We start from the raw sequence: 113322 nt of genomic DNA on the forward strand, positions 1-113322 counted from the left end.
GCGGAGCGGGTCCACGGCCGGGCGGAAGCCGATGCCGACGGCGACGGCGAGCACCAGCACCGTGGAGACGGTGTTGCGGGCGATGCTGGCGGCGACGTGCCCGCCGAGGATCGCGGTGGCGCTGACGTCCATCGTGCGAAACCGCTCGATGACGCCGTTGGTCAGGTCGGTGGTCACGCTGACGGCGGTGGTGGCCGCGCCGAAGCTGGCGCAGAGCAGCAGGACGCCGGGCACCACGTAGGTGACGTACCGGGTGCCGGTGTCGATCGCGCCGCCGAACAGGTAGACGAAGAGCAGCATCAGCAGCACCGGCAGCAGCAGCGACGTGAGCAGCGCGTCGACGTTGCGGCGGGACAGCCGCAGGCAACGCGCCACCATGACGAGCGCCTCGCCGGCGCGGGTCGGTCGCAGGGTCAGCTCAGACACGGGCCACCTCCCGGTGGGCGGTCACCGGGTCGCCGGTGAGGGTGAGGAAGACGTCGTCGAGGGTCGCCTCGCGGACGACGAAGCGGGCGAGGCCCCGCCGGTCGGGGTCGGCCTGGTCGAGCAGGCGGCGGATCTCCGCCGCGTCGCCGCCGGTGCCCACCGCCAGCTCCAGCCGGTCCGGCTCCCGGTGCGTGACCCGGTCGCCGAGCCGGCGCGCCGCCTCGGCGAAGCTCCGCGCGTCGCGCATCGTCAGCTCGAGGCGGTGGGCGCCGAAGCGGCGCTTGAGCTCGCCCGCGCTCCCCTCGGCGGCCAGCCGGCCGCCGTGCAGCACGGCGATCCGGTCGGCGAGCCGGTCGGCCTCCTCCAGGTACTGCGTGGTGAGCAGCACGGTCACCCCCGCCCCGGCCAGCTCGGCGACCACCTCCCACAGGCTCTGCCGGCTGCGCGGGTCGAGGCCGGTCGTCGGCTCGTCGAGGAAGATCACGGACGGCTCGCCGAGCAGGCTGGCCGCGAGGTCGAGCCGGCGGCGCATGCCGCCGGAGTAGGTCACCACCCGCCGCCCGCCCGCGGCCGCCAGGTCGAAGCGCTCCAGGAGGTCCGCGCTGCGCCGCCGGGCGGCGGCCGGGGACAGCCCGACCAGCCGGCCCATCATGCGCAGGTTCTCCGAGCCGGTCTGCTGGTCGTCGAGCGCCGCGTGCTGGCCGGCGAGGCTGATCGACCGCCGCACCCGACGCCGGTCGCGGACCACGTCGTGGCCGTTGACCCGGGCCACGCCCCCGTCGGGCACGGCGAGCGTGGCCAGGATCCGCACGGTCGTGGTCTTGCCGGCCCCGTTGGGGCCGAGCAGCGCGTACACGCTGCCCCGGGCCACCCGCATGGTCAGTCCGTCGAGCACCGCCACCCCGCCGAAGCGCTTGCCGAGGTCGACGGTCTCCACCGCTGCTGTCTCCGTCACCGCGCACCCTCCGCCTTCTGCGTATAGCATACGCTGTTCTGCGTATACCATACGCAGAAGCTAGGATGACCGTCAAGGACAGGCACGGGGGTGTGAATGAGCGACGCCGACGTCGAGCTGCCGGAGAGCATCGAGCTCGCCTGGGGCCTGCGGGAACGCCCCGGCAAGGGCCCTCGGCGCAGCCTCACCATCGAACAGGTGGTGGCCGCCGGCATCCGGGTGGCAGAGGCCGACGGGCTGGCGGCGGTGTCGATGAGCCGGGTCGCCGGCGAGCTGGGCATGGCCACCATGTCGCTCTACCGCTACGTCTCGGCCAAGAACGACCTGCTGACACTCATGGCCGACGCCGCGTACGGGGAGCCACCCACGCCGCGCGCCCCGGACGAGGGCTGGCGGCCGGCCATCGCCCGCTGGGCGTACGGCACCGTGACGGCGATCCGCCGCCACCCCTGGATCCGGCAGGTGCCGGTCAGCGGCCCGCCGATGGGCCCCAACGGGGTCCGCTGGATGGAGCAGGGGCTCGCCGCCCTGCGCGGCACCGGCCTGCGCGGCACCGAGCGGCTCTCGACCATCCTGCTGGTCGACGGGTACGCCCGGTACTGGGCCACGCTCACCGCCGACATGACCGAGGCGGCAGCGAACGAACAGCTCAGCCCGGACGACGTCGGCGCGCGGTACTGGCAGCAGCTCGCCCGGCTGACCCGGCACGGCCCCTACCCCGCCATCCGGGAGCTGCTGGCGGACGCCGGGATGGAGTCGGACGGGGAGGTCGACGCGGAGTGGCGGTTCGGCCTCGACCGGATCCTCGACGGCGTCGAGGCGCTGATCCGCGACCGCGCGGCGGCGGGCTGACCGCGGATCCCCCTGGCCAGGGCCCGCCGCGTCGCCGACAATGGCCCGCGACGACCGATGGGGGGTGAGACATGACGCCGCTTCGGGTCGAGGTGATGGACACCACCGGGGTGCCCCCGGCCGACCGGTTTCCGCTGTGGGTCGACATGGCCGCCCGGGTCGCCGCCCCCATCGCCCTCACCAGCGACCACGCCCACGACTTCCAGGGGTGCGCCCGGATGGTCCGGCTGGGCGGCATCGAGCTGACCCGGTTCCGCTACCAGTCGCTGGCGGGCCGCCGCACGCCCCGGATGATCCGCCAGGGCGACCCGGAGGTCTACCAGCTCGCCCTGACACTCGCCGGCGCCAGCGCGATCAGCGCCCGCCGCCGCGAGTCCGCCATCCCGGTCGGCCACTTCACCCTGATCGACTGGAGCCGGCCGCACGACCTCACGCACGCCGGCGAGCAGGAGGGGAACCGCCCGGCCGCATCGGTCACCGCGGTCATCCCCCGGACGCTGCTGCCGCTCGACACCGACCGGGTCGACCGGCTCACCGCCGGCACGATCTCCGGGCTGGAGGGCCCGGGCGCGCTGCTGGCACAGCACCTGCACCACATCACCCGGTATCCGGAACAGTTCCCCGCCGCCCACGGGCCGAAGCTGGCGGAGATCACGCTCAGCCTCGTCTCGATGACGCTCGCCACCTGGCTCGACGCGGAGGACCGACTCCCCGGGGAGGTACGCCGGCAGGCGCTGCTCAGCCAGGTCCGGGCCTTTGTCGAGCGGCACCTCGCCGACCCGGAACTCGGCCCGCAGGCCGTTGCCGACGCCCACCACGTCTCCCTCCGCACGCTGCACCGGCTCTTCGCGGCCGAGGAGGAGACCGTGGCCGGGCTGATCCGGCGGCGCCGGCTCGACCGGTGCCGGCGCGACCTCGGCGATCCGCTGCTGCGGCACCATCCGGTGGCTCGGGTCGCGCGCCGCTGGGGCTTCACCGACGCGGCCCACTTCAGCCGGGCCTTCCGCGCCGCGTACGGGACCGGCCCGCAGGCGTACCGGGAGACGCAGGCGCACCCGCGCCCGTGACCACCACCGTGGACAATGGCCACCGGTGCGGGAGCGACGGACGGGGGCGGGCATGCTGCGGCGGACCACCATCGACACCGAGCAGGTTCCGCCGGCCGAGCGCTTCGACATGTGGCTCGACGTGGTGGCCCGTACGGCGTCCCCGCTGCGGATCCGCACGGAGCACGCGCACGACTTCACCGCCCAGGCCGAGATCATCGAGCTCGGCCCGGTGCAGGTCGTCAACTACCGCTACCCGTCGCTGGACGGCGTGCGGACGCCGAAACTGGTGCGCCAGTCGGATCCGGAGATCTACACGCTGGCGCTGACCGTCAACGGCGACGGCGTGGCGAGCCAGGCCGGCCGGAGCAGCCTGCTGGGGCCCGGCGAGTTCACCTTCTACGACGGCTCGCGCCCGCACGGCGTCCGGCACCTCGGCGACGACGACGGCCACCAGTTGGCCCGCTCCGTGGTGGCGCTCATCCCGCACGCCGTGCTGCCGCTGCCGCCCGACCGGCTGACGCCACTGCTGGGCGGCCGGATGTCGGGCACCGAGGGGATCGGCGCGCTGCTCGCGCAGTTCCTCGTCCAGGTGGCCAACCACCCCGAGCAGTACCACGCCGCCGACGCCGGCCGGCTCGGCACCGTCGCGCTGGATCTGGCGTCCACCATGCTCGGCCGGCACCTGGTGGCCGAGGACGCCGTCCCCGCCGAGGTGCGCCGGCGCGCCCTGGTGACCCAGATCCAGGGCTACATCCAGCGACGCCTCGGCGACGCCACGCTGAGCCCGCAGGTGGTGGCGGACGCGCACCACATCTCGCTGCGCAGCCTGCACCGGCTCTTCGAGGCCGAGGAGTCGACGGTCGCGTCGTACATCCGGGACCTGCGGCTGGCGCGGTGCCGCCACGACCTGGCCGACCCTGGCCTGCGCCACCATCCGATCCAGGCGATCGCGGCGCGCTGGGGGTTTCCCGACAAGGCGCACTTCAGCCGGGTCTTCCGGTCCGTCCACGGCCTGACCCCGCAAGCGTGGCGCGCCGGCCACGCCGAGCTGGCACGCAAAGTCAACTCGACGGCGTCCACGGTCAACCCGGTCAGGGCAGACTGACATCCGAAGCGGCCGATCCCTCCGAGCCGGTGGCGACGACGGGATCGGGCCGCCAACGGGGGCCGTGGCGAAGCGCCCGCCGCCGCGCAGGCGGCGGGCGGTCGCCCGGTGACCACCCGGGAACGTCCCGAACCCCGGCCCCGTCGCACTCTCCCCCAGGACCGCCGACGGGGCCGGTCAGGCGTCCTCCAGCAGCTCCAGCACGACCCGCTCGGCCTGCTCCCGGGAGGCCCGCCCGTCGACCGGGGCCACCACGCCGTCGTGGTAGAGGTCGACCACGCGCGGATCGACATAGGACGTGCGCGCCACGGTCGGGGTGTTGCCGAGCAACTCGGCGACCTCGCGCATCACCGCGGCGACGGCCCGCTTGCGGGCGGTCGCCGAGCGCGCCGAGCCGGTGGTCGCGAGCTGGGTGGCCGCCAGGACGGTGGCGTGCCAGGTCCGGAAGTCCTTCGCGGTCATCTCCCCGCCGCTGGCGTCGCGCAGGTAGTCGTTGACCTCGTCGCTGCGTACGTCGCGCCAGTCGCTGCCGTCCCAGTAGCCGAACAGCCGGTCGGCCGCGCGGCGCCGGCGGCGCAGGTTGGTCAGCACCCGGCACAGCTCCGGGTCCTCGATCCGGCGCACCTGCTCGATACCACCCTTGGCGGGAAACTCGAACACCACGCAGCCGCCCCGGGACCGGGCGTGCTCCGGACGCAGCGTCGACACCCCGAAGGTCGCGTCGTCGCCGACGGCGTACTGGTCGTTGCCGACGCGGAACATGCCCATGTCCAGCAGCCGGGTCACCGTGGCCAGCACCCGGTCGCGGTTCAGGCCCCGACCCGCCAGGTCGCGCCCGACCCGCTCGCGCAACACCGGCAGCCGGCGGGCCACCTCCAGCACGTGGTCGAACTTCGCCTCGTCGCGCTTGCGGCGCCACTCGGGGTGGTAGAGGTACTGCTTGCGTCCGGCCGCGTCCACGCCGGTGGCCTGGATGTGCCCGTTCGGGTACGGACAGATCCACACGTCCCGCCACGCGGGCGGGATCACCAGCTCGCGCAGCCGGCCCGACTCGTTCGGGTCGCGGACCGGCTCGCCGGCCGGGTCGAGGAAGAGCCAGCCCTTGCCGCGCCGGCGTCGCCCGTACCCCGGCCTGCCCGGATCACTGCGCCGCAACCGCACCGGAAACCCGCACCGCCCGTTCCACCTCGTCCACGGCGGCCAACACCTGCTCCACCCGGATGGCCGCCAACGTCGGATGGGTTCCTACCCCTCCCACCTCGGCCAACCCCGTGGGCCGGCCCACAGCGCCCGGTGCCAGGGGCGGTCCGGCGGCGGCCCCCACCGCGCCGGCGAGACCGGGCCGAAGAGCACCACGGAGGGAGTGCCGTAGCCGGTGGCCAGGTGCGCCACGCCGGTGTCCCCGCAGACCACCAGCCGGGCGTACGCGACCAGGGCCGCCAGCCCGGCCAGCCCCGTCCGGCCGGCGAGCACCGCCTCCCGGGGCAGCCCCGCCTCGGACGCGACGCGCTCGGCGAGGGCGCGCTCGTCCGCGCTGCCGGTGAGGACCACCCGGTGCCCCCGGCGGACCAGCTCGCGAGCCAGCGCGGCGAAGCGCTCCGCCGGCCAGCGCTTGGCAACGATCTTGGAGCCGGGGTGGACGATGCTCACTCCGGTCGGCAGCCCGTCCGCCGGTGGTCGGTGGAGGGTGAGGTCGGTGGGGTCGGTGGGGATGTCGTACCAGTTGAGTAGTCGGCACCAGCGGTGGATTTCGTGTTCGTCGTCTCGCCAGTGTGGTCCGTCGTGGTGGCCGGCGTCGGGGTTGGTGTAGGCGAGGAGTCGGTCGGGTCGGGTGTGGGCGAGCATGTGGTGGGACTGGGGGCCGTGGCCGTGGAGGTTGACGGCGAGGTGTGGGGGTGGGCCGGTCCAGGGGAGGGGGCCGAGGCCGGGGGTGTCGAGGAGTGTGTCGATGCCGCCGATGAGGTCGACCAGTGGGGTGAGCCAGTGGGGTGCGGCGAGGGCGAGTTCTTCGTGGGGGTGGGTGGTGCGTAGGGCGCGCAGGGCGGGGGTGGCGGTGGTGAGGTCGCCGACGCCGAGGGCGCGGAGGGTGAGGATCACGGGTAGGAGGTTTCTTGTTCGTGGCAGACGATCATTTCGCGGACGGCGCAGCCGGTGGGTTGGGTGAGGGCGAACATGATGGCGTTGGCGGTGTCGGCGGGGTTGTTGAGGTTGGCGTCGGGTCCGGGTTTGTATGCCGGGTCGCGGTCGTCGAAGAAGTGGGTGTGCATGCCGCCGGGGATGAGGAGGGTGACGTTGATGGTGCCGGCGAGTTCGGCGGCGAGGGCGCGGGTGAAGCCGACGACGCCGAACTTGGCGGCGCAGTAGGCGGTGGCGTCGCTGACTGCCTTGACCCCCAGCGTGGACGCCACCGTGACGATGCTGCCCCGCGAGCTCTCCAGGAAGGGCAGCGCGGCCCGGACGACGGCCGCCGTGGCGAGCAGGTCCACCGTCACGATCCGGTCCCACGTCTCGCCGGGGAGGTCCGCCAGCCGGCCCGGCACGTCCACCCCCGCCGCCGTGACCACCGCGTCCAGCCCACCGGAGCGCTCGGCGAGCTGCCGGGTGGCCGCCTCGGCGGCCCGGGTGTCGGCCAGGTCGCACTCGATCCAGGGCACCCCGTCGGCGGGCGGCTGCCGGTCCAGCACCAGCGGCCGGCCGCCGGCCCGGGCCACGGCCGCGACCACGGCGGCACCCAGGCCGCTCGCGCCGCCGGTGACCAGCACCGTCTGCCCCGCGCCGGGCGCCGCGCCGCTCATCGGGTGCCCTCCGTCGTGGTCGGGAGCTGCGCCGGCGTGGCACCGGGCGGCGGGCAGGCCGGCGGCACGGTGTCGGTGAGCGGGGGCGCGCCGCCGACCGGGCCGGCGCCGGCCGCGCGGGCGGCGGCGATCAGCCGGGTGGTCGAGCGCCCGTCCAGGTAGGGCACCACCACGGTGTGTCCGCCCCAGCGGCGCAGCAGGTCCGCCTCCGGCAGCGCCGGCTCACCGCCCTCGCCGGCGTAGTCGCCGCCCTTGACCCAGACGTCGGGCCGCAGCCAGGACAGCGCCGCGTGCGGGGTGGACTCGTCGAAGATCATGACCGCGTCGACGCAGCCCAGCGCCGCGAGCAGCCGCGCCCGGTCGCCCTGCGGGATGACCGGCCGGTCCGGGCCCTTCAGCCCGGTCACACTGGCGTCCGAGTTGAGGCAGACGACGAGGCAGTCGCCGAGCTGCCGGGCGGCCTGCAACGTCGCCACGTGCCCGGCGTGCAGCAGGTCGAAGCAGCCGCCGGTGGCCACGACCGTGCCGCCGGCCGCGCGTACCGCCGACACCACCGCGGCGGCGGCGGCCACGCCGACGCGTTCCCCGCCCGGGCCGGACACCGTGGGCGGCAGCGGGCGCGCCGGCGGCAGCGCCGTCGCCACTCCCCCGTCGGCCACGTACGCCGACGCCTCGGCCACCGCCTCCTGCACCGCCTCCGAGACCAACGCGCCCCGGGCGAGGGCCAGGCTGGCGGTGGCGGCGAACCGGTCGCCGGCCCCGCAGGTGTCCCCCTCGGCGGTGGTCGGGGCGGAGACCACCAGCGGGGTCGAGCCGGCGCGGCAGAGCAGCGCGCCGTCCCCGCCCAGGGTCACCGCGACCGCGCCGGCCCGCCAGCGCTGGCGCAGCCCCTGCGCGCCCCGGGACGCGGTGGCCAGCCGGGTCGCGCCCGGCGGCACGTTGACCAGCTCCCGCACCTCGGACTCGTTGGGGGTGGCGAGGCGTACCCCCGGCACCGCCGCCGGACCCCTCGGATGCGGGTCCCAGACCACCGGCGCCCGGGTCGCGGAAAGGGCCGCCCGCAGCGCGGGCTGCCGGGCCACGCCCCGGCCGTAGTCGCTGACCAGCACGGCCGAGGCGCGGGCGATCACCCGCAGCACCTCGTCGGAGGGCTCGCCGGGCTCGCCGGCGGCCCCGCCCCGGTCGTGGCGCAGCAGCACCCGACCCCGGGCGCGCAGCCGGATCTTCTCCGGCGTTCCGCCGCGCAGGCCGAGGGCGTACACCTGCACGCCGGCGACGTCGAGCAGCGAGCTGAGCCGGGCGCCTCCCGCGTCGTCCGCCAACGCGGTCACCAGCACCACCTCGGCGCCCCGCGCGGCGGCGGCGAAGACCGCGGCCAGCCCGGCGCCGCCGGGCCGGTCGACGTGTGCCGTCTCGTCCAGCACCGGCACGGGCGAGTCCGGACAGAGCCGGTTGACCACCCCCTCGACGTCACGGTCAAGCAGGGTGTCGCCGACCACCACCACGGGTCCCGTCACGCTTCCCTCCTCATCGCGTCGACCTGCTGACCTGAGCCGCCGTCGAGCACCACCTCGACCCCCGCCCGCACCGGCGCCCCCGGCGCGGCGAGCGCGGCCGGCAGGGCCTGCTCGACGTACTCGCAGAGGAGGTGGCTGGTGACGAGGTGGAGTTCCTGGACGACCTGGCTGTCGGGTGAGGGGACGGCGAGGACGTCGTGGCAGGCGTCGGCGAGGGGGTTGGGGGTGGGTCCGGTGAGGGCCCAGGTTCGTAGTCCGGTGTCGTGGGCGGCGTGGGCGGCGGTGAGGAGGTTGGTGCTGGTGCCGCTGGTGGACATGAGTAGGAGGATGTCGCCGGGGCGGCCGTGGGCGCGGACCTGGCGGGCGAAGACTTCGTCGTAGCCGTAGTCGTTGCCGATGGCGGTGAGGGCGCTGGTTTCGGCGTGCAGGGCGATGGCGGAGAGGGGTTGGCGGTCGTCGCGAAGTTTGCCGACGAGTTCGGCGGTGAGGTGTTGGGCTTCGGCGGCGCTGCCGCCGTTGCCAGCCACCAGCAGCCGACCGCCGTCGACCAGCCGGCGGGCCAGGGTCTCCCCCCACCGCGCCAGCAGCTCCTCGTGCTGCCGGTAGGGCAGCAGCGCCGCGGCCAGGTTCGCCAGGTGCGCGTCGAGCAGCGTTCCGGCCGTCATCCGGCCACCACCCGGCTGGGCCGGCCCACCGCCGCCACGTCGCCGTAGACCTCGACCAGCCGCTCCGCCGTGGCCGCCCAGGAGTAGCGGTGCCGCGCCCGTTCCCGCGCCGCCGTCGCGTACGCGAAGCGGCGGATCCGGTCGTCGAGGAGCCGCCCTATCGCGGCGCCCAGCGCACGCGGGTCCCGGGCCGGGACCAGGTCGCCGGTGACGCCGTCGACCACGGTGTCCTTGATCCCGCCCACCGCGGTGCCGACCACGGGGACCCCGCACGCCATCGCCTCCAGCGGGGTGAGCCCGAACGGCTCGTACCAGGGGGCGGCCACCAGGATGTCGGCCGAGCGGTACCAGCGGCCCATCTCCTCGCGGGGCACCGCGCCGACCAGCTTCACCCGGTCGGCCACCCCGCAGCTGACCGCGAGGGCGCGCAGCCGCCGGGCGTACGGGTCGGTCTCCAGCAGGCCGGCGGGCGGCCCGCCGACCACCACGCACTCGGCCTCCGGCACGTACGCCATCGCCCGCACCACCGTCTGGAAGCCCTTCCGCTCGACCAGCCGGCCCACGGTGAGGATCCGCGGCCGGCCGTCTTCCTTCTCGGCGGTCGGCCCGAGCGGGGCGAACGTGCCCAGGTTGACCCCGGACGGGACGACCGTCATCCGGGACCGGGGCACGCCGAGGCGGACCAGCTCGCCGACCTCGTCCTGGCACTGTGCGATCACCCGGTCGACCGACCGGCCCAGCTCCCGCTCGTAGCCGATCCGGCGGGCCGGGCTGGTGTCCTGCACGCCCTGGTACCGCCGCTTCACCGCGCCGAGGGCGTGGTACGTCTGCACCACCGGCACCCCGGTCTGCCGGCTGGCGGCCAGCGCGGCGAGGCCGCTCATCCAGAAGTGCGCGTGGATCACCTCGGGCACCCAGTCGCCGCCCCGCCACCTGTCGACCAGCCAGCGGCTGAACTCCCTCATGTGCGGCAGCAGCGCGTCCTTGGCGACCGGCTCGGCCGGCCCCGCCGGGACGTGCACCACGTCGTAGCCGTCCGGGCTGCGTACGGTCACCGGCAGGTCCACCGCGTCGCGGCGCGTGTAGACCCGCACGTCGTGTCCGGCGGCCGCGAGCGCGGCGGAGAGCTCGGCGACATGCGTGTTCTGACCGCCGGCGTCCTCGCCGCCCAGGATGGCGAGCGGACTGGCGTGCTCCGAGATCATCGCGATGCGCATACTTCCTCCTCCAGCAGCCGGTCCCAGTCGGCGAGGAAACGGTCGAGGCCGTAGCGGTCCCGGGCGAAGGCGCGGGCCTCCGCGCCAGCCCGGCGCGCCTGCGCCGGGTCCGCCACGAACCGGCGGGCGGCGTCCAGCAGGGTGTCGATCCGGGTGGACAGGGCTCCGCCGCCGGGCGGCACCGCCATCACCGCCTCGGTGGCGGCCAGCGCGATCACCGGCATTCCCATGGCCATCGCCTCGATGAGGCTCAGCCCCAGCGACGTCCACCGGCACAGGTGCAGGTACGCCCGGCGGCGCCCCAGCTCGGCGTGCATCAGGTGCTGGGGCACGTCGTCGTGGCTGGCCAGCCGGTCGGCCGGCAGGCCCAGGTGGTCGGCGAGCCCGGCCACCTTCATCCCGAAGACGTCCAGCGGGGCGATCTCGGCGAAGCGGGGCAGCAGGTCGGTGCCGGTGACCCGCCAGCGGCGTACCGGCTCGTTGATGACCACGGCGAGGCGCTCCAGCTCGCCGGTGTACTCGGCCGAGGGCGGGACGATGCCGTGGTCGATCACTGTGGTGCGGGTGGTGCCGGTGTCCCAGAAGAGGTGGTTGAAGTGGGTGACGTGGGCGATGAGGAGGTCGTCGCGGTCGGCCATGGGGTGGCGGCTGTGGGGGACGTTGCCGTCCTTGGGGGTGTTGTGTTCGACGTAGATGGTGGGGATGTGGTGGCCGGGGCGGCGGTGTAGCCATTGGTGGGCGAGGTCGTGTTCTTCGGGGCGTTGCAGGATGATCAGGTCGATGTCGGTGGTGGCGAGGTCGTCGGGGGTCACTTCGGTGGCGTTGTCGGGCCAGGGGTAGGTGCGGGCGCGGCCGAGGCCGTAGGGGCCGCGGTCGGGTGTGACGGGGATCAGGTAGCGGTGTCGGCCGTGCACGAACGAGGTGGTCCAGGAGCCGTGCACGTGCCAGAGCAGGATGTTCATCGGCCGCTCCCGCCGCTGACCGCCGCCGGCACGCCGGTGTCCGCGCGGGCCGGTCGGCTCGCCGGGGGCACCCCGAGCAGCCGCAACGCCTCGACGACCTCCTCCGGCCGGATGCCGCTGAGGCACGGATGCCCGGGCACGGGGCAGCGGGCGGCCCGGGTGTCCCGGCAGGGGGCGTCGGCGTCGCCGAGCCGTACGGTCGGCACCCGCCAGGGGCCCCACTGCCCGAACGGGACGGTCGGCGCGAAGAGGCTGACCACGGGAACGTCCTGGGCGGCGGCGAGGTGGGCGGGGCCGGTGTTGCCCACCACCACCGCTGCGGCCCCGGCGACGGTCGCCGCCAGCTCGGCGAGCCCGGTCCGGCCGCCGAGGTCGACGGCCGTGTCCCCGGCGACGAGGGCGGTCAGCTCGCGCTCGTCCGGTCCGCCCGTGACCACCACCCGGTGACCGGCGGCGACCAGGGCACGGACGATCCGGGCGGCCAGTTCCGGCGGGCAGCCCCGGGCCTGCGAGGCGGACCCGGGGTGCACCACCACGTAGCCCGGCGCGCCGGCCTCCGGCGGGGGCGCCTGCGTCGGGCGCAGGCGTAGGGCGGGTTCGTCGTCGGGCGCCAGGGCGAAACCCGCCGCGGCAGCCAACGACAGAGCCCGCTCCGGCTCCGGCACCCCCACCGGAACCCGATGCCGCACGTCCAACAACGAACCCGGATAGTCGTCACTGATCGCACTGACCCGCGACACACCCGCCAACCGCAACAACAACGCCAACGGCAACGGCGACTGATGGAAACTGGTGAACACCACCGCCTCGTCCGCCCCCACCGCCGCCAACCGATCCACGAGCAACCGCATGTCGACCGGATCAACCACCCCCGGACTCGGATCAATCCACGGCAACCGATGCTCGATCACCTCATCGACACCCGGCAACAACTCCGCCGCCGCCCGCCCCCGAGGCCCACACAACATCACCACCCGCCCCGCACCCGCCGCCACCGCCCGCACCGCCGGACCCGTCACCAACACATCCCCAGCCGAATCCGACCGCACCACCAACACCGTCCCCACCCCCCGCCGCACACCCCCGTAACTGGCCGGATCCACCGCCGCCTGCCGACCCAGAATCTCCGCCACCGCCCCCGACAAATCCCCCACCACCCGCGCCGCCGCCGCCACCTCACCGGCCCGCGTCACCGCCGTCGGCACCAAAACCCCCGACGCCCCCGCCGCCGACGCCGCCACCACATCCCGACCGATGTCCCCCACCACCACACACCGCGACGGCACCGTCCCCAACTCCCGCGCCGCCGCCCACACCAACCCCGGCGCCGGCTTACGACACCCACACCCCGCACCCTCCTCATGCGGACACACCAACCACGCGTCGAACCGCCCCAACAACCGCTCCACCCGCGCATGCACCGCCCGCAACTGCCCCTCGGAAAACAACCCCCGCGCCAGACCCGACTGATTCGTCACCACCGCCAACCGCAACCCCGCAGCCCGCAACCGATCCAACGCCACCCGCGCACCCGGCACCGCACGCACCTTCTCCGGATCACCGTTGTACGGCACGTCCTCGATCAACGTCCCGTCCCGATCCAGCAACACCGCGTCGAACAGGACGGGTCCGGACGCGGCCCGGTCGGCCCCGGCTACCCGGGCTGACCTGCGCTGATCCGGCTCCACCTGGTCCTGTCGCACAGCCGGCGGGTTCCCGACGCCCCGGGGAGTAAACGTCAACTTCAACGCGCCGCCGCGTCGCGTACGGGCCGACGGCGTCGACACGCCGGCCCGGGGTGGCGTTACCCGTCGCCCCGGAGAAGCTAACCCGCGAGCGCCGTTAGTCCGGGCCGGGTCGGGGGTACGGGGGCGCAGTGGCGATTGTGGAGAAAGTGATCGAAGCTCCGCCGGAGCAGGTCTGGGCGGTGCTGGCCGACGGGTGGACGTACAGCGACTGGGTCGTCGGCACCGTCCACGTCCGGGACGTGGACGACGCCTGGCCCCGGGTCGGCAGCCAACTGCACCACAAGGCCGGGCCGTGGCCCCTCTCCCTCCAGGACTCCTCGACGGTGCTCACCTGCGAGCCCCCGCGCCGACTGGTCATCCGCGCCGGGCTCTGGCCGGCCGGCGAGGCGATCGTGGTCTTCACCCTCGAAGAGGTGGGTGCGGGCGCGACGCGGGTGCGCATCGGCGAGGACTTCGCCGCCGGCCCGCTGCGCTGGGTACGCAACAAGGTCAACGACCTCGTGCTGCACCAGCGCAACAAGGAGACCCTGACCCGGCTGGCGGACATCGCCAAGCGGCAGAAGGCGGACGAATGACGCAGGCCGTGGTGGTGACCGGGGCGAGCGCCGGGGTGGGACGCGCCGTCGCCCGCCGGTACGCCGAGCGGGGCGCCCGGCTCGCCCTGCTCGCCCGGGGCGAGGCCGGCCTGGCCGCCGCCGAACGGGACTGCCGGGAACTGGGCGCGGCGGAGGTACGCACCTACCGGGTCGACGTGGCCGACGCCGGCGCGGTGCAGCAGGCCGCCGACGACGTGGTGCACCGGTTCGGCGGTATCGACGTGTGGGTGAACAACGCCATGGTCTCGGTCTTCGCCCCGGTATGGGAGATCCCGGCCGCGGAGTTCCGGCGGGTGACCGAGGTCAACTACCTCGGCACCGTCCACGGCACCCTCGCCGCGCTGCGCCACATGCGGGCGCGCGGGCGGGGAGCGATCGTGCAGGTCGGCTCCGCGCTGGCCTACCGGGGCATCCCGCTCCAGGCGGCGTACTGCGCGAGCAAGCACGCCATCCAGGGTTTCAACGACTCGCTGCGGGCGGAACTGCTGCACGACTGCCCGGGGGTGAAGCTGTCGATGGTGCAGCTACCGGCGATCAACACTCCGCAGTTCTCCTGGGTACGCACCCGGCTGCCCCGCCACCCGCAACCGGTGCCACCGATCTTCGCGCCGGAGGTGGCCGCGAAGGCGATCGTCTGGGCGGCCGACCACGGCCCGCGCGAGCTGAACGTGGGCGGCCCGACCTGGCGCGCCCGGCTCGGCGACATCGTCGCGCCCGGCCTGCTCGAACGGAAGCTGGCCCGCGACGGCTACGACAGCCAGCAGACCGACACCCCGATCGACCGGGCCGCCTGGCGGGACAACCTGGACCGTCCCGGCGACGACGAACGGGACCGGGGCGCGGAGGGGGTCTTCACCGACCGGGCCCGCGCCCGCTCGGCCGCCCTCTGGGTCGGCACGCACAAGCCGGCGGTCTCGGGGGCCGCCCTCGCCGGCCTGGCCCTGGCCCTGGGCGCCCTCACCCGCCGCCTTCGCTGACGCAGGCGCGTCCGCTCGGCGAGACGACCGTAGTAGCCCTCCGCAGGGACCGGATCACCGGCGGAAAGGGGTGCCTTTTCGACCCGGATGTGGCAAGTGGCTACCCTCTCAGGGAGCCCTGTCCGCCGACCGAGGATGTCCGACATGATCGAACCCGTGCAGCTGCCCGCGCCCTGGCGGGACGCACGCCTGACCGTCGTGGTCCCCACCTACAACGAGGCGGGCAACCTCCCGGTGCTGGTCGAGCGGCTCCTGGCCCTGCCGCTGCCGGGCCTGAAGATCCTCGTCGCCGACGACAACTCCCCCGACGGCACCGGCGAGGTGGCGGACAAACTGGCCATCGAGCACCCCGACCGGATCCAGGTCGTGCACCGGGCCGGCAAGGAGGGCCTCGGCCGGGCGTACGTGGACGGGATCGGCCGCGCGCTCGACGGCGGCGCGGAGTACGTGGCGCAGATGGACGCGGACCTGTCGCACCCGCCGGAGGCGCTGCCGGGCATGCTCGGCGCGCTGCTCTCCACCCAGGCCGGCGTCGTGATCGGCTCCCGTTACGTGCCCGGCGGCGAACTGGACGAAAACTGGCCGCTCTACCGGCGGGCGCTCAGCGGCTGGGCGAACCTCTACGTGCACACGCTGCTGCGGGTCCGGATCCGCGACCTCACCGCCGGCTTCAAGATCTGGCGGGCGGACGCCCTGCGGGACATCGGCCTGGAGCGGGTGCAGTCCAACGGTTACAGCTTCCAGGTGGAGATGCACTACCTCGCCACGAAGCTGGGGCACACCATCCTGGAGGTGCCGATCCGCTTCGAGGAGCGGCGCGACGGCGCGTCGAAGATGACCACGGCCACCAAGATCGAGAGCGCCCTGATGCCGTTCAAGCTGCGCACGAAGCACCGCAACGTCGAGCGCTGACCGCGCCGGGCCGAAAAGGCCCGCGAGGCCGGCCGGGCTGGCGCGCGTCGGGGCGGAACGACGACGCCGTGTCGGCACGGTTGCGTGCCGGCGCGACGCCCGTGCTGAGCGGCGGTATCCCGGGCGTCGCGCCGCTGGTGCCACCCTCGCCCGCCCGTAGCCGCCTCCACGCAGCCGTAAGCGTCACTGTGCGCCACGTGACGTTGCGTGACTACCGGCTCGAAGGCGGGGACAGGCGCGCTCCGCGCTTTGCTCTGCACCCCTCGACGCACCACGCCCCTGACCTCGGACGTTACGGCACGAGGCCCGGCGAGCCGGAGAAGGCGCCGTTACCGTAAGTCGCTGTCGCGTATGTGGGTGCAGAGCAAAGGGAGCGCGCAGGCCATCCGGGCCGGACGGGGAAGTCACGTTCGGTGAGGTCGAAGGCGAGCAGTTCCACCGCCCACCTCCGTTGCCTGCCGCCCGCCCTCGCGGCCGACGACGGTCAGCGGTAGACCGCCCGGTGGGCGGCGTCGATCGTGGCGGCGTACACCGGGCCGGTGAGCGTGCGGTCGCGGGCCAGTGCGGCGCGTGCGGCGTTCGCGCCGGGCGCGCCGTGCACCCCGCCGCCGGGATGCGCGGACGCGCTCGCCAGGAACAACCGGTCGACCGGGGTGTCCGCGCGGCCCAGGCCGGGAATCGGGCGCAGGAAGAGCTGCTGGTACGCGGCGGCGGTGCCGCCACCGACCGCCCCTCCCACCAGGTTGGCGTCGCCGGCCTCCAGGTCCGCCGGGCCGGCCACGTGCCGCCCGACGATGAGGCTGCGGAAGCCGGGTGCCGCCTCCTCCAGCACCTGCTCCATCCGGTCGACGTGGGCGGCGATCTCCTCCGCCCGCCAGTGCCGGCGGAACGGCAGGTGCGTGTAGGACCAGAGCGACTCGGTGCCGGGCGGCGAGTGACTCGGGTCGGCCACCGACATCTGCCCCACCAGCAGGAACGGGTCACGGGGGACCTCGGAGCGGGCCAGCGCGGCGGCATAGCCGGTGAGCCCGTTCAGGTCCGCGCCGAGGTGCACGGTGCCGGCGGTGGCGACCGCACGGTTGGTCCACGGCACGGGCGCCGACAGCGCCCAGTCCACCTTGAGCGTCGAGCCGTCCCACCGGAAGTGCGCCAGGTCCTCCACCAGCCGGGGCGGCAACGCTGCCGCGCCGACCAGGTCCAGGTAGAGCGCGGGGGCCGGAACGTCGGCCAGGACCGCCCGCCGGGCCCGCCACAGGGTGCCGCCGGCGGTACGCACCCCCATCGCCCGGCCGCGAGCGGTCAGCACCCGGTCGACCCGGGCGCCGTAGAGGATCCGGCCGCCGCGCTCGGTCAGCCGGGCCACCAGCGCGTCGGTGATCTTCTGCGCGCCGCCGTCGGGTACCGGCCAGCCGACCTGCTGGCCGAGCATGGCGAGCAGCCACCCGTACACGCCCGAGCCGGCCTCCTCCGGAGACAGGTCGGTGTGCAGGGCGCACCCGGCCAGCAGCGCCGGGCCACCCTCGCCGTCGAAGAGCTCGTCGCCGAGCTTGCGGACCGGCACCACCAGTCGCCGGGCCAGCCGCAGCGCGCCGGAGACCCGCAGCCGGCGCAGCAGGGACAGGCCGCCGCGCACCGGCGGGAAGGGCGTGGTGATGGTGTCCAGCATCGGCTCGGCGACCTGCCGCCAGTCGTCGTACGCGTGCAGCCAGCGCTTGCCGTCGCCGGGCGCGAACGCCTCCAGGGAGGCGGCGGTGGCCTCCGGGTCGCGGTTGAGCACCGCCGCCCGGCCGTCGGGCAGCAGGTGCGCCAGCACGTCCGGGGAGTGCCGCCAGCGCAGCCCGTACCGGTCGAGGCCCAACCCGCGCAGCACCGGCGAGGCGTAGCCGAGCGGATAGAAGGAGCTGTACAGGTCGCTCAGGTAGCCGGGGGCCGTCACCTCGGCGGAACGCACCGCGCCGCCGGGCGCGGCCGTGGCCTCCAGCACCAGGACGTCCCAGCCGGCGTCCGCGAGCAGGTTGGCGGCGACCAGGCCGTTGTGGCCGGCTCCGACGACGACGGCGTCCGCGCTCTCCGCGCCGGTCGAACTCATCCGATCCGCCTACCCGGCCAGCAACCGGGCGAAACGCGTTTGCCTCGCCGGGGCCGGGGCATCCACTGCCGCATGTACACGGTTGCGCAGCTCATAGGTGGAGTGTGGGGCGCGGGCGGCGAGGGGGGCGAGCTGGTCGTACACGATCCGGCCGACGGCTCCCCGGTCAGCTCCGTCCCGGTGGCGACGGCGGACGAGGTCGGCAAGGCGGTCGAGGCGGCGCGCGGCGTCGCGGCGGAGTGGGCGGCGACCGCCCCCGCCGAGCGGGCGGCGGCCCTGCACCGGGCGGCGGACGCGGTGGCGGCGGTCGCCGACGAACTGGCGCGGGCGACGACGGCCGAGATGGGCAAGCCCTTCGCGGACGCGCGGGGCGGCGTGGACGCGGGCATCGGCACCCTGCGACAGTACGCGGAACTAGCCCCGGTGCGGGGCGGGCGGACGCTGCACGGCGACCCGCACGCCATCGACTTCATGGCGCCGCAGCCGCGCGGGGTGGTGGCCGCGATCACCCCGTGGAACGACCCGGTGGCGGTCTCCTGCGGGCTGCTCGGCGCGGCGCTGGTCACCGGCAACGTGGTGCTCTACAAGCCGAGCGAACGCACCCCGGCGACCGGCTGGCTGCTGGCGAGGGCGCTGGACTCCGCGCTGCCGCCCGGGGTGCTCTCGCTGCTGACCGGCGGCCCCGAGGTCGGTGCGGCGCTGGCCGCGCAGGAGGTGGACGTGGTCGCCCACGTCGGCTCCACCGCCACCGGGCGGGCCATCGCGGCCGCGGCGGCACGCACCGGCGCCAAGGTGCTGCTGGAGAACGGCGGGAGCGACCCGCTGGTCGTGGACGGCGACGTCGACCCGGTGTGGGCGGCCGGGCAGGCGGCCGTCGGCGCGTTCGCCAACGCGGGGCAGATCTGCGTGGCGGTGGAGCGGATCTACGCGCACCGTGACGTCGCCGAGGACTTCACGCAGGCCCTGGTGGACCGGGCGGACCGGCTGCGGGTGGGCCCGGGCGGCGACCCGGCGACCGAGCTGGGGCCGCTGGTGGACCGGCGGCACCGCGACCACGTGCACGGGCAGGTGACCGCCGCGGTCGCGGAGGGGGCGCGGATCCGTACCGGCGGGACGCTGCCCGACGGGCCGGGCGCGTTCTATCCCGCCACGGTGGTCGCCGACTGCCGGCACGACATGACGCTGGTGCGCGAGGAGACCTTCGGGCCGGTCGCGGCGATCGTCGTGGTCGACTCGTTCTCCGAGGCGCTGCGGTGCGCCGCCGACTCCCCGTACGGGCTGGCCGCGACGGTGCTGACCGGGTCGATGAGCCACGCCCAGCGCGCCTGGCGGGAGCTGCCGGTGGGCACCGTGAAGGTCAACGCGGTGTTCGGCGGGGCGCCGGGCGGTGCCGCGCACCCGCGTCGCGGCAGCGGCCAGGGCTTCGGGTACGGGCCGGAACTGCTCGACGAGTTCACCGCGACGAAGGCGGTGCACATCGAGGCCCCCGGCGGCGGCCACTGGTGAACCGCGCGAAGAGGGGCTGTCCGCGGGTGGACAGCCCCTCTTTTCGCGTACGCCGGAACTCGCGTCAGCGACCGCGGGCCTTGGCGGTCTGCCGGTTGTTCGCCTTCTCGATGGCCTTGACCAGTTCCGGCTTGGTCATGCTCGACCGGCCGGGGACGTCCAGCTTGCGGGCCACCTTCATCAGGTGGTCCTTGGTGGCGTTGGCGTCCACCCCGCCGGCGGTGGGCGCGCGGCGCTCCGGTCCGCCGCCGGCCGCCTGGCGGTCGCTCGGGCCCTTGCGGCCCTTGGGCTCCCAGTGGTCGCCCACCTTCTCGAACTCGTGCTTGACCGCGGCGAAGGCGGTGCGGTGGGCCCGCTCCCCCTCGCCGTACGTCTCCACGGCCGAGTCGTGTGTCTTCTCCCAGGTGCGCTGCGCCTTCTTGGGGGAGCGTCGCAGCGTGCTGGGCAGTACCTCGCGCCCGGGCATCTCGTCCTCCTCCGCGTCGATGGGTTCTGGTTGACCGTTCCCCCGGTGCCGGTCGGCAAACCGGTCCGCCGGGTTTGTCGATTTCGGGCCGGGGGTACCGGCGGGGCCAGGCGGAGCCGGAGACGCCCGGGTCATCCGGCGGCCGGGGCACAGGGAGCGGGCGATGACGACGACGGAGCCCGGCGCGGCGCTCACCGGTGAGCGGCGGCTGCGCGTCCCCGGCCGGGTGCGGCAGTTGAGCTGGCGGACCTGGCGCGGGGTGCTGGTGCGCAGCGCACGGAACTTCGTCAAGGACAACTGCGCGGACTGGGCCGCCGCGCTCACCTACTACGGTGTGCTCGCGCTCTTCCCGTCCACCATCGTGGTGGTCGCCCTGGTCGGGCTGGTCTCCAACGGGGAGCAGACCGTCGACACCGTGCTCGACCTGGCGCGGGACATGGGGGCCGGCTCGGTGGTGGCCAACGAGGGCTTCGTCTCCGTCGTGCGGGGCGTGGTCGACCAGAACGACTCGGCGAGCGTGCTGCTGAGCTTCGGTCTGCTCGGCGCGCTCTGGTCGGCCTCCGGCTTCATCGGGGCGTTCACCCGGGCCTCGAACGCGGTCTACGGTGTCGAGGAGGGACGGCCGGTATGGAAGCTGCGGCCGATGCAGATCGGCCTCGCGGCGGTCTCGCTGGTGCTGCTCGCGGTCGTCGCCGCCGGCCTGATCGTCAGCGGGCCGGTCACCGACGCCGTGGGCGACCTGCTCCACGCCGGCGGACTGGCGCGCACCGTGTGGAGCGTCGCCAAGTGGCCGGTGCTGGCCCTGATCGTGATGGTGCTGCTGAGCCTGCTGTTCTGGATCGCGCCCAACGTCCGGCAGCCGCGGTTCCGCTGGCTCACCCCCGGCGGGGCGGTCGCCCTGCTGTCCTGGGTCGTCGCCTCCTTCGGCTTCGGGCTCTACGTGGCCAACTTCGGCTCGTACGACGCCACCTACGGCAGCCTCGGCGCGGTGATCGCGTTCCTGGTCTGGCTCTACCTGTCCAACTCGGCGCTGATGCTGGGGGTGCAGATCAACGCCGAGCTGCAGCGGGGCCGCGTGCTCCAGGCCGGCGAGTCGCACCCGGAGGAACCGGTCCTGCCCCCGAAGACGCCCGCCGACGGCTGAGCGCCGCACCCCGGCCGCCCCTGCGGGCCGGTTCACCGGCAGCGTGCCGCCCCGCGGGCCGTTTACCGACGGTGCCACCGGGTAGCGCAGAAGGTATGGAACGTGGCAGCAGCAAGCACGGACCGAGAGTCGACGAGCAGATGAGCCGGGAGGTCAGCGGCCTCGTGCAGGGGCCGGGGACCGGCGGCTCACGGGTCGACGAGGCCCGCGTGCCGGAGCCGGCCGGTGAGGACCAGCCGGAGCCGACGACGGCCCCGGCCGGCGAACTGCGTACGGGCGCGCCCAAGGGCATGAGTTCCGAGGACGTCGAACGACGCAGCCGGCTCGGACGGTTCATCACGATGACCGCCCTGCCCGGCGACCGTGAGGCGCTGATCGCCAACGCGCGTGACAACGACGCGCCGGCGGACATCATCGCCGAGCTGGAGCGGCTGCCCGAGGGCACCCGTTACCAGACGGTCTCCGAGGTGTGGGCGGCGCTCGGCCACAAGAACGAGACGACCCGCTGGTGACCGGATCCCCGCACGATCCGGCCCGACACCGGCGGACGAAGGAGGATGCCTGATGAGTGGCGTTACCGAACACGTGGACGTCGCCGTACCGGTGCGCACCGCGTACGACCAGTGGACCCAGTTCGAGGAGTTCCCCCACTTCATGGAGGGGGTGCGGGAGGTCCGGCAGCTGACGGACACGATGACCCACTGGACCGTCGAGATCGCCGGCGTCAAGCGCGAGTTCGACGCCGAGATCACCGAGCAGCTCCCGGACGAGCGGGTCGCCTGGCGCTCGACCGGCGGCACCAACCAGGCCGGGGTGGTGACGTTCCACCGGCTGGACCCGGAGAACACCCGGGTGACCCTGCAGTTGGAGTTCGAGCCGCACGGCGTGGTCGAGCAGGCCGGCGACAAGCTGGGCATCGTCGACCGGCGTGCCAAGGGCGACCTGGAGCGGTTCAAGCAGTTCATCGAGCGGCGCGGTCAGGAGACCGGCGCCTGGCGCGGCAAGGTCGACCGGCCGCAGCCCTGATCCCCACCCCCCGGGCACGAACTCCGATGGCCGCCGGCTCGCCCGGCGGCCATCGCCGCGCGCGGACAGCGGCCGTCGCCGTGCGGGGATGGCCGGCATCGCCGCGCGCGGACAGCGGCCGTCGCCGTTTGCGGGCGGCGGGCCCGGGTACCGCGATCGGTATGACCGACGAGAACAAGGTGTGGCGGGACGAGGAACGGACTCCCCTGCAGGAACTGGACCGGGCCGTCGCGCGTTCGACCCTGGACGGCCAGGCCGACGACGTGACGGGCAACGACGCCGGTGAGGAGGCCGCGTTCGGGCACGGTCCGGAGGCGGTGGACCGCGGCGGGCAGGCCGCCGGGACCGGCCGCGAACCGACCGACCCGGAGCGCACCTACCGGCCCTCCACGACCGGCCGGACCGGCCCCGACACGATGTGAGCCGTGGCGGGCCGGCGCCCCGGCCCGCCCACCTCGCCGGACCCGGCCGATCGAGGCCCTCGTCGCTCCGCTGAGGGCTGGTCGACGGACGCTCAAAACTCCCCGACGCGCCGCTCAGACCGCTCGACGCGCCACTCGAGGCAGCTCAGGCCGCTCGACGGACGTTCGCCACTCAGGGCCGCTCAGTCCGCTCGACGCGCCACTCGAGGCCGCTCAGGCCGCTCGACGGACGTTCAAGCCCTTCGACGCGCCGTTCAGGGCCGCTCGACGGGCCGGCGGTGCGCGGATGGGCGGGGGCGCGCCGGCCGGCGGCTGCCCGCCGCGTGCAGGGCCAGCAGGGCGAGCGCGAGCACGACCAGCGCCGGTCCGAGAAGCTCGACCGAGGTGTTGCCGAGCAGCACGCCGATTCCCGCCGGCACCAGTGCCCCGCCCAGCCCCGCCGCGGCGATCTGGAGCCCGATCGTCCGGTCCGCGTGCGCCGCACCGACCCGGTCGACGGTGGTGAGGGTGAGCAGCGGGAAGACCGGGGCGGCGGCGAACCCGACGACGAAGAGCCCGCCCACGGCCAGCCAGGCCGGGGCCGGGACCGCGACCAGGACCGCGCCGGCCGCCATCCCCACCAGGCTGCCCCGCAGCACCAGCCCGGCGCCCAGCCGCTCGGCCACCACGCCCTGGACGACCCGCCCGACGAAGAGGCTTCCCCAGTAGCCGGACACGCACACGCCGGCCACCGCCGCGCCGAGACCGCGTCCCTCGGTGAGCAGCAGGAACGCCCAGAGCCCCGCGGCCACCTCGATCGCCACGTAGACGGCGAAGGCCAGCGCCCCGATCCAGACCGCCGGCAGGCGCAGCGTCTCGCGTACCCGCGTGGCGGCGGGCGGGGCGACGGGCGCCGCGCCGGCCGACCCGCCCGCCGGGGCGCGGTCCCGCCAGGCCCGGACCGTCAGCGCGAACGCGGCGGCCAGGGCGACCTGGGCCGCCGCCACGAGGCCGTACCCCCAGCGCCAGGAGAGCCCCGCGCTGAGCGCGCCGGTCATGATCAGCGGTCCGAGCGCCACCCCGAGCCCGAAGAACGCGTGCATCCAGTTCATGTGCCGAGGGCCGAAGGCGCCGGCCGCGTACGCGTTGAGCCCGGAGTCGATCGCGCCGGAGCCCAGGCCGAGCACCAGGGCGCAGCCCACCATCAGGGCGAGCCCGGGGGTCACCGCGTAGCCGGTGAGGGCGAGACTGGCCAGCAGGGTGCTGCCGGCGAGCAGCCCTCCGACCCCGAGTCGGGCCAGCGTGAAGCCGGCCAGCACGCTGGAGGTGAGGTAGCCGGCGGTGCCGGCGGTGCCGGCGGTGAGCACCAGGCCGACGGCCTCGGTGGGCACGCCGAAGTCCGCCCGGATCGACGGCCACCCCACACCGATCAGCCCGTCGGGCAGGCCTAGGCTGACGAAGGCGAGGTAGGCCAGCAGGAGCAGCGAGGCGCGGGGCGGGGTGGTGGACACGGACGACCATCCTGCCCGCCGACGTCCACGCCGCCCACGCGCCTCCCCCGTCAGGGCGAAAAGTCTGGTCCGGACGGCCGGGGAAACGGACAGCTCATCCAGAATCGGCCGTTCGGCTGACGGCAACGCCCGGGTAGCGCGCAAGACTTTCGGGATGCAACAGGGCTCCGGCTTCCTCTCCACGCGTCAGCGTCGCCTGGCTTGGCTCGGCTTCCTCCTCGCCGCCCTCCAGGCTCCCGTCTCCGCCAAGCTGGTCTCGGACGACTCCTGGTTGTTCAGCCTCTGCGTGGCGCTCATGGTGGCGACAGTGATCATCGCCGACGACGCGGCCCGGCGCCGCCCGGCCGACGCGCGCCAGCTGGACTAGCCCGCGCGGGATCAGGTCGGCTTGACGGCGATCGCGCCGTCGACCGTACGCAGGATCAGGCGCAGAACCTCGTGCCGGGAGGCACCGGTCTCGGCCAGGTAGGCCCACCCGGCGTACAGCTGTGACCAGACCAGGCTCTGCACCCAGTCCGCCGGCAGCTCCGGGTCGATGGTCCCGTCCCGGTGGCCGCGCTCGACCATCGCGGCGAACTCCGGGTCGCAGCCGTCCGGCCCGTCGGTGGCCGGGCCGGCGGTGAGCCCCGGCTCGGTGAAGATCAGCGAGAGCAGGCTGCCGAGGTCGAAGTACTCCTGGCAGAGCCGGTGCACCGCCGAGGCGCCGGTGCCCTCGGCCATCCGCGCCTGGGCCGTGGCGCGGGCCAGCCGGGCACTTCCCTCGGCGCCGACGGCGGCCAGCAGCTCCGCGCGCTCGGCGAAGTAGCGGTGCAGGGTCGTCCGGCCCACGTCGGCGGCGGCGGCGATGTCGCCGAGGGAGGCGGCGGGATTGCGCCCCAGCACCTCGATGGCCGCGTCGACGATGGCCTGGCGGGTCCGGGCCCGGCTGCCGGACACCTGCGCGTCGGTCACGCGGCGAGGATAGCAACTACTCGTTCCGGCATATCGCTTGACCGTCATGGAACGCCAATGTTCCATTCAGGGCATGACTTCATCCGATCCGGCGCTGCCCCGACTGCGTACGCTCGCGTCGTTCCTCACCCCGCACAAGCGGACGATGTTCCTCGGGCTGGGGTTGGGGCTCGCCGCGAACGCGGCCGGGCTGGCGACGCCGATGGTCACCAAATGGGTCCTCGACACGCTGGGCACGGGCGGGTCGATGGCCCGCCCGATCGGGGCCCTGCTGGCGCTCGTCGTCGTCGGCGCGGCCATCTCGCTGTGGCAGTGGCGGCTGCTCGGGACGCTGGCCGAGCACATCGTGCTCGACGCGCGGGCCTCGATCGTCCGGCACTACTTCCGGGCCCGCGTCGGCGACCTGCAACGGCGGCCCACCGGCGAGCTGGTCACCCGCGCCACCTCCGACACCCAACTGCTGCGCGAGGCGTCCGGCAGCATCGTCGGGCTGGTCAACGCCGGCATCGCACTGGTCGGCACGCTCGTGCTGATGGGCGTGCTCGACCTGTTCCTGCTGGGCTGCACCATCGTGGCCGTGCTGGTGGTCGCGGCGGTGATGGGCGCGCTCATGCCGCGCATCGCGACGGCACAGGCGGCGGCGCAGGAGTCGATGGGCCGGCTCGGCGGCGCGCTGGAGGGGGCGCTGCGCGCCATCCGGACGGTCAAGGCCAGCCGGGCCGAGGCCCGGTCGGCCGAGCGGATCGTCGCCGACGCCCGGCAGGCTGCGGCCCACAGCGTACGGGCGGCCCGGGTGACCGCGTCGGTCTGGACGATCGCCTGGACGGGAATCCAGCTCGCGGTGATCGCGATCCTGGGCATCGGCGCCTGGCGGGCCCAGCGCGACCTGCTGGAGATCTCCAGCCTGATCGCGTTCCTGCTGTACACGTTCCAGCTCATGGGGCCGATCACCGAGCTGACCCAGAACACCACGGCCCTGCAGGCCGGCATCGCCGCGGCGGGGCGGATCCGCGAGGTCGAGACCATCGCGACCGAGCCGGCGGGCCCGGTCCCCCGCCCGGCGGGGCACCCGCGGGCACCGGGCGCGCGGCAGCCGGCCCAGGCCGGCGACGCGGTGCTGGTCTTCCGCGGCGTCACCGCCCGCTACGGCCCGGACGCGCCCGAGGCGGTACGCGACGTCGACCTGGTCGTCCCCCGGCGCGGACACACCGCGATCGTGGGGCCCTCGGGGGCCGGCAAGACCACGCTGTTCTCGCTGGTCCTGCGCTTCCTGGAGCCCGAGCGCGGGCAACTGCTCCTCGACGGCCGCCCCTACGCCGAGCTGGGGCACGACGAGGTGCGGGCCCGGCTCGCGTACGTCGAGCAGGAGACCCCGGTCGTGCCCGGCACCATCCGGGACAACCTGCGGTTCACCCACCCCGACGCCACGGAGGAGGAGATCCGCGCGGTGCTGCGCGCGGTCCGACTCGACGACAAGATCGATTCGCTGCCGGAGGGCCTGGACACCTCGCTGTCGTCGACGGAGGTGTCCGGCGGGCAGCGCCAGCGGATCGCGCTGGCGCGGGCGATGCTGCGTACCCCCGACGTGCTGCTGCTCGACGAGGCGACCGCGCAGGTCGACGGGCTGACCGAGGCGGCGCTGCAGGAGTGCGTCCGGCAGCGCGCGGCGCTCGGCGCCGTGGTGACCATCGCGCACCGGCTCTCCACCGTGCTCGACGCCGACCGGATCGTGGTGATGGAGCACGGCCGGATCCGGGCCCAGGGCACCCACGCCGAACTGCTGGCCGGCGACGACCTCTACCGTCGGCTGGTCGCGGCGCTGCGCATCGCGGCCGAGGAGCACGCGGTGCCGGCCGACGCCCCGGCGGTGCCGGCCGACGACCACACGGCGGTGGCCGGCGAGCACACGGCGGCGGCCCGCGGATGACACATCGGCCGGGACTGTCGAACTGATGTCGCAAACGAATCACTTCACTCGGCCGGACGCCGCCCCGGCCTGAACACCACCCGGCCCGAACCCGTGACACCACCCCGGCCCGGACCCGTGACACCACCCCGGCCCGGACACCGGCCCATGCCCTGTGCCACCATCCCGGCCCGGACACCATCCCGGCCCGGACACCACCTCGGCCCGGACACCACCTCGGCCCGGACACCACCTCGGCCTAATACCGCCCCGACCTGTGACACCTACCCGCCCTGGGCACCAGCCCGGCCCGACACCACCTCGACCTGGACACCGCCTGGGACCTGTGACACGGGCCTGACCCTCGCACCAGCGTGGCCTGGACACCGCTTGATGTCACAGACGACTCAGCTCGACAGCGCCATACGAGCGCCCGCCGCCCCGCCAGCCGCCGCCCGATCCGCAGATACCTCCGGCCCGAACAGACCGAACGACCCGAACGACCCGAACAGCCCGAACGACCCGAACAGCCCGAACAGGACCCAAACAGGCCGGACGGCACGAGGCGGTCCAGGGCGGTTCCAGGGCGGTTCCAGGGCAGCCCGAACGGCACGGAACGGCCGAACGGCGCGGGGGCTCCGCGCGGCCCGGGACGATCCGCGGCCCGAGGGCGACGCGAGGGCCCGTCAGCGCAGCTCGTCGGGGCGCGCCTCGTGGCCGGGGTGGCCTCGGGTGCGCCGCCGCTCCTTCATCTCGGCCTCGTAGAGGTGCCGCCGGCCGCCGACCAGCTCTTCCCGGGCGGCCCGGTCGAGGTCGCGGAAGAGGGCGTAATACCCGTCGTCGAAGTCCTCGACGATCTGGAACGTCCACCGGCCCGCGATCACGTTGCGTCCCAGCAGCTCGGCGTCGATGCGCTCGGCGATGTGCGGGTGCCCGGCGGCGCGGAACATCTCCACCGCGTCGTCGAGCATCAGGTCGGCGTGCCCGACCAGTTGGTGCAGCGAGTAGAGGTGACCGCGGACCCGCTCGACGCACTCCAGCGCCTCGCTGAGCTTGCCGAGCGCGGCCACCGTCTCGTCGCTGACTCCGGCGGGCCGACGGTGCCCTTCGTCCGGTCCGTCCACGTCCTGTCCCATCCGTTCCTCCGCGGTGTCGGCTGCGCCCCTGCGGGCGGTTCTCCTCCTGCCCCGCCCGCCTCGGACCAATCCTGACGGGCCGGGTTGACCGATCGGTGGAGGACCAAAAACCCGCGACCGGCCGAGGTCGGCCCGGGGTTCGGCCGGATAGCCTCGTTCCCCATGCGTGTGCCGTTCAACCGGGTCGAGGCCCGTTCCGCCGCCAGTTCGGCGCGAGCCACCCTGGCCCTGCTGTCCACCTCGGTCGGCACCGGAGGGCTCGCCGCCGCCGCCGCGTCGCCGGGGCTGCTCGCCCTGGTCGACCAGCACGCCGCCGCGGTACGGGAGAGCCTGGACGGCGACCGGCGGCCGCTGAGCGCCGCCGCGCTCGCGGGCTACGCGGAGGGCGTCCGCGCCGCCGCGCTGGAGCACGGCTGGCAGCCGCCGGGGGCGCCGGTCGACTGGTCCGAGCCGGACTGGCTGCTCACCCGTCTGCTCGCGGTCTGCGCGCTGGCCCGCTCGCTGGGCACCCCGGTGCCGGGCCCGCTCCCCCGCGTCTGATCCGAGTCGCCGCCGGGGTCCCCCGGCACGACGGAGGGGCGCCCGCCGACTCGCGGACACCCCTCCGGGCTCGCCGTCACCGGCGCGGTCAGCGGCGGAACTGCTGGGTCTCGTCGCTGACGTTCCCCGACTGGTAGGTGCCGCGCCCGGCCGTCGTCGCGGACTCCTGCCCGCGCGGCATGACCTCGGTGCGCTCGGCGGCCGTCCGGTCGGCCATCTGCCGACCGACGTCCATCTGGCCGGCCTCCCGGGCCCGGCGGTGCTCCTGCACCGCCCGCGACTCCTCGGCCATCCGGTTCAGCCAGCCGTCCCAGCGGCTCTGCATCGGCTTCACCAGACCACCGCCGACACCGACGATCAGGATGCCGGCCACCGTGGCGAGCACCGCGATCAGCACCGGAGTCGTCACCGTGGTGGCGATGCCCACCTGGTTCAGCGCGGCGATCACGCCCAGCGCGATGATGAAGACCGCCGCCAGATCGGCAAGGACCTTGCCGTACGAGAGACCGCCCAACGCCCCGGTGACCAGATCCCGGACGGCGCTGGCGATCGCCGCGGCCACGACGATGATGACGATCGCCACGAAGGCGCGCGGCAGCCAGGCGACCACGCCGCTGATCAGGTCACTGATCGCGTTGGGTCCCCACACCCCGAAGGCGAACTGCAGGGTGAACAGCAGCACGGTGTAGTACGCCAGTTTCGCCAGGATGTCGCTGGCGTCGTACTTGGTGCGTTCCAGCGCGCGCTTGATGCCGCCCCGTTCCACCGCCCTGTCGAAGTTGACCCGTTCCAGCGCCGCGTCGACGATCTTCAACACGGCTCTGGCGATGAGCCATCCGACCACGAGGATCGCGATGAACGCGATGGCCCGCGGTATGAACAGCAGCACCGACCTCCACATGTCGGCCACGGCGTCGCCGATGTCGACCTGCCTGACCGCGAGGGTTTCCGGCATGATGTCCCTCCTGTCGCATGGACTGCGCCGCGCGCTTACCCGGTCACCGACGCGGCACGCCGTACCGGTCCCCGACTTTTTCCCGACATGGCATGGCAGACCAGCCCTGACCTGCCCGAACGTTCGCCGCCCGCGACGCGCGGGGCATGATCGGAAACAGGTGCCGGGCGGTCCGGTTAGGCTGCGGTCATGCCAGGAACGGTCGGACGGGTCCCCAACCCCCCAGCCCCGGTGTCGGGAGCGCCCGCCGCCTCGGGCGCGGCGGCCGCCGTCCTCGGCCACCACTGGGCCGGCACTCCGCTGGGCCCGTGGCACTCGTGGGACCCGGCGGTCCGGGCGGCGGCCGAGATGATCCTCGCCTCGCCCGTGCCGATGGCCCTCACCCTGGGCGACGACCACCTGCTGCTCTACAACGACGGGTACGCGGAGCTGATCGGCGACCGGCACCCGGGCGCGGTGGGCCGGCCGGCCGCCGAGGTGTTCCCGGAGATCTGGCCGATGCCCGGTGTCGGCGACGCCGTCGAGCGCACCTACCGCTCCGGCGAGCCGTTCCTGGAACGGGAGTCGACCCTTCCCCTGCACCGCCGGCCCGGCCTGGTCGAGCAGGCCGTCTTCACCCGGGGCCACTCCGCCGTGCGGGACGGCGCCGGGCGGATCGTGGGCGTGCTGACGGTGGCCGCCGAGACCGCCCAGGTGACCCAGCAGTTGCAGAGCCTCAGCGACTTCGCCGCCGCGCTCGCCGGCACCCTCACCCTGGACGACGTGGCCCGGGTCGCGCTGCGCTACGCGATCACCACGTTCGACGCCGACCGCGTCTCGTTCGGGGTGGACGAGGGCGGCGGCTGGCGGATGGTCCGGCGGGTACGCGGCGAACTGATGGACGAGGCCGACGAGCGGCTCCCGCCGCTGTGGCGGCGTATCGCGTCGGACGGGGCGGATCCTGTCGTGTCGGCCGCCCGCGCCGGCGCGCCGCTCTTCGTCGACGACGGGCAGCCGCTGCGGGAGTTCGCGGTGGACCGGCACGACCAGAAGATCAGGGCGCTGGCCGCGGTCCCGCTGCGGGCGTCGGTGGTCCGGGGCGGCCTGGCCGTCGGCTACCAGGTCCCGCGTCCGTGGTCGGCCGCCCAGCGGGCGCTGCTCGCGGCGGCGGCCGAGCTGGTCGGCCAGGCCGCCGAGCGGGCCCGCCGGTTCGAGACCCAGCACGGTACGGCCCAACTCCTGCAACGCAGCATGCTGCCGGCGCACCTGCCGGACCTGCCGTGGATGCGCATCGCCGCCCGCTACGACCCGGGCGTCGACGGCAACGCCGCCGGTGGCGACTTCTACGACGCCTTCCTGCTGCCCACGGGCGGGCTGGGCATCGTGCTCGGCGACGTCGCGGGCCACGACGTGCAGGCCGCGGCCCGGATGGGGCAGGTCCGTGCCGCGCTGCGCGCGCTGGCGTTGTCGGATCCGCGCCCCGACGCCGTCCTGGCCGGGCTCGACCGGCTGGTCACCAGCCTCGGCGCCGAGGGCGGCACGCACGAGCTCTTCGTGACCGTGGTCTTCGGGGTGGTCGACGCCGAGCGGCAGCAGCTCACCCTGGCCAGCGCCGGGCACCCCGCCCCGCTGGTCCGCCGGTGCGCTCCTGACGGCCAGCCGGTCGCCGCGTACGTCGACGTGCCCGCCGGCGCCCCGTTGGGCCTGGGCTGCCGGCCGCCCACCACGACGGTCCGCTTCGCCCCCGGCGACACGCTGCTGCTGTTCAGCGACGGCGTGGTGGAGCGGCGGCGGCAGGGGCTGACGGCGGGGCTGGACGCGCTGGCCGCGGCGGTGGCCGGCGCGAGCAGCGGCGACCCGCGTGCGCTGTGCGCGGTCGCCACCGCGGCGGTGCCCGGCGCCACCGAGGACGACGTCGCGGTGCTGGCGGTCGAGTACGCGGAGCGGCCGAGCCGGTCGGCGAGCATGGAGGTGCCGGCGGAGCCGACCGCGCCGAGCCGGGTGCGACACTGGATGACCGGGCAGCTCACCGAGTGGCAGGTGCCCGAGTCGGTCGTCGGCGCGGCGGTGCTCTGCACCAGCGAGCTGACCACCAACGCGCTGCTGCACGCGGGCACCGCCGCCCGGGTGGAGATCGACCTCAGCCCGGAGCGGTTGCTGGTCTCGGTCGCCGACTCGGGCACCCGGGGGACGGTCACCCGGGCGCAGACCGACACGCTGAGCAGCCGGGGTCGGGGGCTCGGGCTGATCGAGGAGCTGAGCGACGCCTGGGGGACCGACCCGACCGTGCGGGGTTCGACGGTCTGGTTCGAGATCCTGATGCCGTCCGAGTGACGGGCGGCGTCAGCCCGCCCGGTAACGGGTAGGGGTAGACCATGACCACCGAACAGCCCGCCGGTGTCCTCTTCGACGTGGACGGCACCCTGGTCGACACCACATATCTCCACACCGTGAGCTGGTGGGAGGCGCTGCGCCAGACCGACCGGCACGTGCCGATGGCGGAGATCCACCGCGCCATCGGGATGGGTTCCGACAAGCTGCTCGACCACCTGCTCGGCCCGGAGCGGGACCGGGGCGCCGACGGGAAGCTGCGGGACGCCCACGACGCGCTCTTCGCGGAGTACTGGGAGCGGCTGGTCCCGCTGCACCGCGCGGCGGACCTGCTGCGGGCCTGCGCGGAGCGGGGGCTGCGGGTGGTGCTGGCCACCTCGGCCGCCGAACACGAGGTGAGCGCCCTGCGCCGGGCGCTGGACGCCGACGACGTGATCGACACCGTCACCTCCTCGGCGGACGCGCGGCAGAGCAAGCCGGCGCCGGACATCCTGGTGGCCGCGCTGGAGCAGTCCGGGCTGGCCGCCGAGCGGGTGGTCTTCGTCGGCGACTCGGTCTGGGACGTCGCGGCCGCCGGCAAGCTGGACATCCCCTGCGTCGGGCTGACCTGCGGCGGCACCAGCCGGGGCGAGCTGGCCGGGGCCGGCGCGGTGGCCGTCTACGACGACCCCGCCGCGCTGCTGGCCGCCCTCGCCGACTCACCGATCACCACCGGACGGTGAGGGCCGCCCCACCGTTCGCCACCGCAGGGCGCGGGCCCTCCGCGTCGGCCGTTCGTGGTGCGGGTTCAGGAAGTCGAAGCAGACAGGAATACGAAAAGTCCTCCGGGGGCAAGGACTGACTCCGCCTGCCCGCACGCCGTGGGCGAAGCGGAGAGGTGGTGAGCGTGGAGCCGGTGGACGTGGCGTTCGCGGTGGTCGGCCTGGGGGCGCTGCTGGCGGGGATCCTCCCGCGGGTGCTCGAACGCCGTCCGCTGTCCATGCCGATCGCCTTCCTGGGCCTCGGCATGCTGGTCTTCGTCCTGCCGGTCGGGCTGCCGAACCCCGACCCCCTCGCGTACCCGGACATCGCCACGCACCTCACCGAGATCGGTGTGATCGTCGCGCTGATGGGTGCGGGTCTGAAGATCGACCGGCCGCTGAGCTGGGCCCGCTGGTCGTCGACGTGGCGGCTGCTGGCGATCGCGATGCCGGTGTGCATCGCCGCGGTCGCGCTGCTCGGCTGGTGGTGGGCCGGGCTGGTGCCGGCCGCCGCGCTGCTGCTGGGGGCGGCCCTCGCGCCCACCGACCCGGTGCTCGCCGCCGACGTGCAGGTCGGGGAGCCCAGCGACGTGGAGGACTCCGAGGACGAGGTCCGCTTCGCACTGACCTCGGAGGCGGGGCTGAACGACGGGCTGGCCTTCCCCTTCGTGTACGCGGCCATCGCCATCGCCACGACCAGCCTGGCCCCCGGCGACTGGCTGGGCCGCTGGTTCGCCGTCGACGTGCTGTGGAAGGTCGCCGCCGGGGTGGCGGGCGGCTGGCTGGTCGGCTGGCTGCTGGGCAAGCTGTTCTTCCGCGCACCGAGCGAGCTGCGGCTGGCCCGGCACGCCGAGGGCTTCCTCGCGCTCGCCGCGACCTTCCTGGCGTACGGGCTGGTGGAGGTCGTCGGCGGGTACGGCTTCCTGGCGGTCTTCGTCGCGGCCCGGGCGATCCGGGCCGCCGAGCGCACCCACGAGTTCCACTCCGTGCTGCACGACTTCGCCGAGCAGATCGAGCGTCTGCTCACCGTCATGCTGCTGCTGCTCTTCGGCGGCGCCGTGGTGGGTGGCCTGCTGGGCCCGCTGACGTGGCCGGCCGCCGCGGTCGGGCTGGCGCTGGTCTTCGTGGTCCGGCCGCTGGTCGGCCGGCTGGCCCTCGTCGGCGCGCCGGGCCGGCCCGCCGAGCACTGGGTGATCGCTTTCTTCGGCATCCGCGGCGTCGGCTCGTTCTTCTACCTCGCGTACGCCACGGCGAAGACCGACTTCCCGCAGGCGGACCTGATCTGGGCGACCGTCGGCCTCGTGGTGATCGTCTCGGTGGTGGTGCACGGCGTCGCGGCGACCCCGGTGATGCAACTGCTGGACCGCCGGGGCGACCGCACGGCCGATCCGTCGGAGGAGGGCCGGGCCGGCGAGCCGGTCGGCGCGACGAGCTGACGGACCGGCGACGGGCCGGTCGCCGGGCCGGGCCGGGCCGGGGGCGGCCGGCCAGGGCCGGGGGCGGCCGGCCAGGGCCGGGCGGAGCGGTGGCGGGCCGGGCGGAGCGGCGGCGGAAACGGGCGACGACCGTCAGGTCAGGCGGGCGACCAGGGCGCGACCGAGGTCCCGGCCGGAGCGCCAGGCGCTCTGCACCCGGGGCCTGCCGAAGGCGTCCCCGGCCAGCCCGACGCCGTCGGCGTCCAGGTGGTGCGTCCCGACCGGGCCGGCCGTCGGCTTCGCGTACGTCCAGCGGTGCACGTGCACGTGCTCCGCCCGGTCGGGCAGCCCCAGCAGGTCCCGGACGGCCTGCTCGATCGCCGGCCCGGCGCCGGTGGGCTGCGCGAGGTGGCCGGCGGCGAACTCGGGCGTGGTGTGCGCGACCAGCACCGGCGCGCCGTCGCCGCGCCGGTCGCCGTCGTCGCAGACCAGGGCAAGCAGGGGGTGGTCGTTGACGAACGCGCCCCGGAAGGCGGCCCACCGGCGGGCCGGGAAGCGCAGCACCCCGGTCAGCGACGGCGACCACCGCTGGCCCTGGACGACCCGGGTGGCGGCGGCCAGGGCCGGGTCGAGCAGGAGGGCCGCCTGCGGGCCCGGCATGGCCAGCGCCACCGCCTCGCACGGCCGCCCGTCCACCACCGGCCCGGGCTCGACGCCGAGCACGAGCCGGTCGACGGTCACCGGCAGTTCCCGGGCCAGGTGCTCGACCAGCGACCGAAGGCCCCGGGGCGCCGCCCAGCGCATCGGGCCGGGCACGTCGCGCCGGCCGTCGGGACCGTACGCGACGAACGTGTCGGTCCACTCCCGGGCCAGCCCGGCCGCCCGCCAGCCCTCGACGACCGCGGCGAAGTCCGGGTCGTCGACGGTGAGGTAGGCGGCGCCGGTGTCGGCGGGCCGGCCGTCGAAGCGTCTGCTGGCCATCCGGCCGCCGGCCACCCGGGCGCGTTCCCGGATCTCCACCGGTACGCCCGCGCGGGCCAGTTCCGCCGCGCACGCCACCCCGGCGATCCCGGCGCCGACCACCACCACACCCGCCCGGCCCGTACTCATCCGGTGATCGTATGCGCCCGCCGCCCGGGGTCCGGTGGAGTGCGACCCGGGCATGTCGGCGCGGCGGCAGGCCCCGTCGGCTCGGGTGGGCCCCCTCGGTTGCGGGCGACGATCCGCGCGAGATCCGCATCATCCGCCTCCCAACGGGGTATTGGCACGTCTGTTCGATGGAAGGTGGAGATGATGACGGACCGCGACAGCAACCGCGCCAACCCGCAGGGCGCGATCAAGGATCCCGACGAGTGGGTCACCGGCGAGGAGCCGCCGACCGCCGCGCAGGAGTCCTACCTGGCGACGCTGGCCCGCGAGGCGGGCGAGGAACCGCCGGAGGGGCTGACGAAGGCCGAGGCGTCCAAGCGGATCGACGAGCTCCAGGAGGAGACCGGCCGCGGTCAGTGACCCGGCGAGCGGCGCGGCGGCAGGCGGTGCAGCTCGACCTCGTCGAGCCGTCCCGCCGCCACCCGCGCCGTGAGGAAGGTGGCGTACGGCTGGGCGCGCCGGTCGGTCGGCGACCCCGGGTTGAGCAGGCGCGGGCCGCCGGGGGCCACGGTGTCCCAGGGGATGTGCGAGTGGCCGAAGACCAGCAGGTCGGTGTCGGGGAAGCGGGCCGCACAGCGCTCCTCACGCCGGGTCTTCGGCCCGGTCTCGTGCACGACCGCGACCCGCAGCCCGTCGAGTTCCACCCGGGCGACCTCCGGCAGCCGGGCGCGAAGCGCCGGCCCGTCGTTGTTGCCGTACACGCCGACGAGACGGCGCGCCCGGGCGGCGAGGGCGTCGAGCAGGGCCTCGTCCACCCAGTCCCCCGCGTGCAGCACCACGTCGGCGGCGTCGATCGCCGCCCAGAGCGGCTCGGGCAGGTCCTTGGCCCGCGGCGGCACGTGGGTGTCGGCGGTGATCACCAGGCGCATCGTCCGAGACTATCCGCGACGGCGGCCCACCCCTGCCCACCTTCGGGCAGAGCGGTCCTCGTTCGGAGGGGCGCGCCCGGCGCCCGCAGATCACGTCCACGGGGTGTGGCGGTCGCTACGTGAGCACCATCTGCCCGAGTTCCTGGGTGCAACGGGTGAGCGCGACGTAGAGGCCGTTCCAGCCGCGCGGTTCAGCGGTGATGCCCTGGGGGTCGACGAGCAGCGTCGCGTCCCATTCCAGTCCCTTGGACTGGGTCGCGGTGAGCACCGGCACATCGCTCAGCACGGCCTGGAGCTCGGCGACGCGGTCGGCGGGGGCGATGACGCCGACCGTCCCGCCGGGCCACCGTTGCCGCAGCTGTCGCACCGCCCGGGCGGCGGCGCCGGCGAGCTCGGCGGGGGTGACCGTGAGCGCCCAGGGGGCGGTGCCGGAGGAGCGTACCGCCCGTGGCGGCGCGTTGTGGCTGCCCGCTTCCTTCAGTACGGGTGCGGTGAGCTCCATGACCTCACGCGGGGTCCGGTAGCAGATGGTCAGTTCCGCGGCGGTCCAGCGATCCCCGAAAGCGGCCCGCACCGCTTGGGCCCAGCTGGTGTGCCGGTGCGCCGCCTCCGCCTGGTCGATGTCGCCCACGGCGGTGATGGAGCGACTGGGGCAGCGCCGCAGGACCATCTGCCACTGCATCTCGGAGAGCTCCTGCGCCTCGTCGACGACGACGTGGCCGTACACCCAGCCGCGCTGCCGGCGGGCGTGGTCGGCGACGAATTCGCCCTGTGGTCGCGGGGCGTCGACCTCGCCGAGCAGGTCGGCGAGGGCGTCGAGCAGGGGAATGTCGCTCGATGCCCACGGGGCGGGCTCGGCCGAGACGGCGGCGATCTCCTCCGGGGACAGTTGCGGGGCGATCCGGGCCAGCAGGGCGCGGTCGGTCAGGAGACCACGCAGCAGGGTTCCGGCGTCGAGGGTGGGCCACCACGCCTCGACGAACCGGGCGATGGTGGCGTTCCCGGCGATCCGGGTGCGGAGGTCTTCGATCTCCTCCTCGGAGAGCAGCCCGTCGACGTCGCTGCCGGTGGACGTCCGGGCGGCGCGGGGGTCGTGCCCCATGCTCCTGTCGACGCGGGCGAGGATGTCCTCGAAGCCCTCCTCCATCTCGTTCATCAGCGCCTCGCGCTGCTCGGCGACGGCCTCGGCGAGGAGGTGGTGCAGCTGCTCGGCGAACGCCGCGCGGGCGCGGTGGTACGGGCGTCCCTGCACGGCCGAGGCGAGCGCCTGCGCCACTGTCTCGGCCGCGATGACGTGGAACTCGCCCTCCCAGCGCAGCTTCAGCTCGCGAGGCCGGGGAAGCAACGACGCGACGTAGCGCTCGAGCGCGCGCTGCCAGAGGGCGCGGCCCTTGATCTCGGCGACAACCCGGCTCTCGTCGCGGCCCACGCGGATGCCGGGCAGCAGCGTGTCGCAGGTCGCCGAGACGACGGCGGTCTCACCGAGCGCGGGCAGCACCTGGCCGATGTACTGGAGGAACCGCGGCGAGGGGCCGAGGACCAGGACCGCCTGGTCGGCCATCTTCCGGTGGGTGAACAGCAGGAAGGCGACGCGGTGCAGGGCGACCACGGTCTTGCCGGTGCCGGGGCCGCCCTGAACGATCAGCGGGCCCGTCGCCTCGGCCCGGATGATGTCGTCCTGTTCGCGTTGCAGCGTGGAGATCGCCGTCGACATGACACCGGTGCGCCGCTCGTCGAGGGCGGCCAGCAGGGCACCCTCCCCGACGAGTTCCGCCGTCATGGTCCCGTCCAGCGGCTCGTCGTCCACGCCGACGACGACCGGTCCCGTCGTGCGTATGTGCCGGCGCCGCGCCTGACCCTGCGGGTCGACGGCCGTCGCGGTGTAGAACGGCCGAGCCGCTGGTGCGCGCCAGTCCACCAGCAGTGGCTCGCTCTCCTCGCCGTCGTCGCGGAGACCGACCCGGCCGATGTGTCGCACGGTGCCGTCGAGGCCGTCGAGGCGGCCGAACACCAGCCCTTCCCGTGCTCGCCGCAGCTCTTCGTACTGCTGACGGAGCATGCGCTGCCGGGCCTGTTCCAACGCGTCCAGGGCGTCTGACGAGAGCTCGGCCTGCAGGTGGTCGGCGAGCCTGTCGCGCCGAGCGGTGGCCGAGTCGAGGAACTCCTGTTCCTCGTCGATCGCGGATCGGCGCGCGGCGTCCGCCGCAGCAGAGGCCGGCCGCTTGCCGCCCGGTGGTGTTTCGCTGACGCCAGCAGTGCCGTTGTTCAGAGCAGAAGTCCGGCGCATTCGCAAATCCTCGCATTGGCGCTTCGCCTCGGCCCCGGACGGGCCACAGGCATTCCGGCGGCAAGCATAGAGACAGTTTTTCTCGTCGGACAGGAATCCTGCCGGCGGAGATGGTGGTCTCAATTCCTTGCAGTTCCCGGGCGCCTGTGGCTCTCCCAATCTTGATTCACCTATTGACAGTTCAATCCTTGCCTGATCTGAGTGCCGACGGTGGCACCGGGTCCTCGTGCGGGCGTGAGGCGCCGAACGCCTCGACACCCTGGCTGCCCGCAGCAAACTCCAAGTTGGAGGTCGAGTTGGCGGAGTGGTGCGGCGGAGCCGTACCACCACACAGGCGAGCAGCCCGAGGGCGGCCAGCGCGAAGACCGTGTTGCCCGATGAGGTCCACGTTCGCGGGCGCTGGGAACTCGGCGGTTGAGGGAAGCCGTGCCAGGCGTAGGTGATTAGGCAGGCAGCGCCCAAGGCGAACCTGTGCCAGTGTCCCCAGCCTGCGCGCCGGGACCAGGCCAAAATGAGCAGCGTCATCGCGGCGTAGAGCGAGAGGTAGAAGCAGGCCGTGATCCACGCGGGCACGACGGACTCCAGCCTGATCCCTACCATGGCGAGCAGGGTGGGGAGCCAGAACGCCAGCCCGGCCGCGATGGTGGTCGCGAAGACGGTCCGCGGGCTGGGCGCCGTGGCCGAGGGCTGAAAGTCAGTCCCGCCTCAGTCTCCATGGCCGTGGGCTACCTGACCCGGCAGGGGCTGATCAGGCGCGAGCGTGATCCGCAGCGACGGCGCGACATCTACGTGGTCGACGACGACGCCTGGTACCGCTCGGCGGTGATCAGCTCGCGGCAGACGCTCGCGGCGGCGGAGATCACGAAGGAGGCCGGGCAGACGCTCGGGCTCGACACACCCGTGGGACGCCGCCTGGCCAGGGGCGGCGCCTTCCTGGAGCGGATCAGTCTGGACGCTCTGGCGTCGGCCGAACGCTGGCGCGACCTCCTGCCGTGAACAGACCGCCGGGCGCCCCGGCCCGGTCCCCCCTGCCGGAACTCTTCACAGCGCCCCGTCGGCGACGTAGTTTGACGACGATGCATGGGAGCGCTTCCAGCGGCGCTCCTCGATGGATTGGAGTTCCCGTGAGAAGCAGACCGGCACTTGTCGCGGCGGCCGCCGCCGCGACGCTGACCGTCGCCGCCACCGTCGCCGTCGGCATCGTCCGCGCGCCCGCCGCGGTCGCCGCCGACTCGGCGTTCTACGTCGACCCGGCCACGGCCGCCGCGGCCTGGGTGGCCGCCAACCCGGGCGACCCCCGCGCCGCCGTGATCCGGGACCGGATCGCGAGCGTGCCGCAGGGTCGCTGGTTCACCCGGACCAACACCTCGACCGTACGCGCCGAGGTGGACGCACTGGTCGGGGCTGCCGCCGCGGCCGGCAGGATCCCGATCCTGGTGGTCTACAACATCCCCAACCGCGACTGCAGCGGCGCGAGCGGCGGCGGGGCCCCCGACCACGCCACCTACCGGCAGTGGGTCGACCAGGTCGCGGCCGGTCTCGCCGGGCGCCCCGCCACCATCGTCCTGGAGCCGGACGTGCTGCCGCTGATGACGAGCTGCCAGAACGCGGCCCAGCAGGCCGAGACGAAGGCGTCCATGGCGTACGCGGGCAAGCGGCTCAAGGCGGGCTCGTCGTCGGCGAAGGTCTACTTCGACACCGGGCACTCGGCCTGGCTCTCCCCCGCCGAGGCCGCCGCCCGGCTCGTCGGGGCGGACATCGCCAACAGCGCGGACGGGATCTCGCTGAACGTCTCGAACTACCGGCGCACCGCGGACGAGGTCGCCTACGCCAAGCAGGTGATCGCGGCGACCGGGGTGTCCCGGCTCAAGGCGGTCGTCGACACCAGCCGAAACGGCAACGGGCCGGCCGGCTCCGAGTGGTGCGACCCGGCCGGACGGGCGATCGGCACCCCGAGCACCACGGCCACCGGCGACCCGGCGATCGACGCGTACCTGTGGGTGAAGCTGCCCGGCGAGGCCGACGGCTGCATCGCGCCCGCCGGCCAGTTCGTGCCGCAGCGGGCGTACGACCTGGCGATGGCCGCCGGCCCCGTGCCGACGACCGCCCCGCCGACCAGCGCACCGCCCACGACGACCCCGCCGACCAGCGCACCGCCGAGCACTCCCCCGCCGGTCGGCGGCTGTGCCGTCGCGTACACCGCGAACTCGTGGTCGGGCGGCTTCACGGCCGAGCTGCGGGTGACCAACCGGGGCGCGCCCCTCACCGGCTGGACCCTCACGTTCGCTCCCGGCCCGGGCGTGCGGCTGACCAACGGCTGGAACGGCGACTGGAGCCAGTCGGGCGACCTGATCACCGTCCGCAACGCCGCGTGGAACGCCAGCCTCCCCACGGGCGGCACGACCTCCGTGGGCTTCCAGGGCACCTGGTCCGGCGGCACCCTGCCCACCCCGACGGGCTACACCCTGAACGGCACCCCCTGCTCCTGACCCGTCGCCACGCCCGCCGCCTGCGCTCAGGCGGCGGGCCCGGGCCTCCGTTCGGCGTTACCCGGGGGCGGCGGCGGGAACGCGGGCGGTTGACGAAGGAGGCGCTGATGAGCACACCGTCGAGTGGGACCTCGGGCTGGCGGCCCGGCATGCCTGGGGGCGACACCCTCCCGTCCGGTCCCGCCGGCCGGCCGGCCGCCCATGCCGGCGACGGGAACGGCCCGGAGATGGGCCCGCCCACCGTGACGATCGGGTCGTACCCGGACTATCCGTCCGCCCAGCGGGTGGTGGACCACCTGGCGGACAACCGCTTCCCGGTGGAGCACACCGCCATCGTCGGCACGAACCTGACCCTGGTCGAGACGGTGCTCGGCCGGATGACCACCGGCCGGGCGGCGCTGGTGGGCGCCGGCACGGGCGCCTGGTTCGGGCTCTTCATCGGGCTGCTGTTCGGCATCTTCACCGCGGGCAACAACTGGGTCGCGGTGATCCTGGTGGCCCTCGTGGTCGGCGCGATCTGGGGCGCCGTGTTCGGCGCGGTCGCGCACGCGATGACCGGCGGCCGGCGCGACTTCACCTCGGCGAGTTCGCTGCGCGCCGGCCAGTACGCGGTCATCGTCGACGCGCAGTTCGCCGAGCAGGCCCGGCAGATGATCGGCCGCATGCACCTGACCGCCTCGCCGCAGAACCGGTGAACGTCGCCCGGGGCGCCGCTGGCCGACAGCCGGCGCCCCGGTGCGGGCGCGGTCCGGGTCCGCCGCGCCGCCCGGCCACGGCCCTTCAAAGCTGCACGGCACACCCCCCGGATTCCGGTAAGCACGCTCACAACCGTGTAGTTAAATTTTGAAACAGTGCTACTGTCGTGGCGTGACCGAGAGCCTGGACGCCCCCCGACTCGCCGCCTGGCGCGCCTACATCGAGGCCAGCCAGCGGCTGTTCACGCGGCTGGAGGAGGACCTGCGCGCCGACAGCGCGCTCAGCTTCGCCGACTACCACGTGCTCGTCCTGCTCTCCGAGGCACCGGGCCAGCGGCTGCGGATGGGCGAGCTGGCGAGCCGGCTGGTCTTCTCCCCGAGCCGCCTGACGTACCAGATCTCCACCATGCGGCGGCGCGGCCTGGTCGCCCGGGAGGCCTGTCCCGACGACCGCCGCGGCAGTGAGGCCGTGCTCACCGCCGCCGGGCTGCTCGCGCTGCGCGAGGCCGCCCCGCACCACCTGCGATCGGTGCGCGCCCATCTGATGGACGACCTCGACGACGCCGAGGTCGCCTGCCTCACCCGGATCTTCGAGCGGCTCGGCCGGCGCCTGCGCGCGGACCGCGACGCGTCGACCCCCCACCCCGACAACTGAGGAGCCCCGATGCCCGCCATCACCGTCGACGACGTGCTCGTCCTGCCGCGCCTGCCCCGGCTCGACGAGTCCACCACGTTCCGGCCGGTCCGCCGGCTGAGCACCGCCCCGAGCGGTTTCGAGGGCGAGGGCTTCCCGGTCCGCCGGGCCTTCGCCGGCGTGCCGCTGAGCGAGCTGGACCCGTTCATCCACCTGGACCAGATGGGCGAGGTGGACTACGCGCCGGGCGAGCCGAGGGGCACGGCCTGGCACCCGCACCGCGGCTTCGAGACGGTGACCTACATGATCGACGGGATCATGGACCACCAGGACTCGCAGGGCGGTGGCGGCACGATCACCAACGGCGACACCCAGTGGATGACGGCCGGCAGCGGCCTGCTGCACATCGAGGCGCCGCCGGAGCAGCTCGTCATGAGCGGTGGGCTGTTCCACGGCACCCAGCTCTGGGTCAACCTGCCCCGGGTGGCCAAGATGAACCCGCCCCGCTACCAGGACATCCGCGGCCGGGAGGCCGCGCTGCTCACCACGCCGGACGGCGGCGCGCTGATCCGGGTCATCGCCGGCGAGGTCGCCGGGCACCGGGGGCCGGGCTCGACCCACACCCCGATCACCATCACCCACGTGACGGTGCAGCCGGGCGCCCGCGTCGACCTGCCGTGGCGGCCGGACTTCAACGCGCTGGTCTACGTGCTGGGCGGTCGCGGCACGGTCGGCGTCGACGGGCGGCCGGTGCGCACCGGCCAGCTCGCCGTGCACGGCCCGGGCGACGCGCTGACCTTCGCGGCGGACGCCCGCCAGGACAGCCACACCCCGGCGCTGGACCTCTACATCATGGGCGGCGAGCCGATCCGGGAGCCGGTGGCGCACTACGGCCCGTTCGTCATGAACACCCGCGACGAGCTGCTGAAGGCGTTCGAGGACTTCCAGGCCGGCCGGCTCGGCGTCGTCCCGGCCGAGCGGCTGCCGCACACGGGCGGCCAGGGGCCGCGACCCTGACGCGGGCGCACACGGTGGCGCCCCGGTACGCACACCGGGGCGCCGCCCGCGCGTCGCGGCTGGTGGTCAGGAGACGGCGAAGATGCCGGCGACGCCCAGGATCACCATGAGCAACACCGCCACCAGCGCACCCCGCTCGCTCTCCACCGCCTGCTCGCGGTACTCGGTCACGGAGTTCGTCGTCTCGCCGGGCATGGTGTTGCCTCCTCGGTTTCCTCGCGTCGTTTCGGGCGGTGTCGGGGGTCGACCGACCGGTCACCGGCGCGCCGGTCGGGATGCGGACCCGCGACGGGGGTCCTACCGTGAGGACGTTGTCGACCTCGGGGGGCTGGAGCGATGGGACCGCACGACTGGTTCCTCAGCGCGCGGGAACGCGCCAACCCGGTGTCAGAGTTACCCGTCTGGACCAGCGGAAACCTTGCCGAGCCGTTAATTCACGGCGCCGCGTACTTCGACCGGCTGGTCGACGAGGTGGAGGCGCTGGAGGCGGGCGACCACCTCTTCTTCACCGACTGGCGGGGCGACCCCGACCAGCTCCTGCGCCCCGGCGGGCCGACGGTGGCGCAGCTCTTCGCGCGGGCCGCCCAGCGCGGGGTGGTGGTCAAGGGCCTGATCTGGCGCTCCCACCTCGACGCCCTGGCCTACAGCGAGGAGGAGAACCGCGACCTCAGCGAGACGATCTCCGCCGCCGGCGGCGAGGTCCTGCTCGACCAGCGGGTGCGCCGGGGCGGCTCGCACCACCAGAAGCTGGTGGTGCTGCGCCACCCGCGGGCGTCGGAACGGGACGTGGCCTTCGCCGGTGGCATCGACCTGTGCCACAGCCGCCGCGACGACGGCGGGCACCGGGGCGACCGGCAGGCCGTGCGGATGTCCGCCCGCTACGGGGAGCACCCGCCCTGGCACGACGTGCAGCTCGCCGTGCGGGGGCCGGTCGTGGGCGCGCTGGACACCGCCTTCCGCGAACGGTGGAACGATCCGATGCCGCTGGACTCGGAGAATCCGCTGGCGTACCTGCGGGACCGGCTGCGCGGCGCGGACCTGCGCCCCGACCCGCTGCCCGACCAGCCGGCCGATCCGCCGCCCTGCGGCCCGCACCACGTGCAGGTGCTGCGCACCTATCCGGCGGTGCGTCCCCGCTACTCCTTCGCCCCCGACGGCGAGCGCACCGTGGCCCGGGGCTACACCAAGGCGGTCCGCCGCGCCCGCCGGCTGATCTACCTGGAGGACCAGTACCTCTGGTCGACCGAGGTGGCCGACCTGTTCGCCCGCGCGCTGCGGGAGAACCCCGACCTGCACCTGGTCGCCGTCGTCCCGCGCTACCCGGACGTGGACGGCCGGCTCGCGCTGCCGCCGAACTCCGTCGGCCGCGAGCAGGCGCTGTCGCTGTGCGAGCGGGCGGCGCCGGACCGGGTGCACATCTTCGACGTGGAGAACCACGCCGGCACACCGGTCTACGTGCACGCCAAGGTGTGCGTGGTCGACGACGTCTGGGCCAGCGTCGGCAGCGACAACTTCAACCGCCGGTCCTGGACCCACGACAGCGAGCTCTCCTGCGCCGTGCTGGACGACACCCGGGACGGCCGGACTCCGACCGACCCGGCCGGGCTCGGCGACGGGGCCCGGGTCTTCGCCCGGGAGTTGCGCCTGCGGCTGTGGCGCGAGCACCTGGACCGGGACCCCGACAGCGCGGAGGACGCCGACCTCGTCGACCCGGCCGACGCGGTCGCGGCGATCACCGCCGCCGCCGAGGCGCTGCGGCGGTGGCACGACTCCGGGCGGGTCGGCCCACGGCCGCCGGGCCGGTTGCTGCCGCACCGGCCGGAACGCCTGCCCTGGTACACCCGGCTCTGGGCGCTGCCGGCGTACCGACTGGTCTACGACCCCGACGGCCGACCGCTGCGGGCGCGCCGCGCCGGCACCTGGTGAGGCGGCTACGCCGGCACGGAGACGGCGCCGATGCGGGCGGCCGCCGGCACGGCCGCCCCGGCGTCGGCATGCACGGCGAGGCCGCCCGGGTAGGCGAACGAGGCGCGCGGGGAGTAGAAGCCGAAGCCGATCGTGAGCGGATTCTCCGGCCGTAGCGCGTAGATCGGGTGCCCCCGGTCCAGGAACTCCACCGACTCGATCACGAACGGGTCGACCGGCTCGGCGACGAACGGGTACACGGCGCTGAGCAACTGCCCGCCCAGGGCGGTGAAGTAGCGGTGGTGGCCGCTGGCGATGGTCGGGCCCGTCTCCCCGACCTGGCAGCGCGCGCGGATCAGGGGCGCGCCGCCGATCGCCGTCTCGGCGACCAGGTTCCCGCCCTCGCGTTCGATGTCGGTGTGGCCGACGACGGCGGGCGCGCCGCGCGCGGCGGCGTAGTCGCGGATCCGCTCGCTGGAGGTCACGTAGTGGGTCCACCAGCCGCCCGGGCTGCACCCGTCGGGGGCGTCGACCCCGGTCAGGCACACCCCGAGGTAGGTCAGCGAGTAGGCGCCGAAGCCCGAGGTCTGGCTCGCGTCGTCGACGACGTACTGGTTCATGAAGACCTGGCCGTCCGGGTGCGGGGTCAGCCCGGGCGGGACCAGCGCCGCCACCGCCTCCGGATCCGCCGGCAGCCAGCTGAAGAACAGCGCTCGGCTGTTCAAAACGAGGTGGGGAGCGGCGGGATCGAGCACGGCACCTCCGAAGGGATGTACCCGCACGCTACGGCCGGTCTCGTACACGGGACAACGACGGAAAGCCGACATTGACACACCTGTCATCCGCGCCCGACGGGCCGCCCGGCGGGGCCCGCGGACCCTACGGACGCATCCATGTCGATGTCCGGCCGATGCCCAGGTGACCGTACGCCCCAGGTAAGCCGGCTCACAATCCGAAGGCGTTTGGTCCGCATTGCCGCATACATGGTTCAAATTCCGTTAAGTACATCGTACTTTCGGCTGGATTTCGTCGGGCCGATCGGGCTAAGGTGACTCCCGAACGGACATCTGAAGCTAAACCAAAGCGTCACGTCTTTCATCCGCGGACGAGGTGCAGGGAGGACCACCCATGACCGCGCCAACGATCAGCGAGCGGGCGACCACAGCGACGGCGGGCCCCACCGAGAAGCTCGACCCGCGGGCGCTCACCGACAGCGCCGCCGACCTGCTCAACGCGATGGCCGCGCTGCCGGCCGACCACCCGTCCCGCGCCGCCCTGCGCGACCGGGCGATCGAGGCCTGGCTGCCGCTCGCCAACCACCTCGCCCACCGCTACAGCGGCCGCGGCGAGCCCACCGACGACCTGGCCCAGACCGCCGCCGTCGGCCTGATCAAGGCGATCGACAAGTTCGACCCCTCGCGCGGCGTCGACTTCGCCGGCTACGCCATCCCGACCATCATCGGCGAGCTGAAGCGGCACTTCCGCGACCGCACCTGGGACATCCGGGTGCCGCGCCGCCTCCAGGAGCTGCGCCTGGCCATCTCCGACGCCAACAGCTCGCTGCTGCAGACCCTCGGCCGCTCGCCGACGGTCGCCGACATCGCCGCCCACCTCAAGCTCACCGAGGAAGAGGTCCTGGAGGGCCTGGAGGGCGCCCGGGCCTACAACGCGGTCTCGCTCTCCACCCCCACCGGTGACGGCGACCGCGCGACGGAGCTGGGCGACATGCTCGGCGGCGAGGACGGCGAGTTCGAGCTGGCCGAGCTGCGGGTCGCCCTCGGCCCCGCGCTGGCCACCCTCGACGAGCGGGAGCAGAAGATCCTCACGCTGCGGTTCTACGGCAACCTGACGCAGTCGCAGATCGCCGAGCAGATCGGCGTCTCGCAGATGCACGTCTCCCGGCTGCTGGCCCGCGCGCTGACCAAGCTGCGGGGGCAGCTCGACGGCACGTACTAGGCCGCGTTTCAGAAGCGGGGTAGCCACTGGTTGATCGCTACGATGTGCACGGTGGCTTCGTAGCGGACGGCGAGCTTGTCGTACCGAGTTGCTACCCCGCGGTGGCGTTTGAGCCGGTTGATGCCGCACTCCACCGCGTGTCTCTGCTGGTAGATCACCGGGTCGAAGACCGGTGGCCGGCCGCCCTTGGAGCCCTTCTGCAAGTTGCCCCCTTTTCCGTGCTCCAGCGGCGTGCTGGTGCACCCGGGCACTGGTGGAATCCACGCTGACGTCCCACGTGATCGCACCGGCCGCGTCAAGCGCACGCCTGCGACCCGGTCGCGAGCCGCTGCCACGTGCCGTCACGCTGCCAGCGCCGATACAGTCCGTACACCGTTTGCCAGGGCCCGTAGCAGTCCGGCACGTCCCGCCACGGCGCACCGACCCGCGTGCGCCACCGAGTGCCGTCAATGAGCTGCCGTTTACTCCACTTCGGCGGCCGGCCTGGCTTCTTTCCCACTGGCAGCAGCGCCTCCAAGGCCTTCCACTGCCGGTCGGTCAGGTCGTGCCGCCTCGCCGCCGGTGTCGTGGCCACGAGGTCTCCGGTTTCCAGTTCGTCTTGGTCGATGAACTACCTACCGGAGACCTCTTCACTTCTCGATCAACGACAAGCCACAGCCGCACCCACCAGCGCACCCGCCTTTTGAACGCGGCCAGCACGCCTGGCGCTGCGCCGTGCGCACAGCATCGCCTTCGGTTCGAAGCGCATCGGCAGCAGCGGCGCGGTCCGCTCCAGCGCTTGGACCAGGTTGGCGGACGATTCGTCGACGTGCAGCCATCCGGCGCTGACCAGGGCGGCCGGGACACCGCCGGCGATGGCGACGCCGAGCCGAGGACGGCGGTCCACCTTGAGCAGGGTCCTGTGGCGGGTCGGTCCTTCGAGAACGCGGCGGCGGGCGCCCCTACCCCATGAGCGGGTGCACCGCTCACGTGAGGTCAGGACATCGACGCCGCCGTGACCCGGCGTGTCTTGTCGATGAGGACGATCAGCAGTACGAACGCGGTGACTGCGGTGGCGGTGCGGATGTGGTGGTAGACCTCCCAGCGTTGCAGGAGTTCGGCGTGGTCGGGTGGGAGCGAGGCTGCGGACCATGTCTTGATCTTTCCGTTGATGGGGACGTTTCCGAAGCGGGTGACGAGCAGGGAGGTGAGTGCGAGTACGCCCGCTGCGGCGGCGTACCACCGGGTCGCGAGTCGCAGTGTGATCGCGAGCCAGAATGAGGTGAGCAGGCTGACTGCCATCAGCGCCTGCATGAAGATGCCGTTCATGTACATGAGCGCTGTGCGATATTGCAGGTGAACGTCCAGGGGAACCGCGTCGAAGGTGGGGACGACGGAGGCGAGGGCGTAGGCGAACGCGCCGGCGAGCAGCCCGGTGGACAGCAAGGCGAGCGCCTGTGCGGTTCGGCTAAGCATTCTTCGCTCCAGTTGTGTAGGTTTCGACGAGATCTGTTTCGATGTGACTGACGGCGGTCATGGCGCCGTACGCGAGCAGGTGGACGGTGCAGTGGTCGGAGTAGCGCCGATCTGTTGCTCGCCAGGCGGCCACCTGGCCGTCTGTGAGGGCATCGGGTGCGAGGCCGGCGAGGATGGCGACGCGCGCTCCGGTCTGTTCCTGTTCGGGCAGCGTCGACAGCGGCTCGTCCAGTTGGTCGCTGTCGGTGGTGTGGCGGCTTCGATGCGCGCTGATGACGCTGGACACGACGTCGCGGGCGGCAGGGGTGAGCAGCCCGGCTCCTTGCCTGGCGACGGCGGCCAGGGTGGCGTACGCCCTGCCTGCCGGGGCGCCGTCGGCCCATTCCGGTAGTTGCCCTTCGGGCAGCCCGGCCAGCAGTGCCAGGCTGGCGCCAGGTGCCCGGTCGGTCTGCCATCGCCGGAAGACCGGGGCGCCCTCGAAGGCCGGCGCGTCGTCGGGGTTCAGGGTGCCGGGCGTGAGGTCGGCAGGCAGCATGGCGAGCACCATGCGGTTGATGAAGTGGCTGAGCAGTGCTGTGCCGAAGTATTCGGCGACCGGTTCGCCGGGCAGGGTCGCGGGTGCGCCCGGGGTGGCGGTTGATCGGGCCCAGTCGAGCAGTGCCGCGAGCCGCGGGTCGGCGAGGGGTTCGCCCCGGTCAATGACGTCGGCCAGGTCCGGCCGGCCGAGTAGCCGCAGGGCGCCGAGCCAGGCGAGCGTGTCGTAGTTGCAGCGGTTCGCCTGTGACACGCCGAGCGCCACCAGCGTCTTGTCGAGGACGGGTGCGGTTCCGACGAGTTGTGCTTCGCGGGTGAGGCTCCAGCCGGCGGCAAGGATCTCCGGCGCCGGGGAGGTCATCCGCACGGCGGGGCCGATGCTGCTCGACTCGGCGTTGATCTGCTCGTAGACCCTGGCCACCAGTCCCGTGGCCTGCGCGGGTGCGACGGGGGTGACGTGTCGTACGTACGTCGGCATTGTTGATCCTTCCGATGATGTGGAGAGCTAGAGACGATCGGCGAACTGTGGGTGGGTGTCGGCGGCCGGGGGCATCACGATGGGATGCGGCGTTCCGTTCGGATTTCTCACTGGCGGGGCCATCAGGAGGCGGGCAAGCGGGGCGGGGAACCACCAGTTGGCGCGCCCGAGCAGCGCGACGAGGGCGGGCGTGAGCAGTCCTCGTACGACGGTGGCGTCGATGACGATGCCGGCCGCGAGCGCGGTGGCGAAGATCTTGACGTCCGTGATCGGGATGGTGGCCAGGGCGGTGAACGCGAGGAAGAGAATGAGCGCGGCGGAGGTCACCAGTCGGCCGGTGCGGCTGATGCCGGTGACGGTGGCAGCCACCGTGGTGCTCTGGCTGCCTCGCCTGGTCAGGTCGAGGTGTGCCTCGCGGATGCGGTGCAGGATGAACACCTCGTAGTCCATGGACAGCCCGAAGAGGAACGCGAAGACCGCCATGGGCACCCAGACTGTGATCGCGCCGGTGGCGGGGGTGTCGAACAGCGCTTCGCTGCCGTACCCCTTCTGCCAGATGAGCACGACGGTGCCGTAGGCGGCGGCCGTGGACAGCGCGTTGAGGATCAGCGCTTTAAGCGGAAGCAGCACTGACCGCAGTGTCCGAGCGAGGACGATGAAGGTGAGCAGCGCGACCACGACGAGGATGATCGGCAGGGAGCCGTAGACAGCGTCGACGAAATCGGTGTCCAGCGAGGGGCCGCCTCCGGCGAGGGTGCCAGGTTGGGAACGTGCGGTGGCGACGACCTCGGCCACTGTGTCGCGTCCGGCGTCGCTGGCGGGATCGTGGACGGTCCAGACGTCGACCACGTGGACGCCCGCCTTCGACCAGTCCGCGGGAGCGGCTACTCCGGCAACACCGTCGATGGCCCGTAGTCGGTCCGCGAGCGCGGCCGGGTCGCCGTGGGTGAGCACTTCGACCGGGCGGGCGACGCCCGCACCGAAACCGGCCTCGATGAGGTGGGCGTACACGGCGGCGGGTCGCCCGCCGTACCCAAGGACACCGGTTTCCGGCTGGCCCAGCCGGATCCCCAGCGCGGGCGCGGCGAGAGCGATCAACAGCCCGCCGCTGACGACGGCGACGAGGATCGGGCGGCGGGTGGTGATGCGTGCGATGCGGGTCCACAGCCGGCTGTCGGCATTGTGCACGCGGCGCGGCCGGTCGAGCCAACTGCCGCAGGTGTGCAACAGGACGGGCAGCAGGGTCAGGGCGACCGCGACACTGACGAGCGGGATGAGCAGGCCGGCGTAGCCGACGCTGCGAAGGAACGGCACGGGCAGCACGACGAGCGCGGCCAGGGAGATCGCCACCGTGACGCCGCTGAGGGCGACCGCGTGCCCGGCGCTGGCGGCGGCGTTCATGATGGCGGCCGCGCGCTGATGTGGGTCGGCGTCGTCGATGCCTTCGCGTTCCTCCCGCCAGCGGGTGACGACGAGGAGGGCGTAGTCGATGGCGATGCCCAGGCCGATGAGCGCCACCAGGTACTGCACGATGAACGACACGTCGGTCACGCCGGTGAGCAGCCGGACCAGCAGGAACGTGGTGGGAATGGCCACGGCCGCCATGAGCAGCGGCACGAGCGCCAGACCGCTGGCGAACACCACCGCGAGGACGACGAGGGCGCCGACCCCACCGATCAGTGTCTCGACGATCGGATTTCGAGGGGCACCGCTGTCACGTCCGGACAGCACGGGTTGACCGGTGATCTCGACCGGCGCTCCGGCGATCTGAGCGTCCGCGATCGTTTGCCGGATGGTGGGCAGCGACTCGACGTATGGAGATGGGCCGGCGGCGGCGGGCGGATAGATCAGCGCGACGGTGGTGCGTCCGTCCGCCGACAGTAGGGAGCGTTCGCCGCCGCTGGTGTACGAGACGCTCCGCCCGCCAGCCGGCGTCGCCCGCTTCACCAGTTCGCCCCACTGGTCGCGGTACGGTGCGGCGTCCAGGCGTACGCCTTCGGGCGCCGTGACGGTCAGCAGCAGCGGGGCGTTCTTGCCGCCGGTACCGGTGAAACGCTCATCGATAGCGTCGTTGGCGAGTTGGGCGGGCGCGTCCGGCAGACGCGACTCGCTGCTCAACCTGTCGATGGTGCCGCTGACGGTGGCACCGCCAGCCACGGCGAGGACCACCCACGCGAGAACCACCAGCAGGCGGTGAGACAACACCCACCGGGTGAGCGTGCGCATCAGGGCTCCATCCTTTGTACGTCGTGTCGGTGGGTGGCGAAGCCGTGGCAGCTTCTGGCGACGGGTGCGCTGGCGGCAGCCGTGGCGGTGGCGGGACGGAGCAGCGACGCCGGAGCCGCCGCAGCCGTGGCCGCCGCGGCACGCGAGGCGCCTCGTCGAGCCAGTTCACGCACAGGGGTCCTCCCACAATCGGGTCGGGGTTCGTCGGTGCCTAGATCGTGGCCGTGGATCAGCCACCGGTCGTCCCGCCTACGTAGGCACTTTCGGCTGCTGCGTACGCGGCAGGCGGCGCCGCGTCTACCGCGTTCGCGGTACACCGCCGCTCGTTCCCGCAGACGATGTCGTCGCCGACGCCAACCGACCAGGGGTGCCCGCATGAGCAAGATCCCGGCCGGGGTCCGGCACTGAGGGCTCGCTGTGTGCGTGGTGGCGCGAGGGCCGGGTCGGCGGACCCGGCCCTCGCCGTGTCCCACCCACGGCACCGAGCCAGCACCCGCGGCGTGGGCAACGGCAACTGCCTGGAGGTCGCCGGCGTCGACGGGCGGTCGCCGTCCGGGACAGCAGGGACCGGCGCGGGCCGGTGCCGGCGTTCCCGGCGCCGGCCCGGCGGGCCTTCGTCGCCGGCGTCGACGGGGTACGCCCCGGCTGAGCCCCGGCGGGCGGTGCGAGACTGGGCCGTGCTCTCCGACGTGCCCCTCGACCTGCCCGTGCGGCCGGTGCTGCCGCGGCTGGTCGCCGCGCTGCGCGCGGCCGGCACCGGGGTGCTGGTGGCCCCGCCGGGCACCGGCAAGACCACCCTCGCCCCGCTGGCCGTGGCCGACGAGGTCACCGGCCGGGTGCTGGTGGCCCAGCCGCGCCGGGTGGCCGCCCGCGCGGCGGCGCGCCGGATGGCGGCGCTGCTCGGCGAGCCGGTCGGCGAGCGGGTCGGGTACGCCGTGCGCGGCGAGCGCCGGACCGGTCCGCGTACCCGGGTGGAGGTCGTCACCACCGGCCTGCTGGTGCGCCGCATGCACCGCGACCCCGAACTGGCCGGCACGGGCGCGGTGCTGCTCGACGAGTGCCACGAGCGGCACCTCGACGCCGACCTGGCGCTCGCCTTCACCGTCGAGGCCCGGGCGGCGCTCCGCCCCGACCTGTGGCTGCTGGCGATGTCGGCAACCCCCGAGGCGGACCGGTTCGCCGCGCTGCTCGGCGGCGCGGACACTCCCGCGCCGGTCGTCCGGGCGTCCTCGGCCCTGCACCCGGTGACCCGGATCTGGGCGCCGCCGCCGCGGCCGGTGCCCGCGCCCGGCGCCGGGCCCGTCGACCGCAGCCTGCTCGACCACGTCGCGGCGACGGTGCGCCGGGCGCTGCGCGAGCGCGAGGGGGACGTGCTGGTCTTCCTGCCGGGGGCCGGCGAGATCGCCGCCGTCGCGGGCCGCCTGGCCGACCTGCGGGACGGGATCGAGGTGCTCACGCTGCACGGCCGCCAGCGCGCCGCCGAGCAGGACGCGGCGCTGCGACCCGGCGAGCGGCGGCGGGTGGTGCTGGCGACGTCGGTGGCGGAGAGCAGCCTGACCGTGCCGGGCGTCCGGGTGGTGGTGGACGCCGGGTTGTCCCGGGTGGCCCGGATGGACCTGGCCCGTGGCCTGGGCGCGCTGGTCACCGTCGGCGTGTCCCGGGCGGCGGCGACCCAGCGGGCCGGCCGGGCGGGCCGCGAGGCGCCCGGGCACGTCTACCGCTGCTGGTCGCCGGCCAGTCACGAGCGGCTGGCCGCGCAGCCGGAGCCGGAGATCGCCACCGCCGACCTGACCGGCTTCGCCCTGGAGCTGGCCGCCTGGGGGTCGCCGGACGGCGCCGGGCTCGCCCTGCCGGATCCGCCCCCGGCGGCGGGGATGACGGTGGCCCGGGACGCCCTCAGCACGCTGGGCGCGGTCGACGCGGACGGCCGGATCACCGACCGGGGGCGGGCGATCGCCGCCGTCGGCGCGCACCCCCGGCTGGCCCGGGCGCTGCTGGACGGGGCACCCCGGGTGGGCGCCGACCGGGCGGCCGAGATCGTGGCGCTGCTCGCCGAGGACTCGGTCGCCGGGCCGGGCGACGACCTGACCGCCGCCTGGCGCCGGCTGCGCGCGGGCGCGGACCCGGGCGCCACCGCCCGCTGGCGGTCGGAGGTACGCCGGCTGCGCGCGGCCCTGCCCGAGGCTCCCGCCCCGGCGGCGGGGCGGCCGGGCGGGGCACGCCCGTCCCGCGGCGCCGGCGCGGCGACGACCGGCGACCCCGGCCGGGCCCGGCCGGCCGACGGTCGGGGCGCGGCGGCGACCGGGAGCGGCCGGGCAGGTGCCCTTGCCGGCCCTCCCGGCGGCGGCGACCACCTGACCGACGACCTGGCCGTCGGGCTGCTGGTGGGGCTGGCGCACCCCGAGCGCCTGGCCCGGGCGCGGCGGCCGGGCGGCTCGGCGTACCTGATGAGCGGCGGGACCGCGGCGGAGCTGGCACCCGGGTCGGGGCTGGCGGGCGCCGAGTGGCTCGCGGTGGCGGTGGCGGACCGCTCCCCCGGTGCGCCGGCCGCCCGGGTGCGGCTGGCCACCCCGCTCGACGAGGCGACCGCCCGGGAGGCGGGCGGGCCGCTGCTGCGCGCCGAACGGGAGGTCGGCTGGTCCGGCGAGGACGTGGTGGCCCGCGAGGTGGTCCGGCTGGGCGCGATCGAGCTGACCGAGCGGCCGGTCCGGCCCGGCGCCGAGGAGGTGACGGCGGCCCTGCTGACCGGCCTGCGCCGCACCGGCCTGGGGCTGCTCACCTGGACCCCGGCGGCGCGGGCCCTGCGCGAGCGGCTGGCGTTCTGCCGGCACGCGCTGGCCGGCGACTGGCCCGACGTGGGCGACGAGGCGCTGCTCGCCGACGCGCCGGCCTGGCTGGGCCCGGAGCTGGCCGCCGCCCGCCGCCGCGCCGACCTGGCCCGGGTCGACGTCGCGGGCGCCCTGCGCCGGCTGCTGCCGTGGGCGCTGGCGGCGCGGCTCGACGATGTCGCCCCGGAGCGGATCGCCGTGCCGAGCGGGTCGCGGATCCGGGTCGACTACGCCGACCCGGCGGCGCCGGTGCTCGCGGTGAAGCTCCAGGAGACGTTCGGCTGGCGGGACGCGCCGCGCGTCGCCGACGGCCGGGTGCCGGTGCTGCTGCATCTGCTCTCCCCGGCCGGGCGGCCGGTGGCGGTCACGGCCGACCTGGCGTCCTTCTGGCGCACCGGCTATCCCCGGGTGCGGGCGGAGCTGCGCGGGCGCTACCCGCGCCATCCCTGGCCGGAGGACCCGACCACGGCCGCGCCCACCCGCCACGCCACGCCACGCCGCCGCTGAGCTGGGCGGATGCCGGCGAGGGTGCGGCTCGGCCGTCAGGTGCCGGGCGGATGCCGGCGAGGGTGCGGCGTCGGCCGTCAGGTGCCGGGCGCGCCCCTGCCGTCGGCGACGCCCCGAGGCCGTTCGGCCCCTTCGCGGACGCCCGCTCACTCCTCCACGACGTCGGCGACGACCACCGTGACGTTGTCGGGCCCGCCGGCCCGCAGCGCCAGGTCGATCAGCCGGCGGGCGCACTCCGCGCGGTCGGGATGCTCGGCGAGCACCTCGGCGAGCGTGTCCGGGCGGACCACGTTGGACAGGCCGTCGCTGCACAGCAGCCAGCGGTCGCCGGCCCAGGGCACCATTGTCGCGTACGCCGGGGACACCTCGTCGCCCTGCAGCGCCTGGGTGACGACGGCCCGGCGGGGATGGCTGCTGGCCTGGTCGGGGGTGATCACCCCCTGGTCGACGAGCAGTTGCACGAACGTGTCGTCGCGGGTGATCTGCTTGAGCACGCCTTCGCGGTAGAGATAGGCACGGGAGTCGCCGACGTGGGCGAGGGCCAGGCAACTGCCCGTCCGGGCGAAGAGCAGGGCGGTGAGGGTGGTGCCCATGCCCTGCCGCTCCGGATCCTCGGCGACCGCCTGGCGGATCCGCGTGGTGGCCAGCTCGATGCCGCTCTGCAGCGCGGCCACCAGCGCGTCCTCCGGGGTCTCCACGTCCAGCGGAGCGACCGCGTCGATGGCGATCGCGCTGGCCAGGTCGCCGGCCGCCATCCCGCCCATGCCGTCGGCGACGGCGACGAGCCAGGTGCCGGCGTGCAGGGCGTCCTGGTTCCCACTGCGGATCAGCCCACGGTCGCTCGTTCCCACGGAACGCAGCTTCAGGGTCATGGGTGGCAGCCTGCCAGGCCGAGGGCGCCGTTGTCTCTAGGAGATCAGGACCTCGGCGCGTCGCGCGGCGAATCTCACTGCCGCCGGCCGCCCGCCGGCGCGACGGCCCGCCCCGGCGGAACGCCGACGGTCCACCTCGCGGACGCCCGCCACTCATCCAGCCGGATCGATTGACAGCGGCCGGGAGCACTGGAAACATCGGGGCGACACCTGGGAGCGCTCCCAATGCGGGTCGCTCCCACGCGTCACCGCCACACCCGTCCCCCGCCGCCGTCCGGAAGGAACCACCCGTGACGCCACCCCGACGCCGCCTCGCGCTGCTGGCCGCCGCGACCACCCTCGCCCTGGCCGGCGCCACCGCCGGCGCGGCGCACGCCGAGCCGCCCCCCGACGCCCCCGAACAGATCGACAACGGCGACTTCAGCGCCGGAGTCTCCCCCTGGTTCTCCTACGGCACGGGCCCGCTCGCCGTCACCGACGGCCGACTCTGCGCCACCGTCCCCGGCGGCCTGGCCAACCCGTGGGACGCCGGCATCGGCCAGGACGGCGTGCCGCTGGTCGCCGGCGCCGAGTACACCCTCGGCTTCGACGTCTCCGCCACCCCCGGCACCGCCGTCAAGGCCGTCCTGCAACTGGGCACCGCCCCCTACACCACGTACGCCAGCGTCGACGCCACCGCCGGCGGCACCGCCCAGCGCTTCGAGAAGACGTTCACGGTCGCCGAGGGCAACCCGGCCGCCCAACTGATCTTCCAGGTCGGCGGCAGCGCGGCCGAGCAGACCGTCTGCCTCGACGACGTCTCCCTGCGCGGCGGCGACCCGCCCGAGCCGTACGTGCCCGACACCGGGCCGAGGGTGCGGGTCAACCAGGTCGGCTACCTGCCCGGCGGGCCGAAGAACGCCACCGTGGTGACCTCGGCGACCGAGGCACTGCCCTGGCAGCTGCGCTCCGCCGCCGGCGCCGTCCTGGCCAGCGGCACCACCACCCCGCGCGGCGTCGACGCCGCCTCCGGGCAGAACGTGCAGACGCTCGACTTCTCGTCGTACCGGACCCCGGGAGCGGGGCTGACCCTGACCGTCGACGGCGAGACGAGCCACCCCTTCGACATCTCGGGCACCCTCTACGACCGGCTGCGCGCCGACTCCCTCCAGTTCTTCTACGCCCAGCGCAGCGGCATCGCCATCGACGGCGACCTGATCGGCGCCGAGTACGCCCGCCCGGCCGGGCACCTCGGCGTGGCGCCCAACAGGGGGGACACCTCCGTGCCCTGCCAGCCAGGCGTCTGCGACTACTCGCTGGACGTGCGCGGCGGCTGGTACGACGCCGGCGACCACGGCAAGTACGTCGTCAACGGGGGCATCGCCACCTACCAGCTGCTGAACACCTTCGAGCGGACCCGCACGGCCGCCACCGCCGGGCACGGCGCCGCCCTCGGCGACAGCACGCTGCGGGTGCCCGAGCGCGGCAACGGCGTGCCGGACGTCCTCGACGAGGCCCGCTGGGAGCTGGAGTTCCTGCTGCGCATGCAGGTGCCGGCCGGCAAGCCGCTCGCCGGGATGGCCCACCACAAGATCCACGACCGGAACTGGACCGGGCTGCCGCTCGCCCCGCACGACGACCCCGAGCAGCGCGAGCTGCACCCGCCGTCCACGGCCGCCACGCTCAACCTGGCCGCCGTCGCCGCGCAGTGCGCGCGGCTGTTCGCCCCCTACGACGCGGCCTTCGCGAAGCGCTGCGGCACCGCGGCGAAGACGGCCTACGCCGCCGCCAAGGCCAACCCGACGCGGTACGCCAGCCCCGCCGACAGCACCGGCGGCGGCGCGTACGACGACACGAACGTCACCGACGAGTTCTACTGGGCCGCCGCCGAGCTCTTCCTGACCACCGGCGAACAGGCGTACCTGGCGGACCTGACCGCCTCGCCGCACCACACCGGGAACGTGTTCGACCCGCGCGGCTTCGGCTGGCAGGGTGTCGCCGCGCTGGGCCGGCTCGACCTCGCCACCGTGCCGAACGGGCTGCCGGCCGCCGACCTGGCCCGCGTACGCGCCTCGGTGACCGCCGCCGCCGACGCCCACCTCGCCGAGGCGGCCCGGCAGGCGTACGGGCTGCCGATGCCCGGCGACCCGGACAGCTACTTCTGGGGCGGCAACAGCAACGTCATCAACAACGCGGTCGTGTTCGCCACCGCCTTCGACCTGACCCGGGACGCGAAGTACCGGGACGGCGCGGTGCGGACGATGGACTACATCCTCGGGCGCAACGCGCTGAACATCTCGTACGTGACCGGATGGGGCGAGCACGCCGCCGAGAACCAGCACAGCCGGATCTTCGGCCACCAACTCGACCCGGACCTGCCGAAGCCGCCCGCCGGCTCGCTGGCCGGCGGCCCGAACGCCGCCCTGCAGGATCCGTTCGCCGCCAAGCTGCTCGCCGGCTGCAAGCCGATGTTCTGCTACGTCGACGACATCAACTCGTACGCGACCAACGAGGTGGCGATCAACTGGAACTCGGCGCTGGCCTGGCTCGCCTCGTTCCTGGCCGACCAGGGTGACTCGGCGGCGGTGCCGGCGCCCACCTGCTCCGCCACGTACACCAACTACGGCACCTGGCAGGGCGGCACCGGGTTCACCGCCCAGGTGACCATCCGCAACACGGGCACCACCACGGTCGACGGCTGGGCGGCCCGCTTCGCCTTCACCGGCGACCAGAAGGTGCGCGAGGCGTGGCTGGCGAAGGTGACCCAGTCGGGGGCCACGGTCACCGCGAAGAACGAGTCGTACAACGCCCGGATCGCCCCCGGCGGCACGGTGACCTTCGGCTTCAACGCGGTGACCGGCGGCGGCGCCAACCCGGCACCGGGCCTGGTCACCGTCAACGGCGCGGCCTGCACGCTCTCCTGATCCGGTCCACGCCGGCGGTCGGTCACCTCGCTCGCACCGCCCCGGCCCGCGGTGACGAGCGCACCACCCGGATGGTGGCCTCCCTCGCGTCCGAGGGGGCCACCACTCCGGTCGGACCGCGGCACGGGCGTGCCGCCCGCCAACCGTCCGATTCCCGCTCGACGGCCGCCGGAGCGTACGGCAGGGTGGCCGGATGGACGACGCGGAGCGGCGGGTGTGGGGGCGGCTGCCGGACGGCACCCGCACCGCCCTGGCCGGCCTGGCCACGGCGGACCTGCGCACGCTGCTGCTGGCGGTGGCGCGGGACCGGGCGGCGACGGTACGCCCGGCAGACCTGGTCCGCCGCTGGCGGGCGGACCGCTTCACCCGGCCGGCGACGGCCGACCCGCGTGCGCTGGCCGCCGTCGAGGCCCGCCTGTGGGAACTGCTCCCGGCGGAGTTCGCCGGCGTCGGCCTCTCCCCCGTCGCACCGCTCGGCACCTGCTCGGCGGTCGCGCCGGTGAGCCAGGACCGGATCGTCACGACCCTGCGCGCCACCGAGGTGGTCAGCGACCCCACCAACGCCCTCGCGATCGAGGCCGCGGTACGCCGCCGGGAACAGCCGGGCCACGGCGCCGTGCACCTGGCCGCCTGCCACCGGGTGCTGCGGGCGAAGGACTTCGGGCCGGGCCTTCCGGCGCACTTCCGGCTCTTCACGCTGGTCTCGAGCGCCCGCGACACCGGCTCGGGGCGCACCGAGGCACGGCTGCTCACCCTGCACCTGGCGTACTGGCACACGGTGCTCGCCGCCCTGCTGCCGCCCTCGATGGCGGCACGGGTACGCCTGACCGTGCTCGACAACCCGGTCGTCGGCCAGCGGATCGCAGACACGGTCCGCCCGGCGCTCGGCCCGTCGGGCGTACCGCTGACGGACGAGCCGGAGCGCCGGCGCGGCCGGGGCTACTACGTCGATGCCGCGCTGCGGCTCACCGCCGGCGGCGGCGCCGACGAGGTCGAACTCGGCGACGGCGGCTTCACCGACTGGACGGCCCGCCTGACCAGCGACGCCAAGGAACGCTGCCTGACCTCCTGCCTGTCCACCGAGCGACTCGTCGCGCTCACCGAGGACCGGCGGCCGGCAGCGCCCTGACCACGATCAGCCGGCCCGGAGCCTGGCGGAGCCCGCCTACCATCACGACCGTGGATGCGACGGGGTGGATCCTGACCGGGATCGCGGTGACGGTCGCCATCGTCCTGGTCGTGCTGCCGCTGCGCAGACGCCGGGCGTCGTCGTTTGCCGGGCGGGACGCGGCGTTGGCGGCGGCGCGCACGGCCATCCGGCGGTCCCGCCGGGAAGGACGGCGCCGTGGGCGGGGCAGCCTCCGCGGCGAGGGGTACGGCGGGGATCCCGGCACGATGGGCGACGCCAGCTCCGGCGGCTCGGACGGGACGCCCTGACCTTGCGGCGCGACTGTCGCCCGCAGCGGTGAATCGTCCACGACATCAGCTCGACAGCACAAGCGCGGGAAGACCGCCACCCTGGCCCGGCCTCCCCGCGTCGAGGGCCGACCGCCAGCCGGCCCGCGTCGAGGCGCATCGAAACTCGTGGTTGTAGCAGCATGTCCGTCATGACGGACCAGCGAAGCCCGAGTCTGCGTCCCGGTGGCCCGGCGGACGCGCCCGCCGTGCTGCGGCTGCTCGACGACGCCACCGCATGGCTGGTGGCGCGGGGTCGCACCGGCCAGTGGGGCACCGAGCCCGCCTCGACCGATCCGCGACGGATCGGGCAGGCCGACGCCTGGGCGACGGGCGGCGGGCTGTGGTTCGCGATGCTCGGCGACCGGCCCGTCGGCGCGCTGGTGGTGGGCGAGGCGACGGACTACGTGCCGCCGGCAACCGAGCCCGAGCTGTACGTCAACCTGCTGGTCACCGACCGGGCGCACCAGGGTGCGGGGATCGGCGGCCGGCTGCTCGCCCACGCCGCGGAGCTGGCCCGGGAGCGCGGGCTCGGCCTGCTCCGGGTGGACTGCTACGCGGGCGACGACGGCGCGCTGGTCCGCTGGTACGAGCGGCAGGGCTTCACCCCCACCGACCCGTTCACGGTCGAGCGCCCCGGCCGCGACCCGTGGCCCGGGCAGGTCCTCGTGCGCCGCCTGCCCTGACCCGGGCCGCTCGACCCTGGCCGGGACCGCTCAGGCTCCGGGCCGGGACCGGCTCAGCCGGCGCTGCGCACCTTCGGCAGCACCTCCGCGCCGAACGCGTCGATGAAGGCCCGCTGCTCCTGCCCGACGTGGTGCAGGGCGATCTGGTCGAAGCCGAGGCCCACGTACTCCTCCAGCCAGCCGACGTGCCGGCCCAGGTCGGCCGAGACGTTGACGACGTCGTGGACCTTCTCCATCGGCACCTGCGCCGAGACCGCGTCGAAGTGCTCGGCGGTGTCCAGGTCCCAGCAGACCGGCGGCGCGAAGACGTTGCTGCGCCACTGGTCGTACGCGAACCGCTCGGCCTCGGCCTGCTCCGGCGCCCAGCTCACGTGCACCTGCAGGTGCAGCGGCCCGCGCCCGCCGGCGTCGCGGTACGCGTCGATCAACTGCCGCAGGTGGTCGGCCGGGGCGTTCACGGTGATCAGACCGTCGGCCCATTCGGCGCACCAGCGGGCGGTGGCCACACTGACCGCCGCGCCGATCAGCGCCGGCGGCTGCTCCGGCCGGGTCCACAGCTTCGCCCGGTCGACCCGGACCAGGCCGTCGTGGCTGACCTCCTCGCCGGCCAGCAGCGCGCGGATCACGTCCACGCACTCGCGCAGCCGGGCGGTACGCACGTCCTTGCGCGGCCAGCCGTCGCCGGTGATGTGCTCGTTGCTCGCCTCGCCGGTGCCCAGGGCAGCCCAGAACCGGCCCGGGTACATCGCCGCGAGGGTGCCGATGGCCTGCGCGATGATCGCCGGGTGGTAGCGCTGGCCGGGCGCGTTGACCACGCCGAAGGGCAGGTTGGTGGCCTGGAGCGCGGCGCCGAGCCACGACCAGGCGAAGCCGGACTGGCCCTGCCGCTCGCTCCAGGGCGAGAAGTGGTCCGAGGACATGGCGGCGTCGAAGCCGGCCCGCTCGGCGTGGACCACCGCGTCCAGCAGGGCGCGGGGATGGATCTGCTCGTGGGACGCGTGGAAGCCGAACACCGTCATGGCGTCATTCCCTACCCATGACGGCGCCCGGCTACGCCGACCAACCGACCCGGGCTACTCCGCGTGCGCCCCGGCGCCGGCGGAGGCGGCCCCCTCGCCCACCCAGACGGTCTTGATGTTGCAGAACTCCCGCATGCCCAGCGCGGAGAGCTCCCGGCCGTAGCCGGAGTTCCTCACCCCACCGAAGGGCAGCTCCGGGTAGGACGTGGTCATGCCGTTGACGAAGACGTTGCCGGCGTCCAGGTCGGTGGCGAAGCGCTCCTGCTCGGCGGGATCCCGGGTCCAGGCGTTCGAGCCCAGCCCGAAGGCGGTGCCGTTGGCCACCTCGATCGCCTCGTCGTACGACGACACCCGGTAGAGGCCGGCGACGGGCCCGAAGACCTCCTCGGACCACATCCGCATCTCCGGCCGCAGGTCGGTGACCACCGTCGGCGGGTAGAACCAGCCGGGGCCGGCGTGCGGCTCGCCGCCGCAGAGCACGGTGGCGCCCTTGTCGACGGCGTCGCGTACCTGGGCGTGGATCTCGTCGCGGCCACCCTCGCTGGCCAGCGGGCCGACGTCGGTGTCGGGGTCCATCGGGTCGCCGACCCGCAGGGCCGACATGTTGGCGGCGAACCTCTCGGCGAAGGCGTCGAAGACGTCGGCGTGCACGATGAACCGCTTCGCGGCGATGCAGGACTGGCCGTTGTTCTGGCAGCGGGCGGTGGTGGCGACCTCGGCGGCCCGGTCGAGGTCGGCCGACGGCATCACCACGAACGGGTCGCTGCCGCCGAGTTCCAGCACCGTCTTCTTGAGTTCCCGCCCGGCGATCTGGGCGATCGAGCGGCCCGCGCCCTCGCTGCCGGTCAGCGTGGCGGCGCGTACCCGGGGGTCGCTGAGCACCCGGTCGACCTCGGCGGAGCCGACGAGCAGCGTCGTGAAGGCCCCCTCCGGAAAGCCGGCGCGGCGGAACAGGTCCTCCAGCAGCAGCGCGGTCTGCGGCACGTTGGAGGCGTGCTTGAGCAGGCCGGTGTTGCCGGCCATCAACGCCGGCGCGGCGAAGCGCATCACCTGCCACAGCGGGAAGTTCCACGGCATCACCGCCAGCACCGGCCCGATCGGCTGGTAGCGGACGAACGCCCGGATCGCCTTGACCGCTCCCGCGTCGGCGGGCTCGTCGGCTAGGAACTCGGCGGCCTTCGCCGCGTAGAAGCGGCAGGCCGCGGCGCACTTGGTGACCTCGGCCTTCGCCGCCGCGTACGTCTTGCCCATCTCGGTGGTCATGAGCCGGGCGGTCTCGTCGCGGTCGGCCTCCAGCAGCTCCGCCGCCGCGGTCAGCCACCGTCCCCGCTGCGCGATCGTGGTGCCGCGCAGCTGCCGGTACGCCAGGTCGGCGCGGCCGATGGCGGCGTCGATCTGCTCCTCCGACATCGGGTCGTAGCTCTTGAGCACCTGTCCGGTGGCGGGGTTGGTGGTCGCGATGGGCATCTCGTACTCCTGTCACTCGAAGAGTGAGTGGCGGGCACCCGGCTCCTCCCGGCGGCGGGCGGCACGGCGGCGCTGGATGATCACCAGGTCGACCACGGCGACCACCGCGAAGACCACGCAGAGGACCCCCAGCCACACCAGGTCGGCACGGAACGCCAGCACCGCGAAGACGGTCATGGTGACCAGCCCGAACCCGGCGAGCAGGAGGCGCATGTTGAGCGCGCTGTAGGCGTGGCCGACCGTGCCACGGGCGCGCCGGGGCTGCGATCTCGTCATTGCACCGACCTACCCCCGATCGGCCGGCTTAACCCGCCACCGCCTCCGGTGGCACCGTCCGCCACCGCCTCCGGTGGCGGACGGTGCCACCGGTGCGCTGCGTTACACCGGTGCGCCGCGAACGGCCCGATCCGGCTCCGACCGGGGAGGATGGTCGGCATGACCACGACCCACGCGCTGCCGGTGACCGTCGCCGTCGCGCGCCGCACCGACCCCGCCCGGACCAGCGAGATGGTGGCCTGGATGCGGGCGGGCACCGCGCTGGCCGAGGCGTTCCCGGGGTTCCTCGGGTCCGGCTGGGTGCGCACGGCGCCCGGCTCCGGGGAGTGGCACATCATCTACCGCTTCGCCGACCACGAGACGCTGCGCCGGTGGGAGGAGTCACCGCAGCGGCACTGGTGGCTCTCCTCGGCGCAGGGCATCGTCGAGCACACCCGGGTGGAGCGGCGCACCGGCATCGAGGGCTGGTTCGACCCGCCGCGCGAGCAGCTCGTCGAGACCGTGCCGGTCAGCGCCGAGCCGACCGTCCCGCCGCCCTCCCCGCCGCGCTGGAAGCAGGCCGTGACGATCTGGTTGGCGTTCTTCCCGCTCAGCCTCACCGCGACGCTGCTGACCAGCCGTTTCCTTCCCGAGACGCCGCTGGCGGCCCGGGTGCTGCTGATGACCCTCACGCTGACTCCCCTGATGACCTACCTGGTGCTGCCCCGGATCACCCGGGCGCTGCACTGGTGGCTGCACGGCCAGCGTCCGCCGTGGCGCTCGGCCCGCTGACCGCTCGGCCCGCTGACCGGCCGGCGCGCTGACCGCCCGGCGCGCTGACCGGCCGGCGCGCTGACCGGCCGGCGCGCTGACCGGCCGGCGCGCGGCCGAGGCCCTAGCACGCGGAGCCGCCCCGGGACAGCCCTCTGCCGCATAGTCGACAGCAGCGGGCGGCACCACCCCGCCCCGCGCGTAGAGTTACCGCGCTGTTGCTCTCCGCTGCGGGACTGGGGAAGAGATGCCTCGACGCTGGGTCACCGCCGTCGCCTGCCTGCTGGCACTGGTCGCGCTCGCCTGCGAGGGCGGCGGGGAGCCCGGCTCCCGCCCGCCGCGCGAGACACCGTCGCCCGGCGCGGGCGGCGGCATCGCGGCGCTCGGCGACTCGATCAGCACCGGCTTCGGCTCCTGCCTGGCGCTCACCTCGTGCCAGCGCAACTCCTGGTCCACCGGCGACGGGCTGCGCGTGGACAGCATCTACCGCCGGCTGCTCGACCGCACCCCCGCCATCCGCGGCCGGGCCCACAACCACGCCCGCCCGGGGGCGCGGGCCGCCTCGCTGGAGGGGCAGGCCCAGCAGGCGGTACGCGACCGCGTCGACCACGTGACCGTGCTGATCGGCGCCAACGACGTGTGCCGGGGCGGCATCGAGGCGATGACCCCGGTGACGCGGTTCCGCGCCGACGTGGACCGCGGCCTGCGCGTGCTGCGGCAGGGCCGGCCGAAGGCGCGGGTGCTGGTGGTGAGCGTTCCGGACCTGTACCGCCTCTGGGAGGTCGGGCACACCGACAAGCGGGCGGTGCGGGCCTGGAAACGGGGCGTCTGCCCGGCGCTGCTGGCCGATCCGGAGTCGACGGATCCGCTGGACCGGGCGCGGCGCGCGGCCGTCCGGGAGCGGATCGGCGACTACAACGCCCAACTCGCCGCCGCGTGCCGGGCGTACGGCTCGCGCTGCCGCTACGACGGCGGGGCGGTGCACCGGGTGCGCTTCGGGCTGGACCTGGTCAACCCGCTGGACTGGTTCCACCCCAACGCCGCCGGCCAGGACCGGCTGGCCGAGGTGGCCTGGCGCGCCTCGGGCCTGGGCTCCTGACCGACCGGCGGCCCGGCGCGGTTCCCGAACCGCCCGACGGCCCCGCCCGGACTCCGTCCCGCCCGACGGGCCGACCCGGGCTCCCGAACCGACCGACGGCCCGGGCTCCCGTCCCGCCCGACGACCCGGCCCGGGCTCCCGTTCGATGGCCGGGCGCCCGGGCGCGCCACCGGACGGGTCAGGGTCGGCGGGGCTCCGGGACGCCGGGGTTGCCGTGCTGGCGGTAGAGCGCGCGGGAGCGCGTGGCCAGGTCCTTGGTGGCCGACGAGTTGGCCCAGGTGCCGAGGATGATCGCCGCGCCGGGCACCACCTTGGCGAAGACGCGCTTCGCCGCGCGCACCCCGGCCATCTGGGCCAGCCGTACGCCCAGGCGCAGCATGACCTTGCCGAGCGGGTTCTGCCCGCCGCTGCCGAACAGGGCGCCCGCGCGCTCCCGACCGGCGGCAACCCCCAGCGCGAGCCGGGCGCTCTCGGCGACCTTGTGCACCTTCTGCAGCACCAGCAGGTCGGTGGCCCGGTCGGCGTGCAGCGGGTCGACGCCGTAGGCGGCGGCGATGTGCAGCACCATCCGGGCCTGGGTCCAGGCCAGCACCCCCACGTCGATCACGGCGCCGGGCAGCCCGGCGGCGCCCGAGACGGCGCCGGAGAGCCGGGCGTGGTTGACGAACTTGCGTACGGCCTGCTCGGCGAACACCTCGGCGGAGGCTCCGGGCTGCTCGGCCCGGGCCCGCGCGGCCCACTGCGCCGCCTCCGGCCCCAGCCGGCGTACGGCCTCCAGGGCGAGGTGCTCCGGGGCGTACTGCGGGTCCTCCCGCATCCGGTCCCAGAGCTTGAGCGGCGGCGCCTCCGGCACGTCCTGCGGGGGCGCGGGCACCACCGCCGGCGGCTGGGGCGCTTCCGCGGCGGGCGGAACCGGCTGGCCGTCGGTGGGCGCGGAATCGGTCACAGGGTCTCCCGGGGGGTCGGAGATCGTCGAGGGGGTCAGCGACGGTTCTGGAGCTTGGCGGCGAGGCCCTTCAGCTTCTGCTGGGTGCCGGGCTTGGCCAGCTCGCGCCGGCCGCGGTCGACCAGCTGCTGGCCCTTGGGCGAGCGTAGGAAGGTGCTGATCCGCTGCATCAGAGACATGTCGTCCTCCAGTCGGTGGTGCCTCTTCCATGTGTACCTCGGAGCGACAACCTCTGTACCCGGTACGCCCGAAGAGCAACCGTCCACTGTGGTCGCTGGAAGACTACTGCCCCGCCTCCAGGATCGCCTCGACGACCTCCGTGGCCCGCCACTCGTGCTTGGCGTAGTGCTCCGGGTAGGCGGAGATCTGCACCGCCTGGGCGGCGTCGGTCAGCCGCATCTGCTGCCAGCCGGGCACCTCGGCCAGGGCGGAGAGGAACTGCCGGGTGGCGAACGCCGGATCCATCAACTGGCCCACCTCGCCCCAGCCGCTGCTGGAACGCTGCTGGAACAGCCCGACCGAGTCGTGGTCCCAGCCGATGCCCTGGTGCGGGTAGTTCTGGGACTCGGGAAGCACGCCGCTGGCGACGTTGTAGAGGTTGCTCTCCTGCATGGCGGTGGCGACCGCGATCACGAGCGCCCGTCGCGGCATCCCCATCTTGCGCCCCGTCCGCACGATGACCTCGGCGTTCTCCATCTGCGCGTTGTCGAGGCCGGCCACGGGGGCGGGGTCGACGGGCTTGCGCCTGGTCTTCTTCGGGGCGGGGGTGGTGGTGTCCGGGTCGGCGGCGGGGGTCGGGCTGGCGGGTGCGGTCACCGGGACGCGCTCCACGTCGCGGGAGGCCGGGCCCGGCTCGGCGCGCTCGGCGAGCGCGGAGGGGGCGGCGACGGGGGCCGGGTCGCCGCCGTCGTCCCGGCCGCCCTGGGCGACGGCGGTCATGCCGAGGCAGCACAGCACGCCGGTGGCGAGGGCGACCCGGGCCCGGACGGGGCCGGTCCGCAGCAGCCGGGCGTACGCCCCGGCGGAGCGGAGGCCGGTCGACCGGTCGTGCGAGGGGGTATCGTCCGAACGGTCGATCGGGTCACCGGGGGTGATCTGGTGGTCGAGGGTGCGGTCGTCACGCATCAGCCGAGGCTAGGCAGACGCAAACTCCGATCACCCGGGGTGATCTCGTGGCATTTTTCACGAAACCAGCCCCTCCGGCCGGACGGTCCACCCGATGCGGGGATCCGGCGGGACGCACCTCGCGGACCGGTCAGACCTCGCAGCCGGACCCGGGGCGGCCCTCGGCGTACGGAAGACGGACGTAGCGCCAGCACCGCCTCCAAGATCCGCAAACTCACCCTTCCGGCCGATACGCTGGTCACCCTGACGGTCATCACTCGACGCCCGACGGTGGAGTTGCGGGGATACGCCCCGATTGCTGGTCGGGCCGGCGCCCCCCGGACAGCCGCCGGCAGGAATGCACGAGGATGGCGGGTACGTTCCCCGAACGGGTGCCGCCCCCGCGCGGCGACCCGTACGCACGACCAGGGAGGTCCGCACCGGTGCTCGACCCACACGAGCTCTACGAACTCACCGACGAGCTGCCCGACCTCGGTCAGCCCGTCCTGATCCAGGCCCTCACCGGGTTCGTCGACGCCGGCAGCGCCACCCGACTGGCCAGGGAGCAGCTGCTCACCTCCCTGGACTCCCGTCCGATCGCCCGGTTCGACGTCGACCAGCTCTTCGACTACCGGTCGCGCCGACCCGTGATGACCTTCGTCGAGGACCACTGGGAGTCGTACGACGCCCCGGCGTTGGAGCTGCACCTGCTGCACGACGACGACGAGACGCCCTTCCTGCTGCTCACCGGCCCCGAGCCGGACCTGCAGTGGGAGCGCTTCGTGGCCGCCGTCGGCGCGCTCGCCACGCGGCTGGACGTCCGGCTCACCGTGGGGCTCAACGCGATCCCGATGGCCGTGCCGCACACCCGGCCCGCCGGGGTGACCGCGCACGCGACCCGGCGGGAGCTGATCGCCGGCTACGAGCCGTGGTTGCAGCGGGTCCAGGTGCCGGGCAGCGTCGGGCACCTGCTGGAGTTCCGCCTCGGCGAGCTGGGCCGCGACGCCCTCGGCTTCGCCGCCCACGTGCCGCACTACGTGGCGCAGACCGAGTACCCGGCCGCCGCCGAGGTGCTGCTCGCCTCCGTGTCCCGCAGCACCGGGCTGCTGCTGCCCCGCGACGGGCTCCGCTCGGCCGCCGACGTGGTCCGCCTCGAGATCGACCGGCAGGTCGCGCAGACCGACGAGGCCGCCCAGCTCGTCCAGGCCCTGGAGGAGCAGTACGACGCGTTCGCGCGCGGCCGGGGCGAGCGGAGCCTGCTCGCCCCCGAGGCCGGGGCGCTGCCCACCGCCGACGAGCTGGGGGCCGAGCTGGAGCGCTTCCTGGCCGAGCAGACCCGCCCGGGCGACACCCCGGGCGCCTGACGCGGCGGCGCGGGCGTCGATGGGGCAGGCTTGACCCATGCGCCTGGCGACCTGGAACGTGAACTCGGTGAAGGCCCGCCTCCCCCGGCTGCTGGAGTGGCTGGCGGGAACCGGGCCGGACGTCGTCTGCCTGCAGGAGACCAAGTGCCCGGACGGGGCGTTCCCCGTGGCGGAGGTGGGCGAGCTGGGCTACACCGTGGCCAGCCACAGCGACGGCCGGTGGAACGGGGTGGCCATCCTGTCCCGGGTCGGCCTGGCCGACGTGGTGGTGGGGTTCCCCGCCGAGCCGGGCTTCCCCGAGCCCGAGGCCCGGGCCATCTCCGCCACCTGCGACGGGGTGCGGGTCTGGTCGGTGTACGTGCCGAACGGCCGCGCGCCGGACGACCCGCACTACACCTACAAGCTGGCCTGGTTCGCGGCGCTGCGGGACGCGCTCGAGTCGGAGCTGGCGAGCGGGCTGCCGCTGGCGGTCTGCGGGGACTTCAACGTCGCGCCCACCGACGCCGACGTCTGGGACCCGAGCGTGTTCACCCACTCCACCCACGTCACGCCGGCCGAGCGGGCGGCCCTGGCGGAGCTGCGCGACCTCGGCCTCTCCGACGTGGTGCCCACGCCGATGAAGGGCCCGCACCCGTTCACCTACTGGGACTACCGGGCCGGGATGTTCCATCAGAACAAGGGCATGCGGATCGACCTGGTGTACGCCTCGGCGCCGTTCGCCAGGGCGGTCCGCTCGGCGTACGTGGACCGGGAGGCCCGCAAGGGCAAGGGCCCGTCCGACCACGCCCCGATCGTGGTCGACGCCGAACTGGTTCCGGCGGTCGAGTCGTTCTGACCGCGGGCGGCGTGACTAGGGTGGAGCCATGGCAGTCGTGAAGATCAACGCGATCGACGTCCCTCCCGGCGCGGGTGAGGAGCTGGAGAAGCGGTTCGCCGCCCGGGCCGGCGCGGTGGAGAACTCCCCCGGTTTCCTCGGCTTCGAGCTGCTCCGCCCGGTCGCCGGCGAGAACCGCTACTTCGTCTACACGAAGTGGGAGAGCGAGGAGGCCTACCAGGCCTGGGCCGCCGGCCCCTCCCGCGCCGCCCACGCCGGGTCGGGCGAGAAGCGTCCCCCGGTCGCATCGGGCGCCACCCTGCTGGAGTTCGAGGTCGTCCAGCAGGTCGCACCGCGTCCCTGACGAAGCACCGCGTTCCTGACAAAGCCGGGGCTCAAGAGGCCGTCACCTGACGGCAGACGGGCTCAAGCGGCCGTCCCTGACGGCAGCCGGGCTCAGGCGGCCGTCACCTGACGGCAGACGGGCTCAGGCGGGGCGGGAGGAGAGCAGGGTGGCGAAGGCGATGACGTTGTCGGCGTAGCCCGTCCGGCCGCCGAGCCAGTCGCCACCGCAGGTGATCAGGCGCAGGCCCGGCGGGCCCTCGTCGCCGTAGACCCGCTCCGCCGGCAGCCGGTCCTTGGGGAAGTGCTCCACCGAGTCGACGCGGAAGACCACGACCGAGCGGTCCGCGCGGGTCACCTCGACCGTGTCACCGGGGCGGAGCTTGTGCAGGCCGTAGAAGACCGACGGGCCGCGCTTGGTGTCCACGTGCCCCACGATCACCGCCGGGCCCGGCTCGCCGGGGGTCGGGCCCCGGTCGTACCAGCCGGTCTCGTCGGCCCGGTCCAGGGGCGGGACGGCGATCGACCCGTCCCGGGCCTGGCCCACGGGCGCCACCGGCGCGGACACCTCGATCGAGGGGATCGACAGCCGCACCGGCCGGCTGGCCGACAGCGCGCCGTCCCCGCCGCGGGTCGGACGCGACTCCCCCGAGTCGGCGGCCCAGTCGAACGGCCCGGCCGTACGCCCGAGCCCCGCGCCGGTGGCGAAGACCCCGACCAGCACCAGCACCACGGCCAGCGGCACCGACCAGGGGCGGCGGCCGGGCGGCGGCCGACGCCGGGCCGCTGCGGCGGCCGGCTGCGGGGCGGGCGTGGTGGCCATGACGGGCTACCGTCGGGCGACGCCACGGACGGAGCGGGGCCGGCGCGCGGCGAGCACCGCCAGGACGATGCCGGTGACGGTCAGCGCGACGCCGCCGGGGAGCAGCAGACCCCCGGTGAACCCGCCGGCGCCTCCGCCGAAGCCCGTCGCCGGGCCGCGACTGGGCTTCACCGCCTTGACCACCTGGAGCATGGTCGAGGCGGTCTCGCCGTCGCGGCACTCCAGCTTGACCCGGTAGTTGCCGGGCCGGGTGCGCTCCCGCACCATCGGGGCGGCGGTCAGCAGCCCGCGCTGCGGATGCACCTGCACCCGTCCGAACGCGTCCGAGACCACCGTCGCGGGGATCGAGTTGTCCCGGCAACTGGCCCGGATGCCGACCAGGAAGCCCGGCTCCACGGTGCTCGGGCTGACCTCGACGAATACGGCGTGCTCCGGCGGGGCGGGCTGGGGCGCACCCACCGGCGCGGGCTCCGCCCGCCGGCCGGCGGCGGCCGGAACGCCGACGCGACCGCCGAGGGCCACGGCGCGCGGGGCGGCGGCGACCGGCGGGCCAGCAGCCGGAAGCACGGCACCGGCAGCCGGAGGGGCGGCCTCGACCGGCAGGCGATCGGCCGGGAGAGCGGCGGCCCGTGGGGCGGCGGCCGGCAGGGCGGCGTCGGTGGGCGGGCGATCGGCCGGGGAAGCCGCGGCGTTGGGCAGGGCGGCCTCGACCGACAGTCGATCGGCCGGGAGAGCGGCGGCCCGTGGGGCGGTCTCCGGCAGGGCGGCGTCGGCGGGCGCGGGCGGGAGCAGCGGGCCGACGATCGCGGTCGCGATCGCCAGCGCCAGACCGCCGCGGTGCACCGACACGACGCCCCCTCCCGGCGCGTTGGGGCAGTGCCGGGCAACACCAGACACCCGGTCTGCCGTACGGGATGGATCCTCTCATCCCCGGGCGAACATCACATCCGATCCGGCGCGACCGTCGCGTAGGCTCGGGTCGTTGTGACCTCCACCGACTTCGCCGCCGCCGCCGCGCCCGCGCCGCCCGCCGCCCGGGCCATCCGCACCTTCCATCCGCGCCGCGGCCGGATGAGCAGCCGCCAGACGGAGGCGCTGGACCGGCTCTGGCCGGTCCACGGCCTGCGCGTCCCGGACGAGCCCGGCACGCCGGTGGACCTCGTCGGCCTGTTCGGTCGCCGGGCCCCGGTGGTGGTGGAGATCGGCTCCGGGATGGGCGACACCACCGCTGCGATGGCCGCCGCCGACCCGGATCGAGACTATCTGGCGGTCGAGGTGCACACGCCCGGAATCGCCAACCTGCTGGACCTGGTGGACCGGCGCGGCCTGCGCAACGTGCGGGTGGCCGAGGGCGACGCCCTGGACCTGGTCCCGGGCCTGCCGGAGGCGTCGCTGGACGCGGTGCACGTCTTCTTCCCCGACCCCTGGCCCAAGTCCCGCCACCACAAGCGGCGGATCATCCAGCCGGCGCACGTCGCGCTGCTGCGCTCGCGGCTGGCGCGCGGCGGCACCCTGCACTGCGCGACCGACTGGGCCGAGTACGCCGAGGCGATGCGCCAGACCCTGGACGCCGACCCGGGACTGGTGAACGCGCACGACGGTTTCGCGCCCCGCCCGCCGCACCGCCCGGTGACCAAGTTCGAGCGTCGGGCCCTGACCGCCGGCCGCCCGATCTTCGACCTGATCTACCGCCGATCGTGAGAGCAAGGGCTTCCCTGCCACGGATTCCGTTGCACGAAGGGCCCTTCCTGACGCCTCACCCGGCCCGCCGCGTCGCCTCCTCCAACGCCGCCTGCCACGCGGCCGGTTGGCGCGCAGGGGCATGATCCAGGCACCATGGGACCCGCTATGACGCTCACCGCCGCGCTGCCGACAAGCGCCGACCCCGACACCCTCTTCGACGCGTTCGCCGGCTGGGCGAAGGAGCGCGGCCTCGACCTCTATCCCCACCAGGAGGAGGCGGTCATCGAGATCGTCTCCGGCGCCAACGTGATCATGAATACGCCGACCGGCTCCGGCAAGAGCCTGGTCGCGATCGCGGCGCACTTCGCGGCCCTGGCCGACGACCGGACGACCTTCTACACCGCGCCGATCAAGGCGCTGGTGTCGGAGAAGTTCTTCGCCCTCTGCGAGGTGTTCGGCGCCGACAACGTCGGCATGCTGACCGGCGACGCCAGCGTCAACGCCGACGCCCCGATCATCTGCTGCACCGCCGAGATCCTGGCCAACCTCGCGCTGCGCGAGGGCGAGCGGGCCGACGTCGGCCAGGTGATCATGGACGAGTTCCACTTCTACGCCGAGCCCGACCGGGGCTGGGCCTGGCAGGTGCCGCTCATCGAGCTGCCCCAGGCGCAGTTCGTCCTGATGTCCGCCACGCTTGGCGACACCACCCGCTTCGTCGACGACCTGACCCGGCGCACCGGCCGGCCGACCGCCGTCGTCCGCTCGGCCGAGCGGCCGGTCCCGCTGATCTTCTCGTACGCGATGACGCCGCTGCACGAGACCCTGGAAGAGCTGCTGGAGACGAAGCAGGCACCCGTCTACGTCGTGCACTTCACCCAGGCCGCCGCCCTGGAACGCGCCCAGGCCCTGATGAGCGTCAACGTCTGCACCCGGGCCGAGAAGGACATGATCGCGCAGGCGATCGGGAACTTCCGGTTCACCTCCGGCTTCGGCAAGACGCTGTCGCGGCTGGTGCGGCACGGCATCGGCGTGCACCACGCCGGCATGCTGCCCAAGTACCGCCGGCTCGTCGAGACCCTCGCCCAGGCCGGGCTGCTCAAGGTCATCTGCGGCACCGACACGCTCGGCGTCGGGATCAACGTGCCGATCCGCACCGTGCTGTTCACCGGCCTGAGCAAGTACGACGGCACCCGCACCCGGCTGCTCAAGGCCCGCGAGTTCCACCAGATCGCCGGGCGGGCCGGCCGGGCCGGCTTCGACACCATCGGCCGCGTGGTCGTGCAGGCCCCCGAGCACGTGATCGAGAACGAGAAGGCCCTCGCCAAGGCCGGCGACGACCCGAAGAAGCGGCGCAAGGTGGTGCGCAAGAAGCCGCCGGAGGGGTCGATCGGCTGGGGCAGGCCCACCTTCGAGCGCTTGGTCGAGGCCGAGCCGGAGCCGCTCACGTCCAGCTTCCAGGTCAGCCACTCGATGCTGCTCAACGTCATCGGGCGCCCCGGCGACGCGTTCGCCGCGATGCGGCACCTGCTCACCGACAACCACGAGGACCGGGCCGCCCAGCGCCGGCACATCCGGCGGGCCATCGCCATCTACCGGGCGCTGCGCGCCGGCGGGGTCGTCGAGCAGCTCGCCGAGCCGGACGAGACGGGCCGGCGGGTACGCCTCACCGTCGACCTCCAGCTCGACTTCGCCCTCAACCAGCCGCTGTCGCCGCTGGCCCTCGCCGCGATCGAGCTGCTCGACCGGGAGTCCCCGTCGTACGCCCTCGACGTGCTCTCGGTGATCGAGTCGATCCTCGACGACCCGCGTCAGGTGCTCTCCGCGCAGCAGTTCAAGGCCCGTGGCGAGGCGGTCGCCGCGATGAAGGCCGAGGGCATCGAGTACGAGGCGCGCCTCGAACTGCTCGACGAGGTGACCTGGCCCAAACCCCTCGCGGAGCTGCTGGAGTCGGCGTACGAGATGTACCGGCAGGGGCACCCGTGGGTCGCCGACCACCAGCTCTCCCCCAAGTCCGTCGTCCGGGACATGTACGAGCGGGCGATGACCTTCACCGAGTACGTGCAGTTCTACGGGCTGTCCCGCTCCGAGGGCCTGGTGCTGCGCTACCTCGCCGACGCGTACAAGACGCTGCGGCAGACCGTCCCCGAGGACGCCAAGACCGACGAGCTGGTCGACCTCATCGAGTGGCTCGGCGAGCTGGTCCGCCAGGTCGACTCCAGCCTCATCGACGAGTGGGAGCGGCTACGCAACCCGTCCGACGTGGCGGAGGTCGCCTCGTCCCTGGCGGACCGGCCGCCGGCGGTCACCCGCAACGCGCGCGCCTTCCGGGTGCTGGTGCGCAACGCCCTGTTCCGCCGGGTCGAGCTGGCCGCGCTGCGCCGCTGGGACCTGCTCGGCGAGCTGGACGCGGCGGACGGCTGGGACGCGGACGCCTGGGCCGACGCGCTGGAGCCGTACTTCGACTCCTACGACGCGATCGGGACCGGGCCGGACGCGCGCGGCCCGGCGCTGCTCATGATCGAGCAGGGCCGGGACCGGTGGACGGTGCGGCAGATCCTGGACGACCCCGAGGGCGACCACGACTGGGGCATCAGCGCCGAGGTCGACCTCGCCGCCTCCGACGAGGCCGGCGCGGCGGTCGTCCGGATCACCTCGGTGGGACAGCTCTGAACTTCGTTTTCAGGGGCCGCCCGGGATGCCCGGGCGGCCCCTTTCGTTCCCTGGGCGATGTCACACCTCTCGATTAGAATGTATGTACTAATCGAGGCTCTGACCTGGGAGGACGCCCGTGACCACGCCCGCCTCCGCGCCGCCCGCCCCCTACGCCACCCTGCTCGGCTTCACCCGCTACGTCGACCGCAACGGCCCGACCAAGGCCACCTTCGTCGGGGGCCTGCGCAAGCAGCGGGCCAGCCGCTCCGGCTTCAACCCGCACGGTCAGTTCGTCAAGGCACTCAAGGCCGATGTCGCCTTCCACACCGGCGGCACGCACCTCGACCAGGTCGTCGACGTGGTCAAGCCCCGCTGGCGCCCGCTCTACGAGGCGCTCGTCCCGGGCGCGAAGGCCTGGCTGCACTCCCTCGGCGAGCCGAGGGCCGTCGACCTCGCCCAGACCCGCGACGCGCTCGCCATGCTCGGTGACCTGCCCGTCAAGATCAACCCCCATTTCGGCGTACGCCACGCCGACGGCCGCGCCGAGGCCGTCCGCCTGCACTTCGACGAGGCCCCGCCCAGCCCGGAGGCGGTGCTCGCCACCCTGCACCTGATGGCCCGGCACATGGACGCGGTGCTCCCGCACGCCGAGCCGGTCCTGGTCGACGTACGCCGGGGCGAGGCCCACCGGATGCCCGCCGACGCCCGACCCGAGCAGATCGAACGCTGGCTGGCCGGCGAGGCCGCCGCCTTCCAGGCCATCTGGTCCACCGCCGCCTGACCCACCCACCCCTCCCCACCCCCGAGCGGGGGCGCCCACGCCAAGATCGCGCTCGATCCAGGAAGTAGTGGCCTCGGCAGCCGCGCGAGGCCACTACTTCCGTGTTGTAGTGCGATCTTGCTCGCTGCGACGAGGCGATCCTGCTCGCTGCCGTAGTTATCCACAGGGGTCAACATGGGGCGGCGGGATCCGGCAGCGTCAACGGCATGCCGAAAGCTCCTCGCCGGCCGCGGCAACTGCACGGTCGGATCTTCCGTGGCTCCACTGCCGTCGCCCGTGGCCTGCTCACCCGCAACGACCTTCGCAGCTCGGCCTGGCGCCCCCTGTTCCGTGACGTGTACGCCGACGCCCACCTCACGATCACCCATCGGGATCGGTGCCGGGCAGTGATCCGCTGGCTGGTGCCGGTCGGCACCGCCATCGCCGGCCGCTCCGCCGCAGCCCTTCACGGGGTGGAACGAGTTCCCGCCGACGAGCCGGTCGACGTGCTGGTGCCCCATCCGCCTGCCGGCGGGTCCGAATGGGCGGGCCCGGCACGACCGGCGGCACCGGCGGGCGCCGCGCCCGTGGCAGCGGCGGGACGACGGCGGGGGCCGATGACAGGGCTGCGGGTCCACCGAGCCGACGTCGACCCGGAGGACGTCGTGGATCTCGCCGGCATACCGGTCACCTCCCCGGCGCGCACGTGTCGGGACCTGGCCCGGTGGCTGGAGTTGGTCGAGGCGGTCGTGGTCATCGACGGCCTGCTGGCCCGCCGGCTCACCGACGTGGCCGCCCTGCGGGAATACGCCCTCGCCCGCGCCGGCCGGCGGGGCTGGCGATCGCTGCTGCGGGCGGTCGAGCTGGCCGATCCGGGCGCCGAGTCCTCGCAGGAGTCACGGACGAGGGTCCGGCTCGTGCTGGCCGGGCTGCCCCGACCACGAAGCCAATGGGTCGTCACCGACGGTGGTCGTTTCGTCGCCCGGTTGGATCTGGCCTGGCCCGCCTTCAAGGTGGCCGTCGAGTACGACGGACTGTGGCACGCCGATCCGGAGCAGTTCCACCGGGACCGCCGCCGGCTCAACCGTCTCCTCGGCGGCGACTGGCTCGTCCTGCACGTGACAGCGCGGCGGCTGCGCGAGGACTTCGACGGCTTCGTCGCGGAAGTCCGTGCCGCCCTGCACTCCCGTGGTCATCGCGCCCGCACCTGACCGTGGCGCCACGCCCCGCCCTCAGCAGAACCCGAACGGCCCGCACCACCGCCCGGGCCGTGATCACGCCCGGACACGGAAGTAGTGGCCTCCCGCCGGGCAGGAGGCCACTACTTCAGGAAACGTGCGCGATCATGAGCGCGTGCGAGCACGTGCGGTCAGGCGGTGAGGTACTTCGCCAGGTCGTCGAGGATCTTGTTGGCGGCGCCGACACCGATGCCGGTCATCCAGATCTCGTCGGAGACGACGTGCGCCTTGCCCGCCTTGACCGCCGGCAGGGCCTTCCACAGCGTTCCGCCGGTGACCTTGGCCTGCTCGGCGGCGGCCTTCTCGCCGTACGCGGTCACGAAGATGACGTCACCGTCGACCTCGCCGATGCGCTCCGGGCTGACCCGGTCCATCCGCCGGTCCTCCTTGCCGGTGAGCTGCTGCCGCTCGGGGCGGCCCAGGCCGGTGTCGCCGATGACGATGCCGGAGAACGAGTCCGGCCCGTAGACCCGGATCTCGGTCGGCATGAACCGGACGATGGAGACCTTGCGGTCGGCGGCGTCGCCCAGCTTGGCGCCGAACTCCCTGGCCCGGGTCTCGTACGCGGTCAGCAGGTCCTTGGCCTGCTGCTCCTTGCCGAGCGCCTTGCCGTCGAGGAGGAAGTTCTCCTTCCAGGTGACGCCGACCTTCTCGGTGAACACGGTCGGCGCGATGGCCTTCAGCTCGTCGTAGAACTTCTCCTGGCGGAACTTGCTGCCCAGGATCAGGTCCGGCTTGAGGGCGTTGATGGCCTCCAGGTCGGGCTCGGTGAGCACCCCGACCTCCTTGATGCCGGCGAGCTTCTCCTCGCCGAAGTAGGTCGGCCAGCTCTTCGCCTCGCCGGCGGTGGCGGCGCCGACCGGCGTGACGCCGAGCGAGAGCGCGGTGTCGATCTTGTCGGTGTCGAGCACGACGACGCGCTTCGGCTCGGCCGGCACCTTGGTGGTGCCCATGGCGTGGACGATCTCCCGGGTCTCCCCGGTGGTGTTGCCGGCGACCGGGTCGCTCTCACCGCAGGCGGTGAGGCCGACGCCGAGGGCCAGCGCCGCGGTGAGGGCGGCGGCGAGACGACGCATCAGATTCCTTTCGAGGGGTACGAGCCGGCGCGCGGGGTGAGCGCGTCCTCGGCCTGGGGGCGGGCTGCCGGGGCCGGCAGACCCGCCGGGGCTGGGCTGGCCGCGTCGGCCGTGTCGGACGGCCGGGCCAGCGTGGGGCTGGTGAGCGCCGGCACCACGAGGGGCGCACCGGTCACCGGGCAGGGCACGACCACGCAGTCGAGCCCGAAGACGTCCCGGACCAGGTCGGCCGTGAGGATCTCCCGGGGCGGGCCGGCGGCCACCACGGCCCCGGCCCGCATCGCGACCAGGTGGTCGGCGTACCGGGCGGCCTGGTTGAGGTCGTGCAGGACGGCCACCACGGTGCGGCCCCGCTCGGCGCGCAGCCGGTGCAGCAGGTCCAGCACCTCCACCTGGTGGGCGAGGTCGAGGAAGGTGGTCGGCTCGTCGAGCAGCAGCGCCTCGGTGTCCTGGGCGAGGGTCATCGCGATCCACACGCGCTGCCGCTGGCCGCCGGAGAGGGTGTCCACGGCGCGGCCGGCCAGCCCGGCCACGTCGGCGAGCGCCATGGCCCGGTCGACAGCGACGCTGTCCTCCTCGGACCACTGCCGCCACCACCGCTGGTACGGCTGCCGACCCCGGCCGACCAGGTCGGCGACGGACACCCCCTCCGGCACCAGCGGGCTCTGCGGGAGCACGCCGAGCCGGCGGGCGACCTCGCGGGTCGGCAGGTCCCGGATCGCGGCTCCGTCGAGCAGCACCGCGCCCCGGCGGGGGGTGAGCAGGCGGGCCATGGTGCGCAGCAGGGTGGACTTGCCGCAGGCGTTGGGCCCGACGATGACGGTGAACGCGTCGGCGGGCAGGTCGAGGTCGAGCCCGTCCAGCACCGTCCGCTCGTCGTAGCCGGCGACCAGGTCGCGGGTGGAGAGCATCACGCCTCCTTGCCAGGGTGGGACATCACGAGGGCCGCCGACGGCCACGGACCAGCAGGAAGATCAGGTACGGGCCGCCGATGGCGGCGGTCAGCACGCCGGCGGGCAGTTGCGTGGGGGCGAAGAGCCGCCGCCCGGCCAGGTCGGCCAGCACCAGCAGCAGCGCCCCGAGCAGCGCGGCGCAGACCAGCGGCGGGCGCTCGGCGCGGACGAGCCGGCGGGCCAGTTGCGGGGCGACCAGGGCGACGAAGTCGACCGCGCCCACCTGGGCGGTGACCATCGCGGCGGCCAGCACCCCGGTGCCGGCGAGGCCGACCCGGCGGGCCACCGGACGCAGGCCGATCCCCCGGGCGGTGTCGTCGTCCAGGGCGGTGCTGTTCAGCGCCCAGCCCGCCCAGGCGAGCACGGGCAGGAGCGCGACCAGGGTGCCGGCGATCCAGAACGCCTCCGTCCAGCCCTTGCCGGCGAGCGTGCCGATCAGCCAGATCTGCGCGCGCAGCCCGTCGATCGGGTCGGCGGTGAGCATGACCACCTCGATCAGGGCCCGCAGCGCGAAGGCGACCGCCACGCCGGCGAGCACGAACCGCTGGGCGGCCAGGCCGTGCCGGGCGCCGAGGGCGAACAGCAGCGCGGCGGCGGCCAGGCCGCCGACCAGCGCCGCCGGCGCCACCAGCACCGCCGCGGCCCCGCCCGTCAGGGCCACCGTCGCGGCGAGGCCGGCGCCCTGGGTGATGCCGACGACGTCCGGGCTGGCGAGGGGGTTGCGGGCCACGCTCTGGATCAGCGTGCCGGCCACCCCGAAGGCCGCGCCGGCCACCGCGGCCAGCACCAGCCGGGGCAGCCGCAGGTCGAAGACCACCAGGTCGTACGGGGTGCCGGCGCCGGAGAGGGCGCGCAGCACGTCGGCCGGGGCGACGTACGGGGTGCCGAGGGAGAGGCTGAGCACCCCGGCGACCAGCAGCAGCACGACCAGCGTGGCGGCGACCAGCACCGAGCGGCGGCGCACCTGCACGCTGACCGGGCCTACGCGCACCAGCGAACGCCCGGGCAGCCTGGCGACGAGGCGACGCCCGGCCGGCCGCTCGGCGGCGCGCTGCGGGACGGCGGGGCGGGCGGGGGCGCTCACGCCGTCACCACCTTCGCGCGGCGGACCAGGAAGGCCAGCAGCGGGGCGCCGATCAGTGCGGTGACGATGCCGGCCGGCACCTCCCCGGGCGGGGAGACCAGCCGGCCGACGACGTCGGCGCCGAGCAGCAGGGCGGGCCCGAGCAGCGCGGAGACCGCCAGAGTCCAGCGGTGGTCGGCGCCGACCAGGGCGCGGGCCAGGTGCGGCACGGCGAGCCCGACGAAGGCGATCGGACCGGCGGCGGCGACGGCCGCCCCGGTGAGCAGCACGGCGGCGACGCCGCCGCCGAGCCGGACCAGCCCCACCCGGTGCCCGAGGCCCCGGGCCACGTCGTCGCCGAGGGCGAGGGCGTCGAGGCCGCGCGCGACCAGGACGGCCAGCACCAGCCCGGCGAGCACGAACGGCGTGACCTGGACGGCGACCGACAGCTCCCGGCCGGTCAGCCCGCCGACCACCCAGAACCGGTAGTCCTCGAAGGTACGGGCGTCGATGCTGAGCAGCGCGTACACCACGGAGGCGAGGCTGGCGTCGAGGGCCGCGCCGACGAGCGCGAGGGTGACCGGGCTGGCGCCCTCGCGGGCGCGGGTGGCGACCGCGAAGACCAGCAGGCCGGCGAGGAGCGCGCCGCCGATGCCGAACCAGACGTACCCGGCGAGCGTGCCCACGCCGAACACGGAGATCGCCAGCACCACGCCGAACGAGGCGCCGGCGCTGATCCCGAGGATGCGCGGCTCGGCGAGGGGGTTGCGGGTGAGCGCCTGGAAGAGCACCCCGGCGACGGCGAGCGCCAGCCCGACGGCGAGGCCGAGGGCGGTGCGCGGCATCCGCAGCTCCCGGACGATGGTGGCGGCCTCGCCGCCGTCCGGGGCCACCAGCGCGCGCCACACCTCGTCGACGGGGAGCGACCGGCTGCCGAGCGCGAAGCTCGCCAGCAGGGCCAGCAGCAGCGCCAGCGCGGCGGCGACGGTGACCGCCGCCCGACGGCCGGCACGGCCGCCGATCCGACCGCCGGTCGGTGCCGGTCGGGTGGCGAGGGTGGTCACGAGGCTCCTGCGCGTTCGGGCTTAGGTTCGCCTTACCTTAGCTGACCCGTCCGGTCGGGCCTAACTCGCGGTTGTCGATCCCCCGGTCCTGACCAGGGCGGACAGTGCCGGTTCCCGGTGGCGGGGGCCCGCGCCGCCCTAGGGTGTGGGCATGCGATTCGACCAGCACACCGTGGTGCTCCTGGTGCGCCCGCCGGACGCCCCGGAGCTGCCGCTGGACGCGGCGGACCGGTTACAGGACGCGCACCTCGCCCACCAGGCGGGCCTGGTGGAGCAGGGGCTGGTCCTGGCCGCGGGCCCGTTCGTCGACGCCGACGACGACCGGCTGCGCGGGTTCGTCGTGCTCTCCGTCTCCCCGCAGGAGGCCCGCGAGCTCTACCACAACGACCCGGCGGTGCGGGCCGGGCGGCTGGCCGTGCAGGTGCTGAGCTGGATGGTGCCGGAGGGCAACGTGCGGTTCGAGAGCGTGCCGGTCCCGCGTTCGATGCTGGAGGCCGCCGCCGGCGACTGACCCGTCAGCCGTCCGCGCCCGCGCGGGGCCCCGGCAGCGACGGGTCGTCGTCGAGCTGGTGGTCGGCCCAGACGTACGTCTCCGGCAGCAGCTCGGCGACGTGCACCACCCGCAGCGCGTCCATCGGGCCGACGATCACGCGGATCGTGGGGAAGTAGTCGCGCAGCACCTGCCGGCAGCGCCCGCACGGCGGGATCACCCCGCGCCCCCGGTCGCCCACCGCGACGATGGTCTCCAGCTCGGTGACGCCCTGGGTGGCGGCCGCGCCGACCGCGACCACCTCGGCGCAGGGGCCGCCGGTGAAGTGGTAGACGTTCACGCCGGTGAAGACCCGTCCGTCGGTGGTGCGCGCGGCGGCGGCGACCGTGTGGTTCTCGCTGCGGCAGCGCAGCTTGGCGACCGCCGTGGCGGCCTGCACCAGGGCCCGGTCGGTGTCCCGCATCGTCGTCATCGCGCATCCCCGTGGTTCGGCGTCGGTCGGCGGTCAACTCTAGACCCGCCCGCCCGCTCCCGGGGGCGGGCGCGGGCGGGCGGGCCGGTAACCCGGGGGCGCTCCGGCCGGCGGCTGCCTATCCTTGGCGACGACATGCAGAATCCAGCCGCACCCGCCGCGACCGACCCCGTCCGCGAGCTGCACCGCCGCCTCCGCCCCCTGATGTTCCGGGACCAGCGCCGCCTCCAGCGGCGCCTCGACGGCGTACGCCGGCTGAAGGACCCGCAGCGGCGCGAGGGCGCGCTGGCCGAGATCGCCGCGGACGTGGCGCGGGCCGAGGCGCGGCTGGAGAGCCGGCGGGCCGCCGTGCCGGCCGTCACCTATCCGGCCCAGTTGCCGGTGAGCGAGCGCAAGGACGACATCGCCGCCGCGATCCGCGACCACCAGGTGGTGATCGTGGCCGGCGAGACCGGCTCCGGCAAGACCACCCAGCTGCCCAAGATCTGCCTGGAGCTGGGGCGCGGGATCAACGGGCTGATCGGCCACACCCAGCCGCGCCGGCTGGCCGCGCGTACGGTGGCGGACCGGATCGCCGAGGAGCTGGGCACCGAGCTGGGCGACGTGGTCGGCTACAAGGTGCGCTTCACCGACCAGGTGAGCGACCGCAGCCTGGTGAAGCTGATGACCGACGGCATGCTGCTCGCCGAGTTGCAGACCGACCGGATGCTGCGCCAGTACGACACGCTGATCATCGACGAGGCGCACGAGCGCAGCCTGAACATCGACTTCATCCTCGGCTACCTGCGGCAGCTCCTGCCCCGCCGGCCCGACCTGAAGGTGGTCATCACCTCGGCGACCATCGAGACCGAGCGCTTCGCCCGGCACTTCGCCGGGCCGCCCACCGAGGAGCACCCCGACGGCGTTCCGGCGCCGGTGGTCGAGGTCTCCGGCCGCACGTACCCGGTCGAGGTGCGCTACCGGCCGCTGGTCGAGGTGGCCGAGGGCGAGGACGACGGGGACGACGAGGAGAACGTCCGCGACCAGATCCAGGCCATCGGCGACGCCGTCGAGGAACTGGCCGCCGAGGGGCCCGGCGACGTCCTGGTCTTCCTCAGCGGCGAGCGGGAGATCCGGGACACCGCCGACGCGCTGGGCAAGCTGGTGGAGAAGAAACCGGCGCTGCGCGGCACCGAGATCCTGCCGCTGTACGCCCGCCTCTCCACCGCCGAGCAGCACCGGGTCTTCGCCCCGCACGCCGGGCGCCGGGTGGTCCTGGCGACCAACGTGGCGGAGACCTCGCTCACCGTGCCCGGCATCAAGTACGTGGTGGACCCGGGCACCGCGCGCATCTCCCGCTACAGCAGCCGGTTGAAGGTGCAGCGGCTGCCGATCGAGCCGGTCTCGCAGGCGTCGGCCAACCAGCGCAAGGGGCGCTGCGGGCGCACCTCGGACGGCATCTGCATCCGCCTCTACGACGAGCAGGACTTCCTGTCCCGCCCGGAGTTCACCGACCCGGAGATCCTGCGCACCAACCTCGCCTCGGTCATCCTCCAGATGACGTCCATCGGGCTGGGCGACATCGCCGCGTTCCCGTTCATCGACCCGCCGGACCGGCGCAACATCACCGATGGCGTCAACCTGCTGCACGAGCTGGGCGCGCTGGACCCGACGGAGACGGACCCGGCGAAGCGGCTCACCCCGCTGGGCCGGCGGCTCGCCCAGCTCCCCGTCGACCCGCGGCTGGCCCGGATGGTCGTCGAGGGCGAGCGCAACGGCTGCGCCACCGAGGTGATGGTGATCGCCGCCGCGCTGTCGATCCAGGACCCGCGCGAACGGCCCGCCGACAGGCAGGCCCAGGCCGACCAGGCGCACGCCCGGTTCACCGACCGCGAGTCGGACTTCGTGACGCTGCTCAACCTGTGGCGGCACCTGCGCGAGCAGCAGCGCGAGCTGTCGTCCAGCGCGTTCCGGCGGATGTGCAAGGCCGAATACCTCAACTACCTGCGGGTGCGCGAGTGGCAGGACATCGTCAGCCAGTTGCGCCAGGTCCTGCGTACCCCCGAAGAGGGGCGACCGACGCGCGACGGCGGCGGGCGCGGGGGCGGCGCGGACCTGCCGGAGGAGATCGACACCCCGAAGGTGCACCAGTCGCTGCTGGCCGGCCTGCTCTCCCACGTCGGGCTCAAGGACGCGCAGAAGCACGAGTACCTGGGCGCCCGGGGCGCGAAGTTCGCGCTCTTCCCCGGCTCGGCGCTGTTCAAGAAGCCGCCGCGCTGGGTGATGGCGGCCGAACTGGTCGAGACCTCCCGGCTCTGGGGCCGCGTGAACGGCCGGGTCGAGCCGGAGTGGGTCGAGCCGCTCGCCCAGCACCTGGTCAAGCGCAGCTACAGCGAGCCGCACTGGGAGAAGAAGCAGGCGGCCGTGATGGCCTACGAGAAGGTGACCCTCTACGGCATTCCGTTGGTCACCTCGCGCAAGGTCAACTTCGGCCGGATCGACCCGGCGCTGTCGCGGGAGCTGTTCATCCGGCACGCCCTGGTCGAGGGCGACTGGCAGACCCACCACCACTTCTGGCGGGACAACCAGCGGCTGCTGGCGGAGATCGAGGAGCTGGAGAACCGGGCCCGGCGCCGCGACATCCTCGTCGACGACCAGACCGTCTTCGACTTCTACGACGCCCGCGTCCCGGCCGACGTGGTCTCCGGGCGGCACTTCGACGCCTGGTGGAAGAAGACCCGCCGGGAGCAGCCGGACCTGCTCACCTTCACCCGGGAGCTGCTGGTCAACGCCGGCCGTGGCGGCGTCGACGAGGCCGACTACCCCGACGAGTGGTCGGCCGACGGGGTGACCCTGCCGCTGACCTACCGCTTCGAGCCGGGGACGCCCACCGACGGCGTGACCGTCGACATCCCACTGCCGCTGCTCAACCAGGTGCCGGCCGAGAGCTTCGACTGGCAGGTGCCGGGGCTGCGCGAGGAGCTCGTCGTCGCGCTGATCCGCTCGCTGCCCAAGGCGCTGCGCCGCAACTTCGTCCCGGTGCCGGACTACGCGCGCGCGGCGCTGGCCGCCATGCCGGCCGGCGAGGAGCCGCTGCTGGACGCGCTGACCCGGCAGCTGCGCCGGATGACCGGGGTCACCGTGCCCCGCGACGCGTGGGACCTCGACCGGCTGCCCGCGCACCTGCGGGTCAGCTTCCGGGTGCTCGACGAGGAGAACCGTCCGGTCGCCGAGGGCAAGGACCTGCCGGCCCTGCAACGCCAGCTCAAGGCGGAGGTACGCCAGGTGGTGGCCGCCGCCGCGCCCGACGTGGCCCGTACGGGGTTGACCGACTGGAGCATCGGCACGCTGCCGCGCACCATCGAGCAGGTCCGGGCCGGGTACGCGGTGACCGCGTACCCGGCGCTGGTGGACGAGGGCACGACGGCCGGGGTGAAGGTGTTCGACTCCCCCGCCGAGCAGGAGGCCGCGCACTGGGCGGGCACCCGGCGGCTGCTGCGGCTGACCGTGCCGTCGCCGGCGAAGTTCCTCCAGGGGCGGCTCAGCAACGAGGCGAAGCTGGCCCTGAGCCGCAACCCGCACGGCGGCGTGCAGCAGCTCATCTCCGACGCGGCCGGGGCGGCGATCGACAAGCTCATCGGCGAGGCCGGCGGTCCGGCCTGGGACGCCGACGGCTTCGCCGCGCTGCGGGAGAAGGTCCGCGCCGACCTGGTGGACACCGTGGTCGAGGTCATGGACCGGGTACGCCGGGTGCTCGCCGCCGCGTACGCGGTCGAGCAGCGCCTCGGCAGGACCCAGAACCTGGCCGTGGTGGCGGCGCTGGCCGACATCCGGGCACAGCTCACCGGCCTGGTGCACGCCGGTTTCGTCACCGAGACCGGGTACGCGCGCCTGCCCGACCTGCTGCGCTACCTCACCGCGATCGAGCGGCGGCTGGACCGGCTGCCGGGCAACCCGCAGCGCGACAAGCAGCAGCAGGACCGGGTCGCGGTGGTGCAGAAGGAATACCAGGACATGCTCGCCGCGCTGCCGCCGAGCCGCCGGCAGTCGGCGGCGGTCCGACAGATCCGCTGGATGATCGAGGAGCTGCGGGTGAACGTCTTCGCCCAGGCGCTGGGCACCCCGTACCCGGTGTCCGAGCAGCGGATCTACCGCGCGATGGACGACGCCGAGGGCCGGTGAGCCCGCCGGGGCGGGTACGAGCCGGTTGATCAGCCCGCCGGGCGGGAACGTGTGGGCCGGTCAGCCGCCGGGAAGCCGCACAGCGCGTCGGCCGCCAACGAACTAGCCGGCCGGGAAGCGGCGCAGCCGCTCGTGGCGGCGGCGCAGCCGCTGGCCGGGAGCCGCATGGCCCGCCGGCTGCGCGGTGCGCAGCAGGTCGGCGATCTGCGGGGCGGCGGGTGCCGTCGGTCGGCGGTCAGAGCGGCTCGACGCCCGGGGGCAGGTCGCCGCCGGCGGTGGCGTCGCGGACGTACTCCAGCAGTATCCGGCGCAGCTCCCGGCCGGCGTGGGTGGGCACCACGTCGCGGCGGCGGGCGACCGCGATGGTCCGCCGCACGCCGGGCGGGGCAAGGCGGGTGACCCGGACGCCCGCGCGGCGGGCCACCACGATGCCGGGCACCAGCGCGACGCCCAGCCCGGCCTCGACGAAGCTGAGCACGGCGTCCATCTCGCCGCCGTCGACGGCGATCCTCGGCTCGAAGCCGGCCTCCCGGCACGCCTGGATGGTGGCGTCGCGCAGGTCGTAGCCCTCCCGGAACATCACCATCGGTTGGTCGCGCAGGTCGTCGATGCGCAACTGCGCGGCGCCCGGCGCCGTCGGCAGTTCCTCCACCGAGGCGACCACCAGGCTCTCCCGCAGGATCGGGTCCGCGCGCAGACCGGGGTCGGTGCCCTGCGCCGGCATGATGATCAGCGCCAGGTCGAGGTCGCCGCGGAGCAGGTCCCGGACGAGGTCCTGCGAGCCGCTCTCCTCCACCCGCAGGTCGATGGTGGGGTGGGCGTCGCGGAACCGGCGCAGCACCGGCGGGGCGAGCGAGGTCGCCAGGCTGGGCGTGGCGCCGAGCCGCACCCGCCCGCGCCGCAGGCCCACCAGCTCCTGCACCTCGCGGGTCGCCGTGTCCACGTCGGCCAGGATCCGCTTGGCCAGCGGGAGCAGCACCTCCCCCGCCGCGGTGAGGGCGATGTTGCCCCTTACCCGTTCGAAGAGCGGGGCGCCGAGGGCGTCCTCCAGCGCGTGAATTTGCTTACTCAACGATGGCTGCGTGATGCCCACGAGGTCGGCGGCTTGGGTGAAATGTCGGACTTCGGCGACCGCCACGAAGTACCTCAGCTGATGTAGCTGCATCTAAATAGCCTACAGCTATCAAGACTGCGACTTCGATGCATTGGACGACTGATCAAAGTGCTCCTAGCGTCGTTCAGGTGGTAGTCACGAGAACACGGTCGCCCATCCGCTCCAACGTCGGCCTCAAGGCCGTCATGGCGGTGACGGGCATCATCCTGGTGCTGTTCCTCATCCTGCACATGATCGGCAACCTGAAGGTGTTCACGGGGGAGACCTCGTTCGACCACTACGCGCACTGGCTGCGCGACATCGGGAAGCCGCTGCTGCCGGGCGTCTGGTTCCTCTGGATCCAGCGCGGCGTGCTGACCGTCGCCGTCGTGGCGCACATCGCCGCCGCCACCGCGCTCGCCCGACGCTCCCGCGCCGCCCGACCGGTCCGGTACGCGCACCGCCCGAAGGTCCAGGGCAGCTACGCGGCCCGCACGATGCGCTGGGGCGGGGTCATCATCCTGCTCTTCGTGATCTACCACCTGCTGGACCTGACCACCGGCCACCTGAACCCGGTCGGCGACCCGACCAGGCCGTACGCCAACGTCGTCGCCGACTTCGCGCCGGAGCGCTGGTACGTCACGCTCTTCTACACCCTGGCGGTCGTCGCGTTGGGCTTCCACCTGCGGCACGGGGCGTTCAGCGCGTTCCGCAGCCTGGGGCAGCAGACCCCCAAGGGCGAGCGCCGGGCCCGCACCGCCGCGCTGGTCTTCGCCGTCGCGCTCTGCGCCGGCTTCCTGGTGGTCCCGTTCGCCGTACTCACCGGATTGGTGTCCTGACATGGATCTCTACACCGAGGGCGACCCGATCGCCGACACCAAGGCACCCGAGGGCCCGATCGAGACCCGCTGGGAGCGCCGCCGCTTCGATGCCAAGCTGGTCAACCCGGCCAACCGCCGGAAGATGACCGTGATCGTGGTCGGCACCGGCCTGGCCGGCGGCTCGGCCGCCGCCACGCTCGCCGAGCAGGGCTACCGGGTCAAGTCCTACTGCTACCAGGACAGCCCGCGCCGGGCGCACTCCATCGCCGCGCAGGGCGGCATCAACGCCGCAAAGAACTACCGCAACGACGGCGACTCGGTGCACCGGCTGTTCTACGACACCGTCAAGGGCGGCGACTTCCGCTCGCGCGAGTCCAACGTCCACCGGCTGGCCGAGGTGTCGGTCAACATCATCGACCAGTGCGTCGCCCAGGGCGTCCCGTTCGCCCGCGAGTACGGCGGTCTGCTCGACACCCGCTCCTTCGGCGGCGCGCAGGTGCAGCGCACCTTCTACGCCCGGGGGCAGACGGGCCAGCAGCTGCTGCTCGGCGCGTACCAGGCGCTGGAGCGGCAGATCGGCCTCGGCAACGTGGAGATGAACGCCCGGCACGAGATGCTGGAGCTGATCGTCGTCGACGGCAAGGCCCGGGGCATCGTCGTCCGGGACCTCGTCACCGGCGAGATCACCACGGAGTTCGCGGACGCGGTCGTGCTCGCCTCCGGCGGCTACGGCAACGTCTTCTACCTCTCCACCAACGCCAAGGGCTGCAACGTCACCGCCACCTGGCGGGCGCACCGCAAGGGCGCGTACTTCGCCAACCCCTGCTACACGCAGATCCACCCGACCTGCATCCCGGTCTCCGGCGACCACCAGTCGAAGCTGACCCTGATGAGCGAGTCGCTGCGCAACGACGGCCGGGTCTGGGTGCCCAAGGCCAAGGGCGACGACCGCCGCCCGAGGGACATCCCCGAGGACGAGCGGGACTACTACCTGGAGCGGATCTACCCCTCCTTCGGCAACCTGGTCCCCCGGGACATCGCCTCCCGCGCCGCGAAGAACGTCTGCGACGAGGGCCGGGGCGTCGGTCCGGGCGGCCTCGGCGTCTACCTCGACTTCGCCGACGCGATCAACCGACTCGGCCGCAAGGCCATCGAGGCCAAGTACGGCAACCTCTTCCAGATGTACGAGCGGATCACCGGCGAGGACCCGTACGAGGTCCCGATGCGGATCTACCCCGCCGTGCACTACACGATGGGCGGCCTCTGGGTCGACTACGACCTCCAGTCGACCATCCCGGGCCTGTTCGTGATCGGTGAGGCGAACTTCTCCGACCACGGCGCGAACCGCCTCGGCGCCTCCGCGCTGATGCAGGGCCTGGCCGACGGCTACTTCGTGCTGCCGAACACCATCGCCAACTACCTGGCGGCGGGGCCGTTCGAGAAGGTCGAGGCCAGCCACCCGGCGGCCGTGCAGGCACGCGCCGACGTCGAGGACCGGATCCAGCGCCTGCTGGCGGTCGACGGCGACCGGACGGTCGACTCGTTCCACCGCGAGCTGGGCCAGATCATGTGGGAGCACTGCGGCATGGAGCGCAGCGAGGCCGGGCTGCGCAAGGCGATCGACGAGATCCGTGCCCTGCGCGACCAGTTCTGGCAGCGGGTCCGGGTGCCCGGCGACGGCGAGGGGCTCAACCAGTCGCTGGAGAAGGCCGGCCGGGTGGCCGACTTCTTCGAGCTGGCGGAGCTGATGTGCATCGACGCCCTGCACCGCGAGGAGTCCTGCGGCGGCCACTTCCGGGCCGAGCACCAGACGCCCGACGGCGAGGCGGAGCGCGACGACGAGCGTTTCGCGTACGTCGCGGCCTGGGAGTTCACCGCCACCGGCGAGCCCTCGGTGCTGCACAAGGAAGACCTGAAGTTCGAGTACGTCCACCCCACGCAGCGGAGCTACAAGTGAACCTGACCCTGCGCATCTGGCGCCAGTCCGGCCCCGAGGACAAGGGTCGGATGGTCACCTACAAGGTCGACGACGTCTCCCCGGACATGTCCTTCCTGGAGATGCTCGACGTGCTCAACGAGCGGCTGATCCTGGCCGGCGAGGAGCCGGTGGCGTTCGACCACGACTGCCGCGAGGGCATCTGCGGCATGTGCGGCCTGATGATCAACGGCAACGCGCACGGGCCGCAGCGCGGCACCACCGCCTGCCAGCTGCACATGCGGCAGTTCTCCGACGGCGACACGATCGACATCGAGCCGTGGCGGGCGCGGGCGTTCCCGGTCGTCAAGGACCTGGTGGTCAACCGGAGCGCGTTCGACAAGATCATCGCGGCCGGCGGCTACATCACCGCGCCGACCGGCAGCGCCCCCGAGGCGCACTCCACCCCGGTCGCCAAGGCCAACGCGGACGCCGCCTTCGAGGCGGCGGAGTGCATCGGCTGCGGCGCCTGCGTGGCCGCCTGCCCCAACGGCTCCGGCATGCTCTTCACCGCCGCCAAGATCACCCAGCTCTCGCTGCTGCCGCAGGGCCAGCCGGAGCGCTACACCCGGGTGATCGGCATGGTCGACGCGCACGACGAGGCCGGCTTCGGCGGCTGCACCAACGCCGGTGAGTGCACCGTGGTCTGCCCGAAGGGCATCCCGCTGAACACCATCGGCCGGCTCAACCGCGACTACCTGGTGGCCACCTCGAAGCGGGGCGACAACACCCCGGGCGCCTGAGCCTCCGCACGTCACGCCGGCGACGCCGGCACGAGGGCCGCCGCCTCCTCCCGGACCGCGGCGGCCCTCGCCGTGCCACCCCGCCGCTCACGGCCGGCACGCCACGCCAGCCCACGCCGGTCGCCATGGCACCGGGCGAGCGGCCCACGCCACCGCTCCGGTCGCGGCCGGCACCGCCGGGCCACCCGCACCGGTCGCCACCCCGGCGCTCGCGGCCACCATCACGACGCAGTCCGGGCCAGGACCGTTCCGGCCGTCGCGGCCCGGCCGCCACCCCGGCGCTCGCGGCCACCATCACGACGCAGTCCGGGGCAGGACCGTTCCGGCCGTCGCGGCCCGGCGGTCCGTGCTCCCTCCCCGTCGGTCTGGCCGGTCGCGCCCCGGCCGGGCCGTCACAGCCTTCTGGTCCCGCCGCTGTCGAGCTGAATCGTCTACGACATCGGCTGAATCGTCTACGACATCAGCTCGACAGCGCGCGAGCGAGCCACCCGGGGGCCGACCCACGGACGACGGCACGACAGGCGCAACCGGTCCGCACCAGCTCGACAGCGCGCGATCGAGCCACCCGGGGGCCGACCCACGGACGACGGCACGACAGGCGCAACCGGTCCGCACCAGCTCGACAGCGCGCGATCGAGCCAGCCGAGGGGCGACCCGCGGACGACGGGACGACAGGCGCAACCGGTCCGCCCTCGACGCGGGCCGCCGGTCCCGTCCCTGGCCCGCCTGCCCCCCGGACCCGTCCGTCCCCGGCCCACGCACCCTGACCGACCCGCCCCGGCCGTGCGCGCCCTCCGGCCCGCCGCCGGCCCGTACGCGCCCTCCCCCCACCCCGGCCCGTGCGCGCCCTCACGCCCGTCTCGCGGCCGGGAACCGGTTCAACTCGACGCAGGCGGGTAGCCCGTCCAAGGACGGCACGAGGAGGGGCGACGGGACATGAAGGCACTGACCTGGCAGGGCAAGCGGGACGTACGGGTGGAGGACGTGCCCGATCCGCGCATCGAGGAGCCGACCGACGCGATCGTCCGGATCACGTCGACCGCGATCTGCGGCTCCGACCTGCATCTCTACGAGGTGCTCGGGCCGTTCCTCAAGCCCGGCGACGTCCTCGGGCACGAACCGATGGGCGTCGTCGAGGAGGTCGGCCCGGGAGTGACACGGCTCAAGCCGGGCGACCGGGTCGTGGTGCCGTTCAACATCTCCTGCGGCTCCTGCTGGATGTGCGAACGGAAGCTCTACGCCCAGTGCGAGACCACCCAGGTCACCGCGCAGGGCAAGGGCGCCGCGCTGTTCGGCTACACCTCGCTGTACGGCTCGGTTCCGGGCGGGCAGGCCGAGTACCTGCGGGTGCCGCACGCCCAGTTCGGCCCGATCAAGGTGCCCGACACCGGGCCCGACGAGCGCTGGCTCTACCTGTCCGACATCCTGCCGACGGCGTGGCAGGCGGTGAAGTACGCCGACACCCCGCGCGGCGGCACCCTCGCCGTCTTCGGGCTGGGGCCGGTCGGCCAGTTCTGCGCCCGCATCGGCCGCCACCTCGGCGCCGACCGCGTGATCGGGCTGGACCTGGTTCCGGAGCGGCTGGCGATGGCCCGCCGGCACGGCATCGAGGTGCTCGACGTCAGCAAGCTGGACAACGTGCCGGACGCGCTCATCGACCTGGTCGACGGGCGCGGCCCCGACGCGGTGATCGACGCGGTCGGCATGGAGGCGCACGGCGCGCCCCTCGGCAAGCTCGCCCAGACCGCCGCCGGGCTGCTGCCCGACAAGCTCGCCCAGACCATGACCGACAAGGTCGGCGTCGACCGGCTCGTCGTGCTCAAGGCCGCGCTCAAGGCCGTCCGGCGCGGCGGCACCGTCTCGATCTCCGGCGTGTACGGCGGCGAGGTCGACCCCATGCCCCTGATGGAGATGTTCGACCGGGGCGTCCAGTTGCGGATGGGGCAGTGCCACGTGCGCCGCTGGACCGACGAGATCGTCCCGCTGCTCTCCGACGACGCCGACCCGCTGGGCGTGGCGGACCTGCGCACCCACCGGGTGCCGCTGGCGCAGGCTCCGCAGGCGTACGAGATGTTCCAGAAGAAGCAGGACGGCTGCGTCAAGGTCGTGCTCGAGCCGTGAGCCGGACGGTGGTCGTCACCGGCGCGAGCAGCGGGATCGGCCGGGCTGCGGCCCGGATGTTCGCCGCGCGCGGGGACCGGCTGGTCCTCGCCGCCCGGTCCCCCGGCACCCTCGCCGAGGTCCGCGACGAGTGCCGGGCCGCGGGCGCGCAGGTGCTGGACGTGCCCGTCGACATCACCGTCGAGGGCGCGCCGGCGGCGCTGGCCGACGCGGCCGTCGAGCGGTTCGGCGGGATCGACGTCTGGGTGCACACGGCGGCGGTGATGGTCTACGGCCGGTTCGAGGAGACCCCGCAACGGGTCTTCGAGCACGTCGTGCGCACCGACCTGCTGGGCGCCGCCGCCGTGGCCCGGGCGGCGCTGGAGCGCTTCCGGGCGGCCGGCGGCGGCACGCTGGTCCTGACCGGTTCGGTGCTCGGGCACATCACCGCGCCCTACCTGAGCGCCTACGTGGTCAGCAAGTGGGGGTTGCAGGGGCTGACCCGGGTGTTGCAGCAGGAGGCCCGGGAGACGCCGGGCGTGCACGTCTGCATCGTCAACCCGGGCAGCGTGGACACCCCGGTCTACCAGCGGGCCGCGAACTACCTGGGCCGGACCGGCCGCCCGCCGCTGCCGGTCGCCACGCCCGAGCGGGTGGCGCGGGCCGTCGTGGACTGCGCGGATCGGCCCCGCCGGGAGGTGTCGGTGGGCCGGGCCAACGTGGTCATGCGCGTCGGCTTCACCGCCCTGCCCGGTGTCTACGACGCGCTCGTCGGGCCGCTGATGCGACTGGCCGGGCTGACCGACCGCCCGGTGGCGCCGCACGACGGGGTGGTGTTCGCGCCGGATCCGGCCAGCGCGGCCGTGCGCGGCGGTTGGCTGCCCGACCTGGGTCGGGTGGTCCGGGCCGTCGGTGGCCTCCCCGGGCCCGTCCTCGCGGCGGCCCGGAAACGGCCCCGGTGACCGGTTTCACGGGCCGCCGAGATGGCTCACTTCGCCTAGGGTGGTCGGCCGGGAGACATTCCGGCCCACCACGACGGGAGAGACGATTGACCATCCGGGTGAACCGCAGGACCGCGCTGGGACTCGGCACGGTGGCCACCGCCGGCACGGTACTCGGCGCCGCCACACCGGCGTCCGCCGCCTCCGACGTCACCGAACCGGCTCCGACCACACCCCAGCAGGCGGCCCGCCGGGTCGCCGCCAGCTACGCCCGGCAGACCGAGGAGGCCGGCGGCAACTGGCAGGCCTACGTCAGCGTCGCCGACCCGGCCGGCGAGCCGGTGGTGGCGGTGGCCGACGAGCCGGACCGGCGGATCGAGGCGTACAGCGTCAACAAGATCGCGGTGGCGGCGGCCGTGCTGGACAAGGTCGACCGAGGGCTGCTGACGCTCGACCAGCGGGTCGAGGTCACCGCCGCGATCGTGGTGCCCGGCGGCGACGGCATGTTCAGCCTCGACGGGGCGTACCCGAGCTTCGTGACCCTCGGCCACGTGCTGGCCAACCTGCTGACCGTCTCCGACGACACGGCGGTGCGGCTGTGCGGCCTGGTCTGCCCCGCCGCCGAGCTCAACCAGATCCTGCGGGACAAGGGCTTCCCGAACACGCAGGTGCAGCCGGTGGCCAACCCGAACCGGTTCTTCCTCGGCACCAGCACCCCCCGCGAGACGCACGACCTGCTGCGCGCGCTGGTGGGCGGCACGCTGCTCTCGCCGGCCGCCACGGCGTTCGTGCTGCGGCAGTTGCGCGCCCCCGTCGCGTTCACCGACGGCATCCGGCGCGTCATGTCCTCGACGCAGCGGGCCAGGATCGCCACGAAGGCCGGCTGGTTCGCCGACGCCCGCCACGAGGCCGGGGTGATCTTCGACGCGGCGGGCGCGCCCGTGCTGACGTACGCCCTCTTCGCCGACGGCCAGGCGGGCGCCGACGACTTCGGCGCCACCCACCCGGCGGTCGAGGCCCGGGCCCGGATGGGCCGGCGCTTCCTCGCTGCGGTCGACCGCCTCACGGGCACCGGCATCACCCACCGACCGGCGGTGCAGCGGCCCAGCAACGGCGGCTGAGCGACGCGAACCGCGCCATCTCGGCCCACGCGGCGCGGTGGCGCGGTGGCGCGGTGGCGCGGTGGCGCGGTGGCGCGGTGGCGCGGTGGCGCGGTGGCGCGGTGGCGCGGTGGCGCGGTGGCGCGGTGGCGCGGATCCCGGCGCGGGTGGCCCCGACCCGTCGGGGCCGCCCGACCGCCGGCAGCCCCGGCGAGGGCCGGGCTACCGTGTACGACGGGACACGGCGGAGGGACGGCGATGGGCGCACCAGCGGAACGCACGGGACTCGACCGGGCGCTCGGGCGCCGGCTGCGCGGGGCGGCGGGGCTGGCCGCGCTGGCCGGGCTCGCGTGGGTCGCCCGGGACGTGCCGGCGGCGCTCGGCGGGCGGCTCGCCGGCGCGCGGGCGGAGCGGGCGGCGCGCTCGCCGCAGTTCCGCGACGGCGCCTTCCGCAACCCGGGCGGCACCCGCTCGATGGCGGGCGCCCCCGACCGCGACCTGATCCGTGAGCTGATCTTCGGCAAACAGAAGCGCCGCCCCAGCGCGCCGGTGCCGCTGCTGCGCCCCGGTGCCGCGCCGACCGCCGACGCCGCGCGCGAACTGAACGTCGTCTGGTACGGCCACGCCTCCGCGCTGATCGAGATCGAGGGGCGCAAGGTGCTGCTCGACCCGGTGTGGAGCGAGCGGTGCTCCCCGTCGACGCTGGTCGGCCCGCGTCGCCTGCACGAGCCGCCGGTCCGCCTCGACGAGCTGCCCCCGGTCGACGCGATCCTCATCTCGCACGACCACTACGACCACCTGGACATGGCGACCGTCCAGGCGCTGACCGCCCTGCAGTCGGCGCCGTTCCTGGTGCCGCTCGGGGTGGGCGCGCACCTGGACCGCTGGGGCGTGCCGGCGACGCGGATCGTCGAGCTGGACTGGTCGGAGAGCCACCGGGTGGCCGGGCTGGAGATCACCGCCACCGCCGCCCAGCACTTCTCCGGCCGGGGGTTGCGCCGCGACGGCACGCTGTGGAGCTCGTGGGTGGTGGCGGGCGCGCACCGGAAGGTCTTCTACACCGGCGACTCCGGCTACTTCGACGGCTACGCCGAGATCGGCGAGCGGCACGGGCCGTTCGACGTCACGCTGATGCAGATCGGCGCGTACGACCGGGCCTGGCCGAGCATCCACATGTTCCCCGAGGAGGCCGTCGCCGCCCACCTCGACCTGCGCGGCGGGCTGCTCGTGCCGGTGCACTGGGCGACGTTCAACCTGGCCCTGCACGACTGGTCCGAGCCGGTGGACCGGATCTGGGCCGAGGCGAAGGCCCGGGACGTACGGCTGGCCGTGCCCCGCCCCGGCGAGCGGGTGACGGTGGACGACCCGCCCGCCGTCGACGGCTGGTGGCAGGCCGTCGCCTGAGGCGTGCGGAAGGGGCCACGTCGACGCCCGCGGTGGCGGCAGGGCCCTGCGGTCACAGTACGAAGGCGTCGGTCCAGAGCGCGCCGGAACGGCCCGACAGGGAGTCGAGCATGGCGACCGCCTGGCCGTCGGTGAGCTGGGCGACGAAGTCGACGATCGCCCGGCCGCGGGCCCTGCCGATCCGGTCCGGCGTACGCGGGTGCAGCTCCGCCTCGGCCAGCTCGACCAGGTCGTGCAGGCGGCGCGGCAGCCGGGACTCCTCCTCCGGGTCGAGCAGCCAGTCCAGCAGCGCCTCGACCAGGGTGCCCAGCAGCCGGGCCTGCCCGCGCTGGTGCAGGGCCAGGTCCGGCCGGGCCAGCACGAAGCGGTGGTGGACGAACTTGAGCACCTGCACCTCGTGCCACTGGGCCGGGGCGAGCAGCACGTGGCCGGAACGCACCGACGGCCGCTCGACCACCGTGATCGCGTCGACGAACCGGGTGGTCCAGCGGGCCGAGAAGCGGGCCACGTACTGCTCCGCCTCGATGGAGCCGTCGAAGGGCATGGCCAGCAGCCCCTCCACCAGCTCCTCGCGGACGTGCTCGACGGCGGCGGCGAACGCCTCGTCGTCGGCGACCCAGGCGTCCTTGCGGTGCAGCTGCCGACGCAGCCGCTCGATCGCCGACCCGGGCCGGCGAGCCGCAGCGGCCAGCGCGGCGTCGGTGATGGCCCGGTAGTGCCCGCTCTCGCGCTGCCACGCCATCAGCTCGGCGGCCACCGCGCCCTGCTGGAGCACCCCGACGCGGTAGAAGTCCTCCACGTCGTGGATCGCGTACGCGATGTCGTCGGCGGTGTCCATCACCGACGCCTCGACGGTCTGCTGCCAGTCCGGGATCCGGCCGACGAACGGCTCCCGGGCCTGCCGCAGGTCGTCGACCTCAGTCCGGTACGCCCCGAACTTCGACGAGCCGCTGCCCGGGTCGTCCGGTGGCGGGGTGGCACCGCGCGGCGGCGGGTCCATCAGCCGGGGGTGCGGGTCGGGGTGGTCCAGCCGCGTCCAGGGATACTTCAGCATGGCCGCGCGGACCGCCGCCGTCAGGTCCAGGCCGGTGGTCGCCGCGCCGCGGATCTCGGTGCTGGTGACGATGCGGTACGACTGGGCGTTGCCCTCGAATCCGTCGGTGAGTCCCAGCCGCTGCCGGGCCAGCCGGTCGAGCACCCGCTCCCCCAGGTGCCCGAACGGCGGGTGGCCGAGGTCGTGCGCGAGGGCGGCGGCCTCCACCACGTCCGGGTCGCAGCCGCCCAGTTTCTCCAGCAGGTCGCCGTGCTCGCCGTCGGCGGTGAGCCGCTCGGCGATCGCCCGGGCCACCTGGGCGACCTTGAGGCTGTGCGTCAGCCGGTTGTGCACCAGCAGGCCGGAGCCGCCGGGGCTGACCACCTGGGTCACGCCGTTGAGCCGGGCGAAGAACGGCGAGGCCACGATCCGGTCCCGGTCGGCCCGGAAGGGGCTGGCGGCGAGGTCGCCGAGGGCCCGGGCGCTGCCGCCGAAGAGCCGCCGGGCCCGCGGGTCCGCGGGAGGTTCCATGATCGCCACGCTAGCGCAGTGCGGGCCGGGACGGCGCACGCCCGCCGCTTCCGCAGCCGCGACGTCGCGGGCGAGGCGGGGCAAGGGTCCCTCCGCCCACCTGCGGCGACGACGAGTGCCCTTCCTTAACATCCGGCGCGCCGGGGCGGGGGCGGCGACGGGCGTCGGTGCGGGCCGGCAGAATGCACGGCGGAACCCACACCGAAGGCGGATCGAGATCGTGACCCTCTCTGTTCATCAGCGGATCGCCGAGGAACTCGGCGTCGCCGAGCGTCAGGTACGGGCGGCCGTCGAGCTGCTCGACGGCGGCGCCACCGTGCCGTTCATCGCCCGGTACCGCAAGGAGGCCACCGGCCTGCTCGACGACACCCAGCTGCGCACCCTGGAGGAGCGGCTGCGCTACCTGCGCGAGCTGGACGAGCGGCGCGCGGCGGTGCTGGAGTCGATCCGCGGCCAGGGCAAGCTCGACGAGGCCCTGGAAGCGCAGATCATGGCGGCCGAGTCGAAGTCCCGCCTGGAGGACATCTACCTGCCCTACAAGCCCAAGCGTCGGACGCGGGCGCAGATCGCCCGCGAGGCCGGGCTGGAGCCGCTCGCCGAGTCGCTGCTGGCCGACCCGGGGCAGGACCCGCGCCAGGCCGCCGCCGGCTTCGTGGACGCGGACCGGGGCGTCGCCGATCCCGCCGCCGCCCTGGAGGGCGCCCGCGCCATCCTCATCGAGCGGTTCGCCGAGGACGCCGACCTGATCGGCACGCTGCGCGAGCAGATGTGGTCGCGGGGCCGGCTGGTCTCCCGCGTACGCGACGGGCAGGAGGCGGCGGGCGCGAAGTTCGCCGACTACTTCGACTTCGCCGAGCCTTACCCGAAGCTGCCCTCGCACCGCATCCTGGCCATGTTCCGGGGCGAGAAGGAGGGCGTGCTCGACCTGACGATGGAGCCCGAGGAGGCCGGCGAGGCCGACGCCGCCCCCGCCGGCCCCAGCCGCTACGAGGCGGCGATCGCCAGCCGTTTCGGCATCACCGACCAGGGGCGGCCGGCCGACCGGTGGCTGGCCGACACGGTGCGCTGGGCGTGGCGCACCCGGATCCTCATCCACCTCGGCGCCGACCTGCGGATGCGGCTGTGGCAGGCGGCCGAGGAGGAGGCGGTCCGGGTCTTCGCCACCAACCTGCGGGACCTGCTGCTCGCCGCGCCGGCCGGCGCCCGGCCCACGATGGGGCTGGACCCGGGCCTGCGTACGGGGGTGAAGGTCGCCGTCGTGGACGCCACCGGCAAGGTGGTCGCCACCGACACGATCTACCCGCACGAGCCGCGCCGGCAGTGGGACGCCTCGATCGAGACCCTCGCCCGGCTGGCCGGGGCGCACGGCGTCGAGCTGGTCGCCATCGGCAACGGCACCGCCAGTCGGGAGACCGACAAGCTGGCCGGCGAGCTGATCAAGCGGTACCCGCAGCTCAACCTGACGAAGGTGGTGGTCTCCGAGGCAGGCGCGTCGGTCTACTCCGCCTCCGCGTACGCGTCGCAGGAGCTGCCCGGGCTGGACGTCTCGCTGCGCGGGGCGGTCTCCATCGCGCGCCGCCTGCAGGACCCGCTCGCCGAGCTGGTCAAGATCGACCCGCGCTCGATCGGCGTCGGCCAGTACCAGCACGACCTGTCCGAGGTGAAGCTCTCCCGGTCGCTGGACGCGGTGGTCGAGGACTGCGTCAACGCGGTCGGAGTCGACGTCAACACCGCCTCCGCGCCGCTGCTGACCCGGGTGTCGGGCATCGGCGCCGGGCTGGCGGAGAACATCGTGCTGCACCGCGACGCCAACGGGCCGTTCCGCACCCGGGCCGAACTGAAGAAGGTCTCCCGGCTCGGGCCGAAGGCGTTCGAGCAGTGCGCGGGCTTCCTGCGCATCCCGGGCGGCGACGACCCGCTGGATTCCTCCAGCGTGCACCCGGAGGCGTACCCGGTGGTGCGCCGGATCCTCGCCAGCACCGGGCAGGACGTGCGCTCGCTCATCGGCAAGAGCACCATCCTGCGCGGGCTGCGTGCCACCGACTTCGTCGACGACACCTTCGGCCTGCCCACCGTCACGGACATCATCGCCGAGCTGGAGAAGCCGGGCCGCGACCCGCGGCCGGAGTTCCGCACCGCCACCTTCGTCGAGGGCGTGGAGAAGATCAGCGACCTGACGCCGGGCATGGTGCTGGAGGGCGTGGTCACCAACGTGGCCGCGTTCGGCGCGTTCGTGGACGTCGGGGTGCACCAGGACGGCCTCGTGCACGTCTCGGCCATGTCCCGGACCTTCGTCAAGGACCCGCGCGAGGTGGTCAAGTCCGGCGACGTGGTGAAGGTCAAGGTGCTCGACGTCGACGTACCCCGCAAGCGGATCTCGCTCACCCTCCGCCTCGAGGACGACGCGGAGGCGGGCGCGGGGCGCGGCGGTCAGGGCGCTCCCGGTGGCGGTCGCGGGCAGGGCGGCCAGTCGGGGCACGGCGGCGGACGTGGCCGGGGTGCCCAGGCCGGCGGGCGCGGCGGTCAGGGCGGGCAGGGCGGCGGGCGCGGCGGGGCGGCGCGACAGGGCCGCGGCGGAGCGGGGCCGGCGAACGACGCCATGGCAGACGCGCTGCGTCGGGCCGGACTGGCCTGACACCCGCCCGGCACCGACCCGATCCGTACGCGGTTCGGGTCGGTGCCGGGCGGGCCTGGCCACGGCGGCGCTCCGTCTGGCGTTCTGGCGCCCACACATTCTGGCGTTCGGAGGCTCGGGCGCGTTCTGGCGTCCTGGCGTCCTGGCGTTCTGAGGCGATCCCGGTCGCCTGTCAGGGCCGTTGTTCGTCGGCGGGCCGGAAGGGGTGCACACGCAGGGACGCTTTCGAGCTGATGTCGTAGACGATTCAGGCAGCGACGAGCCCGGCCGCCACCCTGATGTCGCAAACGATTCAGCTCGAAAGCATCATTCGAGCTTCCCGCCCGCGGCACGCCGAGCACCACAGCTTGCGGGGACGGCACGCCCGCACCATCGCCTGCGCGGCAGGCACGCCCGCCACCACCGCCTACGCGGCAGGCACGCCCGCCACCACCGCCTACGCGACAGGCACGCCCGCCACCACCGCCTACGCGACAGGCACGCCCGCCACCACCGCTCACGGATCGGGCCATCCCTCGGCGGGTCGGAGCTAGCCGCCCCTCGACCCGACAGAGCGACCGCCCGTCGACCGACCGCAGCAACCGGCCCGCGTCGGACGCGGGCGACGCATCCGACCGGGTGCGGCGGTCGACCGTGCACGGTCGGAGCCGTGAGGAGACCGCCGCACGTTTCCGGTGGCGGGTGCGGGGCGTACCGTCGCGGTCGTGGACGAGGGCGACGGCCGACAGTGGCGGGAACGGCAGCGACGGGCGGTGCGGGCGCACGCGGCCGCCGACGAGCGCCGTCGGGCGGCCGAGCAGGCCGAGGCGGCGGAACTCGTCGCCTGGTTCGTCGCCGAGGCGACCCGGCGCGGGCTGCCCACGGAACGGCTCACCGCCCGGGCGTACGACGGTCGCGGCCGCTATCGGACGCGGCTGCGCGGCTGGTACGTCGACCGGGCTCGGACCCGGGCGGTCGACACCGACGGGCGGTTCCACCTGCTGACCGTGCCGGGCGGGCTGCGCGCCCGGCTGCTCGGGGCCGAGCCGCAGCCCAGCCCGGCACCGCTGGTCGTCGGCGCGGGCGGTCGCGACGGCGAGTCGATCCCGCTGCGCGCCCTGCTGGCCCGTCGGCTCGACGGCGACGACGGGGCCTGACCGGGGTCAGCGCCCGGCGCCCGTGGGACTGCGACGGGCCAGGTACCACCACCACGACTGCTGCACCAGCAGCGTGACCAGCCCGGCGAGCACGATCGCGCAGAGGTTGACGACCAACTGGAGGGCGGAGCCGGCCGCCTCGTGCCAGACGCCGTACGCGGCGGCGACGGCGACGTTCGCGGCGGCCGGGACGGTGGTCACCGAGATCAGCACCCCGACCAGGCTGCCGGACTTCTTCGACGTCAGCGACAGCATGCCGGCCGCGCCGGCGAGCAGACCGACGACCCAGGAGAGCGCGTCCGGTCGCCAGATGAAGTCGGTGAGCGGGCGCTCGGCCAGCAGCATCCCGCGGTCGACCAGGCCAGCGGCGGTCAGCGCCCAGGTGCTGAGCACGGTGACCACCATGGCGGCGAGGAACCCGACCACCAGGGCCTGCACCGAGCGAACGATGATCGACGCCTTGCGGCGCAGCAGTGCCACGCAGAGGGCGGCCAGGGGACCGAACTCCGGCCCGACGACCATCGCGCCGACGATGAGGATCGGCTGGTCGAGCAGCACCCCGATGCCGGCCAGCATGGTGGCGACGGTGATCAGCACGAGGTAGGTGGCGGACAGCTCGGTCTGCTCGCCGGTCTTGGCGGCGATCTCGTCCCAGACAACCGCGTCGGCGCCGCTGCCGGGTGCCCGCCGCGCCGCCCGGTCCGCCGCGGAGGAGATGGTCAGCTCCACGTCGTCGGCCGCGATGGCGCCGCGCGCCTCCACGCCGAGCTGCCGCAGATCGCGCAGCACACTGTCGGCACTCTCCCGGACCACGTCGCAGAGGATGAGGTCACCCTGCGGCTGGCGGGCGGCGCCGGCGAGCACGGCCAGGTGGGTCACCCCCGGGTCGGCGGCCAGTAGGTCGGCGACGGCGGCGGACTGGTCCGGTGGAGCGATCACCCTCAGGTGCAGCACGGCCTCCCCCTCGCTTCGGCCGTCGAGCACTCTACTGCCGACGGCGGGGAGCCGAAGGGTCACGTCCTGGCGGTCGGCCCGCGTCCTCGCGGGCCGTTTTGCGGTTTGACCTGTCGGGATCAACGCCCCGTGTCGCGATTCAAGCCTTATGAAACGCTCGTACCTGCTACAACCTTTTTGTCGCATCGTGACTGGTCTTCGCTGGAGGTCGACGCCGTGCCTGGTCCCATCAACGCCCGCGAAGGTGCGGCGCGGCGTACCCGAACGGACGGCCTCAAGCGAGCGGTCGACCTGGCGGCAGCCCTCGTGCTGCTGGTGCTGAGCGCGCCGCTGATGCTCCTGGTGGCTGCCGTGGTGGCGGTGGGCCTCGGCCGCCCGGTGCTGTTCCGGCAGGCCCGGGCCGGGCAGCACGGCGACGTGTTCGAGCTGGTCAAGTTCCGCACCATGCTGCCGCCCGATCCGGGGCGGGGGCTGCTGCGGGACGGGGACCGCCTGACCCCGCTGGGACGCTTCCTGCGCTCCACCAGCCTGGACGAGCTGCCGACCCTCTGGAACGTCCTGCGCGGCGACATGAGCCTCGTCGGCCCCCGACCGCTGCTCACCGCGTACCTGCCGCGCTACTCCCCCACGCAGGCCCGACGGCACGAGGTCAGGCCGGGTGTCACCGGGCTGGCCCAGGTGCGCGGACGCAACAGCCTGAGCTGGGAGGAGAAACTCGACCTCGACGTCTGGTACGTCGACAACCGCAGCCTGCGCCTGGACCTGTCGATCCTGGCCGCGACGGTACGCACCGTGCTGCGCCGCGAGGGGATCTCCGCGACGGGTTCCGCCACCGCACCGGAGTTCCTCGGCACGCCGTCGCTGGTGGCGGCTACCGGGGTGCGGCCGGAGGCCGGCGCGGCGGTCCCGACCGGAGGTGGCCGATGAGCCGCACGATCCACCTCTCCGCGCCGGACGTCGGGCCGCTGGAGGAGTCGTACCTGATCGCCGCCCTGCGGTCGGGCTGGGTGGCGCCGGTCGGGCCGGACCTCGACGCGTTCGAGCGGGAGGTCGCCGCGCGGGCGGGCACCCGGGGGGCGGTGGCGGTCAGCTCCGGCACGGCCGGTCTCCACCTGGCGCTGCTCGGGGTGGGGGTCCGGCCCGGCGACGTCGTCGTCGTCCCGACGCTGACCTTCGTGGCCACCGCCAACGCGGTCCGGTACACCGACGCCCGGCCGGTCTTCGTCGACTGCGACCCGCAGACCGGCAACGTCGACGTCGGCCTCGTGGCGGAGCTGATCCGGCGCCTGACGTCCCGCGGCGAGCGCGTCGGGGCGGTGGTGCCGGTCGACCTTTTCGGCAGCTGCGTCGACTACACCGCGCTGGTGCCGGTCTGCGCGTCGGCCGGCGTTCCGGTCGTCGAGGACGCCGCCGAGGCCCTCGGCGCGACCCATCGCGGCCGACCCGCCGGCTCCTTCGGGCAGGCGGGCATCCTCTCCTTCAACGGCAACAAGATCATGACCACGTCGGGCGGCGGGATGCTCGTCTCCGACGACACGGCCCTGCTGGCCCGGGCCCGGCACCTCTCGACCCAGGCGCGCGAACCGACGCCGCACTACGAGCACCGCGAGACGGGCTACAACTACCGGCTGAGCAACCTGCTCGCCGCGCTGGGGCGTGCCCAACTCGTCCGGCTGGACGGGATGATCGCCCGGCGGCGGCAGCTCCGCGACCGGTACGCCAAGCTCTTCGCCCCGGTCCCCGGCGTGCGGCTGCTCGGCGCGGAGGACGCGGAGTCCAACTGCTGGCTGACGACCATCGTGGTCGACCCGGAGCGGTCCGGGTGGTCGGCCGCCGACCTGGCGACGCACCTGGCGGCGCGGGACATCGAGACCCGCCCGGTGTGGAAGCCGATGCACCTGCAGCCCGCGTACGCCGACGCCGAGCGCCTCGTCACGGGCGCGGCCGAGCGGTTGTTCGCCGACGGGCTCGCCCTGCCCAGCGGCAGCGTCCTCACCGAGGCGCAGATCGGCCACGTCCTCGCCGCCGTCGACGAGTTCCTGACGGCACGGACGGGAGCGTGACGGCGTGACGGTCCCCCTGGTGGTCGTCGGCTGCGGCGGCCACGGCCGGGAGGTCCTCGCGATCGCCCGCGCGATGGACGCCGCGGCCGGCCGGCGGCGCTGGCGCCTGCTCGGTTTCGTCGACGACCGCCCGTCGGAGGAGAACCTGAAGCGGGTGCAGCGGCTGGACGTCGCCTACCTCGGCGGGGTCGCCTGGCTGCGCGACGCGCCCCCGGACACGCACCACGTCATCGGCATCGGTGATCCCCGCGTCCGGCGTGCCGTCGCCGGGCGCGTCAACGCGTACGGGGTGCCGGCGGCGAGCCTGGCGCATCCGGCGGCGACGGTCGGGCCGGACACCGTGTACGGCCCCGGCTTCGTCGCCTTCGCCGGGGCCCGCGTCACCACGAACGTCACCGTCGGGCGGCACGTGCACCTCAACCAGAACGCCACCGTGGGGCACGACTGCGTCCTCGACGACTTCGTGTCGGTGAACCCGCTCGCCGCCGTCTCCGGCGACTGCCACCTGGCGGAGGGGGCGCTCGTCGGCACGACGGCGGCCGTGCTGCAGGGGCTGCGGGTGGGGCGGGACAGCACGGTCGGGGCGGGTGCCTGCGTGGTGCGGGACGTGCCGGACGGCGTCGTCGTCAAGGGCGTACCGGCCCGTTGACCCGACGCCGCCTCGGCGACTCGGCTCAAAAATTCGGTCATCAAACCCGAAAACTCCCAAACATCGCTTTTATGCATGTATCAACTAGAGGAGCTCAATGCTCCTTCCGCCCCGGGCGGAAGCGGTCGGAGACGGACAGGGGAGCACAGATGCCGCCGGAGACAGAGACCAGCAGACTCAGCGAGCAGGGGTCACGCCGGGCCAGGGCGCGCCGCCGCACCATCGGATTTCTCGCCACCGACAGCACCGCCTGGATCGGCGGGTTCGTCGCCGCGGTCTGCTTCCGTTACGAGTTCGGCCTGACGGCCGGCCAGCTCGCGCGCGCCGCCGCCTGCGGCTTCCTCGCGGCCGTCGTGCACGTGGCCGTGGCGGCGGTGCGCCGGATCTACTCCGGACGCCATCCGCTGGGCAGCCTCCAGGAGGTGCAGGGGGTGGCCGGCACCGCCGCCACCACCGCCATGATCCTGCTGATCGGGCTGCTGCCGGCCGACGAACGGCCGGTGCCGGCGAGCACGCCGCTGGTCGGGGGCGCCCTGGCACTGCTCTTCATGCTCACGGCCCGGTTCACCTACCGGCACCGCCGCGACCTCGCCATGCGACCGGACGTCCGCTCCTCGAACCCGGTGCTGCTGTTCGGGCTCGGCGACGCCGGGCAGGGGCTGCTGCGGGCCATGCTCAGCGACCCGCGCGGGCGGTACCGGCCGGTGGGCGCCCTCGACGACGACCCGGACAAGCGGGATCTGCGCATCGGCGGCGTACGCGTGCTCGGCGGCCGCCGGGACGTCGCGGAGGCCGTCCGGCGCACCGGAGCGACGACGGTGATCTTCTCCGTCGCGAACGCCGACGCCGCGCTGATCCGGCACATCCGGGAGGCGACGCTGCAGACCGGCGCGGCGTTCAAGGTGCTGCCGCCGGTCGGGGACCTCGTCGACCACCGGATCACCGTCACCGACATCCGCGACGTGCAGATCGGCGACCTGTTGGGGCGCCGGCAGGTGGTGGCGGACATGCAGGTGCGGACCAACGGCCTCACGGGTCGGCGGATCCTCGTCACCGGCGCCGGCGGCTCCATCGGCTCGGAGCTGTGCCGGCAGCTGATGAAGGCCGACCCGGGCGAGCTGATGATGCTCGACCGCGACGAGTCGGCCCTGCACGGCCTGCAGATGTCGCTGACCGGGCGGGCCATGCTGGACGGTCCCGAGCTGATCCTCGCCGACCTCCGCGACGACGAGGAGATCCGGCGGATCATTCGCAGGCGCCGGCCGGAGATCATCTTCCACGCCGCCGCGCTGAAGCACCTCACGCTGCTGGAGCGGCACCCCGGCGAGGCGGTGAAGACGAACGTCTGGGGCACCCTCTCCGTGCTCGACGCCTGCCAGGACGTGGCGCGGTTCGTCAACATCTCCACCGACAAGGCGGCCGACCCGATAAGCGTCCTCGGCTACTCGAAGCGGATCACCGAACGGCTGACCGCGCACGCCGCCTCCCGCTTCCCCGGCACGTTCCTCAGCGTCCGCTTCGGCAACGTGCTGAGCAGCCGCGGTTCGGTGGTGACCGCGTTCCAGCGGCAGATCGAGCTGGGCCGCCCGCTCACGGTCACCCACCCCGAGGTGACCCGCTACCTGATGACGCTGCAGGAGGCGGTGCACCTGGTGCTCCAGGCCGCCGAGATCGGCCGGGACGGGGAGGCGCTGGTGCTGGACATGGGCGAGCCGGTCCGCATCGCCGACCTGGCGCGGCAGCTGGCCGAACAGGCGGAGAGCAGCGTGCCGATCGTCTACACGGGCCTGCGGCCCGGCGAGAAGCTGCACGAGAACCTGTTCGGCACCGGGGAGGTCGACACCCGGCCGCTGCACCCGCTGGTCTCGCACGTGACGGTGCCCGCCCTCGACCCGATGGAGGTCAGCGGCCTCAACCCGTACGACGACGCAGAGAAGGTCGCCGCGCAGCTGGCCCTGCTCTGCGGCCACCCGGCCGGACCGGTCCACACCTCCTCGGTGCAGGTGCCGCTGTCCCGCTGAGGAATCTGACGCGGACGCCGCCGGCCCGCCGGGCCGGCGGCGTCCGCGCGTGTGCTGGTGGAACCCACGGGCCCGAGGCGCGGATCCTGTCTCGCACCGCGACGCCGGGCTGCGGCGCAGGGCGGCGCAGGTGAGACGACAGGGCCGGCGACCGGAGTTCCGGTCGCCGGCCCTGTCGTCCGTGTCAGCGGCGGATGCCCGCCCAGTCGTGGTGCCGCCGGACGGTGGAGAGGATGAAGTCGACCACCCGGCGGGAGGTGTCCGGCACCCGGTAGTCGACCGGGCACGGCACCCCCTGGGCGGCGACCTGTCCGACGGTGACCTCGACCGCCTCGACCACGCCCTGCGGGTCGAGCCCGGTCATGATGATCCCGCCGGCGTCCAACGCCTCGGGGCGCTCGATCGACTCGCGCAGCGTCACGGCGGGGAAGCCGAGGATCGCGGCCTCCTCGCTGATCGTGCCGCTGTCGGAGAGTGTGCAGTAGGCCCTGGTCTGCAGGTGTACGTAGTCGAAGAGGCCGAACGGCTCGTGGAACGCGATCCCGTCGAGGGCGGCGGCGTCCGGCGCCAACGCCTCCAACCGCTTGCGGGTGCGCGGGTGCGTCGAGACCAGCACCGGATGTCCCCACCGGTCACGGACCGCCCGGAGGCAGTCGAGCAGGCGTTCCAGGCGGGCCGGCTGGTCCACGTTCTCCTCGCGGTGCGCGCTGACCACGAAGTACCGGCCGGGTGCCAGGTCGAGCTGGCGCAGGATCGCCGACGCGGCGATGTCCGACCGGTAGTGTTCCAGGACCTCCCACATCGGGGAGCCGGTGTGCAGGATCCGGCGGGGGTGCAGGCCCTCGGCCAGCAGGTTGCGCCGGGCGTGCTCCGTGTAGACCAGGTTGAAGTCGGCGACGTGGTCGACCAACCGCCGGTTCGTCTCCTCCGGGACGTTCAGGTCGAAGCATCGGTTGCCGGCCTCCATGTGATAGACCGGCACCCGCATCCGCCGGGCCATCAGCGCGGCGATGCAGCTGTTGGTGTCGCCGAGCACGAGCAGCGCGTCCGGCCGCGTCTCGGCGATCGCCGTCTCCATGCCGACCAGCACGCCGCCCAGCACCCGGCCGAGCGACGAGGTGTCCACGCGCAGGAAGCGGTCCGGCTCGCGCAGCCGCAACTCCTTGAAGAAGACGTCGGAGAGGGTGCTGTCCCAGTTCTGGCCGGTGTGCACCAGCAGGTGGTCCACGGTGTCGTCGAGCCGGGCGATCACCCGGGACAACCGGATGATCTCCGGTCGGGTGCCGACCACCGTCATGATCCGGGTCATGCCCGTCCTCTCTCTGCTGCCAGCTTGCTCATGATGTCCTCGAACTGGTCCACGCCCACCCGCAGCGACATGCGCTCCTGGTAGACGCGCCGGGCCCGCAGGCCCAACTCGGCCCGCGTCGCCGGGGACTCGGCCGCCGCGACGGAGAACCGCGCGGCGAGCGCCCGCCAGTCCCCGGGCGGAGCGACGAGCCCGACGCCGGCCGAGCGGACCAGCGCCGCCGCGTCGCCCCCCACGGAGGCGATCACCGGGGCGCCGCAGGCCAGCGCGGCCTGCAGCTTCGACGGGATGCTGCCGCGCAGCGCCGGAAGATCGCGCAGGCAGACGAGCTGCCAGTCCGCGGCGGCGTACAACTCGGCCATCTGCTCCGCAGGGCGGCGGCCCACGAAGCGGACGTTGTCGGCGCCCAGGTCGGCGGCGAGCCGCCGGGCGGCGTCCTCGCCCGCGCCGGAGCCGACCAGCACCAGGTCGACCCGCTCGCGGGCGGCGGCCGCCGCCCTGATCGCGGTCTCGATGCCCTGCAACAGGCCGATGTTGCCGGCGAACATCACCGTGCAGCGTCCACGGTGGCCCAGCGCCGCGCGGGCCGCGTCGGTGGCCGGCACCGGCCGGAACAGCGCGTCGTCGGTCCAGTTCCACACCACCCGCACCCGGCCCGGGTCCGCGCCGCGGGCCACCACCAGGTCGGCCATCGCCGGCGAGATCACCACGACGGCACTGGCCAGGCGGTACGTCGTACGCATCAGGGCGCCGATCCCCCGCTGCAACGCACGGCCGGCCCGGCCGGTCGGCGCCATGCCGGACCCCAGCACGGACTCCGGCCACAGGTCCTGCACGTGGAGCACGACCGGCGTACGCCGGGCCAGGCGGGCGATCGCCGCCGCGGCGAACGAGGTGGGTGGCGGATGGTAGACGTAGGTGACGTCGACGCCGGCCAACCAACGGAAGCCGCCCAGCGCGCTGCTGGCCCCGAAGGAGAGGTGGCTCAGCGCGCGCCGGGCGGCGGACGTGTCGTGGCTGGGATAGGCGGGCACGCGCCGGACGGCGACCGGGCCGTCGGCCTCGACGTGCCGCCAGCGTTGCCGCCAGCCCGGGAAGACGCGGCCGTGCGGATAGCTCGGGAAGGTGGTGAGCACCCGCACCTCGTGGCCCCGCTCCGCCAGCTGGCGCGCCAGGTTGCCGGGGATGAACACCCCTTCCGGCGGATACCACTGGCTGACCAGGCCGATTTTCACGGGCCGCCCACCGCCTGCCCCGCCCCGGGCGGTTCCACCGGCTCGGGCCAGGTGTCCGGCCGGCCCGGGTCGAACACCTCGTTCGTCCAGAACATGGTGACCAGCTCGTCGGGACCGGTGTTGACCAGGTTGTGCACCCACATGGTGGGCATGTCCACCAGCACCGGCTCGTCGCCGGAGACGGGGAAACGCACGACCTCGTTGTCGCCGACCCTGCGCAGGCTGATCTCGGCCGAGCCGTGCAGCACGACGAACCGCTCCATCTTGGCCAGGTGGAAGTGCTCCCCCCGGGTGACACCGGGACGGGTCGTGGAGCAGAACGTCTGCCCGCCTCCCCCGTGCGCCTTGACCGTCTCGACCAGCTCGCCCCGGGCGTCGGCCCGGCGCGGCAGCGGCAACGGGTAGTGCGCGGGGAAGCAGTGCGACCGGTACGTGTTGAACAGCCGCACGTCGTGCCGGTCCAGCAGGGCCGGGATCTCCCCCGACCGGTAGGTGGCGGCGACGGCGGCGAGCCGGTCGGCGAGGTCCCGCACGCCGATCCGCAGCGCCGGCATCGCCGGGTCCCACGACTGCCCGGCCGGAACGCCGACGAGCCGGGCCGCCGCGTCGGTGACGTGCACCAGACTCAGCTCACGGTCCCCGTGCACCTCCGGCTGACCGCCCTCGGCGAGCAGCCGGCAGAAGGTCGCGACCGCGGAGTTGTAGAACGGCCGGCCGTGTTCGCCGTACAGGTTCGGCAGCAGGACGTCGTCGACGGGCAGGCCGGTGTCGGCCAGGATGCCGGCGGCGGCGGCCTTCGCGTCGCCGTAGGGCGTGCCGTTGCCGGCCTGCACCGAGTTGGCGAAGACCACCGAGCCGGGTGGGGTGGCGCAGTGTTTGAGACCCTGCGCGAGCTGGGCCGCGAGCTGCACGTTGCCGGCGGACACGTCCGCCGGCTCGCCCCGGTTGACCCCGGCCAGGTGCAGCACCCGGTCGGCCCCGTCGACCTTCGCGGCGACCCGCTCCGGGTCGGCCAGGTCGGCGCGGGTGACGACGACCGGCTCCGGCCAGCCGAGCACGCGCAGCAGCACCCGCACGTGCCAGCCGAGGAAGCCGCCGGCCCCGGTGACCGCGAGCCTCAGCACGCCAGCACCGGATCCCGCAGGGCCAGCTCCGCGCGGACCTCCGGCAACGTCTTGAGCAGCTCGACGATCTCCGGTACGCGCATCCGCGGCGCGTTGGCCGAGTTGAAGTCCTCGGTCGGACCCTGGCCCAGCTCGCCCTCGTCCACGTAGAGCGCGTAGTTCAGGTCGCGCGCGTCCAGCGGCACCCGGAGGAAGTCGCCGAAGTCGTCGGCCTGGGCGAGCTCCTCCCGGCTGGCGAGCGTCTCGGCCTGCTTCTCGCCGTGCCGTACGCCGATCACGTCGAGCTTGGCCGGCACGTCGAAGAGTTCGCAGACCGCCTCGGCCAGGTCGCCGATCGTGCAGGCGGCGGCCTTGCGGATGAAGATGTCGCCGGGGCGGGCGTGCTGGAAGGCGTGCTCGACCAGTTCGACCGAGTCGGCCAGCGACATCAGGAACCGGGTCATCCCCGGGTCGGTCACCGTGGGCGCCCGGCCCGCCTTGATCTGCTCGATGAACAGCGGGATCACCGAGCCGCGCGAGTACATGACGTTGCCGTACCGGACGCAGGAGACCGTGGTGGCGCTGTTCGGGTTGTTCCGGGCGTGCGCCTGGGCCACCTTCTCCATCAGGGCCTTGCTCATGCCCATCGCGTTCACCGGGTGGACGGCCTTGTCGGTGCTCAGCACGACCACGGAGCCGACGCCGTTGCGCTCCGCCGCCTCGACGACGTTGGCGCTGCCCAGGACGTTGGTCCGCACCGCCTCCAGCGGGAAGAACTCGCACGACGGCACCTGCTTCAGCGCCGCCGCGTGGAAGATGTAGTCGATGCCCCGGCTGGCCCGCAGCACCGAGTCGTAGTCGCGCACGTCCCCGACGTGGTAACGGACCCGGTCGTCGCCGAGCTGCCGGCGCATGTCGTCCTGCTTGGCCTCGTCGCGGCTGAGCACCCGGACCTCGCCGACGCCCCGGTCGAGGAGGCGGCGGACCATCGTCTTGCCGAAGGAACCCGTGCCGCCGGTGATGAGTACCCGCTGGCCGTTGGAATTTGTGGTCACTCCCGCTCCCATGTCGCTTCGCCGTGCCCCGCCCCCCGTACACCCGGCGGGTTCGTTGAGAGGAACGACCACTCCCGTACCGGAGAAACGCATTTCATCCGACAATCGCTACGAATGCCCGCTTAAGCGAGAAAGAGATGGGAGACTGGCGACCGCAGCGGATATGCCGCCTGGTCACCGAATCCGAAGGGCTACAGCGTGGGAGACGTACCTCCAGGCCTCCTGTCCGGATCCGCCCGCTCGCTCGGCACGCACCGGCGACGGGCCCCTCGGCGCTACGCCACGCTGGTCAGCGTGGCGATCCTCAGCGGCGTCGCCTTTCTGGCCTGCTGGTCGGTGGATCAGACCTATTTGGCCCCCGCTCTGCTGGTCGCCGTCACCCTCAGTGGTCGCTTTCCCCGGCCGGGGTTGGTCGACGTGCTCGCCCTGCTGCTCGGCGTGTGGGTGGTCGCCAGCCTCGGGTGGACGGTCGACACCTCGGCGACCCGCAGCGCCGTCTACCTGTACGGCACCTGCGTACTGCTGCTGGTCGCGGTGCGGCACATCGTGACCACCACCCGCGACCTGCTCGCGGTTGGTGGCGCGTTCCTCGCCGGGTGTCTCGTCCGGACGTTCCAACTGATCCGTGAGCCCTCCGTCAGCGGCGACCTCGGACGGGCGGGAGCCTTCGACCTCAGCGTCCGGTACGGCATCGAGGGATTCAACATCAACCTGACTGCCTACACGATGGTCGCCGGGATTCTGCTGGCGGTGCTGCTGGGCGCCGTCGGTGGGCTGCCCCGCGCGGCACGCCTCGTGCTCTACGCGATCGTGGCGATGCTGGGCTACGCGGTGCTGCTCAGCGGGACGCGGGGCGCCCTGGCCGCGCTGCTGCTCGGAGCCGTCTATCTGCTGTGCAGCCGGGCAACTCCCCGGGCGTGCTGGCGGGTGGCGGTGGTCGTCGTCCCGGCAGCCCTGCTCCTGATACCGCTCGGCATGGGCGAGGCGG

At 74.1% G+C, this 113322-nt stretch carries 100 protein-coding genes and 3 pseudogenes (2 of these 103 running past the window's edge); 56 read left to right on the forward strand and 47 right to left on the reverse strand.

Features of this window, described 5'->3' with window-relative positions; all coding sequences use genetic code 11:
• Together GA0070606_RS05935 and GA0070606_RS05940 are read right to left on the reverse strand one after the other, a co-directional pair.
• A protein-coding gene (locus GA0070606_RS05935) for an ABC transporter permease (protein WP_218105988.1) crosses the window boundary here: on the reverse strand, positions 1-426 show its 5' portion. It extends 348 nt beyond the left edge of the window; only the first 426 of its 774 coding nucleotides appear in the window; it begins with the start codon at positions 424-426; its stop codon lies off the left edge, out of view.
• Positions 419-1381 (reverse strand): ATP-binding cassette domain-containing protein, encoded by a 963-nt coding sequence (locus tag GA0070606_RS05940; RefSeq protein ID WP_245724578.1) that lies wholly within the window; start codon positions 1379-1381, stop codon positions 419-421. The genes GA0070606_RS05935 and GA0070606_RS05940 overlap by 8 nt, the downstream gene beginning before the upstream one ends.
• Before the next feature lie 96 nt (positions 1382-1477).
• On the opposite strand from GA0070606_RS05940, the gene GA0070606_RS05945 reads away from it, so the two are divergent.
• From GA0070606_RS05945 to GA0070606_RS05955, 3 genes are all read left to right on the forward strand, one after another.
• On the forward strand, positions 1478-2233 hold the full coding sequence (locus GA0070606_RS05945; RefSeq protein WP_091095782.1) for a TetR/AcrR family transcriptional regulator: 756 nt from the start codon (positions 1478-1480) through the stop codon (positions 2231-2233).
• A gap of 71 nt (positions 2234-2304) precedes the next feature.
• Entirely contained in the window at positions 2305-3300 is a 996-nt protein-coding gene (locus GA0070606_RS05950) for an AraC-like ligand-binding domain-containing protein (RefSeq protein WP_091095784.1), read from the forward strand.
• 25 nt (positions 3301-3325) lie between these two features.
• The gene (locus GA0070606_RS05955) at positions 3326-4387 is read left to right on the forward strand and encodes an AraC-like ligand-binding domain-containing protein (protein ID WP_245724579.1); all 1062 of its coding nucleotides are present in this window, start codon (positions 3326-3328) and stop codon (positions 4385-4387) included.
• A gap of 177 nt (positions 4388-4564) precedes the next feature.
• On the opposite strand, the gene GA0070606_RS05960 is transcribed toward GA0070606_RS05955, so the two are convergent.
• The 8 genes and pseudogenes from GA0070606_RS05960 to GA0070606_RS05995 all read right to left on the reverse strand — a co-directional run bounded on the left by GA0070606_RS05960 (position 4565) and on the right by GA0070606_RS05995 (position 13153).
• On the reverse strand, positions 4565-5548 hold the full coding sequence (locus GA0070606_RS05960; RefSeq protein WP_091095788.1) for a DNA topoisomerase IB: 984 nt from the start codon (positions 5546-5548) through the stop codon (positions 4565-4567).
• Positions 5529-6484 (reverse strand): annotated as a pseudogene (locus GA0070606_RS05965) (glycosyltransferase family 9 protein). The gene GA0070606_RS05960 and the pseudogene GA0070606_RS05965 overlap by 20 nt, the downstream one beginning before the upstream one ends.
• Positions 6481-7182: an SDR family oxidoreductase gene (locus GA0070606_RS05970; protein ID WP_091095790.1), complete on the reverse strand. Its 702-nt coding sequence runs from the start codon at positions 7180-7182 to the stop codon at positions 6481-6483. The pseudogene GA0070606_RS05965 and the gene GA0070606_RS05970 overlap by 4 nt, the downstream one beginning before the upstream one ends.
• Positions 7179-8699, reverse strand: coding sequence for a PfkB family carbohydrate kinase (locus tag GA0070606_RS05975; protein WP_091095792.1), 1521 nt, complete (start codon positions 8697-8699; stop codon positions 7179-7181). Before GA0070606_RS05975 ends, GA0070606_RS05970 begins: the two co-directional genes overlap by 4 nt.
• Positions 8696-9364 carry a D-sedoheptulose-7-phosphate isomerase gene (locus GA0070606_RS05980; protein WP_091095795.1) on the reverse strand — a complete coding sequence of 223 codons (669 nt, stop codon included), beginning with the start codon at positions 9362-9364 and terminating at the stop codon, positions 8696-8698. Before GA0070606_RS05980 ends, GA0070606_RS05975 begins: the two co-directional genes overlap by 4 nt.
• A complete protein-coding gene (locus tag GA0070606_RS05985; RefSeq protein ID WP_091095797.1) occupies positions 9361-10581 on the reverse strand; it encodes a glycosyltransferase in 1221 nt (406 codons plus the stop codon). Before GA0070606_RS05985 ends, GA0070606_RS05980 begins: the two co-directional genes overlap by 4 nt.
• The gene (locus tag GA0070606_RS05990; protein ID WP_091095799.1) at positions 10566-11543 is read right to left on the reverse strand and encodes a glycosyltransferase; all 978 of its coding nucleotides are present in this window, start codon (positions 11541-11543) and stop codon (positions 10566-10568) included. Before GA0070606_RS05990 ends, GA0070606_RS05985 begins: the two co-directional genes overlap by 16 nt.
• Positions 11540-13153, reverse strand: coding sequence for an HAD-IIIA family hydrolase (locus GA0070606_RS05995; RefSeq protein ID WP_176737516.1), 1614 nt, complete (start codon positions 13151-13153; stop codon positions 11540-11542). Before GA0070606_RS05995 ends, GA0070606_RS05990 begins: the two co-directional genes overlap by 4 nt.
• Positions 13154-13437: 284 nt before the next feature.
• Between GA0070606_RS05995 and GA0070606_RS06000 the strand changes: the two genes are divergently transcribed.
• The 3 genes from GA0070606_RS06000 to GA0070606_RS06010 all read left to right on the forward strand — a co-directional run bounded on the left by GA0070606_RS06000 (position 13438) and on the right by GA0070606_RS06010 (position 15776).
• Complete coding sequence (locus GA0070606_RS06000; protein ID WP_342672163.1) at positions 13438-13866, forward strand: SRPBCC family protein; 429 nt, start codon at positions 13438-13440, stop codon at positions 13864-13866.
• Positions 13863-14864: an SDR family oxidoreductase gene (locus GA0070606_RS06005; RefSeq protein ID WP_091095804.1), complete on the forward strand. Its 1002-nt coding sequence runs from the start codon at positions 13863-13865 to the stop codon at positions 14862-14864. The genes GA0070606_RS06000 and GA0070606_RS06005 overlap by 4 nt, the downstream gene beginning before the upstream one ends.
• Before the next feature lie 144 nt (positions 14865-15008).
• Positions 15009-15776: a polyprenol monophosphomannose synthase gene (locus GA0070606_RS06010; RefSeq protein WP_091095806.1), complete on the forward strand. Its 768-nt coding sequence runs from the start codon at positions 15009-15011 to the stop codon at positions 15774-15776.
• A 484-nt stretch (positions 15777-16260) separates the two neighbouring features.
• Here GA0070606_RS06010 and GA0070606_RS06015 read toward each other — a convergent pair whose 3' ends face one another.
• Positions 16261-17865 carry a phytoene desaturase family protein gene (locus GA0070606_RS06015; protein ID WP_091095808.1) on the reverse strand — a complete coding sequence of 535 codons (1605 nt, stop codon included), beginning with the start codon at positions 17863-17865 and terminating at the stop codon, positions 16261-16263.
• A 72-nt stretch (positions 17866-17937) separates the two neighbouring features.
• On the opposite strand from GA0070606_RS06015, the gene GA0070606_RS06020 reads away from it, so the two are divergent.
• Positions 17938-19371, forward strand: coding sequence for an aldehyde dehydrogenase family protein (locus GA0070606_RS06020; protein WP_091095811.1), 1434 nt, complete (start codon positions 17938-17940; stop codon positions 19369-19371).
• A gap of 64 nt (positions 19372-19435) precedes the next feature.
• Here GA0070606_RS06020 and GA0070606_RS06025 read toward each other — a convergent pair whose 3' ends face one another.
• Positions 19436-19837: a ChaB family protein gene (locus GA0070606_RS06025; protein WP_091095813.1), complete on the reverse strand. Its 402-nt coding sequence runs from the start codon at positions 19835-19837 to the stop codon at positions 19436-19438.
• 163 nt (positions 19838-20000) lie between these two features.
• On the opposite strand from GA0070606_RS06025, the gene GA0070606_RS06030 reads away from it, so the two are divergent.
• From GA0070606_RS06030 to GA0070606_RS06045, 4 genes are all read left to right on the forward strand, one after another.
• Entirely contained in the window at positions 20001-20981 is a 981-nt protein-coding gene (locus GA0070606_RS06030) for a YihY/virulence factor BrkB family protein (RefSeq protein ID WP_091095815.1), read from the forward strand.
• Positions 20982-21076: 95 nt separating this feature from the next.
• Positions 21077-21493 carry a DUF2795 domain-containing protein gene (locus tag GA0070606_RS06035; protein WP_091095817.1) on the forward strand — a complete coding sequence of 139 codons (417 nt, stop codon included), beginning with the start codon at positions 21077-21079 and terminating at the stop codon, positions 21491-21493.
• Positions 21494-21545: 52 nt separating this feature from the next.
• Positions 21546-22007: an SRPBCC family protein gene (locus tag GA0070606_RS06040; protein WP_091095819.1), complete on the forward strand. Its 462-nt coding sequence runs from the start codon at positions 21546-21548 to the stop codon at positions 22005-22007.
• Positions 22008-22168: 161 nt separating this feature from the next.
• Positions 22169-22429 carry a hypothetical protein gene (locus GA0070606_RS06045; RefSeq protein ID WP_091095821.1) on the forward strand — a complete coding sequence of 87 codons (261 nt, stop codon included), beginning with the start codon at positions 22169-22171 and terminating at the stop codon, positions 22427-22429.
• 254 nt (positions 22430-22683) lie between these two features.
• Here GA0070606_RS06045 and GA0070606_RS06050 read toward each other — a convergent pair whose 3' ends face one another.
• A complete protein-coding gene (locus tag GA0070606_RS06050; RefSeq protein ID WP_245724580.1) occupies positions 22684-23919 on the reverse strand; it encodes an MFS transporter in 1236 nt (411 codons plus the stop codon).
• A gap of 154 nt (positions 23920-24073) precedes the next feature.
• Between GA0070606_RS06050 and GA0070606_RS06055 the strand changes: the two genes are divergently transcribed.
• Complete coding sequence (locus GA0070606_RS06055; protein ID WP_091095824.1) at positions 24074-24286, forward strand: hypothetical protein; 213 nt, start codon at positions 24074-24076, stop codon at positions 24284-24286.
• Between the two features lie 11 nt (positions 24287-24297).
• On the opposite strand, the gene GA0070606_RS06060 is transcribed toward GA0070606_RS06055, so the two are convergent.
• Positions 24298-24870: a TetR/AcrR family transcriptional regulator gene (locus GA0070606_RS06060; protein WP_245724581.1), complete on the reverse strand. Its 573-nt coding sequence runs from the start codon at positions 24868-24870 to the stop codon at positions 24298-24300.
• A gap of 73 nt (positions 24871-24943) precedes the next feature.
• On the opposite strand from GA0070606_RS06060, the gene GA0070606_RS06065 reads away from it, so the two are divergent.
• Positions 24944-26797: an ABC transporter ATP-binding protein gene (locus GA0070606_RS06065; protein WP_245724582.1), complete on the forward strand. Its 1854-nt coding sequence runs from the start codon at positions 24944-24946 to the stop codon at positions 26795-26797.
• 665 nt (positions 26798-27462) lie between these two features.
• Here GA0070606_RS06065 and GA0070606_RS06070 read toward each other — a convergent pair.
• Entirely contained in the window at positions 27463-27912 is a 450-nt protein-coding gene (locus GA0070606_RS06070; protein WP_091095828.1) for a hypothetical protein, read from the reverse strand.
• A gap of 162 nt (positions 27913-28074) precedes the next feature.
• Here GA0070606_RS06070 and GA0070606_RS06075 point away from each other — a divergent pair, with 162 nt between their 5' ends.
• The gene (locus tag GA0070606_RS06075) at positions 28075-28452 is read left to right on the forward strand and encodes a DUF6401 family natural product biosynthesis protein (RefSeq protein ID WP_091095830.1); all 378 of its coding nucleotides are present in this window, start codon (positions 28075-28077) and stop codon (positions 28450-28452) included.
• A gap of 88 nt (positions 28453-28540) precedes the next feature.
• Here the strand turns inward: GA0070606_RS06075 and GA0070606_RS06080 are convergent, their stop codons facing one another.
• Entirely contained in the window at positions 28541-29407 is an 867-nt protein-coding gene (locus GA0070606_RS06080) for a mechanosensitive ion channel family protein (RefSeq protein ID WP_091095833.1), read from the reverse strand.
• Positions 29408-29596: 189 nt separating this feature from the next.
• Here GA0070606_RS06080 and GA0070606_RS06085 point away from each other — a divergent pair, with 189 nt between their 5' ends.
• The 3 genes from GA0070606_RS06085 to GA0070606_RS06095 all read left to right on the forward strand — a co-directional run bounded on the left by GA0070606_RS06085 (position 29597) and on the right by GA0070606_RS06095 (position 33893).
• Positions 29597-31720 carry an ATP-binding SpoIIE family protein phosphatase gene (locus GA0070606_RS06085; protein ID WP_091095835.1) on the forward strand — a complete coding sequence of 708 codons (2124 nt, stop codon included), beginning with the start codon at positions 29597-29599 and terminating at the stop codon, positions 31718-31720.
• Positions 31721-31761: 41 nt separating this feature from the next.
• Positions 31762-32439, forward strand: coding sequence for an HAD family hydrolase (locus GA0070606_RS06090; protein WP_091095837.1), 678 nt, complete (start codon positions 31762-31764; stop codon positions 32437-32439).
• A gap of 164 nt (positions 32440-32603) precedes the next feature.
• Entirely contained in the window at positions 32604-33893 is a 1290-nt protein-coding gene (locus tag GA0070606_RS06095) for a cation:proton antiporter domain-containing protein (protein ID WP_091107361.1), read from the forward strand.
• Between the two features lie 132 nt (positions 33894-34025).
• On the opposite strand, the gene GA0070606_RS06100 is transcribed toward GA0070606_RS06095, so the two are convergent.
• Positions 34026-34961 carry an NAD(P)/FAD-dependent oxidoreductase gene (locus GA0070606_RS06100; RefSeq protein ID WP_176737518.1) on the reverse strand — a complete coding sequence of 312 codons (936 nt, stop codon included), beginning with the start codon at positions 34959-34961 and terminating at the stop codon, positions 34026-34028.
• Positions 34962-35162: 201 nt separating this feature from the next.
• Here GA0070606_RS06100 and GA0070606_RS06105 point away from each other — a divergent pair, with 201 nt between their 5' ends.
• Entirely contained in the window at positions 35163-35381 is a 219-nt protein-coding gene (locus tag GA0070606_RS06105) for a DUF3072 domain-containing protein (protein WP_091095841.1), read from the forward strand.
• Here the strand turns inward: GA0070606_RS06105 and GA0070606_RS06110 are convergent.
• Positions 35375-35890 (reverse strand): metallophosphoesterase family protein, encoded by a 516-nt coding sequence (locus GA0070606_RS06110; protein ID WP_091095843.1) that lies wholly within the window; start codon positions 35888-35890, stop codon positions 35375-35377. The two genes, GA0070606_RS06105 and GA0070606_RS06110, sit on opposite strands and share 7 nt — an antisense overlap.
• Before the next feature lie 115 nt (positions 35891-36005).
• On the reverse strand, positions 36006-38177 hold the full coding sequence (locus GA0070606_RS06115) for a HelD family protein (RefSeq protein WP_091095844.1): 2172 nt from the start codon (positions 38175-38177) through the stop codon (positions 36006-36008).
• A 714-nt stretch (positions 38178-38891) separates the two neighbouring features.
• Here GA0070606_RS06115 and GA0070606_RS06120 point away from each other — a divergent pair.
• The 5 genes from GA0070606_RS06120 (at position 38892) to GA0070606_RS06140 (ending at position 43012) form a co-directional block, all read left to right on the forward strand.
• Entirely contained in the window at positions 38892-39173 is a 282-nt protein-coding gene (locus tag GA0070606_RS06120) for a hypothetical protein (protein WP_091095847.1), read from the forward strand.
• Between the two features lie 128 nt (positions 39174-39301).
• Positions 39302-40666, forward strand: coding sequence for a glycoside hydrolase family 6 protein (locus GA0070606_RS06125; RefSeq protein WP_245724584.1), 1365 nt, complete (start codon positions 39302-39304; stop codon positions 40664-40666).
• A gap of 107 nt (positions 40667-40773) precedes the next feature.
• On the forward strand, positions 40774-41361 hold the full coding sequence (locus GA0070606_RS06130; RefSeq protein WP_091095850.1) for a YflT domain-containing protein: 588 nt from the start codon (positions 40774-40776) through the stop codon (positions 41359-41361).
• 172 nt (positions 41362-41533) lie between these two features.
• Complete coding sequence (locus tag GA0070606_RS06135) at positions 41534-42016, forward strand: MarR family winged helix-turn-helix transcriptional regulator (protein ID WP_091095852.1); 483 nt, start codon at positions 41534-41536, stop codon at positions 42014-42016.
• Positions 42017-42025: 9 nt separating this feature from the next.
• Positions 42026-43012 (forward strand): pirin family protein, encoded by a 987-nt coding sequence (locus GA0070606_RS06140; RefSeq protein WP_091095854.1) that lies wholly within the window; start codon positions 42026-42028, stop codon positions 43010-43012.
• Positions 43013-43078: 66 nt separating this feature from the next.
• On the opposite strand, the gene GA0070606_RS33670 is transcribed toward GA0070606_RS06140, so the two are convergent.
• Positions 43079-43207 (reverse strand): hypothetical protein, encoded by a 129-nt coding sequence (locus tag GA0070606_RS33670; RefSeq protein ID WP_281190601.1) that lies wholly within the window; start codon positions 43205-43207, stop codon positions 43079-43081.
• A 141-nt stretch (positions 43208-43348) separates the two neighbouring features.
• On the opposite strand from GA0070606_RS33670, the gene GA0070606_RS06145 reads away from it, so the two are divergent.
• Positions 43349-44938: a phospholipase D family protein gene (locus GA0070606_RS06145; RefSeq protein ID WP_091095856.1), complete on the forward strand. Its 1590-nt coding sequence runs from the start codon at positions 43349-43351 to the stop codon at positions 44936-44938.
• 5 nt (positions 44939-44943) lie between these two features.
• Here the strand turns inward: GA0070606_RS06145 and GA0070606_RS06150 are convergent, their stop codons facing one another.
• On the reverse strand, positions 44944-45672 hold the full coding sequence (locus tag GA0070606_RS06150) for an acetoacetate decarboxylase family protein (RefSeq protein WP_091107363.1): 729 nt from the start codon (positions 45670-45672) through the stop codon (positions 44944-44946).
• Positions 45673-46045: 373 nt separating this feature from the next.
• Here GA0070606_RS06150 and GA0070606_RS06155 point away from each other — a divergent pair, with 373 nt between their 5' ends.
• Entirely contained in the window at positions 46046-46873 is an 828-nt protein-coding gene (locus GA0070606_RS06155) for a SigB/SigF/SigG family RNA polymerase sigma factor (RefSeq protein WP_091095858.1), read from the forward strand.
• Between the two features lie 8 nt (positions 46874-46881).
• Here GA0070606_RS06155 and GA0070606_RS06160 read toward each other — a convergent pair.
• From GA0070606_RS06160 to GA0070606_RS06175, 5 genes and pseudogenes are all read right to left on the reverse strand, one after another.
• Positions 46882-47447 (reverse strand): annotated as a pseudogene (locus GA0070606_RS06160) (transposase).
• Between the two features lie 66 nt (positions 47448-47513).
• Positions 47514-47759, reverse strand: a complete 246-nt coding sequence (locus GA0070606_RS32385; protein ID WP_176737247.1) for a hypothetical protein — start codon at positions 47757-47759, stop codon at positions 47514-47516.
• Positions 47760-47848: 89 nt separating this feature from the next.
• Positions 47849-48328: an anthrone oxygenase family protein gene (locus tag GA0070606_RS06165; protein ID WP_091095860.1), complete on the reverse strand. Its 480-nt coding sequence runs from the start codon at positions 48326-48328 to the stop codon at positions 47849-47851.
• Positions 48321-49283: a carboxymuconolactone decarboxylase family protein gene (locus tag GA0070606_RS06170; protein ID WP_141721598.1), complete on the reverse strand. Its 963-nt coding sequence runs from the start codon at positions 49281-49283 to the stop codon at positions 48321-48323. The genes GA0070606_RS06165 and GA0070606_RS06170 overlap by 8 nt, the downstream gene beginning before the upstream one ends.
• A gap of 84 nt (positions 49284-49367) precedes the next feature.
• Complete coding sequence (locus GA0070606_RS06175) at positions 49368-51566, reverse strand: MMPL family transporter (RefSeq protein WP_091095864.1); 2199 nt, start codon at positions 51564-51566, stop codon at positions 49368-49370.
• 464 nt (positions 51567-52030) lie between these two features.
• On the opposite strand from GA0070606_RS06175, the pseudogene GA0070606_RS33155 reads away from it, so the two are divergent.
• Together GA0070606_RS33155 and GA0070606_RS06185 are read left to right on the forward strand one after the other, a co-directional pair.
• Positions 52031-52215 (forward strand): annotated as a pseudogene (locus tag GA0070606_RS33155) (DUF397 domain-containing protein).
• 28 nt (positions 52216-52243) lie between these two features.
• Positions 52244-54901 (forward strand): ATP-dependent RNA helicase, encoded by a 2658-nt coding sequence (locus GA0070606_RS06185; protein WP_091107365.1) that lies wholly within the window; start codon positions 52244-52246, stop codon positions 54899-54901.
• Between the two features lie 146 nt (positions 54902-55047).
• On the opposite strand, the gene GA0070606_RS06190 is transcribed toward GA0070606_RS06185, so the two are convergent.
• Positions 55048-55773 (reverse strand): PP2C family protein-serine/threonine phosphatase, encoded by a 726-nt coding sequence (locus GA0070606_RS06190; RefSeq protein WP_091095866.1) that lies wholly within the window; start codon positions 55771-55773, stop codon positions 55048-55050.
• 290 nt (positions 55774-56063) lie between these two features.
• Here GA0070606_RS06190 and GA0070606_RS06195 point away from each other — a divergent pair, with 290 nt between their 5' ends.
• The 4 genes from GA0070606_RS06195 (at position 56064) to GA0070606_RS06210 (ending at position 60817) form a co-directional block, all read left to right on the forward strand.
• The gene (locus tag GA0070606_RS06195; RefSeq protein ID WP_091095868.1) at positions 56064-58676 is read left to right on the forward strand and encodes a glycoside hydrolase family 9 protein; all 2613 of its coding nucleotides are present in this window, start codon (positions 56064-56066) and stop codon (positions 58674-58676) included.
• 193 nt (positions 58677-58869) lie between these two features.
• Positions 58870-59805: a hypothetical protein gene (locus GA0070606_RS06200; protein ID WP_091095870.1), complete on the forward strand. Its 936-nt coding sequence runs from the start codon at positions 58870-58872 to the stop codon at positions 59803-59805.
• A 50-nt stretch (positions 59806-59855) separates the two neighbouring features.
• Positions 59856-60113, forward strand: coding sequence for a hypothetical protein (locus GA0070606_RS31860; protein ID WP_141721599.1), 258 nt, complete (start codon positions 59856-59858; stop codon positions 60111-60113).
• Between the two features lie 170 nt (positions 60114-60283).
• Complete coding sequence (locus tag GA0070606_RS06210; RefSeq protein WP_091095874.1) at positions 60284-60817, forward strand: GNAT family N-acetyltransferase; 534 nt, start codon at positions 60284-60286, stop codon at positions 60815-60817.
• Between the two features lie 53 nt (positions 60818-60870).
• On the opposite strand, the gene GA0070606_RS06215 is transcribed toward GA0070606_RS06210, so the two are convergent.
• The 3 genes from GA0070606_RS06215 to GA0070606_RS06225 are packed head-to-tail and all read right to left on the reverse strand — an operon-like array spanning position 60871 to position 63579.
• A complete protein-coding gene (locus GA0070606_RS06215) occupies positions 60871-61836 on the reverse strand; it encodes a TIGR03885 family FMN-dependent LLM class oxidoreductase (RefSeq protein ID WP_091095876.1) in 966 nt (321 codons plus the stop codon).
• Between the two features lie 54 nt (positions 61837-61890).
• Positions 61891-63303 carry an NADP-dependent succinic semialdehyde dehydrogenase gene (locus GA0070606_RS06220; RefSeq protein ID WP_091095879.1) on the reverse strand — a complete coding sequence of 471 codons (1413 nt, stop codon included), beginning with the start codon at positions 63301-63303 and terminating at the stop codon, positions 61891-61893.
• Between the two features lie 12 nt (positions 63304-63315).
• Positions 63316-63579 (reverse strand): DUF6343 family protein, encoded by a 264-nt coding sequence (locus GA0070606_RS06225; protein WP_091095881.1) that lies wholly within the window; start codon positions 63577-63579, stop codon positions 63316-63318.
• 159 nt (positions 63580-63738) lie between these two features.
• Between GA0070606_RS06225 and GA0070606_RS06230 the strand changes: the two genes are divergently transcribed.
• On the forward strand, positions 63739-64350 hold the full coding sequence (locus GA0070606_RS06230) for an antibiotic biosynthesis monooxygenase (RefSeq protein ID WP_091095883.1): 612 nt from the start codon (positions 63739-63741) through the stop codon (positions 64348-64350).
• A 226-nt stretch (positions 64351-64576) separates the two neighbouring features.
• Positions 64577-65428, forward strand: coding sequence for a GDSL-type esterase/lipase family protein (locus tag GA0070606_RS06235; RefSeq protein ID WP_091095885.1), 852 nt, complete (start codon positions 64577-64579; stop codon positions 65426-65428).
• A gap of 178 nt (positions 65429-65606) precedes the next feature.
• On the opposite strand, the gene GA0070606_RS06240 is transcribed toward GA0070606_RS06235, so the two are convergent.
• The 3 genes from GA0070606_RS06240 to GA0070606_RS06245 form a co-directional block, all read right to left on the reverse strand.
• Positions 65607-66374 (reverse strand): EcsC family protein, encoded by a 768-nt coding sequence (locus tag GA0070606_RS06240; protein ID WP_091095886.1) that lies wholly within the window; start codon positions 66372-66374, stop codon positions 65607-65609.
• A 35-nt stretch (positions 66375-66409) separates the two neighbouring features.
• A complete protein-coding gene (locus GA0070606_RS32390) occupies positions 66410-66553 on the reverse strand; it encodes a hypothetical protein (RefSeq protein WP_176737248.1) in 144 nt (47 codons plus the stop codon).
• Between the two features lie 103 nt (positions 66554-66656).
• Positions 66657-67499 (reverse strand): peptidase M23, encoded by an 843-nt coding sequence (locus GA0070606_RS06245; protein ID WP_091095888.1) that lies wholly within the window; start codon positions 67497-67499, stop codon positions 66657-66659.
• 422 nt (positions 67500-67921) lie between these two features.
• On the opposite strand from GA0070606_RS06245, the gene GA0070606_RS06250 reads away from it, so the two are divergent.
• From GA0070606_RS06250 to GA0070606_RS06260, 3 genes are read left to right on the forward strand one after another with little or no spacing between them, the layout of a single operon-like run.
• A complete protein-coding gene (locus tag GA0070606_RS06250; protein WP_091095890.1) occupies positions 67922-68842 on the forward strand; it encodes a proteasome assembly chaperone family protein in 921 nt (306 codons plus the stop codon).
• Positions 68843-68879: 37 nt separating this feature from the next.
• Complete coding sequence (locus GA0070606_RS06255; RefSeq protein ID WP_091095892.1) at positions 68880-69677, forward strand: exodeoxyribonuclease III; 798 nt, start codon at positions 68880-68882, stop codon at positions 69675-69677.
• Between the two features lie 28 nt (positions 69678-69705).
• Positions 69706-70020: an antibiotic biosynthesis monooxygenase family protein gene (locus tag GA0070606_RS06260; RefSeq protein ID WP_091095894.1), complete on the forward strand. Its 315-nt coding sequence runs from the start codon at positions 69706-69708 to the stop codon at positions 70018-70020.
• Positions 70021-70143: 123 nt separating this feature from the next.
• Here GA0070606_RS06260 and GA0070606_RS06265 read toward each other — a convergent pair whose 3' ends face one another.
• Together GA0070606_RS06265 and GA0070606_RS06270 are read right to left on the reverse strand one after the other, a co-directional pair.
• Positions 70144-70821, reverse strand: coding sequence for a class F sortase (locus tag GA0070606_RS06265; protein WP_091095896.1), 678 nt, complete (start codon positions 70819-70821; stop codon positions 70144-70146).
• A 6-nt stretch (positions 70822-70827) separates the two neighbouring features.
• Positions 70828-71670, reverse strand: a complete 843-nt coding sequence (locus GA0070606_RS06270; RefSeq protein WP_425413028.1) for a hypothetical protein — start codon at positions 71668-71670, stop codon at positions 70828-70830.
• A 135-nt stretch (positions 71671-71805) separates the two neighbouring features.
• Here GA0070606_RS06270 and trmB point away from each other — a divergent pair, with 135 nt between their 5' ends.
• From trmB to GA0070606_RS06290, 4 genes are all read left to right on the forward strand, one after another.
• Complete coding sequence (gene trmB, locus GA0070606_RS06275; RefSeq protein WP_091095898.1) at positions 71806-72522, forward strand: tRNA (guanosine(46)-N7)-methyltransferase TrmB; 717 nt, start codon at positions 71806-71808, stop codon at positions 72520-72522.
• A 147-nt stretch (positions 72523-72669) separates the two neighbouring features.
• Positions 72670-75174, forward strand: coding sequence for a DEAD/DEAH box helicase (locus tag GA0070606_RS06280; RefSeq protein WP_091095899.1), 2505 nt, complete (start codon positions 72670-72672; stop codon positions 75172-75174).
• Positions 75175-75292: 118 nt separating this feature from the next.
• A complete protein-coding gene (locus GA0070606_RS06285) occupies positions 75293-75937 on the forward strand; it encodes a hypothetical protein (protein ID WP_091095901.1) in 645 nt (214 codons plus the stop codon).
• 206 nt (positions 75938-76143) lie between these two features.
• Entirely contained in the window at positions 76144-77127 is a 984-nt protein-coding gene (locus tag GA0070606_RS06290; RefSeq protein ID WP_091095903.1) for a hypothetical protein, read from the forward strand.
• Between the two features lie 158 nt (positions 77128-77285).
• Here GA0070606_RS06290 and GA0070606_RS06295 read toward each other — a convergent pair whose 3' ends face one another.
• Genes GA0070606_RS06295 through GA0070606_RS06310 form a run of 4 tightly spaced genes read right to left on the reverse strand, consistent with a single transcriptional unit; the run spans position 77286 to position 81310 of the window.
• Positions 77286-78230, reverse strand: coding sequence for an ABC transporter substrate-binding protein (locus tag GA0070606_RS06295; RefSeq protein WP_091095906.1), 945 nt, complete (start codon positions 78228-78230; stop codon positions 77286-77288).
• Positions 78230-79141, reverse strand: a complete 912-nt coding sequence (locus tag GA0070606_RS06300) for an ABC transporter ATP-binding protein (RefSeq protein WP_091095908.1) — start codon at positions 79139-79141, stop codon at positions 78230-78232. The genes GA0070606_RS06295 and GA0070606_RS06300 overlap by 1 nt, the downstream gene beginning before the upstream one ends.
• A gap of 25 nt (positions 79142-79166) precedes the next feature.
• Entirely contained in the window at positions 79167-80267 is a 1101-nt protein-coding gene (locus GA0070606_RS06305) for a FecCD family ABC transporter permease (RefSeq protein ID WP_245724585.1), read from the reverse strand.
• A complete protein-coding gene (locus tag GA0070606_RS06310; protein ID WP_091095909.1) occupies positions 80264-81310 on the reverse strand; it encodes a FecCD family ABC transporter permease in 1047 nt (348 codons plus the stop codon). Before GA0070606_RS06310 ends, GA0070606_RS06305 begins: the two co-directional genes overlap by 4 nt.
• 151 nt (positions 81311-81461) lie before the next feature.
• On the opposite strand from GA0070606_RS06310, the gene GA0070606_RS06315 reads away from it, so the two are divergent.
• On the forward strand, positions 81462-81821 hold the full coding sequence (locus GA0070606_RS06315) for a YciI family protein (RefSeq protein WP_091107368.1): 360 nt from the start codon (positions 81462-81464) through the stop codon (positions 81819-81821).
• Between the two features lie 4 nt (positions 81822-81825).
• Here the strand turns inward: GA0070606_RS06315 and GA0070606_RS06320 are convergent, their stop codons facing one another.
• A complete protein-coding gene (locus GA0070606_RS06320; RefSeq protein WP_091095911.1) occupies positions 81826-82272 on the reverse strand; it encodes a cytidine deaminase family protein in 447 nt (148 codons plus the stop codon).
• 135 nt (positions 82273-82407) lie between these two features.
• On the opposite strand from GA0070606_RS06320, the gene hrpA reads away from it, so the two are divergent.
• Positions 82408-86433, forward strand: a complete 4026-nt coding sequence (gene hrpA / locus GA0070606_RS06325; RefSeq protein ID WP_091095913.1) for an ATP-dependent RNA helicase HrpA — start codon at positions 82408-82410, stop codon at positions 86431-86433.
• 235 nt (positions 86434-86668) lie between these two features.
• On the opposite strand, the gene GA0070606_RS06330 is transcribed toward hrpA, so the two are convergent.
• Entirely contained in the window at positions 86669-87598 is a 930-nt protein-coding gene (locus GA0070606_RS06330; protein WP_091095916.1) for a LysR family transcriptional regulator, read from the reverse strand.
• 35 nt (positions 87599-87633) lie between these two features.
• Here GA0070606_RS06330 and GA0070606_RS06335 point away from each other — a divergent pair, with 35 nt between their 5' ends.
• The 7 genes from GA0070606_RS06335 (at position 87634) to GA0070606_RS06365 (ending at position 96610) form a co-directional block, all read left to right on the forward strand.
• Positions 87634-88365 (forward strand): succinate dehydrogenase cytochrome b subunit, encoded by a 732-nt coding sequence (locus tag GA0070606_RS06335; protein WP_091095917.1) that lies wholly within the window; start codon positions 87634-87636, stop codon positions 88363-88365.
• Position 88366: 1 nt separating this feature from the next.
• Positions 88367-90304: a fumarate reductase/succinate dehydrogenase flavoprotein subunit gene (locus GA0070606_RS06340; RefSeq protein ID WP_091095920.1), complete on the forward strand. Its 1938-nt coding sequence runs from the start codon at positions 88367-88369 to the stop codon at positions 90302-90304.
• Positions 90301-91065 (forward strand): succinate dehydrogenase/fumarate reductase iron-sulfur subunit, encoded by a 765-nt coding sequence (locus GA0070606_RS06345; RefSeq protein ID WP_091095922.1) that lies wholly within the window; start codon positions 90301-90303, stop codon positions 91063-91065. The genes GA0070606_RS06340 and GA0070606_RS06345 overlap by 4 nt, the downstream gene beginning before the upstream one ends.
• Before the next feature lie 936 nt (positions 91066-92001).
• On the forward strand, positions 92002-93186 hold the full coding sequence (locus GA0070606_RS06350; RefSeq protein ID WP_091095924.1) for a zinc-dependent alcohol dehydrogenase: 1185 nt from the start codon (positions 92002-92004) through the stop codon (positions 93184-93186).
• A complete protein-coding gene (locus tag GA0070606_RS06355; RefSeq protein WP_091095926.1) occupies positions 93183-94127 on the forward strand; it encodes an SDR family NAD(P)-dependent oxidoreductase in 945 nt (314 codons plus the stop codon). The genes GA0070606_RS06350 and GA0070606_RS06355 overlap by 4 nt, the downstream gene beginning before the upstream one ends.
• An 86-nt stretch (positions 94128-94213) precedes the next feature.
• Positions 94214-95227 (forward strand): serine hydrolase, encoded by a 1014-nt coding sequence (locus GA0070606_RS06360; protein ID WP_091095928.1) that lies wholly within the window; start codon positions 94214-94216, stop codon positions 95225-95227.
• 237 nt (positions 95228-95464) lie between these two features.
• A complete protein-coding gene (locus GA0070606_RS06365; protein WP_091095930.1) occupies positions 95465-96610 on the forward strand; it encodes an MBL fold metallo-hydrolase in 1146 nt (381 codons plus the stop codon).
• A gap of 52 nt (positions 96611-96662) precedes the next feature.
• Here the strand turns inward: GA0070606_RS06365 and GA0070606_RS06370 are convergent, their stop codons facing one another.
• Positions 96663-98174, reverse strand: a complete 1512-nt coding sequence (locus tag GA0070606_RS06370; RefSeq protein WP_091107370.1) for a deoxyguanosinetriphosphate triphosphohydrolase family protein — start codon at positions 98172-98174, stop codon at positions 96663-96665.
• A 220-nt stretch (positions 98175-98394) separates the two neighbouring features.
• Here GA0070606_RS06370 and GA0070606_RS06375 point away from each other — a divergent pair, with 220 nt between their 5' ends.
• Together GA0070606_RS06375 and GA0070606_RS06385 are read left to right on the forward strand one after the other, a co-directional pair.
• Positions 98395-100809, forward strand: coding sequence for a Tex family protein (locus tag GA0070606_RS06375; protein WP_245724586.1), 2415 nt, complete (start codon positions 98395-98397; stop codon positions 100807-100809).
• A gap of 704 nt (positions 100810-101513) precedes the next feature.
• Positions 101514-101945: a hypothetical protein gene (locus GA0070606_RS06385; RefSeq protein WP_091107374.1), complete on the forward strand. Its 432-nt coding sequence runs from the start codon at positions 101514-101516 to the stop codon at positions 101943-101945.
• Between the two features lie 6 nt (positions 101946-101951).
• On the opposite strand, the gene GA0070606_RS06390 is transcribed toward GA0070606_RS06385, so the two are convergent.
• Positions 101952-102899 (reverse strand): DUF389 domain-containing protein, encoded by a 948-nt coding sequence (locus GA0070606_RS06390; protein ID WP_091107376.1) that lies wholly within the window; start codon positions 102897-102899, stop codon positions 101952-101954.
• Positions 102900-103115: 216 nt separating this feature from the next.
• Here GA0070606_RS06390 and GA0070606_RS06395 point away from each other — a divergent pair, with 216 nt between their 5' ends.
• The 4 genes from GA0070606_RS06395 (at position 103116) to GA0070606_RS06410 (ending at position 107632) form a co-directional block, all read left to right on the forward strand.
• The gene (locus tag GA0070606_RS06395; protein ID WP_281190602.1) at positions 103116-103826 is read left to right on the forward strand and encodes a sugar transferase; all 711 of its coding nucleotides are present in this window, start codon (positions 103116-103118) and stop codon (positions 103824-103826) included.
• Entirely contained in the window at positions 103823-104962 is a 1140-nt protein-coding gene (locus GA0070606_RS06400; RefSeq protein ID WP_091095932.1) for a DegT/DnrJ/EryC1/StrS family aminotransferase, read from the forward strand. The genes GA0070606_RS06395 and GA0070606_RS06400 overlap by 4 nt, the downstream gene beginning before the upstream one ends.
• A 4-nt stretch (positions 104963-104966) precedes the next feature.
• Positions 104967-105611: an acetyltransferase gene (locus GA0070606_RS06405; protein WP_091095933.1), complete on the forward strand. Its 645-nt coding sequence runs from the start codon at positions 104967-104969 to the stop codon at positions 105609-105611.
• Between the two features lie 149 nt (positions 105612-105760).
• Positions 105761-107632 carry a polysaccharide biosynthesis protein gene (locus GA0070606_RS06410; protein ID WP_091095935.1) on the forward strand — a complete coding sequence of 624 codons (1872 nt, stop codon included), beginning with the start codon at positions 105761-105763 and terminating at the stop codon, positions 107630-107632.
• 184 nt (positions 107633-107816) lie between these two features.
• On the opposite strand, the gene wecB is transcribed toward GA0070606_RS06410, so the two are convergent.
• From wecB to GA0070606_RS06430, 4 genes are read right to left on the reverse strand one after another with little or no spacing between them, the layout of a single operon-like run.
• On the reverse strand, positions 107817-108941 hold the full coding sequence (gene wecB / locus GA0070606_RS06415; RefSeq protein WP_091095937.1) for a non-hydrolyzing UDP-N-acetylglucosamine 2-epimerase: 1125 nt from the start codon (positions 108939-108941) through the stop codon (positions 107817-107819).
• Positions 108938-110176, reverse strand: a complete 1239-nt coding sequence (locus tag GA0070606_RS06420; protein WP_091095939.1) for a glycosyltransferase family 4 protein — start codon at positions 110174-110176, stop codon at positions 108938-108940. The genes wecB and GA0070606_RS06420 overlap by 4 nt, the downstream gene beginning before the upstream one ends.
• On the reverse strand, positions 110173-111300 hold the full coding sequence (locus tag GA0070606_RS06425; RefSeq protein ID WP_091095941.1) for a polysaccharide biosynthesis C-terminal domain-containing protein: 1128 nt from the start codon (positions 111298-111300) through the stop codon (positions 110173-110175). The genes GA0070606_RS06420 and GA0070606_RS06425 overlap by 4 nt, the downstream gene beginning before the upstream one ends.
• Positions 111294-112334 (reverse strand): SDR family NAD(P)-dependent oxidoreductase, encoded by a 1041-nt coding sequence (locus tag GA0070606_RS06430; protein ID WP_281190603.1) that lies wholly within the window; start codon positions 112332-112334, stop codon positions 111294-111296. The genes GA0070606_RS06425 and GA0070606_RS06430 overlap by 7 nt, the downstream gene beginning before the upstream one ends.
• A 294-nt stretch (positions 112335-112628) precedes the next feature.
• On the opposite strand from GA0070606_RS06430, the gene GA0070606_RS06435 reads away from it, so the two are divergent.
• Positions 112629-113322, forward strand: partial view of an O-antigen ligase family protein gene (locus GA0070606_RS06435; RefSeq protein WP_091095945.1) — the 5' portion only. The gene runs 557 nt beyond the window's last position; the window shows 694 of its 1251 coding nt (coding positions 1-694); its start codon is at positions 112629-112631; its stop codon lies off the right edge, out of view.

It is taken from the genome of Micromonospora citrea (assembly GCF_900090315.1).
Taxonomy (GTDB): Bacteria; Actinomycetota; Actinomycetes; order Mycobacteriales; family Micromonosporaceae; genus Micromonospora; species Micromonospora citrea.

Excerpts from the sequence above, each read along its gene's own strand:
- GA0070606_RS05945 (WP_091095782.1), top strand. The coding sequence starts at position 1,478 with ATGAGCGACGCCGACGTCGAGCTGCCGGAGAGCATCGAGCTCGCCTGG.
- GA0070606_RS05950 (WP_091095784.1), top strand. The coding sequence starts at position 2,305 with ATGACGCCGCTTCGGGTCGAGGTGATGGACACCACCGGGGTGCCCCCG.
- GA0070606_RS05970 (WP_091095790.1), bottom strand. The coding sequence starts at position 7,182 with ATGAGCGGCGCGGCGCCCGGCGCGGGGCAGACGGTGCTGGTCACCGGC.
- GA0070606_RS05980 (WP_091095795.1), bottom strand. The coding sequence starts at position 9,364 with ATGACGGCCGGAACGCTGCTCGACGCGCACCTGGCGAACCTGGCCGCG.
- GA0070606_RS05985 (WP_091095797.1), bottom strand. The coding sequence starts at position 10,581 with ATGCGCATCGCGATGATCTCGGAGCACGCCAGTCCGCTCGCCATCCTG.
- GA0070606_RS05990 (WP_091095799.1), bottom strand. The coding sequence starts at position 11,543 with ATGAACATCCTGCTCTGGCACGTGCACGGCTCCTGGACCACCTCGTTC.
- GA0070606_RS06005 (WP_091095804.1), top strand. The coding sequence starts at position 13,863 with ATGACGCAGGCCGTGGTGGTGACCGGGGCGAGCGCCGGGGTGGGACGC.
- GA0070606_RS06010 (WP_091095806.1), top strand. The coding sequence starts at position 15,009 with ATGATCGAACCCGTGCAGCTGCCCGCGCCCTGGCGGGACGCACGCCTG.
- GA0070606_RS06015 (WP_091095808.1), bottom strand. The coding sequence starts at position 17,865 with ATGAGTTCGACCGGCGCGGAGAGCGCGGACGCCGTCGTCGTCGGAGCC.
- GA0070606_RS06020 (WP_091095811.1), top strand. The coding sequence starts at position 17,938 with ATGTACACGGTTGCGCAGCTCATAGGTGGAGTGTGGGGCGCGGGCGGC.
- GA0070606_RS06025 (WP_091095813.1), bottom strand. The coding sequence starts at position 19,837 with ATGCCCGGGCGCGAGGTACTGCCCAGCACGCTGCGACGCTCCCCCAAG.
- GA0070606_RS06030 (WP_091095815.1), top strand. The coding sequence starts at position 20,001 with ATGACGACGACGGAGCCCGGCGCGGCGCTCACCGGTGAGCGGCGGCTG.
- GA0070606_RS06035 (WP_091095817.1), top strand. The coding sequence starts at position 21,077 with ATGGAACGTGGCAGCAGCAAGCACGGACCGAGAGTCGACGAGCAGATG.
- GA0070606_RS06040 (WP_091095819.1), top strand. The coding sequence starts at position 21,546 with ATGAGTGGCGTTACCGAACACGTGGACGTCGCCGTACCGGTGCGCACC.
- GA0070606_RS06045 (WP_091095821.1), top strand. The coding sequence starts at position 22,169 with ATGACCGACGAGAACAAGGTGTGGCGGGACGAGGAACGGACTCCCCTG.
- GA0070606_RS06055 (WP_091095824.1), top strand. The coding sequence starts at position 24,074 with ATGCAACAGGGCTCCGGCTTCCTCTCCACGCGTCAGCGTCGCCTGGCT.
- GA0070606_RS06065 (WP_245724582.1), top strand. The coding sequence starts at position 24,944 with ATGACTTCATCCGATCCGGCGCTGCCCCGACTGCGTACGCTCGCGTCG.
- GA0070606_RS06070 (WP_091095828.1), bottom strand. The coding sequence starts at position 27,912 with ATGGGACAGGACGTGGACGGACCGGACGAAGGGCACCGTCGGCCCGCC.
- GA0070606_RS06075 (WP_091095830.1), top strand. The coding sequence starts at position 28,075 with ATGCGTGTGCCGTTCAACCGGGTCGAGGCCCGTTCCGCCGCCAGTTCG.
- GA0070606_RS06080 (WP_091095833.1), bottom strand. The coding sequence starts at position 29,407 with ATGCCGGAAACCCTCGCGGTCAGGCAGGTCGACATCGGCGACGCCGTG.
- GA0070606_RS06085 (WP_091095835.1), top strand. The coding sequence starts at position 29,597 with ATGCCAGGAACGGTCGGACGGGTCCCCAACCCCCCAGCCCCGGTGTCG.
- GA0070606_RS06090 (WP_091095837.1), top strand. The coding sequence starts at position 31,762 with ATGACCACCGAACAGCCCGCCGGTGTCCTCTTCGACGTGGACGGCACC.
- GA0070606_RS06105 (WP_091095841.1), top strand. The coding sequence starts at position 35,163 with ATGATGACGGACCGCGACAGCAACCGCGCCAACCCGCAGGGCGCGATC.
- GA0070606_RS06110 (WP_091095843.1), bottom strand. The coding sequence starts at position 35,890 with ATGCGCCTGGTGATCACCGCCGACACCCACGTGCCGCCGCGGGCCAAG.
- GA0070606_RS06115 (WP_091095844.1), bottom strand. The coding sequence starts at position 38,177 with ATGCGCCGGACTTCTGCTCTGAACAACGGCACTGCTGGCGTCAGCGAA.
- GA0070606_RS06120 (WP_091095847.1), top strand. The coding sequence starts at position 38,892 with ATGGCCGTGGGCTACCTGACCCGGCAGGGGCTGATCAGGCGCGAGCGT.
- GA0070606_RS06130 (WP_091095850.1), top strand. The coding sequence starts at position 40,774 with ATGAGCACACCGTCGAGTGGGACCTCGGGCTGGCGGCCCGGCATGCCT.
- GA0070606_RS06140 (WP_091095854.1), top strand. The coding sequence starts at position 42,026 with ATGCCCGCCATCACCGTCGACGACGTGCTCGTCCTGCCGCGCCTGCCC.
- GA0070606_RS33670 (WP_281190601.1), bottom strand. The coding sequence starts at position 43,207 with ATGCCCGGCGAGACGACGAACTCCGTGACCGAGTACCGCGAGCAGGCG.
- GA0070606_RS06145 (WP_091095856.1), top strand. The coding sequence starts at position 43,349 with ATGGGACCGCACGACTGGTTCCTCAGCGCGCGGGAACGCGCCAACCCG.
- GA0070606_RS06155 (WP_091095858.1), top strand. The coding sequence starts at position 46,046 with ATGACCGCGCCAACGATCAGCGAGCGGGCGACCACAGCGACGGCGGGC.
- GA0070606_RS06165 (WP_091095860.1), bottom strand. The coding sequence starts at position 48,328 with ATGCTTAGCCGAACCGCACAGGCGCTCGCCTTGCTGTCCACCGGGCTG.
- GA0070606_RS06175 (WP_091095864.1), bottom strand. The coding sequence starts at position 51,566 with ATGCGCACGCTCACCCGGTGGGTGTTGTCTCACCGCCTGCTGGTGGTT.
- GA0070606_RS06190 (WP_091095866.1), bottom strand. The coding sequence starts at position 55,773 with ATGACCCTGAAGCTGCGTTCCGTGGGAACGAGCGACCGTGGGCTGATC.
- GA0070606_RS06200 (WP_091095870.1), top strand. The coding sequence starts at position 58,870 with ATGGACGACGCGGAGCGGCGGGTGTGGGGGCGGCTGCCGGACGGCACC.
- GA0070606_RS06210 (WP_091095874.1), top strand. The coding sequence starts at position 60,284 with ATGACGGACCAGCGAAGCCCGAGTCTGCGTCCCGGTGGCCCGGCGGAC.
- GA0070606_RS06215 (WP_091095876.1), bottom strand. The coding sequence starts at position 61,836 with ATGACGGTGTTCGGCTTCCACGCGTCCCACGAGCAGATCCATCCCCGC.
- GA0070606_RS06220 (WP_091095879.1), bottom strand. The coding sequence starts at position 63,303 with ATGCCCATCGCGACCACCAACCCCGCCACCGGACAGGTGCTCAAGAGC.
- GA0070606_RS06225 (WP_091095881.1), bottom strand. The coding sequence starts at position 63,579 with ATGACGAGATCGCAGCCCCGGCGCGCCCGTGGCACGGTCGGCCACGCC.
- GA0070606_RS06230 (WP_091095883.1), top strand. The coding sequence starts at position 63,739 with ATGACCACGACCCACGCGCTGCCGGTGACCGTCGCCGTCGCGCGCCGC.
- GA0070606_RS06235 (WP_091095885.1), top strand. The coding sequence starts at position 64,577 with ATGCCTCGACGCTGGGTCACCGCCGTCGCCTGCCTGCTGGCACTGGTC.
- GA0070606_RS32390 (WP_176737248.1), bottom strand. The coding sequence starts at position 66,553 with ATGTCTCTGATGCAGCGGATCAGCACCTTCCTACGCTCGCCCAAGGGC.
- GA0070606_RS06245 (WP_091095888.1), bottom strand. The coding sequence starts at position 67,499 with ATGCGTGACGACCGCACCCTCGACCACCAGATCACCCCCGGTGACCCG.
- GA0070606_RS06255 (WP_091095892.1), top strand. The coding sequence starts at position 68,880 with ATGCGCCTGGCGACCTGGAACGTGAACTCGGTGAAGGCCCGCCTCCCC.
- GA0070606_RS06260 (WP_091095894.1), top strand. The coding sequence starts at position 69,706 with ATGGCAGTCGTGAAGATCAACGCGATCGACGTCCCTCCCGGCGCGGGT.
- GA0070606_RS06265 (WP_091095896.1), bottom strand. The coding sequence starts at position 70,821 with ATGGCCACCACGCCCGCCCCGCAGCCGGCCGCCGCAGCGGCCCGGCGT.
- GA0070606_RS06280 (WP_091095899.1), top strand. The coding sequence starts at position 72,670 with ATGACGCTCACCGCCGCGCTGCCGACAAGCGCCGACCCCGACACCCTC.
- GA0070606_RS06290 (WP_091095903.1), top strand. The coding sequence starts at position 76,144 with ATGCCGAAAGCTCCTCGCCGGCCGCGGCAACTGCACGGTCGGATCTTC.
- GA0070606_RS06295 (WP_091095906.1), bottom strand. The coding sequence starts at position 78,230 with ATGCGTCGTCTCGCCGCCGCCCTCACCGCGGCGCTGGCCCTCGGCGTC.
- GA0070606_RS06300 (WP_091095908.1), bottom strand. The coding sequence starts at position 79,141 with ATGCTCTCCACCCGCGACCTGGTCGCCGGCTACGACGAGCGGACGGTG.
- GA0070606_RS06315 (WP_091107368.1), top strand. The coding sequence starts at position 81,462 with ATGCGATTCGACCAGCACACCGTGGTGCTCCTGGTGCGCCCGCCGGAC.
- GA0070606_RS06320 (WP_091095911.1), bottom strand. The coding sequence starts at position 82,272 with ATGACGACGATGCGGGACACCGACCGGGCCCTGGTGCAGGCCGCCACG.
- hrpA (WP_091095913.1), top strand. The coding sequence starts at position 82,408 with ATGCAGAATCCAGCCGCACCCGCCGCGACCGACCCCGTCCGCGAGCTG.
- GA0070606_RS06330 (WP_091095916.1), bottom strand. The coding sequence starts at position 87,598 with ATGCAGCTACATCAGCTGAGGTACTTCGTGGCGGTCGCCGAAGTCCGA.
- GA0070606_RS06335 (WP_091095917.1), top strand. The coding sequence starts at position 87,634 with ATGCATTGGACGACTGATCAAAGTGCTCCTAGCGTCGTTCAGGTGGTA.
- GA0070606_RS06340 (WP_091095920.1), top strand. The coding sequence starts at position 88,367 with ATGGATCTCTACACCGAGGGCGACCCGATCGCCGACACCAAGGCACCC.
- GA0070606_RS06350 (WP_091095924.1), top strand. The coding sequence starts at position 92,002 with ATGAAGGCACTGACCTGGCAGGGCAAGCGGGACGTACGGGTGGAGGAC.
- GA0070606_RS06365 (WP_091095930.1), top strand. The coding sequence starts at position 95,465 with ATGGGCGCACCAGCGGAACGCACGGGACTCGACCGGGCGCTCGGGCGC.
- GA0070606_RS06370 (WP_091107370.1), bottom strand. The coding sequence starts at position 98,174 with ATGGAACCTCCCGCGGACCCGCGGGCCCGGCGGCTCTTCGGCGGCAGC.
- GA0070606_RS06400 (WP_091095932.1), top strand. The coding sequence starts at position 103,823 with ATGAGCCGCACGATCCACCTCTCCGCGCCGGACGTCGGGCCGCTGGAG.
- GA0070606_RS06410 (WP_091095935.1), top strand. The coding sequence starts at position 105,761 with ATGCCGCCGGAGACAGAGACCAGCAGACTCAGCGAGCAGGGGTCACGC.
- wecB (WP_091095937.1), bottom strand. The coding sequence starts at position 108,941 with ATGACCCGGATCATGACGGTGGTCGGCACCCGACCGGAGATCATCCGG.